Genomic DNA, 110,732 nt, shown 5'->3' with positions numbered 1-110,732 from the left:
TCTCGTCCGACACCTTCCACTTCTAGCTGTCCGCGGTGAATGGCCACCAGGAAGTGCGATAGGAACGCTTCCTTAATGTTCTCTAGTTGAGGGTCCTCTTCTGCGTTGCGATATCCCAGAATGTACACATCCGTTCCTGGCTCCGCCCGCACCGAGAAGTTTCCAATCTGCTCGGGATTACGCAAATAAGAAAAGTCTTCGTCAATTGCCGTATCGGTGAAGAAACCTTCGCCTTGACGCCAGTCGCCACGGGAATCCCTATGGCTGGCAAGTCTGCTGTGGCCTGCGAAAACGACGTCCTTGCGGTTGCCGGGAAGTGATGTGTACAACACCGTGCACATCGACGATGACATTGGTCCGACGGCGGACCCGATGCCGAACGATCCGCCTCGCGTGCCATCATTCGCAGATATGCCGGCGCCCCTTGTCAGCGCACTGAGCGAGGAACTGTTCTCGTTGCGCGATTCTGAACCAGTCAGTCCGGTAGTGCCATAGTCGGATATGCGCAGCACAGGAATGGTCGGCTTGCGTATCGTCTCGAGTGCGTTGAGCATCCGCGCATGCCCTTGCGACCCACGCGTTTCCTTCTCTACCCATGCAATGTGCTCGCTGAGATTCACGATGCCTGGGAGATCTGAAGTTGCCACGTCTGCGAGTTCAAAGCGCATGGCGACAGCGCCAGGCCCACTGCGCGCATCGATCGAATTCTGGCCGGTTTCGCGTGCCAGGGATGTCTCAGCGAGAGACCCTTCGAAGAATTGCTCCGCCGGCGCGATTGCACCCTGCGTCGCAGACCGCCCGGCCATTTCAAAGTAAAAGTCGTATTGGGGCTTAGTCATTGAAGGAGACCTTTCTCTTCGAAGGAGTGCTCGGGTCGAAAAGCGCCCGTACTTCCTGTAGCTCGTTCTCGATGGGTTCGAAGAGCGCCGCTACTTCGTCTGCTGAGTATTCGTAGTTCTTGCTTGCCAAATTGCCGAGCAGGGAAATTTCGCGTATCAAACGGTCGCCACGAGTAGCGGCGAGACGCCGGAATCGTTCATTCCGAGTTTCATTATCTGGCATATAGCGAATATATATGAGAAATGTAGATTGCTGCAAGATGCAGGGATCGCACCTTGATCTGCGCATCGAGTCCATGTTCCCAGTGTCCCCTTCCGGGTCGGCTCGTCCTTCCGGGCCCACGCTGGGCAGGCAACGATTGTTGGCCTCTAAGCAGAGGCATGCATCTCATCCTTCTCGAAGACGTGTATGACGGCGATGCGAGGCTGAATGCTCCGAAGCCAGCGCTATGCCCTCTGGCACGAGCGCCCTTGGTCTGCGTCGCCCGCCCTCGAGCGTTACCTGGGGTCTTGAGATCTAGGCGGATTCGTCCCGGCTGCGAATGTCGCTGCCAGAATTGTCCGTGGCGGGAGAAATTGCACTGGAGGCTACTCGACGGGGTCTCGGCTTTGAACATGGCTACACGAAGCGCTCGTTCAATTCGATTCGTCAGCAAGGACGTCTCAGGAACTAGGGCGTTCTTCGATCCACGAAGGGTCCGCGGCCTCAGTCACCTCCAACGGCCTCAGTCCCTCTGACTCGTCAACCTCGTTCAGCCATCCTGCAAGAGCGATTTCCGAAACACCCAAGCCGTTCGCTACCGCAGCCATGTGGTTCGAATGCTTTTGAATGACGACGGCGATGTCGCGCCGGAACTCCATGGAGAACTTCTGCGGCCACGCGAAGTCCGCGCCAGCAATGGTCGGCGAAGCTGGCGAGTAGCCGGTGAACTGGGCAACGAGTTCGCAGAGAATTGCAGAAATTGCGTCCAACGACATTCCAGGACGGAGCGTGAGCGCACCTAACTTGAATCGGTCTTGGTAGCCGCGCCGAAAAAGAACCTCCGGCATACTGGTGGCTGACCAGTCCGAGGCCTCTTCCGACAGCACCTCGTCGTGTGGGACTATTACGAACCCGCCGATGGCGGCCCTATGGTCTCCATCGGGACGAGGCTCCAACAACGCGTCTCGGTACGTGTGGATGGACGATATCGCGGCGTTCAGTTGCGTTTTGACCCGATACTTTGAGTCGAGCACAATCATCGTCTGGGGCTGGGACGGCAGATGCGATCGCAGCAATAAAACCATGTCGGGAACCATCTCGCGCGACGAGGATCCGATTCCGGAGTCCAAGCGCCAGACTTGGTCAAACTGAGGTTTGAACTTAAGGGTGTGACCTCGAAAAGTTATCGCTGCCGAGGACAGACTGAATGTCAGCTTGTTTGTGTCCGACCGGTCGGAAAAAAGTGCCCCGCCATCCATGTTGGGATCAAGTATCCGAGCTGCCGCTGCAAGACGGAGTGCTACCCATGTCTCATATAGTTGATAGGTCCGTTGTAGGGGAACTGTAGCGAACTCGCCGTCGATCGAGGAAATGCCAGAACGGACATCGCGGTGAATCCGGTACAGCGACTTGTAGGGTTCAACACTGGTGTAAAGGTGAGAGTGTTTCCAAGCGGCCATATCGGCTTCCATGCCCTCAAACAGGGGAAGTAACTGCATTTCCCTCAGTTGGCGGTTCGCCCGTGAGCACCTAGAAATCAGCACTTCATCCCGATCGACTTCGCGAAGTCGGCTTTGGGTGTTGATTGCGGCACGCAGATATCGCGACATCTCTCGAAGAAGTCCCAAAATTTCGCGATGCTCACGCCGGGATGCGTCAAGTTTGCTTCGCTGCTCGGTTACGTGACGAGGCATTGAGTTTCCGGATTGCTCCACGAGGTGACGTAGTCCGTTGGGCATTCTCGCCCTCACCTCTCCAGAAACCCTTTCCCAGTTGGACCTGCTGCCGTTCCACTGGGCGGGAGTGAGACCACGCGCCTTCCGTGTCGAAAGCTCCACCCGGTCCTTTCCGAGGCGTCTTCGATAGGAGCGATTGAGTGATTCGATCAGGGATATAGTTTGCCCCGCACTGCCCAGAATGAACTCCAGCGTGGCGATGGGCAGCGGATCCTTCCCTCGGGCAAGGGGCGCTTTTAGACCTGATGTTGACGCAAGCGATCGGCTATCAGCGAGGATGTCACGGATCATTGTTCGGAAGTCGCTTCGAGTGAGCTTGCTAAGCGCAGGATCGATCGTTAGTCGAAACGGTCTGAGCCGGGGTTCAGCGCCGCGAAGGTCAAGGTCAGCGAATCCGGCGTTGAAGTCAATATCCCAGCGAAACCAGACTTCCGATTCGGAGACCACGTCCCGAGGGAGCACAGCGCCGTTCACCGTCAGAAGCGCGCTGATTGCGTTCGGTTGGTCCAGCGTGAGTTTCCACCAGTAGGTGGATTTCTCGGAAGTCACGCCATGTTGAGCGATCACGCTTTCTGACGTGACTCTGGCTATGACTGTCGCTTCAGGTTTTCTACTGGTAGTTAAGCGCAGAGTCCACATTTTGGCTAACGGTATCTAAAGAAATCGACTGCCTCGAGATCACTCTTCATCAGGCCGACTCGAGCCAGGGAAACCGGGAGGTCACGAAATAGAGTGGATAGCTCGGAGAGCATCTGGCTCGCTTCCTCCCCACCTCTTAGCTTGGGCAGAATCTTCTGGTCGACTTGATGGTCGAGTGCGTTGATAGAAGCACCTACGCTTGCGGCTCTAGTGAGGAAGAGAGCGATCTCGCGCACCGTGCGGTTGCCGAAATGGAGCTGGAACGGGCGAAGGACACTGGAAATGGATTCCAGGGTCGCAACTAACTCTGAAGTCAGGGCGGCCGCAAGAGCCGGTTCTCTGCTTCGCAGCCAATTGCTATAGGCCGTGACATCAACGTGGCTTAGGTCCTGCGAATTGGCCCGATCCAGAACCATCGAGCTGAAGGGGAATACGCTCTCGTCATCATTGATCGTGCCCAAAAGGTACAAGTTCGCCGGCCATGGAATCGAGGCAGGTACCTCGGAGATCTCTTTGGAGCTACCGGAATGAAAGTGAAGATCGTTTCCCATTTCCATCGCGCTCAGGAAGTTCGAAAAGTAGTGCTCAACCTGAGCCCGGTTCATTTCATCGAGAAGGACAAATACAGGCTGTATCGGGTCGGAGGTTGCCAACACCAGAGCGTTTAGAAAAGGAGTCCGGGCGTAGCCGCCATCGGCCAATAGGTCTTCATGGCCAACAAGATACGACGGATCACTCCACTGCGGCTCAACGGGCACCACGATAAAACGCTCATGAGACGAGTCAAGACTGTTCGCACCCAGAACGGCAAAAGCGTAGCTTTTCGCTAGACGTGACTTGCCAGTGCCGGATATTCCACGCAGAATGACGAAGTGCTTCGTCGGGTGGTGAATTAGATTAAGGTGCAGAGTTTGCAATACTTCGGCGCTGTAGAAGCCCCCGAGCTCAAGTACGCGGTGCTCAAGCTCGATGAGCGTAAGGTCCTCCGGGCGGTTGACGGGGGCTACAGCTGAGCCATCATCCTCGAGTCGCACCACGATTCCGGCGTTGTCGAAGTTCTCTTTGAGCCGCGCGACCACGTCCACTTCGGCAGGCGTGAGCTGACCACTTCGCTCGATGTCTGCGTAGAGCACCTCGGTCACGTTCACTGGCAAACCGTAGCCGTCCGGGTCAGTCGAGGGGTCTACGAATTCTCTCTCTGGTAGGACATTTACATAAAAACCCGTCGAGTGAAACACGAGCCTGGTGTTGTTGGTGGGAGGCTTCTTGCCCTTGAACGGCAGTTCAATTTGATCCAGGCGTTCCAGAAGGGACTGCAAACCGGTGCCGTCGAACACGACCGCGATATAAAGCTCCGAATCGTGCCGGCCTGGTAGCAACAGTTTCCCGACGTACGCCCAATGACGCCCGGACTTCATGGCGTCCTTCATCCCCGAACGACTCTGCAGATTAGGGATTCCGAGCTTCAACCCTCCTACCAGGAACCTCGCGCTGTTCGTGGACCCGATTTTTGGCTCGGATTGGATGGCAATGCCTGGATGGCGGCGATTGAGCCGGGCGGCGAATTCTTCATAGCTGGTCATGAAGCTTGTGTGTCTTCGAGGCCAGTAATTCCGGCAATTATTCCTGAGTGCATGGATTCCGCAAGCCGAAAGGCCAACAGCGGTGCGACGGCATTTCCAATCTGCCGGAACGCAGGGTTCATGGTTCCCGAATAGCGAAAACCGTCGGGGAAGCTCTGGAGTCTCGCAGCCTCGCGGACGGAGATCGTTCTTGCCTGCTTCGAATCGTAATGAATGTGGGAATACGTGTCTTTCCCGAGATGAGCCATGAGGGTTCGTGCAGGGAAGTCGGGCTCCATCTTTCGCCATTTGTTCGGAAACTTGGAGGGGTCGTAAGGTGGGACGAAATCCTTCAGGCGGTTTTCTTCTCCGCCGTTCTCGAGCCACAGCTTGTTCGCGAGAGCCCATGCAGCCGGATAATCATCGCCGGCCTTCATCTGGCGAAACAGGCGCACATCCCGCTCACTCAATGCTCGAGTTACGTGATCTGGAACGTTTCCCCTGTTTTCGAAGCCGGGCCAACTCCTAATGACACGAGCGTAATCACTCATTTGCGAAGGCTCAGGCGTTTCAATGTTGGTGTCCAACCTGCGGGCGCCCCGCGGCAGGCTCTTGTTCAGCGGAGGAAGATCCCCGAGTGCGTCCGAGGCCGTGACCGCGGCCGGGAGATCTGGAGTCGCCTCCGCGGGCGGGGCGTAAAAACGGTGGGAACTGAGATCTCCCAGCAGTCGAAGTGCGACGTTACGAGAACTCTTATATCCAGATGGTAGGTCGATCCAATGTGTGGGGCTTGGCAACGTCGGTCTAGTTCCAAGCTCCTGAGCGAATGCCATCAGGAAGAATCGGTCCCGTGTTTGCGGCACACCGTAGTTCGCGGCATTGAGGAGCGCATAGGACACGTTGTATCCGAGGCTCTCGAGATACTCAGCCATTTCGTCGCCGACGGACCGACCGCCTTGGTTCAGGACATCAGGGACGTTCTCAAGAAGAACCGCGATTGGTCGGGTCTGTTCTATCACGCGCATCGCATGCAAATAGAGAGTGGTTCGCTCGTCTAGCTTGAATGCCTCTGGATGGTCCATGACCTCGCGCAGCTTGGCCCGACCGACCCTCGTGAAACTCGGGCAGGGTGGGCCCCCCACAACGACATCCACGGCAGACGATATTGAGTCTTCCGAGACCCCCAAAAGTTCAGTTAGGTCTAGCTCGCGAATATCCCGTGCCTTGGCAAAATGCGATTCATTGGGTCCAGCGTGGAAATTCGCGGCGTAAGACGCTGCTGCGAACGGATCGAACTCCACGCCGCCCACGGACAAGAAGCCCGCTCGCTGAAAGCCCGTTGTCAGACCGCCACAGCCGCTGAACAGATCGAGCATCCGTAAAGCTCCACCTCGGCCGATGCGACCGATTTTCTCTTCTACGGAGTTGAGCGGGTTTCTTGCCAATAACGTCATTCCTCTATTCTCCTAGGACACACCGACATTGAAGCTCACCACCTCGGACGGAGCTCAATCGATTCTGGCTTCTCGGGCTTCGTCGTGTGCGTCCAACGCTGGGAACCGTGACCGCGGCCTTGATCGGCGTCCCATTGGCTTTTAGGCTTGATTACATGACGGACCGGTTGAACAGTCGTCAGCGAAGCCAAAACATGTCAAGGATTCGTGGTGCGAACACGGGCCCCGAGCTGGTGGTCCGGAAACTACTGCGCGAGTCCGGCATCGGGTATCGACTTCATGCAAAAGATCTTCCTGGCAGGCCCGACATCGTGTTTAGAAGCCGGAAAAAGGTGATCGCGGTTAATGGTTGCTTTTGGCATTCACACCATTGCAAGAATGGATCCGCGACACCCTCGACTAATTCGGCGTTTTGGTCAGTAAAGCGACAAGCGACTGTCGAGCGCGATCTGTCTAATCATTCGCTACTAATCGCCAGCGGGTGGGACGAATTAGTGGTTTGGGAATGCGAACTCAAATATCCCGAGCTTGTCCGGGAGCGTATCTTGGATTTCCTCAATGAGAGCTGAGCCAGATGGTGGAAGTCGGGCCTCACCTGACGAGCCCGAGGTCGTGACGCGGGCGACGGGCCGTAGCAATCCATCCGTGCTGTAGCGGGTGGCGCCGCTGGCACATTCGCGCACCGATACAGATGCTCGGACGTCTGCAGTGAGGCCTGCTCGCTGATCACAGGAAGAAGGCAAGGACGCCGATCACGAGGCTCGCGCCCAGAAGGTAGAGGGTGTTGCGCGCGGTGGAGCGAAGCACCGGCTGCTGTTGCCGCCGGGCAAGCAGAGCCACCGGAATCGCGGCCGCCACCAACACCAGCACCAGGCCGGCCGCTCCGACGAGCATGGCGAAGACCTCTTCGCCGTCGTTGGAATTGGGATCACCCGGCCACCAACCGTTCCGGGCGCCGATGGCCTGCAAGCCCAAGCCCAGGAACAGCACCGGCCAGAACGCGATGGCCAGGGCGATGAGATCGATCACCACGACAAGGGTGACGAACAGCGGTCGCGTGTTGCGCGGGTGCCCGGTTGTCGTCATCGGGTCTGGTCCCCACCCGAAAGGACAACGTCGGTATCCATTGCGACAGCGTAGAACCATCCGCTGGGGGACAGGTGCGAAGCTCGGCCGAGAACAGCGCTTCGCAAGTAGGGCACCGGGGCTTCCCGATGTGTGAGGATCGCTATATGCCGGCAACGAGACAAGTCCAGCCCGTCGCCGCGCGCGCGACGGCGTTCATCGGCTCCTCGAGGTGGCTGAACCGGCCGGTTCGGATGGTGCGTTATGACGCCTTGTGGCCGGATGGCCGGGTGGAGTTCAACGTCAGCCTCACGACGGCGATGTACCGGGGCTGGCCGGCGGACTTCGCTCCCATCGAGGACAGCGTGCATGACAATTGCCCAGAAGTAGGCACTGGGCGGTGGGTGAACGAGTTCGCCAAGGTCATCGACGGTCCCGCGGAGCGCGACCCCAACCCGCCCGTGGTGGGGATACGGCGCGTGTTTGGGGCGACCCGACGCGAACCCAACCCGAGGGTGCGCCGGGCCTGGCGCCTCAGTGTCGGGGTGGTTGGGCTCGGCCTCGGCATCCTGCTCCTCATTGGACCGGCCCGCGCTGGGGTCATCGGCCTTCCCGGAGCGCTCTGTTGCTTCGTCGGCCTCATGGCCCTGGCCGGATTGATCCCTGTCAAGCGTCGATAGTGACGGCCGCATTCGAAGGCTTCGCCAGCCGATGTCGTGGCGCGGAGTCCTGCCAACCCGCAGGATAGATGGCATGGCCCACCGACAGCGCGAGACTCCCGATCCTGACCTCACCCGGGCGGATAAGACGTGCGCCTCGTGTGGGCGGCGCATCGAGTGGCGCGCGAAGTGGGCGAACAACTGGGACGCGGTGAAGTATTGCTCGGTCGCGTGCCGCTCACACGGCGTCAACGCCACAGACCTCCGGCTGGAGGAGACCATCGGGACGCTGCTTGCGGCGCGGGCGCAGGATGCCACCATCTGCCCGTCCGACGCGGCGCGGGCGATCGGCGGCGAGGAGTGGCGCGATCTCATGGAGCCGGCCCGTCGAGCCGCCCGCCGGATGGTCGCCCGCGATGAGCTGCAGATCACGCAGGGCGGGTCCGTGGTCGACCCGTCGACCGCGAAGGGGCCGATCCGGTTGCGGCGGCCGCGATAGGGCTTGAACCGCCCGTGGCAAAGATTCCGCCGGAGGTTGGCGCTGACTAGTGAGGTGTCGCCCGGTCGGTGCGGCCGCTACACTCCGATGAGGCGGAGGCCGGCAGGGGAGCGCACGGGCAACTGTGCCGCGGCACGGGCACCGACTCACATAATGGGGGAACACAGTATGGCTAAAGACGTACGCGACATCCGGAACTCTCTGCACAACAGCGAACGTCACCTGAAGGACACCGCGCGCTCGACGGCGCAGTCTGCTCAGAGCAACGCCGCGACGAGCCAGGCCGCACGGAGCGCCGCGACCGGCGCCTGGGTTGGCGCTGGTTTCCAGGCCGCAACAGCAATGCAGACAGCTCGCGCGGCACGGGCAGCGGAGGAACAGCTTGCGCTGCAGCACGTCATGGCCGAGCGCCAGAATGAGCTGGCCGAGCAGATCACCTGGAATGAGTTCGCGCGGTGGCGGCAGACACCCGAAGGGGTCGCGTTTCTGGCCTGGCGGGAGCCGGCCTTCGCGCTTGCGCAGACCCTGCGCGATCGTGATTCTCTCTGGTTGCAGGGTTGGGCGCGGGCTATCGGGCAAGCCCAGGCTGAGATCCCCGATGACGAGAAACAGCGTCTCCTGCGGCGCCCTGCAAGCCTGCGTCAGACCGGCCTGAAGGTTGCCTCCATTGTGAGCTTCGCTCTGGCTGGCCTGTTCCTGCTCGGCCTGCTGGTTCAGCTTTTCGCGCTGAGTGTCACGGATTCCGCACCCGCCGCGGGCGGCTTCACCTACGCGGATTGCCAGGCACTTCTCGACGACCCGGAGAATGTCTTGATCAGCGAAGCCGACTGCGAGGCCATCAACCCGGGCCACGTGGGATCGATCATTCCGCAGGTCATACCCCTGGCCCTGTTCTTGGGGCTGGGAATCGCTCTCACCGTGGCCCGGAAGAAAAAGCAGGCGGCAGCGCGGAAAGACCAAACCGTGGAGAACGAGGCGCGGGCACGGGTCGAGCGCTGGCGCTTCGATCCCCTCGCCGTGGAGCCTGGTTACACCGGGTTCACCTGGTACGAGTCACCGCGCACCGAGGGCTATGCCGATCGGCTCATGCAGCTGGCGCTCTTCGACGGCCACGGGCAGCCCCCGGCGCAGTCGGACCTCATCGCCGTTGAGATGCCTATCGCACGGGCACCGCACCCGACCAACCCTGCGGAATTGAACCAACTTCTCGGGGAATTCGGGCAAGGCGCGCCCGCAGAAACGGATCGCTGAAAATGACCATCCACTACGACCCCGCCATCGAGAACCCCGGCATTCGCTACCTGCGACTGGGCTATCTGACGCCATTTGAGGGCGGCCACACTCTCACCGTGGGCGATCGGACCGGTGGTGACAAGCGCGGGGTGAAGCTGACTCCGGCGTATTACACCTTGATCAGTTCGCTCGACCCCACCATCGGTGACCGGGAATTCACGGCGGAAGAACTGGGTTTGCTCGGATGGTTGGCCGGCCAGGGTTTCCTTGCCCTGGTGGCGGGCGACGCCGGCATTGCGGACCTCACCGTGGTGCCGGTACCGCGACGGGAGATGGCCATTGTTGAGGACCTAGACGAGGGTTACCTCATCCGTGCCGGGGACGACGCCCCCTTCGTCGTCTCTGAGCTTGGCGCGCAGTTCCTGCCGCTCGTCGACGGTGAGCGCACTCTGGGGGAGATCGCCCACGCTGTGAAGACAGAAGTGCTCGCCGATCACGAGGGGCGCCTCATCGTCGAGAAGAATGAAAAAGACCGGGGGAGAACCTTCGACTCGTTCCTGATGGACGAGGCTCTCGCGCTGACCCGGGACTTCTCCAGGGCGGGCGCGATCACGTTCGAGCCCACGGCGCCGTAGCCGGCGGGCATGAGGGTTGGACGGAGGTCCTGGACCGAGCAGTGCAGCGGCGGTTCTGGTTCGGGCTCCGGGCGCACACGGGTCAACGCGACCGATCGGTTCGCTTAGGAGGGGTTAACGCACGACGCGGCACGAGGGACGCGAGGCGCCCGTCGTGCCGCGGAGTGGAGGGCGCGCGTCGCGTGACGCGCGCCCTCCGCTGATCAGTGCACCTTCAATGCGAGCAGGTCGAGGATCTCGCTCGCCGAGGTTGCCGACCGGATCCGTTCCACCTGCGCCTTGTCAGAGAGAACCTGGGCGATCTGACTCAGGATGCCGAGGTGGGAGTCACCCTTGCCGGCGATACCGATGAGGACGTAAACAATGTTGCCGTCGAAGTCGACACCTTCCGGCACCTGCACGACAGAGACACCCGAGCGGATGATCTGCGGGTCGGACCCGTTGACGCCATGCGGGATAGCGACGTGGTTACCCACGTATACCGACGTCAGCTCGTCTCGCTGATGCATGGACTCGATGTAGGCCGGGGTGACGTAGCCTTCCCGCACCAGGATCTCGCCGGTCGCGGTGATGGCGTCGCCCCGGGTGCGGAAAGAGCGGCCCAGCTCGATGTTCGCGGCCACCAGCACACCGGGCGACTCGATGTGGGAGGAGTCGAGCTCGCTGGCTGCTGCTGGCGCGCCGACATCCGTCGTGCCGTTGGCTCGCTTGACCAGCGAAACGATCTCGTCGAACTGCGGGCCTTCCACGAAATTGGTGATCGCCATGAACTTCACCTGGCCGTCGTCGTGCATCTTCATCGTGCGATCGAGGAGTTTCGTGTGGGTGACAATGAGGTCGACACCCTTCGGGATCTCCTCGATCTTGGAGTTCGTCACTTCGACATCGAGCATCGCCTTGCGAATTTTCGACTTGAGGATCGATGCTCCCATCGCGCTGGAACCCATCCCGGCGTCGCAGGCGACAACGATCTTGCGGATGGTGGTGGAGCTCAGGTCGCCCTCGAGCAGGGCCTTGTTGAAGCTGTCGCGCTCCTCTGCGCTGCCGTCGGCGAGGTCGCTGTCGTCGGCAACCTTGCCCTTGCCGAACTTGAGAAGCACCGCGCCGATCAGGAAGGACACGGCCATGCCGGCGAAGAAGCCGATCAGGTTGCCGGCCAGGGCACCGTTGGGGGTCAACGCGAGGATGGCGAAGATGCTGCCTGGCGACGGCGTGGCGACCGTGCCGCCGTCGAACATCACGAACATTGCCAGCGAGGTGGCGATGCCGCCCATGGTGGCGAAGACGAGCTTCGGGTTCATCAGCACGAAGGGGAAGTAGACCTCGCCGATGCCGCCAATGCCGGCGATAACAGCCGCCATTGGGGCCGTGTTCTTGGCCATCCCCACACCGAAGATGCTGATGGCCAGGAGCGTGCCGACCGAGGGACCGGGGTTGGCATCGACCAGGAACAAAATGGACCGGCCGAACTGATCGACCTGTTCGATGCCGAGCGGTGCCATGATGCCGTGATTGATCGCGTTGTTGAGGAAGAGCACCTGCGCAGGCGCGACGAAGATCGCCAGCAGCGGTAGCAGGTTATGCGCCAGGATCCAGTCGACACCAGCCGAGAGAATCGCGATCAGGCCCTCGATGACCGGCCCGATGCCGACGAACGCGGCCAGCACCAGCCCCAATCCGAGGATGCCCATTGAGAAGTTGCTGATCAACATCTCGAAGCCCGCTTTGACGCGATTCTCAAAGAACCGGTCGACCTGCTTGAGGAGCCAGCCGGCGATGGGGCCCATAATCATGGCACCCATGAGCATGGTCACGTCGGAGCCGACGATGACTCCCATGGTGGCGAGAGCGCCGATCGCACCACCGCGCACACCGTGCACGAGCCGACCACCGGTGAACCCGATGAGCAGCGGCAGCGCGTAGGTCATGATCGGGCTGACCAGCTCGGCGAGGCTGGCATTCGGGAGGTAGCCGGTGGGGATGAATAGGGCGGTGAGGAGGCCCCAGGCCACGAACACGCCGAGATTGGGCATCACCATTCCGCTGAGGAAGTTTCCGAACTGCTGGACACGCCGGAGCGTGTCTTTCTTGCGTGGGGGACGAACTTGCGTCATTGCTGGATTCATCGCTTTCTTCAGTATTGCCATGGTGGCGGTTGTTCTTGGGTATCAGCCCGAAAGCGCCGGAGACGGCGCGGGTGTCGGCGGGCGTCGGGCGTCAGCGGGATTTGCCTCCCGTGATGTTGATGGTCGTGCCACTGATGTAGCTGGAATGGTCGGAGACCAGGTAGGTGACCAGGTCGCTGATCTCATCGTGTTCACCGACGCGGCCGAGCGGGATGTTCGAGGCGTAGTCGGTGTCGATGTGGTCGGGGTCCAGGCCGCGGGTGTAAGCCAAGGCGGCGTAATTCGCGTCGCTGTTCATGTTCGTGCGCTTGTTGATTCCGGGCGCGATGCCCACCACACGGATGCCGTGCCGGCCGAGTTCCTTGCCCCAGGAGCGCGTAAAGCCGTTCAGTGCGGCCTTGGTGGCGGAGTAGATGCTCTGCCCGACCGAGCCCTCGACGCCGGCCTCGGAGGAGATGTTGACGATGACGCCCTGCTGGTTCTCGATGAAGTTGCGGGCTACAGCCTGGGCGCAGAGGAAAGGGCCTTTCTGGTTGACGTTGGTGATGAAGTCGAAGTCGGCCTCGGAGGCCTCGAACTCCGGCTTCTCGCCGTAGAAGTCCACCAGCAGGCGCGGCCGGTTCACGCCGGCGTTGTTCACCAGTGCGTCGACCCGGCCGTACTTCTCCACGACGTTGGCGACCATCGCCTCGACGCTGGCTTTGTTGGTGATGTCGCACTCGATGAAGTGGTCGGAGTAGTCGGCGACGGTGTCGTTGGTGCGCAGGTCGCAGACCACGACGGTGGCGTTGTTGCGGTGCAGGTTGGTGGCGATGCTGGCACCGATGCCCGAGGCACCGCCGGTGACGATGACGACTTTTTGGGCGAGGTCGATCCAGGAGGTCATGAGAGGTCCTTGCTTGGAGAGGGTGGAAAGTCTGGGTGGTGCGCTTCGAGCGGGGAGTTACTCGAGGTTCGCGTGGTGCTGCCAGAGGGCATGGAGGTCGAGATCCTCTGAGCGGATGAGGGACAGCGCGATGGCGTCGCCGAGCAGGAGCAGGCACTGCTCGAACAGGCTCGTCATCGGCTGCACCGAGGTGACCTCGGTGCCGCTGGAGAACTTGGTCTGCACCGGGATGCGCACGAATACGTCGGTGTACTGGGCCATCGAGCTGGCCGGGTTGGCGCCGATGTGGGCGACCTGGGCGCCGTGGCTCTTCGCCTTCGCGGCGATCGCGAGCGGGATGGCGCTCTCGCCGCTGCCTGAGCCCACGATCAGCAGGTCGGAGGCGGTGATGGCGGGTTCGGTGATCTGACCGACGATGATGGTGTCGATGCCCAGATGGGCGAGGCGCTTGGCGACCGACTGCAGGGAGAGCAACACGCGTCCGACCCCAACGAAGAACACCCGGTCGGCCGCGGCGATCTGGCGGGAGAGGGCATCTACCTCGGCCTCGGAGACTGCGCTCAGTGTGGCGGAGATCTCAGCGACGATGCTGTGCTGCGCTTCGGCGAAGGTCATGACGCGACCAGCTCGGCGGGCTGGGCGGCGGAGGCCACGGCGAGGTCGAGCAGGCGCTTGTTCTCGCGCAGGGTGTTGCCCTTGATGAACAGTCCGGTGCTACCGAGAACGAGGTTGGTGGCGCCGGCCCGTACGAGGTCGGGGATGGTGGCCAGGGACACCCGGCCGTCCACCTGGAGGTCGACGTCGAGACCCTGCTCATCGATGAGCCGGCGGAGGCGGGAGACCTTTTCCAGCGCGTAGGGCACCTGGGTCTCGGTGGCGAAGGTGGCGTAACCGGGATTGATCAGCATGGCGCAGAGCACGTCGACCTGAGGGAGTACGTACTCGAGCACGGAGAGCGACGTGGCCGGGTTGAGGGCCACGCCGGCCTTAGAGCCGGAGTTGCGGATGAGGTTGATGAGCCGGTCGACGTGCAGGGTGGACTCGTGGTGGAAGGTGACGCTCTCCATGCCCATGTCGAGCACCTCTTGCACGAAGTACTCGTTCTTCGTCGACATGATGTGCGCGTCCATCGGCAGGTTGGTGACTTGGCGGAGTCGCTTCGCGATGTCGAGGCCCATGGGCATGCTCGGGCTGAAGTCGCCGTCGATGATGTCGACGTGCAGGGCGTCAATGCCAAGCTCCTCGAGCTCTTCCACGGTCGATTGGAGGTTGACGAGGTCGCCGGTCATGATCGACGCGGAGTACCTCACGGGTGGGTTTTTTGAAGCGGGGGTGGACAACATGTAAGCGATCGTATGAAACTGAGTTAGTACGTTCAACGACAGATTAATGACATCGAGAGACATAAACATGTCACCTGGCACGGCCCAATTCCTTCCCCTCCTCGTGACTCCCGGGCCTGCCCGCATCGTCTCGGTGCTCACCGAGGATGTGCTCGGTGCCATCGCCGAACACGTCGGCGGGACCGGCCCGTGCAGCAAGGCCGACCTTGTGCGGGAGATGGGACTGCCCCGTTCCACGGTCACCGGGCACGTCGACTGGCTGCTCAACCGGGGCGTGCTCACCCATGTGGCGGGTGAGCATCAACTTAAGCGCGGCCGCCCCGCGGAGAGCGTGGCGCTGAACGGCTCGTCAGGCTGGATTCTCGCGGTGGAGATGGGCGCTGTGAAGACAACCGTCGCCGTGATCGACCTGGCCGGCGCGATCCTAGCCAGGCGCAAGGTCTCCCTGCCCGTCTCGCAGGGCCCGGAGGTGTGCATCACTACCCTGTCGGCCCTGATCGAAGAGCTGGCCGAGCAGGCCGCAACGTTTTCGGGGCATGCGGTGCCGCCAGTCAGCTGGGTCGCTGCGATCGCTTTGCCCGCCCGCATCGACCTGCAGACGCGACGGCCCCTGCGCCCGACAATCATGCCCAACTGGGACGGCTATCCCGTGGGCGAGGCACTCGAGGAAGCCCTCGGCTGCCCGGTGCTGCTCGAAAACGATTGCAGTGTGCGGGCCCTCGGCGAGGTCGGCCAGCTCGGACCGGACTCCTTGCCGCTGATCTCCATTCAGATCGGCACCGGCGTGGGGGCTGGCATCATCGACAGCTCGGGCCTCATCATCCAGGGGGCCAACGGGGCTGCGGGCGACGTCGGGCATATTCCCTCGTCGAAGGGCGGTGACGTGCTCTGCAGCTGTGGGGCACGCGGATGCGTCGACGCCGTCGCATCCGTCACGGCCATGCTTGACAAGATCACCCGTGCCGGCGTGGTGTGCGCCGATGACACCCTCGAGGGCTCGGACCGGCTGCTCAGCCTGGTGGCGCAGGGCGGGCCCGAGGTTACCCGGGTGATCCAGGAGAGCGCCGAGGTGATTGGTGAGGTGGTGGCGTCGCTGTGCAACGTCATCAACCCACGAAGGGTGGTAATCACCAGCGCCCTGGCCGCGGTGAGCCACGAGCTGCTCGCCGGGGTACGGAGCGTGGTCTACGCCCGGGCGCGCCCGCTGGCCACCAAAGACCTGGTCATCGACTACAGCCAGCTCGGTGACACGGTGGGCATCGCGGGCGCCTACCTGCTCGGTCGGCGCTTTCTGCTCTCGTCGGGCAACATCAAGAAGTTGCGGGCCCACGCCAGCGTCTGACCGGAGCCGAACATCGCCAGTCGCGCGGGTCAGGCGCCACTTTGCGGGTGGCGCGCTGGCCGCGAAGCGGCGCGTTGCCCGCGGACGGCCAGAATCCGGCAACATGGTCGCACCGCAACGCTGTCGTACCGCAACGTGAGGTGACCCGGTGCGCGCGGCCAGCGGACGGCCGGGCTATCCGGCGAGGCGACCGGCGGATGCGACGGCCGCGGTGAGGCCGCCGTGGATGGTGACCGCACCGACCACGGCAGGAACGATTGGGGTGGATGTCACCTCGCCGGTCGCCGGGTCCGGCTCGAGGCCGAGCACCGTGCCGAGCACCGAGATGGCGGCGGCTGCCGACCAGGCCTGCGGGCGGCAGGCGGCCGGGTAGGCGCCGGCCGCGGTGACGGCGGTGGCGGCGTCGCCGGAGTGGAGTTCGGGCATCCGGTAGTCGAAGGATTCGGCGGCGGCGAGCAGGCCCGTGATCAGGATGCCCGCCTCGGCGCCGAAGCCGGCGCGGCCGAGGCCGGCGATCGCGATGGCGGTGTCGTGGGTCCAGACTGAACCGCCGTGGTAGCTCACCGGCCAGTAGCCGGCGGAGTCGGTGGACATGGTGCGCAGGCCGTAGCCGGAGTTGAGCTCGGGGGAGACCAGTCGGGCGGCGACGAGGGCGGACTCCTCGGCGGAGAGCAGGCCGGTGCCGAGGAGGTGGCCGATGTTGCTGGTGACGGTGTCGACCGGGCGCTTGAAAGCGTCCAGGGCCACGGCCGGGTAGCGGCCCGCCGGGGACTCGATCCAGAAGGAGTCGCGGAACCGAGTCTGCAGGTTCGCGGCCCACGCCCGCCAGGCGTCGCCGCCGGGCCGGCCGAACGCGTCGAGCAGGGCGGCGCCGTCGATGGCGGCCTGGTAGGCGTAGGCCTGCACCTCGCAGAGGGCGATCGGGCCGTCGGCGAGGCTGCCGTCGCGCCACTGGATGGAGTCGCCGGAGTCCTTCCAGCCCTGGTTCGCGAGACCGTGGCCGGTGCTGTCGACGTATTCGAGGAACCCGTCGCCGTCGGTGTCGCCGAAGTCGCGCATCCAGGCAAGGGCCGCCTCGAGGTGCGGCAGCAGGGCCTCGACCTCGGCGTCGGCCATGCCCCAGCGGTGGGCGTCGGCCAGCAGGCAGATCCACAGGGGAGTGGCGTCGACGGTGCCGTAGTACAGCGGCGGCAGCGACACGTCTTCGCCGGGGATGGTGAACGCGGCCGGCCGCAGCTCGTGCATGATCTTGCCGGGCTGCTCAGCGGTCTCGTCGTCGGTCCGAGTGCCCTGCAGCTCGGCGAGCAGCCGAAGGGTGGAGGCCGCGAGCTCGGTGCCGAGGGGGAGGAGGAACCGGGCCGCCCAGATCGAGTCCCGGCCGAACAGGGTGAAGAACCAGGGCGCGCCGGCGGCGAGGAACGGGTCGTCCGGCCGGGCGGTGGTCGCCATCCGCAGCCCGGAGAGGTCATCGAGGGCGCGCTGCACCCAGCGGCCCAGGCGGGCGTCGCCGGACTCGACGGAGACGCCGGCCCACTCGGGCAGGCCGGCTGCCGCCTGCACCACGGTGGCCGAGTGCTCGATGGCGACGGTCCACTGCACGGTGATGCTGCCGCGGGCGGGCACGGTCACCGACCAGTCGGCGGCGACCGCGCCGGCATCCGTGCTCAGTGCACCATCGCCGCTGAGGCGCACCAGCGCCGCCACGGTGGGAGTGGCCAGGCGGATGCCGGTGGCCGTCTCCTCCAGGTCGACGGCGGCGGTGTCGGGCAGGTCGGCGGCACCGAACGCGAGCCGATCGGCCGCACTGCCGAGGCCGGCCTTGACGATCTGCATGTCCGTGAAGTCGGGCGACAGGCGCACCTGCACGCTGGTCTCGATCGGGTGCTCGAGCCCGGATTCGATGGTGATGCTCTCGGTGAGCTGACCGGCCGTGACCGTGCGGGTCACGTGCAGCCGCAGCCGCGGGTCGGCGGTGCGGTCGTCGAGGTGCCGCAGCAGCGAGCTGAACGTCATCTCGCCGGCACCGCGCGCGGCCGAGCCGATCGGCTCGCTGGCGGCGCCGCCGACCGTGAGGCTCCAGCCCGAGAGGACGCGGGTGTCGGCGTGATACAGGCCATGGATCGGCAGGCTCGTGCTCCCGTCGACGCCGGACCACGCCTGGGTGGGCGCGGCCAGAACGATGGCGGAATTGTGGAGCAGGGGCTGGACGGGGTGCGAGAGCATGAGTGAGGTACGACTCCAGAGGTGTTGTGGTGCGGATCTGTGGAACGGGCGCATACAGGGCGCATATAGAAGGAGTCGGTTACTCCTTCACCGCGCCGTCGGTGGTGTTCATGATGCGTTTCTGGAAGATGAAGAACATCACGGCCACCGGGATGGTCATGATCGCCGCGGCGGCGAGCTTGAGCGGGTACTGGGTGCCCTGGCTCAGCTGACCGGACGCCAGCGACGCGACACCCTTGGTGAGCGTGGTGAGCTCGGCCGATTGGGTCGCCACGATGAAGTGCGACAGCTCATTCCAGGAGCCCTGGAACGACAAGATGATGATGGTCACCAGCGCCGGCCGGGCCATCGGCAGCACGATCGACCAGAACACCCGGAAGGTGCCGGCCCCGTCGATGCGGGCCTGCTCCTCGACACTGGCCGGGATGGACTCGAAGAAGTTCTTCATGATGAACACGCCCGCGGCATCGGTGAGCAGCGGCACGATCATGGCCACGTAGGTGTCGTAGATGCCGAGCTGGTTGATCACCAGAAACTTGGGGATCAGCAGCACCACACCGGGCACGCTCATCACGGCGATGAGCAGCGCGAAGATCACGTTGCGGCCGCGGAAGTGCAGTCGGGCGAGGGCGTAGCCGGCGAGGGAGTTGAAGAACACCCGGCCGAGGGTGACGAAGATCGTGACGATGGCGGAGTTCTTGAACCAGACCGGGAAGTCCGAGTTGAGGAACAACCTCTCGTACGCGGCCGACGACCAGGTCGCGGGGATCAGCGACATCGGGTTGCTCGCGGCGTCGGCATCCGTCTTGAAGGACGTGGCGACCTGCACCAGGAACGGGGCGATGTAGATGATCGCGAGCACGATCAGCACCGCGTAAAGCAGCGACCGGCCGGCGATCGCGCTGGTGGGCAGCTTCTCGCGGCCGAGGAACTTGAGCCGCTGGGAGGGGGACTGGGTGCGCACGCGGGTTCTCACGGTGGTGCTCATTTGGAACCTCCGGGAGTCGGGGTCTGCTCGTACAGGCGCATCCGCCGGGCGGAGACCTTGCGTTCGGCCAGCAGGAAGCGCTGGAACAGGGTGAAGACCACGATGATCACGAACAGGATGAACGCGATTGCGGCGCCTTGGCCCCAGGCCTGGTTGGTGAACGCGGTCTGGTAGGAGAGGTACGCCGGGGTGAGGGTGGTCTTGGCCGGCCCGCCCTGGGTGCCGGTGTAGATCTGGTCGAACACCTGCCAGGCGCCGATCAGGCCGAGGGTGAGCACGGTGAACAGGGTCGGCCGCAGCTGGGGGAGGGTGACTCGCCAGAACCGCTGCCAGCCGTTGGCGCCGTCCATCATGGCGGCCTCGACGACGTCGCCGCTGAGGTTCTGCAGTGCGGCGATGAACAGCAGCATGAACGTGCCACTGGTGGTGAACACGGCCATCAGGATGAACGCGCTCATCGCAACGGACGGCCCGGAGAGCCACTCCCAGAAGGATATGCCTAGGAAAGTATTGCCGGTGAGCGCGGCCGGGCCGTTCTCGACGCCGAAAACGCCGAGGATGTTGTGCAGCACGCCGCTGGGGTCGTTGAACCAGTTCGGCCCGTTGACACCGACGAACGCGAGCAGCTTGTTCACGGCGCCGCTGGCGCTGAACAGAAACAGCCACAGCACCGTGATCGCGACCGAGCTGGTGACCGACGGGAAGTAGAACGCGGTGCGGAAGAAGCCGCGGCCGCGGAGAATCTGCCGGTTGACCAGCACGGCCAGGAACAGCGACAGCATGGTCTGGATCGGCACGACCAGCAGCACGTACCAGGCGTTGTTGCGGAGCGCCGTGCCGAAGTCCTGCTCGGCCAGGCCGCCGCCGTTGAGCAGAGCGGAGTAGTTGTCGACGCCCACAAACGACACGGACGACGCGAAAGGGCTGCCGCGGCCGTTCCAGTCGGAGAAGCTGACCCAGAGGGCCATCAGCACCGGGATGACGAGGAACATGCCGAGCAGGATGATCATCGGGGCGGTGAAGATCCACCCCGAGGCGGCCTCGCCGCCCCGGATTCCGGAGCGGCGAGACGTGCGTGCGGGCGTCGACATGGTGGGCTACTTCAGCAGTGCTTCGAGGTTCTTCTGCGTGGAGTCGAGGATCGTTTTCGCGTCCCCGGTCTTCAGCGACTCGAGCTGTGCGTTCAGGTCGCTCACGACATCCGCGGCGCCCTGCACGTTCGGCACGCCCTTGGCGTAGTCAGCGCCGGCGAGGAACGGCACCAGGGTGGGGTTGGCGCTCTTCCACTCCTCGGCGGCCGACTGGATCGAGGGCATCGGGCCGAAGTCGGTGGAGAAGGTGAGCTGGGCGTCCTTGCTGGTCAGCTGCTCGACTAGGTCGAGTGCGGCGGCCTGGTTGGGGCTGTCGGCGGCGATGCCCCAGCAGTTGGTGAACTGCAGGGTGCCCTTGCCGGCCGGGCCCTCCGGCAGCTCGGCGACGGTGTAGTTGACGTCGGGGAAGTCGTTCGTCATGGCACCGGTGATCCAGTTGCCCTCGATGGTCATCGCGGAGAGCTGCTTGCCGAACGCCTCGCCGCCCCAGCCCGCGCCGAGCTCGGTGGCGTACTTCATCGAGCCGTCGTTGAGGAGAGTCTGGGCGTACTCGAGGCCCTCGACGTTCTCGGCACTGTTGGCGGTGGCCTCGGTGCTGTCCTCGTTCATCAGGCTGCCACCGGCCTCGGCCATGAACGCGCCGAGTCGGGCGTATTCGCCGCCGATGCCGAGGCCCACGTGTTCGGGCGTGGTGAGGGTCTTGCTCACGGTGGCGAGCTCGTCCCAGGTGGTGGGGATGTCGGCATCCGTGAGCCCGGCCGCGGCCCAGAGGTCGGTGTTGATGATCAGCTGCAGGGTGGAGAAGTCCTTCGGGGCGCAGTAGAAGTCGCCGTCGTAGGTGAAGGAGCTGACCAGGCTGGGGTAGAAGTCGTCCTTGTTGGCGAGCTCGTCGCCGTAGGCGAGCAGGGAGCCGTTCGACGCGTAGCCGGCGAGGGCATCCGTGGAGAGGTAGAAGACGTCGGCCGGCTTCTGTGCGGCGAAGCCCTGGGCGAGCTGCTGGTTGAGGTCGCTGGCGACGCTGACCTCGGCGTCGGTGCCGGACTCGTCGGACCAGGCGGCGACGGCGGACTTGACGGATGCGGTCTCGGCGTCGCCGCTCGAGCCGATCAGGATGGAGAGGCTCTTGGAGGAGTCACTGGTGAGTTCGCCGTCGGTGGCTGCAGTGTCGCTGCCGAAACCGGATCCGGAACCACACGCGCTGAGAGTGAGGGCGCCGGCCACGGTGAGGCCTGCGCCGATCAGCCAGCGGGAGTTGCGTCGTTGCATCTTGATGCTCCTTCTGTCGCGCTACGGTGCGCGTTGCTTGTGTATTGGTCACAGTAGCCGAAATAATTTGATCGATCAAATCTTTTTTTGATCGATCTAACACCGCTCGGTTTTGTGGTCGCAAACGCGGTATTCTGTGGGGGATCGGTGTTGGATCGATCCATTCGCGGGGTGGTGGGTGACCGCATCCGTCTGGGAGGGGTAGTCATGGCTGCATTGCCAACGGTGACGGATGTCGCCCTCGCGGCCGGCGTCTCCCGCCAGACCGTCTCGAACGTGATGAACTCGCCCGGCATCGTGCGCGCCGACACCCGGGAGCGGGTGGAAGCGGCCATCGCCAAGCTGGGCTACCGGCCGCACGCGTCGGCCCGGCGGCTGCGCACCCGGCGCAGCTCCACCATCGGCATCCGGCTGGACCCGATGATCGACGGTATCTCCGGGTCGGTTCTCGACCGGTTTCTGCACGCCCTCACTGAACAGGCCGACAAGCAGGGCCTGCGGGTGCTGCTGTTCACCGCCACGAGCCCCGAGGACGAGATCACCCAGCTCAAGCGCCTCAACGACGGCGCCGACGTGGACGGCTTCGTGCTCACCTCCACCTTCGCCGGCGACCCCCGCACGCACTGGCTGATCGAGAACGGGATCTCGTTCGTGACCTTCGGCCGGCCGTGGGGCGGCAACGACATGGACGACCCGCAGCACCTCTGGGTGGATGTAGACGGCTGGGCCGGGCTGCACCAGGCCGCCCGGGCGGCGCAGGACGCCGGCGCGCGCCGTATCGGCTACATCGGCTGGCCGAGCCCGTCGGGCACCGGGGAGGACCGCCGGCGCGGGTGGCGAGACGCGATGCTCGAGCGCGGCGACGTGGCCGAGCGCGACCTGGCCGCGCTCGAGGTGGTCACGGTCGACGGTGTCGCCGAGGGCACCGCGGCGATGCAGCACCTGCGCCGCACCGCGGGTGGCCTGGACGCCGTGCTCTGCGCAAGCGACTCGCTGGCAGTGGGCGCCATGATCGCGAACCCGGAGCGGGTGCCGGTGACCGGCTACGACAACACGCCCATTGCCGCCGCGATCGGGCTGTCGAGCGTCGACCAGTCCGTGGAGGAGGTCGCCGCCGGTGTGCTCGAGCTGCTCACGGGGGAGTTCAACGGGCGGGTGCACGGCGCGCCCGAGTCGACCGAACCCCGGCACCGGATGGTGACGCCCCGGCTGGTGCTGCGCGAGTTCGCCGCCATCCCGATGGACGAGTCGGCGCCGGCCTAGCCTGCCCCTCGGGCTCTCTCTGAACCGGGCCCCCACGGCGCAGGACCGGCCCCCCAACCGTGCAGGGGGATCACAACTCCTGCAATTCTCGTCGCACGCCGCGAGACGGGCCGGAAATCCGGGCATCCGTCACGTGCTGCTAGAGAATTGCAGGAGTTATGCAAGAGGTGGGCGGAGTCGGCCTGCGAGAGGCCGGCCGAGCCCGGCGATGCTAGCGGCGCTTGGCGAAGATCGCGATCGCTGCTGCCGCGAGGAAGCCCAGCGTGATGATCAGGGCGGGGTGGCGCTTGTAGACGGAGGTGACGTTGTCGGCGGTCTCGGCGGCGAGCACTCGCGCTGAGGTGATGGCCGTCTCGGCCGTGGTTTCGAGGTCGAGCTTGCGGATGGCCTCGGTTGCCGCGGCGACGGTGTCGTCGATGGCGTGGCGGGCCTGCTCGGCGATCTCGCCGGCCTTCTTGGCGGTGTCGTCCACGAAGTTGTGAGCCTGGTCTGCGGTGTTGTCAGTCATGAGATTCCTTTTTCCGGGACTTAGTGGTGAACGGCCTTGGTGAGCTTCTTCGCGTTGCGGCGCGCGAGCTTCTTGGTGCCGGAGCGGGCCTTCTTCACGGTCGGGTCGTTCCAGGCCTTGCGGGCACTCTTGCGCACCTGCTTGTAGCGACCGGTGCCGGCCTTGGAGCCGAGGAGGTAGAACGCGAACGCGAAGGCGGCGGCGAGGAGAAGTCGGAGAAAAGTCATGAGATCTGCAATCTGTTGGGGATAGGCGGAGGGGACAGCCTCGCGTCGGTGCTGGCCTGGTTGAGCGGCCATCACGCCGACGCGAGGGTGAGTCCCCACTTGTGAGAGGCTCCGCACCGGCAATTCGTCACGGAGCAGAGCGCTTTTGGGTGCCGACTGTCAGGCTCGGTGACGGCCTGCGGCGCGAAAGCCATCCGAATGACGGCACCGTGCCGCTGAGCGAGGGCCCGATGGTGCTCACCGTCAAGGCCGACGGCAACTCGAGCATGATCGGGGAGTAGCAACGGCCGCGTGTGCGCAGACAGGAAACCCCAGACCGGGACGGCAATCGCCCCGGCTGCCCTAGTGTGGGGTCATGATCATGATCGAAGCCCTCCCCGCGGCTGCCGACCTCGGTTTCGACATCGGCTCGCTGACCATCGCCGTCGGGGCGTTTCTCGGCGCGGCGCTGTCGGTAGCGGTCGCTGAGCTGATCAAGTCACGGTTCCTCGGCCGGCAGAAACGTGAATCGCTGCGCCTGGACAACCTGCGCAACGCCACCGTCGAGGTGACGTCGCAGGCCCGCCGGATGCTGCACCTGGTGGGCAGCAAGGGAGCCCCGGTCGACCTCGTCAAGCTGGAGGATGCCCACCAGGCCGTGCGGATCGGAGTGGACCAACTGCAGCTCGTCGGGGACGTCGGGGTGCAGGAAGCCGCGATGCTCATCCGGCATCACTCGTATTCGCTGCGGGAGCAGGGCGAGGGCCGGGCCGACAAGCACGAGGACTACACGTTGAACCGGTACAACCGGCTCGAGCAGGCGGTGGAAAACCTCTTGTCCGAGACCCGACGCGCACTGGCCGTCGGTGGCGCCGTGGCACCGAAACCGAACTATGCGCAGATGACCGCCCGGATCAACGCGGCTCGGGCGTCGGGCCAGCCGCGGGTCTGAGTCACGGCTGGCGGCTCCTGGCGGCCAACGAGGACGTGGCGATGATCGTCACGACCAGGCCGGTTCCGATCAGAACCCAGAATCCCGTCGTCCAGATCTGCGGCGACGTAGACCGCTACCGTGCCCCCGGTTCGGGGCACGGTAGCGGGCGGAACAAGAAGGTATCGCGGGTGGTGCCTAGCGGCGCTTGGCGATGAGGGTGGCGACCGTGGCGGCAACGGCGAACGCGATCGAGCCGAGCGCGATGACGCGGGCGGGGCTGCGCTTGAACGCGGCGGACACGTTCTCGTACGCGTCAACGGCGAGGTCGCGCGCTGCGGCGACGGCGGCCTCGGTGTTGCCGTCGAGGTCGCTGATCACGGTCTTGGCGTCTGCGACGGTGTCGCTGACGACGGTGCGCGCCTGATCGGCCAGCTCGCCGGCCTTGATGACGGTGTCCTCTACGAGGTCGTGGACTTGCTGTGCGGTCTTGTCAGACATGCGGTTCCTTTCACGGCGGATGAGGCGGCGAACCGGTGCGGCGGGCTCCCCATTGCGGAGGGACGTAGCACCGGTGCCACAGACGTGTCTCATCTATTAGTGGGTCACAACCGGTCATTCGTCACGAACATGCCCGTATGTGACGCCGATCAGTGCCCGGTGTGGGCGTCGATGTTACGCCGCGCGGCGGCGGGTCAGCGCGGCGTCGAGGGACAGCCGGCCGGCTCCGGCGAGGACCAGGGCGGCAGCGACGGCCGCGAGCACGAGGGTGAGTTCGTAGCCGCCCTCGGCGGCGAAGATGCCGAACGGCAGGTGCACCAGGACGATCGCGACGAGCATGTCGACGGCGAGGGCCGCGGCGACCACGCGGGTGGCCAGTCCGAGAACGATGAGCACGCCGCCGATCAGCTCGAGCAGACCCACCACCGGGCCCAGAACAGCCGCTAGCGGCACGCCCATGTCGGCGAACGAGCCGCTGGTGCCGGCGAACCCGTAGACGAAGACCTTCTGGGCACCGTGGGCGATGAAGACGGCCCCGACGGCGACGCGAAGAACGAGCAGGGCGAGGGACGGCGACGCGGGCCAGGCGCGGAGCTTCGAGCGGGTGGCGGGCTGGGTGGCGGTGGTGGTGGTCATGGTGGTTCCTTTCGAGAACAAAGATGGCCTCAAGCGGATGCGCGTGGGCGTCACATGGCGTCGCCAATAGACGCGCGTGCGCATCCGCAGAAGTTGTCGCAGGGCCTGATCGACCGATGCGGCGGACGAACCTTCGGGTAGTGGTCACGACGGTGCTCTCACGCACCGGGCCGCTTTACCCTCGGATCGCGATGCAATGGTTGCATCTACAACTAACGTAACCCGGGCCGCCGGCAACCGCAAACCGAGAGGTGCTGAGGGACATCCGGCCTGCAACGCATAGCTGTGGCGACGGAAGCGGCTACGGTCGAAGTTATCGGGTTTGACCACGAGGGGGCGCGCTTGACACTCACCACCGCACAGACCGACCGGGCCGCCGGTGTTCTCCTCGGTATGGCCTGCGGCGATGCTCTCGGCGCCGGCTACGAATTCGGCCCGCCGCTGCCGGAGGACACCGACGTCGCGATGAAGGGCGGCGGTCAGTTCGACTGGGCGCCCGGCGAGTGGACCGACGACACCTCCATGGCGGTGCCAATCGCCCGCGCCATCGCCGCCGGCCGCGACCTGGCCGACGACCGGGTGCTCGACGACATCGTGGCCGCGTGGGTCGACTGGGCCCGGACCGCGCCCGACGTGGGCATCCAGCTGCGGGCGGTGCTCGGCAGCGCCGTGCCCACCGCCGCGGGCGTGCGGGCGGCCGCGCAGGCGCACCACGACCGGAACGGCCGCAGCGCCGGCAACGGGTCGCTGATGCGCACCGCGCCGGTCGCGCTGGCGTACCTGGACGATCCCGCCGGGCTCGCAGCGGCGGCCCGGGCGATCAGCGACCTCACCCACGTGGAGGCCGACGCCGGGGACGCCTGCGTGTTGTGGTGCCTGGCGATCCGGCACGCGGTGCTGGAGGCGGAGCTGGACCTGCGGGTGGGCCTGGCCGCGTTGCCCGCGGAGCGGCGCGAGCGGTGGGCCGGCCTCATCGCCGCGGCCGAGCTGCATCCGCCGGCGTACTTCGACCAGAACGGCTGGGTGGTGCAGGCGCTGCAGGGCGCGTGGTCGGCGATCAGCCGGGCGCCGTCGACGGATGCGCGTCAGTTGCGGCTGGCGCTCGAGGGCGCGGTTCGGGGCGGCCGGGACACCGACACCGTGGCGGCGATCGCCGGCGGGTTGGTGGGCGCCCAGTGGGGTGCATCGGCGGTGCCCGCGGAGTGGCTGCGGATCGTGCACGGCTGGCCGGGGCTCAGCGGAGAAGATCTCGTCGCGTTAGGGATTGAGGGTGCTCTCGCGGGGTCACGTCACGCTCAGCACGGCGCTGGTCAAGCTCGACCGGTGCGCGGGAGCGTTCCCGAGGACCATCACGGCGTGGCTCCGGGCGGCCTGGAGGCGGCAATTGCCTTGGCGACAGCGGCTCACGCGGGTCAGGTGGACAAGCTGGGGGTCGCCTACATCGAGCATCCGCTCGGCGTGATGGCGAAGGTCGACGGCGCCGACGAGAAGATCGTGGCGGTGCTGCACGACGTGGTCGAAGACACCGAGGTGACGCTCGACGACCTGCGGGCGCAGGGTTTTGCGGAGCACATCGTGCGCGCGGTGGACGCCGTGACCAAGCGACCGGGCGAACCGCTCGCGGCGTCGATGGCCCGGGTGGCTGCCGACCCGCTGGCGATGACCGTGAAGTTCGCCGACCTGGCGCACAACGCGAACCCGGACCGGCAGGCCGAGCTGCCGCCGGAAACCCGCGAGCGGCTGATGGCCAAGTACCAGGAGTCGGCGCGGCTGTTGGGCACGACACTGGACGAGATCCTCGCCTGACCGGCGGGAGAGCCACGACGGCAACAGAGGCTCAGTGGTGCACGGCCTTGCTGATGTTCTTGGCGTTGCGCTTGGCCAGCTTCTGTAGGCGGGTGCGGTCCTTCTTGACCTCCGGGGCGTGCCACGCCGGCCGGGCGCTCTGATGAGCGGGCTCGTACCGACTCCGGCCGGCCTTGGTGCCGAGGGCGAAGATGACAAGGGCCAGTGCCGAGGCGAAAAGGGCGAGGATGGCGGTCATGATTCCCTGCTTTCTCGGTGGATGCCAGTGATACCGGCCAGTCTCATCCGCCGTGCCCGGGCGCACAATGCTCTGCGGCTGGCGGTTGGGCGGGAGCATGCTGTCGTTCCATCAGCCGCCACGAACCGCCCGTCAGCGGGCTCAGCGTGACGAGCGTGTAGACCACCGCAACGATGCCGAACGCGAATGCCAGCCCGATGGTATCGGCGGCGATCCCGCCGATCAGGGCGCCGAAAGGCACGCCTGCCCACGCGCCGGCATTGATCAGGCCGAAGACCCGGCCGCGCATGTGCTCGGGAACCCGCTCGAGTTCAACCGTGCCGAGGATCGGGTTGATCGCTCCGGCGGCCAGGCCCGACGCCGCGGTCATCGCCACGAGAATCGGCAGCGGTGCTCCGAGCGCGAACGCGGCGCTGGACGGACCTCCGGCCAGGGCGAAGCACACCGCAAACGTCACCCGGCGGGGCATCCGGTGCGCGACGAACCCGAAGGCGACGTTGCCGACCAGGGCGCATCCGCCCATCACGGCGACGAGCAGACCCAGTGCGGCCGCTCCGCCGAGGCGGTCATTGGCGTACAGCGGCATGAGGGTGGAGCCGCGTGCGGCGTCGAGCAGGTTGGTGATCAGGACGAGGCCGACAATGAGCCGCATCAGCGGATCGCGGACGACAAACCGGAAGCCCTCGGCCAGGTCGGCCCAGTAGGTGGTGCGGGGTGCGTCGGAGCGGTCCGGGGCGGCGGATGGGGCGGGAGCGGCGGTCACGAAGGCCCAGGTGAGCAGCGCCGAGAGTGCGAAGGTCGCGGCGTTGACGAAGAGTGCCGCCATCGGCCCGACCAAGGCGACGAGCAGTCCGGCGATCGAGGCGCCGATCAGCTTCGCGAACCGCTCCGAGCCGTCCAGCAGGCCCACGCTCTGTTCCAGCCGCACACCCGCCCGGGCGGTGAGGCCGGGCAGCATGACGCGGCGCGCGGTCTGGCCGGGGGTGTCGAGCAGCCCGCCGGCGAACACCAGCAGCAGGAGCGCCCAGAACGGCAGGCCGGCCGTCAGCGCCAGCACCGGAATGCTCAACACGGCCACGCCGCTGACGAGGTCGGCGACGATGGCCGCTCGGCGGTGCCCGACCCGGTCGACGACGACCCCGCCGAGCGCGCCGCCGATCACGATTGGCGCGGTGGCGAAGAACGCGGCGATGCCCACCTCCACGCCCGACCCGCCCAGGCCGAGGACGTAGAAGGGGATGGCGAAAGCGGTGACCACGTTGCCCGTCTGGGAGACGGCGTGCGCGGCCAGCAGCGCCGAGAGCGAGCCGGCGGCTCGGCGGTCGCGCGGGGGAGCATCCGTCATGCGTTTCGTCATGGCGGGTCAGGGTCGTCGATAGGCCTGGTAGACCAGCAACACGGGTTCGGCGCCGTCGGGGACGGCCGGGTCGTGGGCGGCGCTGGTGTCGAGCCAACGGTCGACGAGGGCCTCGAGCTCCGAACGCATGGTGCTCAGTTCGTCGACGGTGAGACGCAGGCTGCGGTCGCTGCTGGCCGCCGCGGCGACCCACTCACGCGGCAGGGCGGGGGTCGCGTCGATGTAGTCGGTGTAATGGGCGGCATAGGCCTGCGCGATCGACTTCTGCAGGCCCGCCGATGCCGCCAGTTTGTCGGGGTCGTCGAGGAGGTCCCCGGGTTCCCAGCTGGTGAGTGCGGATGTGGCCTGCCACCACCGCTCGCGCTGGTCGGTGCTTTGCGCCGCGGCCGGTTCGATCAAGGCGATCGATGCCAGTTTGCCGAGGTGGTAGCTGATCGTTCCGGGGGCTTCGTCGATGATGTCGCCCAGCTGCGCGGCGGTCTGCGGGCCGCGTTCGCGCAGCAGTCCCAGGAGGCGCAGGCGGGTGGGATGCGCGAGCACCCGCATCGAAGCGGCCGACGTGAGTGTTGTGCGTGGACTGTCGCGGGGGGTCATGCCACGACGCTATAAGAACAATGAACATTGCGCAATGGTCCTTGTGTATCTCCGTCGATCGCGCCGGCCATGCCGGCCCGGCGGCGATCGAACCGTAGTCTGGTGGGCGGTACCTCGTTCGATTCGAGGAAAAGAGGGCAACATGTCTCAACGACAGCACGACGGAGCAACGACGCAGCGGAGTCGACTCTTCCGCCGGCACAGCAGCGACCCGCTGGCGCGCGCATCCGCGACCACCCGACGCACCCGGTACATCATCGACGGCAAGCTCACCGTGGCGCCGGCCGACGCGACGATCGCCGACGCGCTCACCTTCGCGCAGGACGGCCCGGACCGGATCGCGCTCTGCCTGTTCCCCGCCCCCACCGCGGAGGACGTCGACGAGCTGGCGGAGGCGTGGGGCCTGCATCCGCTGCTCGTGGAAGACCTGCAGCACGCCGGCCAACGGCCCAAGCTCGAGCGCTACGGCGACGTGCTCTTCATGGTGGTGCGCTCGGCGCGGTACCTGGACGAGGCCGAAGACGTCGACTTCTCCGAGTTCCACGTGTTGGTGCGACCGCACGCGATCGCCGTTCTGTGCCAGGACGGGCGCTGGATCGACGGCTCCGACGAGGCGAACCTGCCCAACAACGCGACCGATGTGGCCGACCACACCCTGCTCAACGACGAGACCCTGCTGCGGCTCGGCCCCGAGGCCGTGATGTACCGGCTGCTCGATGCCATCGTCGACGGCTACACGCCGGTGCTGCGCGGGCTCGCGATCGACAAGGAGCAGATCGAACGCCAGGTCTTCAGCGGCGATGCCGCCGTCGCCGAACGGATCTACCGGCTGAGCCAAGAGGTCATCGACCTGCAGCACGCCACCTCGTCGCTGACCGACGTGATCGAGTCGCTGCGCAAGGGCTTCGACCGGTACGGCATCCCCGAACCGTTGCAGACCTACCTGCAGGATGTGGCCGACCACCTCACCCGCGCGGAGGCGCGGGTGCTCGAGCTGCGGGATGCGCTCTCGCAGATCCTCAACGTGAACGCGACGCTGGTGGCGCAACGGCAGAACGAAGACATGAAGAAGATCTCCGGTTGGGCCGCGATCCTGTTCGCGCCCACCCTGATCGCCGCCGTCTACGGCATGAACTTCGATGACATGCCCGAGCTGCACTGGGCGTTCGGCTACCCGATCGCGGTCGGCGGCATGATCACCTTCGCCCTCGTGCTGTACCTCACCTTTCGGCGCAAGAAATGGATGTGACGCCCTAGGCTCCGCACGCTAACCTCGCGCGCAGCATCCGCCCCCAGCTATGACTGGCCCATTTTTGCTAGTCGCTGGGGCCTCGGAACTAGCAGAAATGGGCCAGTCACGTGCGTGTGTTTTTCCCGCGCCGCGGGGGAGCTATGACTCGCCCAGTTTCGCTAGTTGGAGGTGCCCGTGAACTAGCGAAACTGGGCCAGTCACGGGTTGCAAGGTGAGGATTGCTCTTGACGGCGAGGAACTTAACCGGTTTAGTTGACGGATGACGTACAACGATGTTCGATCAGACTCCTGTCCACCCACTCACTCACGGGCCGGCCGCGTGGCCCTGGCCGCGACCCTGTCGGTCGCGCTGGTCGGCGTCGGCGCCCTGGGCGTCGCCCCCGCGTCGGCGCTCACCTCCGTCGCCAGCGCCCCGTCGGCGGTTCCGGCCGCCGAGGCATCTGCCCCGCTCACCAATCTCAGCCACCTCAACTTCCTCCTGGATGACGTGCCGCTGCCGGTGATCGCCGGGCACACCACCTATCAGGCGGCGGAGGACCCGTCGGTCGAAGCGCCGTGGACCTACGCCGACCAGAACGACGACGGCACCTACAACCGTGTCGGCGGCGGCGACCTCGACCCGGCCACCGGCTATTACGGCCAGGGCGCGTTCAACGCCGACGACACCGCCCGCGCCGCCGTGGTCTACCTGCGGCACTGGCAGCAGACCGGCGACGAGACCAGCCGGGAGCACGCCTTCCAGACCCTGCGCTCACTCACCTACCTGCAAACCACCGACGGCCCCAACGCCGGCAACGTGGTGCTCTGGCAGCAGTTCGACGGCACCCTGAACCCCAGCGCAGAACCGGTCGAGCTGCCCGACCCGAGCGACTCGGCGGAGTCCTACTGGCTCGCCCGCACGGTGTGGGCGCTCGGCGAGGGCTACGCCGCGTTCGCCGCCGACGACCCGGAGTTCGCCGCGTTCCTGCAGGAGCGGCTCGATCTCAGCCTGTCCGCCCTCAACCGGCAGTCGCTGGGCGAGTACGGCACCTATGACATCGCGGACGGCGATGAGGTGCCGGGTTGGCTGATTGCCGACGGTGCGGATGCGTCGGCCGAGGCCGTTCTCGGCCTCGCCGCCTACGTGCAGACCGGCGCCACCGGCCCGACCGCCGACACTGCCCGCACCGCGCTCAGTCAGCTGAGCGAGGGCATCGCGGCGATGTCCACGGTGGAGGGCGCCAGCGGAGACTGGCCGTTTGGCGCGATCATGCCGTGGACGCACTCGCCCAGCTTGTGGCACGCCTGGGGCGGGCTGGCCCCCTCGGCCGTGGCGACGGCATCCGAGGTGCTCGACGACCCGGACCTGCTCACCGCCGCGGTGCAGGACACCGCCCAGTTCACCCCGCAGCTGCTCGCCGCGGGCGGACCGGACAACGCCTGGTCGCCGACCCCCGGCGAGGCTCAGATCGCATACGGCGTCGACTCCCGGCTGCAGAGCCTGGTCGCGACCGCCGAGGCCGCCGACGCCCCCGGCCTGCTGAACATCGCGGCCATTACCGCCGGCTGGTACTTCGGTGCGAACCGCAGCGGCCTGCCCGCCTACAACCCCGCGACCGGAACCACGATCGACGGCATCGAACGGGACGGCCGGGTCAACACGAACTCGGGCGCCGAATCGACCATCCACGCGCTGCTGTCGATGCTCACCCTGGACGCCAACCCCGACCTCAAGGCCGCCGCGTTGGGCATCACCGCCACGGTGGCCACGCACGGACTCAGCGTGGTCGAGGCGGAGAGCGGCGTGCTCACCGGAGGCTCGGTCGTCACCCCGGCGTCGTCCTGGACCGGCGAAGCCAACCTGTCCGGTGGCGCCTACGTCGACCTGACCGCCGGCGGACGGGTGAGCATCACCGTTCCCACCGACGACCAGGCCCGCCGGGTGCACCCGATCGTGAACCAGGTCGTCGACCCGTCGGGGACGACGACGTGGACCGCCGGCACCGGCAAGCCGGGCAAGGGCAAGACCACCCCGCTCGGCAGCACCGCGAACGGCGGCGCGGGCGAGCAGGGCGTCACCGAGGCGCCCGGCCAGTTGCTGCCGCTCCCTCTGACGAACACCCTGCCGGGCAAGGCCACCCGGGTGGTCGGCACGACGGATGGCCCGGCGCAGATCGATGCGCTGCTGCTGCAGCCGCTGATCTCCACCGTCGCGGTGACCGGACCGGACGGCGACTCGACGCTGTACGTGAGCGCCGACGTGGCGGATGCAGAGCGCCGGATCGACGTGCCGCGCGGGCAGAAGCTCGTGCAGCAGGCGTTCGACGCGACGGGCCAGCCCGTCGCCACCTCCGGTAAGGGCAAGGGCGACTCGCGTAGCGGCAAGGTGTTCATCGCCGCCGGCGGGTTCACCCAGGTCTGGTTCGAGGCCAAGAAGAAGTAGCACCGCCGAACATCAGAAGGGCGATGACTGGCCCATTTTCGCTAGTGCAAGGCGACCCGGAACTAGCGAAAATGGGCCAGTCATGAATCGGGGGACGCGTGGAGTCGCTCAGGCGCGATCAGAGCGATGACTGGCCCGGATTCGCTAGTTGGGGGAGGTTGACGACTAGCGAAAACGGGCCAGTCTGGGGTGGGTGGTGAGAGCGGGTGAGGAGCGGCGGATGGTGGTGCAGAGCGCGGGCATCCTGCTGTACCGGCTGACGGATGCGGCGGAACCGCAGGTGTGGATCGCGCACATGGGTGGCCCGTTCTGGGCGCGCAAGGATGCCGCGGCCTGGTCGATCCCCAAGGGGGAGTACGAGCCGGGGGAGGACCCGTTCGCCGCGGCCCGGCGCGAGTTCGCGGAGGAGATCGGGGTGCCCGCGCCGGACGCGGAGTACACGCCGTTGGGGGAGTTCCGTCAGTCGTCCGGCAAGGTCGTGACGGTGTTTGCGGCGGAGGCGGAACTCACAGTGGAGCGGGTGGTGAGCAACACCTTCACCGTGGAGTGGCCGCCGCGGTCGGGCACACTGCAGGAGTTTCCCGAGATCGATGACGCCCGCTGGGTGGGGCTGGCCGAGGCGCGGGTGAAGCTGGTGCGCGGGCAGGTGCCGGTGCTCGACGCACTCGAAAACCTCCTAAGCGGGCAGGGCCGCCTCGACCAGGAGTGAGAAGACGGGCGTCGCGAAAAGCGCGAAAACGATGAGGTTCACCACCACGGTGACCCAGAAGGCCCGCCGGAAGCTGACCTTCTGCGTCTTGTGCCGCAGCATCTGCTGCGCGGCAATGGCGCCCGGCCAGCCGCCGACGATCCCGAGCAGGTGCAGGGTCCGCTCCGGCACGCGCCGGCGACCCGCGGCGGCCGCGGACTTGTCGACCGCGTACACGACGAAACACACAATGCTGGCGACGAGGTACAGGCCGGCGACCCAGAGCGGGATCGGCCACAGGGCGTCGGCAACGACGTAGCCGATCGCGAAAATGACCACCACGAGGTAGCTGGCGGCTCCGGACTTCCCGCGGGCAGGGCGGGCGCCAGTGGGCTTTCGCTGCCCCGCCGTTCGTGGCGTGGCGCGGGCGCGGTCTGTTCGGGAAGGCATCGTTCGATCGTATCGGCCGCCCACCCGGCCCTTGCCGAGCCGTGAGGTCTGGGGTCAAATCGGTTACAACGCTGCGGGAACAGACAACGACGTCGGGAGCTGCTCATGACGGTAAAAGGCACACAGGAATCGCCAAAAGCCGGCCGGGGCGGTGTCGACCTCCGCAAGGCGTCCTCCTCGCCGAGCACCCAGGCCACCCGCCCCGAGCAGATCCGCAACGTCGCCCTGGTCGGCCGGTCCGGCGCCGGCAAAACCCTGCTCGCGGAAGCGATGCTCGCGGCCACCGGGGTCATCACCCGGATGGGGTCGATCGTGGGCGGAAACACGGTGAGCGACGCGGACCCGTCCGAGATCCACCAGCAACGATCGGTGGCGCTGTCGGTGCTGCCGCTGGCGGTAGACGACGTGAAGGTGAACCTGCTCGACACCCCGGGCTACGCCGATTTCGTCGGCGACGTGCGCGCCGGGCTGCGGGCAGCGGATGCGGCGCTGTTCGTGGTCTCGGCCGTGGACGGCGTCGACGCGGCCACCACCGCCCTCTGGGCCGAATGCGAACACATCGGCATGCCGCGGGCGGTGGTGATCAACCGGATCGACCATCCGCGGGCCAGCTACGAGGCGGTGCTGGCAGCATGCCAGGAGAACTTCGGCGCGTCGGTGCTGCCGCTGTACGAGCCGATCCGCAGCAACGGGTCGATCACCGGGGTGCTCGGCCTGCTCTCCGGCACGGTCTCGGACTACAGCGCGGGCTCTCCGCACCCCGAACGACGACCGGCCAGCGCGGCCGAACGGGCCGAGTCGGAGGCGGCGCGGGCCACGCTGATCGAGGGGATCATCGCCGAGAGCGAGGACGAAACCCTGATGGAGCGCTACCTGGGCGGGGAGGAGATCGCCCTGGACACCCTCATCGCCGACCTGGAGATCGCGGTGGTGCGGGGCTCCTTCTATCCGGTGCTCGCGACATCCGCCGAGACCGGGGTGGGCATCACGGAGCTGTTGGAGATGCTGACCCGGGCGTTCCCCTCGCCGGTGGAGCGTGCCCTGCCGACGGTGACCGACCTGGACGGCACGCCGGCCAAACCGTTGACCTGTGACCCGGCCGGGCCGCTGGTGGGCGAGGTGGTGCGCACCACCATCGATTCGTTCCTCGGCCGGGTCTGCCTGGTGCGGGTGTTCTCCGGCACGCTGCGGGAGGACTCGATCGTGCATATCGGCGGGCACGGGCTCGCCGACCGGGGCCATCAGGACCACGACAGCGACGAACGGATCACCCACCTGCAAACCCCGCTCGGGTCGACCCTGCGGGCGGTGCAGTACTGCGTGGCCGGTGACATCTGCGCGCTCACCCGGCTGACTGATGCCGAGACCGGCGACACCGTGTCCGACAAGGACGCGCCCGTGCTCGTGGCGGCCTGGGAGATGCCGGAGCCGTTGATGCCGGTGGCGGTGCAGGGCGCCGCGCACGGCGACGAAGACGCGCTCGCCAAGAACCTGGCGAAGGTCGCCGCCGTCGACCCGACCCTGCGGGTGGAACGCAACCCGGAGACCCACCAGCTGGTGCTGTGGTGCATGGGCGAGGCGCACGCCGAGGTGGTGCTCGACCGGCTGCGCGGCCAGGGTGTGAAGCTGCAGACCGTGGACGTGATCACGCCGCTGCGCGAGACCTTCGCCCGGCCGGCCACCGCCCGGGGCCGGTACGTGAAGCAGTCCGGCGGGCACGGCCAGTACGCCATCTGCGACATCGAGGTCGACCCGCTCGAACGCGGCGCCGGGTTCGAGTTCGTGAACAAGGTCGTGGGCGGAGTGGTGCCCGGGCACTACATCCCGTCGGTGGAGAAGGGGGTGCGGGCGCAGCTGCAGCGGGGGGTTTCGGCCGGGTTCCCGGTGGTGGACATCCGGGTGACCCTCGTGGGCGGTAAGGCGCACAGCGTCGACTCGTCGGATGCGGCGTTCCAGGCCGCCGGGGCGTTGGCGTTGCGGGAGGCCGCGGCGACCACCCGCATCCAGTTGCTGGAACCGGTCTCGGCGGTGACGATCACCGTTCCCGACGCCTACGTGGGCCCGGTGATGACCGACCTGTCCACCCGGCGCGGCCACATGACCGGCACCACCTCGGTGGGGGATGAGCGCACGGAGATCAACGCCGAGATCCCGGATGCCGAGCTGCTGCGGTACGCGATCGAGCTCCGCGCGTTGACCGCCGGAAGCGGCGTCTTCCAGCGCAGCTACTTGCGCCACGAACCGGTGCCGTCCAATCTGGTGCCAGCGGCCGTGAACGTCTGATCGGCCTTCCGGGTGGCTTTCGGCGCCGGGGTGAGCCAACGAACGGGAGCGATCCACGCATGACGACAGTGACCTGCGACATCACGGTGTCCACAGACGGCTACGCGGCCGGCCCCAACCAGAGCCTGGAGAATCCGATGGGCGAGGGCGGGATGCGGCTGCACCGGTGGGCGATCGAGCAGCCCGGCGAGAACGCCGCCGAGCTCGCGGCGATCGTGGACGCGGGCGCCTTCATCATGGGCCGCAATATGTTCGGCCCCGGCCGGGGCGAGTGGGACCTCGAGTGGACCGGCTGGTGGGGCGAGGAACCGCCGTACCACGCACCGGTATTCGTGCTGACGCACTACCCGCGCGAACCGCTGGTGATGGAGGGCGGCACCACGTTCACCTTCGTCACCGACGGCATCGAGTCGGCGTTGGCGCAGGCGCGCGCCGCGGCGGGGGAGAGGTCCGTGGCGATCGCCGGCGGGGCATCCACGGTGCGGCAATACCTGCTCGCCGGGCTCGTCGACGAGCTGCGGTTGCACGTCGCCCCGATGGTGCAGGGCGCGGGCGAGGCGCTGCTGACGGGACTGGACGACGTGCGGCTGGAGCAGGTGAGCTCGGTGGAGAACGAGCTGGTCACCCACGTCACCTACCGGGTGCTGCACTAGTCGCGGTCGCCGCCGAAGGTGTCGAGGTAGACACCGGCACGCCGGTAGTCCCGTGCGAGCAGCGCGAACAGCACGATGAATGCGAGAACGACGACCAGTTCCACCCAGGCGATCAAGTCCCAGGGAGAGGACAATCCGACTCCAACCGCGATCAGAGTGCTGCACGCAAAGATCGGCAGTACCCCCAAGGTTGCGCTTCGGTTCTGGGCAGCGATGGCGAGCACCACGGACATCTTCTGTTCATCGTCGATGGGCGCTCCCGTTCGGATCTGTTTCTGTACCCATTTGCGTTCGCGGGCCCTCAGCGGGCTGGCTACCGCCCGCCACCGCGTGATGTACCGGTCGGTGCGAATCGCCCAGACGAACCCCACGACACCGATGAGGACGCCGGCGCCCTGGAACAGGTATCCCGCAATCACTCGGGGGCTCCAGCCCTCTACTTCCGCTTCAGAGGTGTCGAGTGGCGGAAGTACGGCAGTCAGCACGACCCCCAGAAGCAGGCTGCCCACGAAGAACACCGAGATCCACAGCAACACGATTCGCCGGCGCCTCGGCATCCGCTCGTCTATTCCGCCGGCGGCAATTTTCTGGGCAGCGGCCCAGCGCTGATCGGCCTCGGCATCCTGCGTCAGGCTCATTCGTCGTCCCCTTGCTCGCCCGCCGCGGTGCGACGGTGTGTGGGGAACATATGCCGATCAGGAGAAACATACGAGGGCGTTGAGGGCTGGCGGGGGCCACGGATGCGTAGCCCCCGGAACGCGCAAACCGGCGTGGGCGGGACCTATCTGGGCCTAGCGGGATGCGGCGGGGGAGCGCCGGGCGGCGACCTCGGCGCCGGCATGGGCCGACATCCGCCACGCCTCGACCGCCGGAATGAGCAGCAGCACCGCGAGCACCCCGAACGCCCAGCGGTAACCGAGCTCGCCCGCGGCCGGGTCGATCACCGCGGCGCCGGCGGTGGTGGCCCGCACGATAAGGGCGGCCACGGCGATGCCGAGGCCCACGGCCACCTGCTGCAGCGTTGACGCGAGGGTGTTGGCGCCCGAGGTGAGCGGCGCGGGCACGTCGGCGAACTGCACCGAGTTGTAACCGCTGAACCCGATCGACCGGAACACCCCGCTGGCGAAGAGGAGCACCGCGATCACGGCGAGGGGTGTGGTCGGCACGATGAAAGCGCACAGCACGAACACCACCGCGCCGCAGAGGTTGCTGCCCACGATCACGGTGCGGAAACCGAACCGGCGGATCAGCGGGCTCGTCGCCGGCTTGATCGCGACGTTGCCGAGGAACACCGCCATCACGAGCAGTCCGGCCTGGGAGGCACTCCAGCCGAACCCGGTCTGGAAGAGCAGCACGAACAGGAACGGGGCGGCGCCGATCAGCAACCGGTACACCCCGCCGCCGACGTTGCCCACCCGGAAGGTGGGGATCGCCAGCGCCGACAGGTCGAGCAGCGGATGCTTCGTGCGGCGGAGGCGCAGCACCGCGAGCACGCCCACCACGGCCGACAGCACCAGCAGCCCGCCGGCCAGCCACCAGTTGGTCGGGCTCACGCCGATCTGTTCCATGCCCAACACCAGCGCGGCGAGGGTCACACCCACGAGGGCGAAGCCGGCCCAGTCCAGCCGGTTCCGGTGCACCGGGTCGATCAGGGGCACGACCCGCAGGGCCAGCACGAAAGCGACGACACCGATCGGGATGTTGACCAGGAAGATCCACTGCCAACCCACCGTGTCGGCGATGACGCCGCCGAGCACGGGCGCGATCACCGGCGCCAGCAGGGCGGGCCAGGTGAGGTAGGCCATCGCATCGAGCAGGTCGCGCTTCTCCACCGCGCGCAACACGGCCAACCGGCCGACGGGCACCATCATCGCGCCGCCCACGCCTTGCAGCACCCGCATGGCGACGAGCATCGGCAGCGAGGTGCTCAGCGCGCAGAGGGCGGAGGCCACGGTGAAGATCACGATCGCCAGCGCGAAGATGCGCCGGGTGCCGAACCGGTCGGCCAGCCATCCGCTCACCGGAACCCCGACGGCGAGGGTGAGCAGGTACGCGGTCATGGCGATGTTGATGTCGACCGCGTTCACGCCCAGGTCGCGGGCCATCGCCGGCGCGGCGGTCTGGATGATCGTGCCGTCGAGGACCTCCATGAAGAAGGTGCCGGCGACGAGCAGGGCCAGGGGCCGGTTGAGGGTCGCCGATCGGGTCATGGTTTCATTCTGCCGTGGCGGAGAGGCCGCCCGCGGCGTGGCGCGTCAAACAGCGTTACGCGGGCCGCACGACCGGCCCGCGACCGGCCCCGACGGAGGACGAAGGTCCCGGCGGGATGCTGAATTCTGAGGGACCCAGGGGTATCGTCGAAACAATGACGACCACTACGGAGCCTGACTCAAGGACCCCACAGGACGACCACCGGTTCTTCGGTCAGCCTCGCGCGCTGGCCAGCATTTTCGGTGTGGAGATGTGGGAGCGCTTCTCGTTCTACGGGATGCAGGGCATCCTGCTGCTGTACTTGTACTACTCGGCGGAAGAGGGCGGCCTCGGCATCCCGCAGGCCACGGCGGCCGGTGTCGTCGGTGCGTACGGCGGAGCGGTGTACCTCTCCACCATCCTCGGGGCCTGGCTCGCCGACCGGCTGGCCGGCTCCGAACGGGTGCTGTTCGTCAGCGCGTTCATCATCATGATCGGGCACATCGCCCTGGCCCTGATCCCCGGCGTCGCCGGCGTCGTGGTCGGCCTGATCCTGATCGCGCTCGGCAGCGGTGGCCTCAAGGCCAACGCGACCTCCGTGGTCGGCACGCTGTACCGCAAGGAAGACCCCCGGCGTGATGCCGGCTTCTCGCTGTTCTACCTCGGCATCAACCTGGGCGCGTTCTTCGGCCCGATCCTCACGGGACTGCTCCAGTCGACCGTCGGCTTCCACTACGGCTTCGGCCTGGCCGCCGTGGGCATGGCGATCGGCCTGATCCAGTACTCCTTCGGCCGCAAGCGTCTGCCCGAGGTCGCCCGCCAGGTTCCGGACCCGCTGCCGCGCAACCGGTACCTGCCCTACGGGCTGATGGCTGCCGCGTTCATCGTGCTCATCGTGGTGCTGGTTCTCACCGGGGTCATCACGGCGACCAACCTGGTGACCATCGTGATCGGCGTGACGATCGTGGCATCCGTGTCGTACTTCATCGTGATCCTCAGCAACCGGCACATCTCCACGGTGGAACGCAAGCGCGTCTACGCGTTCATCCCTCTGTTCATTGCCAGCGTGGCGTTCTGGTCGCTGTACCAGCAGCAGTTCACCGTGGTGACGATCTACTCCGATACCCGGCTGGACCGCTCCCTCTTCGGCTGGGAGATGCCGGTGTCGTGGGTGCAGTCGATCAACCCGGTCTTCATCATCGTGCTGTCGGGTGTGTTCGCCGCGATCTGGACCAAGTGGGGCGCGAAACAACCGTCAACCCCGGTGAAGTTCGCGTTCGGAACCGCCATCATGGGCCTGGCGTTCCTGCTCTTCCTGCCGTTCGTCGGCGGAGCGGCCAACTCGACTCCGCTGCTGGCGATGGTCGGCATCCTGCTGGTCTTCACGGTCGCCGAGCTGCTGCTGTCGCCGGTGGGGCTGTCGGTCTCGACCAAACTCGCGCCCGAGCTGTTCAAGACCCAGATGGTCGCGTTGTTCTTCCTCTCGGTCGCGCTCGGTACCGCCATCTCGGGTCAGCTGGCTGAGTGGTACGCGACCGCCCCGGAGCAGTTGTACTTCGGCGTGCTCGGCGGCATCGCCATCGTGCTCGGCGGCATCCTGGCGCTGTTCACCCGGCCGATCCTGCGGCTGATGGGCGGGGTGCGCTAGCCGGGACGCTAGTCCCTGACGATTACGTTCGGGCTCACCCGCGTCCACCCGTCGCGGTTGGGCATGTCGTCATTGACAACCATGAGCTCGAAGTCCCCGATTTGCGAGGTCGTCATGTCGGAGCCACACGTACTCATCCATTCGGTCACATCCCGGTAGATGAGCACGCACACGGGGGTCTGGGGCTCGGTGCCCTCGGCCAGGTACACGCGCCGGCCGTCCACTTCGTCGATGAAGCGCACGGATGCCGCGTCCATGGTGTCGAAGGCGTACTCCGGCAGGTCGGCTGGCGGGGCGTCGTCCGCGGTTGCCTCGCGTTCCAGGTCGGAGTAGCCGGTGCCCGGGACACACCCTGTGAGCGTGCAGACCGCCACCATGACCGCGGCCACCTTCACCTGCGCGCGCCAGTTCCCCATGGTTTCCCCCCTCGGTTGCTGCCAACCTAGCGGACCGGAGGGCTACGGCACGAGGCGCTGCGTAATCCGCCCGTGACCGCTGAATGCGGCCACGACTCACGCCACAACGGATGCGCACAGAGCGTCGCGCGGGCCAGGCGCCGATTCGCGGTTTGCGCGCCACCCGCGACACGGCGTGTTGCCCGCGAACCTCGCGCGTTGCCGCCTGGCGTTCGCAGCGCACGCTCGACGGCCGCTGGCTGGCGGAGCAGAATGGCATGATCCGACGAAGGGAACAACAGTGGCCGCGAAGAGCAAGACCGCCCAGAAGCCCGCACCCACCTGGACGGACGAATCCAGCAACCAACTCAAGGTCACCCGCGGGTTCGTCCTTGGCGCGGTGGATCCCGGCTCCACGCCCGGGTTCGCCGGCAACAAGGCGGATGCGGAGGCCGGCGCGGCCGCCGTCGAAGAGTCGCTCTCGCACCAGCAGGAGATGCTCTTCGCCAACAGCCGCGAGGGCGACAACCGCAAGGTGCTGCTCATCCTGCAGGGCATGGACACCTCGGGCAAGGGCGGCATCGTGCGCCACGTCGTCGGCGCCGTTGACCCGCAGGGCGTGAGCCACGTGGCGTTCAAGGCGCCGACGAAGGCCGAGCTGCAGCACGACTTCCTCTGGCGCATCCGCCGCCACGTGCCCGGGCCGGGCATGATCGGCGTCTTCGACCGGTCGCACTATGAGGACGTGCTCATCGGCCGGGTCAAGCAACTCGCCCCGCCGGAGGAGATCGAGAAACGCTACGACCTCATCAACGCATTCGAGCAGGAGCTCGTCGACGACGACACCTTCGTGATCAAGGTGATGCTGCACATCAGCGCGGCGGAGCAGAAGGAGCGGCTGCTGGAGCGCCTCGAGCGCCCGGACAAATACTGGAAGTACAACCCGGGCGACATCGACGAGCGGATGCTCTGGCCCGGCTACCAGGCCGCGTACCAGACCGCCCTCGAGCGCACCTCCACGGCCGCCGCGCCCTGGCACGTGGTGCCCGCCGACCGCAAGTGGTACGCCCGACTCGCCGTGCGGCAGCTGCTGCACGAGGCGCTGGACGGCATGGTGCTCACCTGGCCGCCCGCCGACTTCGACGTGCTCGCCGAGCGGGCCCGCCTGGCCGCGTCCTGAGAGTGAGTTACGGACTTTCGGCCTTCCCGTGCGCAACGAAGGCCGAAAGTCCGTAACTCAGTCCTCGCTCGAAAGCTCCTGGAAGAGGGTGAGCTGGAGGCCGGCCGGGGCTTCGAGGCGCGCGTTGATCGACCGCCACGGGGTCTGGCGGGGTGTTGCGGTGAGCACCGCGCCGGCATCCACGAGCCGCCCGGTGGTCGCCGCGGTGTCGTCCACCTCGAACGCGACGCGCAGGCGGGCGCTGCGGCCGCCGTCGGTCTCGACCCGGTCGATCAGGCGCACCTGGGCCGGATTGGAGAGCTCCAGGGTGGCGATCCCGGCGTTCAGGATCACCACCCGGGCGTCATCCTCACCCTCGAAGGCGGCCTGCTCGGTCAACCCGAGCACATCGCGGTAGAAGGCGAGGGCGGCATCGAAGTCCTCGGTCTCAACGACGAGCCGTAGCTGCTTCACCGGGCTGGGGTGGTTCGTGGGTTCGCTCATGCCGAGGATGGTAGCCCCGCCGGGGGTGGTGCCTAGTGGCCGGCGAAGTCCTCGTCGGTGATGTGCTCGAGCCAGGTGGTCGTGGTCGCCGGATCGTCGCCGGCTTCGAGCATCGCGATGTGCTCCATGAAGCTGCCTCCGGATGCGGCGTGGAAGTGCTCCTCACCGGGCGGGGTGTAGAGCGTCTGGCCGGGGTGCACCTCGATGATGCTGCCGTCGCGGCTGCCGAACCGGGCGACGCCCTGGGTGACGCGGATGTACTGGCCGCGGGCGTGCGAGTGCCAAGCGGTGCGGGCGCCGGGGGCAAAGCGCACCGTGGCGACGGTCATCCGCTGGTCGTCGGTGTGCGGTGCGGCGATCAGGTCGAGCCACACGTCGCCGGCGAACTGCGCGGCCGGGTTCTTGGAGGTGGGGTTCTGGGGTTCGATGTTCATGCGTATTCTCCTCATTCGGCCGAAGGGGCGGGCCGTATCATCGACGTTACGGCTCGCTCGGCGCGGGTGGGAGGCCCCGTCAGAGTACCCCTGGCGGCGGGCCGGGCCGGATGTGGCGGCTACCGGAGCAGCTCGGCCAGGCTCGGGATGGCCAGGAACGGCATGTACTCGTTCCAGCCGAGGAAGAACGCGAACACCGCGTGGATCAGCGGAGCGGAGACCAGCGCCAGCGCGAGGTAGAGCACGGTGCGCCCGGCGCGCATCCGGAACACCGCAGGCGGCAGCGCGATCGTGACCAGCGCCGGCACCGGGTAGTAGATCCACCAGGGGAGACCCATCAGTGCGCCGTACCGCCCGAACAGCATCCCCAGCACCACCACCACGACGCAGACCACGGCGACCGACCGCCAGCGCTGCTGGAAGGCCTCACGGCCGAGGACGAGGCGCAGCACCACGGCGAACTCCGCCAGCGACACCGCGATCATGATGGGGAATCGCCAGTCGGTGTTCACGAGACCCTCAGCAATCGGTTCTCCCTCGGGTCGGTGTGCTCCCAGCATGGCGGCTCGAGCACGACAGCGGAAGAGCTCACAGGGGGAGCCGCGTACTGTTTACGGAGCAACTTTTCGACTGGAGGAACCATGCAGTATCGCGTTTTGGGTAGAACCGGCGTTCGGGTCAGCCCGCTCGTCCTGGGCGCCATGAACTTCGGCGCCCTCGGGAACACCGACCACGACGAGTCCATCGCGATCATCCATGCAGCGCTCGACGCCGGGATCAACCTCATCGACACGGCCGACAGCTACAGCGCGGGGGAGTCCGAGACCATAGTCGGCAAGGCCCTCGCCGGCCGGCGCGACAGTGTGGTCGTGGCGACCAAGGCCAACAACCCCATGGGCGACGGGACCAACGAGCGCGGCAGCTCCCGGCGCTGGCTCACCACCTCGGTCGACAACAGCCTGCGCCGGCTCGGCACGGACCGGATCGACCTGTTCCAGGTGCACCGCCCCGACTGGGACACCAGCGACGAGGAGACCCTGGGCGCGCTCACCGACCTGCAGCGCGCGGGCAAGATCCTCTCCTTCGGCAGTTCCACCTTCCCCGCCCACCGGATCGTGGAGGCGCAGTGGACGGCCAAGGAGCGCGGCCTGTCCCGGTACATGACCGAGCAGCCCGCCTATTCCATCCTGATGCGCGGCATCGAGCGGGACGTGTTGCCGGTCACGGAGCGGTACGGCATGGGCGTGCTCACCTGGAGTCCGCTGGCCAGCGGCTGGCTCACCGGCGCGATCACCGGCGACGGAGCGCCGACCGCCCGGGCCAAGTCGCTGCCGATGCTCTTCGACATGGCCGACCCGGCGAACCAGCGCAAGCTGGCGATCGTGCAGCAGCTCGCCGCCGTTGCCGAGCAGGCCGGGCTCACCATGATCCAGCTCGCGCTGGGCTTCGCCACCGCCCACCGCGCCGTCACTGCAGCCATCATCGGGCCGCGCACCATGACGCAGCTGCGCTCCCAGCTCGCCGGCCTCGACGTGGTGCTCGCACCGGATGTGCTCGACGCCATCGACCGGATCGCCCTGCCGGGCGTCGACGCGGCCCCGAACGACCGCTTCGAGGTTCCCGAGCCGGCCTTCGCCGAGGCTGCGCGCCGACGACGTTGATGCGCCGGTAGTCGACCCGATCCGCGAGTTGCCCCGATGCGGACGAGTTGCCCCCGTCTACCGGGGCAACTCGTCCGCAGGAGGGCAACTCGGGATTCGGCGACGCGGATTCGGCGACCCGCGATTCGGCGCCCCGGATTACATTGAGGAGATGGACTCTTCGATCCCGCGCCAGCGAAGGACGAAGCCGCGCAAGCGGTCGGGTGGCGGGCTCATCGCCCCGTTCGACGAGATCTTTCACCCGACCGCGCACACCGCGAACCTCATCTGGGAGGCCGAGCAGTCGACTCCCGCGCCGGCGCCCAACGCCGACGGCACCCGGCCCGACCTCACGAGCGGTCGCATCACCATCCACCTGGATGAGCGGAACTGACCGCTTTACGGAAGCTTGGCACCGCGCGGAAGCAGGACTAGGCGTCGGGCGGCGGCCGCAGCCGGTTCCGGATGGCGACGATCACCAGGGGAATGCAGCACAGGAACGCCAGCGCCGACAGAATGAACGCGAACCAGGCGGCCCGGCTGGATGCATCGGCCAGGAGTGCGAGGCCGGAGCCCAGAACGAGCGCCGTGCTCGTGACCAGGGCGCCGAGTTCGATCGACAGGTGCGGGCCGGTACCGCCTTCGCTCATGGGTCTACCTTCCTCGGCGTGGGCTGCTCAGTGCCCGTGCTCAACGGGGAATCTACCCCGCGATAAATCCCCGGTCACGGGCCAGGCGCGGCGGGGCTAGTCCTCATTTAGGGGGACATACAGATTCCGGGCCACCCCATAACGTGGGAGGACATTCGTTTTGGGGAGACAAAAATGAGCAGAGTCGCTCGGTATGTAACAGCGTCACGGGGGCCGATCGTCAGGCAGCACCGGCATTCCGGGTGACGTGACCCCAGCGAGCACCGCCGACATCGTCGCGGCTCGTGAGTTCAACCGGCGGAGTGCCCCACGGCATCCGCTGATGTACAGCAGGCAAACACGGGGCGAACAGTCGCCCGATCGGTAAGGGCCGGGTTTCGAGCCGACCTAACGTGAAGTGACGATTGCCGACACAGCAAACACGGCCGGTGAGCGCCCACGGCGCTTTCGCGGCCCAGGAAAAGGACGAACTCAAGTGAATAAGCGCACCTTCAAGACAGCCTCCGTCGCCACCATCATCCTCAGCACCATGGTCCTGGCGTCGTGCGCCTCGGCGGATGCCGGCGCAGAGGGCGGCGGGGACGCCGGCGGCACCCTGATCGTCTACACGAACTCCAACTCCGACGGACGCGGCGAATGGGTCACTGCGCAAGCCAAGGAGGCCGGCCTCGACATCGAGATCGTGGGCCTGGGCGGCGCCGACCTGGCCAACCGCATCGTGGCCGAGAAGAACAACCCCGTCGGCGACGTGGTGTTCGGGCTGAACAACATGTTCTTCGAGACCCTCAAGGCCGAAGAAGCCGTCACCGGTTACGAACCGGCCTGGGCCGGCGAGGTCGACCAGGAGTCCGGCGACCCGGAGGACGGCGTCTTCTGGCCGCTCGTGGAGCAGGCCATCGTCACGGTCTACGACACCAACAAGATCCCCGCCGCCGACGCCCCCACCGAGGTCGCCGACCTGTGGGAGGACTCCGCCTACGACGGTCGCTACGAAGTGAACACCGCGCTCGGCCAGGCCACCCCGCAGCTGGTGCTCGCCGGCCTGCTGGCGCCGTACCTCGACGAAGACGGCGACCTCGGCGTCTCCGACAAGGGCTGGGAGCAGGTGGAGGAGTACTTCGCGCACGGCTCACCGGCCGAGGAAGGCACCGACCTGTACGCCCGGATGGACCGCGGCGACGTGGACTTCGGCGTGCTGCCCTCCAGCGGCATCACCAGCCGTGACGCCGAGTACGGCACCAAGACCGGCGTGATCAGCCCGGCGGATGGCGTGCCGTACGTGACCGAGCAGATCGCCGTGATCGCCGGCACCCCGCGTCAGGATGCCGCCGAGGAGTTCATCGACTGGTTCGGCAGCGCCGAGACCCAGGGCGCGTTCGCGGCCGAGTTCGCGTCGTACCCGGTGAACGAGGAGGCCCGAGCCGAGGCGCTGCCCGAGGTTGTGGAGCTGATCGAGTCGCTGCCCAAGCAGGACATCGACTACGCCCTCACCCGTGAGAACATCGGCGCCTGGGTCGAGAAGACCGAGCTCGAGTACCTGCCGTAACTCGCAGCGCACACCCGCGCATCCGACCCGGGCGGCACCCGACGCCGCCGCTACCCGCAGTAGAAAGCATCATCATGATCAGGTTCGACGACATCGAAGTGACCTTCGGCGAGCACATCGCCATTCCGAAGCTGAACCTCGAGGTCGGGCAGGGTGAGTTCTTCACCCTGCTCGGCCCGTCGGGCTGCGGCAAGACCACGGCGCTGCGCACCCTCGCCGGGTTCATCGAACCCAGTGCTGGCGAGATCTACATCGACGGCAAGGCCGCCACCAAGCTGCCCAGCGAGAAGCGCAGTGTGGGCATGGTGTTCCAGAACTACGCCCTGTTCCCCAGCATGAGCGTGCGGGAGAACATCGCCTTCGGCCTCAAGGTGCGCAAGACCGGTCGCACCGAGACCGACCGGCTGGTCGACGAGATCGCCGCGCAGGTGGAACTCACCTCTGAGCAGCTGGCCAAGAACGTGTCCGAGCTCTCCGGCGGCCAGCAGCAGCGAGTGGCCATCGCCCGGGCGCTGGTGCTCAAGCCCCGGATTCTGCTGCTGGATGAACCGCTCTCTAACCTCGACGCCAAGCTGCGGGTGCAGCTGCGCGAGCAGCTCAAGAACCTGCAGCGGGAGCTGGGCATCACCACCGTCTACGTCACCCACGACCAGGAGGAAGCGCTCACCATGAGCGACCGGATCGCCGTGTTCAACCACGGTGTGGTCGAGCAGGTGGGCACGCCGGAGCAGATCTACAACCGCTCCGCCACCGAGTTCGTCGCCACCTTCGTGGGCGCGATGAACCGGCTCACCGGCGAGTTCATGCAGCAGATCCGGCACGCCGGCGGCAGCGCCCTGGCCCCGGACAAGAGCTCCTACCTGCGGTTGGAGAAGGTGGCGCTGGCCCCGCCGGCACACGGCGCATCCGTTCGGCTGGACGGCGTGATCGCGGACCGGGTCTACCAGGGCTCGCACAGCACCTACACGATCGACAGCCACGGCAGCCGCATCCGCGCGCTGGTGCCCGAGGGCGGCGCGCTGCCGCTGGCGCCGGGCAGTGCGGCGCAGCTGTACATCGACCCGACCGCGATCCTGCAGTACTAGGGGCGACGGATGCGTACCTCATCGTGGCGGGCGATGCTCCGCTCCCCGCTTGTCGTCATCGTGCTCGTGGTGCTGGTCTGGTTCGTGGCCACCTTCCTCGTGCTGCCCAACGCGACCCTGCTGATCAGCACGTTCTTCCCGGAGGGCAAGATCAGCTTCCGGGCGCTGGAGAAGCTGATCAGCTCCGAACGGGCGCTGAAGAGCCTCTGGCACAGCTTTGCGCTCGCCGCCACCCTCGCGGTGACGGTGAACGTGGTCGGCATCTTCATCGTGCTGGTGACGGACTACTTCAAGATCCGCGGTTCCCGGGTGCTCTGGCTCGGCTACGCGACCACCCTGATCTACGGCGGCATCGTGCTGGCCGCCGGCTACAACTTCATCTACGGCAAGAACGGGTTCATCACCAACGCGGTGCTCAACGTGTTCCCCGACATCGACCCGAACTGGTTCTCCGGCTACTTCGCCGTGGTTGTGGTGATGACCCTGGCCACCACCACGAACCACATGCTGTTCCTCGGGTCGTCGCTGGCGAAGATCGACTACCAGACCATCGAAGCCGCCCGCAATATGGGGGCCTCGACCTGGCGCATCCTCTGGCGGATCGTGCTGCCGGCGCTCCGGCCGATGATCTTCGCCGTCACCGTGCTCACCTTCCTCACCGGGCTCGGCGCGCTGACGGCACCGCTGGTGCTCGGCGGCACCGACTTCCAGACCATCGCCCCGATGATCCTCACCTTCTCCAAGAGCAGCGGCTCCCGCGACCTGGCGGCGCTGCTGGCGATCATCCTGGGCCTGGCCACGATCGTGCTGCTGGCGATGATGAACCGGGTGGAGAAGAGCGGCACCTACTTCTCGGTGGCCAAGGTGGCGACACCGCTGCAGAAGCAGCGCATCCGCAACCCGCTCGCGAACGTGCTCGTGCACGTGGCCGCGTATGTTCTGTTCGTGGTCTACGCGCTGCCGGTTGTGCTGATCGTGCTGTTCTCATTCCTCGAGTCCACCGCGATCAGTACCGGCACGATCACCTGGGATGCGTTCACGCTGGGCAACTACGCCACCGTGTTCGGCACCCCGTCGGTGCTGAAGCCGTTCGTGGTGAGCGTGGTTTACAGCGCGCTGGCGTCGCTGATCGTGGTGCTCGGGATGCTGTTCGTGGCGCGGGTGTTCCAGAAACACCGCAACCCCGTGACGGCGCTGCTGGAGTACCTGCTGCACATTCCGTGGATCCTGCCGACGATCCTCATCGCGCTGGCGCTGGTGATGACGTTCGACCGGCCCAACCCCCTGATCGGCGGGCAGGTGCTCACCGGCACCACGCTGCTGTTGCTGGTGGCGTACGTGATCATCAAGATCCCGTTCACCCTGCGGCTGCTCAAGGCGGCGTTCGCGTCGGTGCCCGAATCGCTCGAGGATGCCGCGCGCATCCTGGGCGCCGGCCCGCTGTTCACGCTGCGCACGGTGCTGGTGCCGCTGGTGCTGCCCACCGCGGCGGCGATCACGGCGCTGAACTTCAACAGCCTGCTGGATGATTACGACACCGCGGTCTTCCTCTACCACCCGCTCTACGAGCCGTTGGGACTGGCGATTCGGGCCAGCACCGAGGGCGAGAACAACCTCGACGCCATGTCGATCACCTTCGTGTACACGGTGTTGCTGATGATCATCATGGGCTTCACGATGTGGCTGGTCTACGGGCGCGGGGGAGCGTCGCAGCGGCGGCGCGGGTCGCGGCGCGGCAAGCCCCGGGCCGGTGTCGCTGTCGGCGCCGAGGTCCCCGGTCCGGGTGTCGCTGCGGCACCGCTGCCGGTCGCGGCGGCGGCCGTGGCGACAGTGTCACCCGCCCCCACTCCAGCGCCCCGGGCATAACTCCTGCAATATCTGGGGCGGCCCGGTCGGCGCCCCGGAATTCCGGGCATCCGTCGGTGGCAGGGGAAAAATAGCAGGAGTTGTGCAGTGGCGACGGATGTGGCCGGCCCAGGGGGACCCGGGTCAGGTGGCGTCGGGGGTGAGCCGGGCGGCCTCCTGTATCAGGGCGCGGAACGCATCCAGCTCGAGGGAGTCGATCGAGGCGAAATTGAGCGCGGCGGCGCCCATCTTCACCTTGCCGAGTTGCCCCTTGTAGTGCTGGATGAGGTTCTTGTCGTCCTTGGACGCGTTGACGTAGACGCTGAGGTTGTTCTTCTGCCGGGCCAGCCCCACGACGAACCACTCCACGGTGGGCTTCTTCGGGCGGGCGATCACGACGTGTCCATAGCCGATGATCTGCTGCTCGGTGCCGCCCCAGAACACGCCCTCCCACAGCTCGCGGGTGACCCCGGAAAAGATCGGGGCGATGACGGCGTCGAGCGCCCGGATGGAGTCGGCGTCGGGGCCCTCCAGGGTCGCGAGAAACTCGTCCACGTCTCGGCCGGTGAGCTCCATGGTCTTCTCCTTGCGTGCGGGTCGTAGTGGCATGTTAGCGAACGCCGCGCGCGGCGGGTGAGCATTGCGCGGGTCCGGCCGCTTCGCGCCCAGCGCGCCACCCGCGAACCGGATGTTCCCGGCGGCGCTCCCCTTGAAGGCCTTTCGTCGCGCGGATACAGTCCTAGCGTGTGATCTTCGACGAAGGAGGCACCATGCCTGCCACAGCGCTACCTTCCAGCGGCGACAGCCCCAACGACGAGTCCCGGGGCGGGGCGGTGAAGACTTGCGACGCGAGCGGCATGGCCGAGATCCATCGGATGTTCCGGGCCGGGTTCGGAGAGGGGCCGGCGCTGGTCGGGGGAGTTGCGGAGCGTGACGCCGACCAAGCCGAGATCGTCGGTGACTACCTCGCGATGCTTTCGATCGGGCTGCACGCGCACCACGAGGGCGAAGACACCATGCTGTGGGGCCGGCTGGAGAAGCGCGCGCCGTCGTGCGCGGCCCATGTGGCGCGGATGAAGGCGCAGCACGCCGAGATGCTCGTGCACCTCGAGGAGCTCGACGCCAGCCTGCCGGCCTGGCGGGCCAGCGGCCAGACCGCGGATGCGGCATCCGTCACGGCGGCCCTGGACGGAATCAACGCGGCGCTCGCCGTGCACCTGCCCGACGAGGAGACGAACATCGTGCCCGTGATGGAGACGGTGATCACCCCGCGGGAGGTGGACGCGCTCGCGGAGCACGGCCGTAAGTCCACGCCCAAGGGCAAGATGTTCGTCACGCTCGGCAGCATCCTCACCGCCCAGCCCGACGGCGGCGACACTTGGCAGCACGAGCACCTGCCGGCGCCGGTGCGGCTGCTCTGGCGACTCGTGGGCAAGTCCCGGTACGAGCGCTACCGGGCCACGCTGGTCAAGTAGGGCGGATGGTCAGCCCAGCGCGTAGAGCAGGTCCATGAACCACGGGAAGACCACGAACAGCAGGACCGGCCAGAGCAGCTCGATGGCCTTGACGATGACCACCACGGCGATGCCCAGGATCAGCGAGTAGCCCAGCACCGCGATGACGATCTGCGCGGCCGTGTAAGCCACCGCTTCGGAGCGCACATCGTGTACGTCGTCGAAGATCTCCAGCCCGTCGGTCTCGGTCGAGTCCTGGAATGTCGTGTTCATCTGTACCCCCGGGGTGAAGACTACCGGTGCTCGAGTGACTGCTGGTGGGAGGGACCGGCGCAGGGTCAGGAGAACTGGGGCTGGCCGGCTTGTGCCGTGCCTCACACCGTACTCCCGGGCCCCGGGCGGTTCAACGGGCAGCCGATGGGCCGTAAGTCGGCGAGCCCACCGGGACGAGCGACGGATGCCTGTGCGGAAGTGCCGCGCGGGGCTTCCGGTTGCGGGAAGCACCGGCGTAGCGTTGGAGGCAGAGCGGAAGGCGGCCGCCGGTGCACGCGACCGTGGCCGGAACATCAGCACCGCGGCGCCGGGACCCGGGCAGGTGCCGGCGCTCAATGAGGAGCAGAGATGAACGTCAAGGACGCGTTCACTGCCGAGGAATGGCAAGTCGTGGGCGCCGCACCGTTCCTCGTGGGCATGTACCTGGTGGGAGTGACCCCCAGCGGGCCGATCGTGATCGTGCGGGAGATGCTGACCGCGGAGAAGGCCGTGGCGCTCGAGGCCGCGCTGCCGGATGGCTTGCCCCTCGTGAAGGAGATCGAGGCCGACCTGCGGTCCCAGGTGCTCACCCGCGACTTCGGCCGGATCAGCGGAGCGGCCGACACCCAGGCTCGGGTGCTGCACGAACTGGCGCATGCCCTGGCCCTGGTCGGCCGGCTCGCGCCGACGATGGACTCGGCATACCGGGCCTGGCTGTACCGGTTGGCCGAGAAGCTGGTGCGAGTGATGCCGGAACCCGGGGCACACAGCTCGGGCCGGCAGCTCAGCGACCCCGAAGCGGCGGCCTTGATCCACCTCGCGACCACGCTCGGAGTGCCCCGCTGACGCGCCGCCTGGTCGGCGGGAAGCCGTCGGCGGCGCTTGCCTGTGCCGACCTCGAGTCAGACAGGCAAGCGCCCACGGTCAGCGGCGGCGGGCCGCCGGGGTGAGCTCGGTGGCGCCGTAGCTGTTGTCGTCGGGGTTCATCGTGACACCGGGCGCGACCAGCTCGTCGATGCGGTCCAGGATGTCGGCGGACAGTTTCACGTCGGCCGCCGGCAGCTGCGAGACCAGCTGCTCCATCGTGCGCGGGCCGATGATCGCCGAGGTGATGCCGGGGTGGTTGATCACGAACGCGAGCGCCAGTTCGATCAGGGTGATGCCGGCCTCGTCGGCGACCTGGGCGAGGGCGTCGACCACCTCGAGCTTCTGCTGGTTGGCCACGCTCGTCATGTCGAAGCGGGCGCTGGGGCGGTTGGCCGAGGTGGGAGTCGGCGCGGCGTCCTTGCGCCACTTGCCGGAAAGCCAGCCGCCGGCAAGGGGGCTGTAGCTGAGCGTGCCCATGCCGTAACGCTGGGCGGTGGGCAGCACATCCGCTTCGATGCCGCGCACAAGGATCGAGTACGGCGGCTGCTCGGTGACGAACCGGGCCAGGTTGCGCTCACGCGAAACGACCTGGGCTTCGACGATCTGGCTACCGGAGTAGGACGACGAGCCGATGTAGCGCACCTTGCCCTGGCGTACCAGGTCGGTGAGGGCGCCCAGGGTCTCATCAACATCCATCAGCGCACTCGGCCGGTGCACCTGGTACAGGTCGAGGTAGTCGGTGCCGAGCCGGCGCAGCGAGCTCTCCACCGCCTGCATGATGTACCGGCGCGACCCGCCGCCGTGGTTGGGGCCCTCGCCCATGGGCATAAAGAACTTGGTGGCCAGCACGACCTCGTCCCGGCGCCCCTTCAGGGCCTGCCCGACGATCTCCTCGGACCCGCCGCCGGAATAGACGTCGGCGGTGTCGACGAAGTTGATGCCGGCATCGAGGGCATGGTGGATGACGCGGATCGAGTCCGCGAGGTCCTTGTTGCCCCAGTCGCCGAACATCATCGTGCCGAGGCACAGGGGGCTGACTTCAACTCCGGTGCGTCCCAGGAGGCGGTAATCCATGGTGGTGGTCCTTTCGGTCGTGCGTGTGGCGGTGCACCCAGTCAACGCCACCCGCAGCATCCGTGGGAGATCCCGTTAGGGCCCCCCTCACCGCCAACGAGGTTAGATGGAGCCGAGCGCGGTGAGCTTGGCGCGCACGTCGGCGTCGCTGGGCTCAACCAGGTGGGTGTTGTCGGCGAAGACGATCACGGGGATCTGGGTGCGGCCGCTGATGGCCAGGGCCCGGTCCGCGCCGTCCGGCACGCTCTCGAGGTCAACGTAGTCGTAGGCGACGCCGAGACCGTCGAGCAGCTTCTTCGAACGGCGGCAATCGCGGCACCATTCGGCTCCGAACATCGTGAGTGGGGCGTCTGCTGCGGGTGTGGCGGAGGTCTCTGGTGCGGTCATCCGTCGAGTTTAGGTGACCTGTGCCGGGATGTGCTTGACTCAACTAATAAATCCTCAGCTCAAGGAGTTCTGCGTGAAGCGCCGTACCCTCATCGTGATCGGCTTGGTCCTGAGCAGCGTGCTCTGCGTGGCGGCGACGGCCTACCTGGTGGCGCTGGGTGCCCGCATCGACACGCAGACCATCCCGCTGAGCCCCGGTCAGACCTATCTGGGCGGCGGCGGCCTGATCCTCGGTGTGCTGGGGCTGGCCTGGTGCCTCGGTCTGGCGCTGCGGCGCGGGGACCCGGCCGTCGGTGTTCCGGCCGACGGTGAGATGCCTGCCGAGTAGACGGCTCAGGGTTGGGCGGCGAATTGCCTGCCGAGTAGACGGCTCAGGGCGCGGCGGCGAATTGCCCGCCGAGTAGACGGGTTCAGGGCGCGGCGGCGAGTTCCGGTTCGTCGCGAGGCGCGGCATCCGGCGTGCCCGCACGCACCCGGGTGGACAGCACCGGTGCGAACAGCACCACCAGCAGTCCGGCCAGCGGCACGACGAGGAGGCCGTAGCGCAGCGCGGAGAGGTCGGCGATGAACCCGACGATGGGCGGCGACACCAGGAAGCCGAGGCGCAGCAGCCAGGCGACGATGGTGAGGCCGGTTCCGGTGCGGAAGCCGGGCAGTTCGTCGGCGGCGTGCATCGCGGCGGGGATGAGCGTGGCCACGCCGAACCCGGCCAGGCCGAAGCCCACGATGATACCCGCGACGGACGGGAAGGCGAGCGCGGTGCCCATGCCGAGGAACACGATGGCGCCGCCGGTGCGGGCGACGGCGCGCTGGCCGAACCTGTCCACGAACCGGTCGCCGAGCATCCTCCCGATGAATTGCATGCCCTGCAACGCGATGAAGCCGAACCCGGCGAGCAGGGCGGATGTGCCGAGCGAGTCGGACAGGAAGATGGCCGACCAGGTGGCGCCGGCGTCTTCGACGAGGGCGCCGGAGGCGGCGATGATCACCAGGGCGCCGAGCACGAGCCACTTGCCCAGGCGGCCGAAAGAGCGGGCCGGGGTGGCGTCGGTGGGGCGGGCCGCGGCAGGTTCGGCGGCTTCGGTCGGTTCGGCGGGCTCGGCGCCGGGCAGCAGAGACCGGTAGGCCACCAGGGCGAACATGCTGAAGGTGACCGCGGAGACCAGGAGATGGGTGCCGCGTGGCACATCGAGTTGGGCGGCGGCGGCGCCGAGCAGGCCGCCGGTGACGGCGCCGATGCTCCAGACCGCGTGGAAGGAGTTGAGGATGCTGCGCTGGTAGAGGCGCTGCACCCGCAGGCCGTGCGAGTTCTGGGCGACGTCGGTGATGGAGTCCATCGCGCCGGCGAGGAAGATGCCGGCCGCGAGGGCCGCCCAGCCGGGGGCGATGCCGGCGAGGATGAGCCCGACCGCGGTGAGGATCGTGGAGACCACGGCCACCCGGGATGACCGGAACCGGCGGATGAGCATGCCGGCGGCGAGCCCTGCGATGAGCGCGCCGAGCGGGAAGGCCGCGACGGCGAGCCCGAACTCGGCGTTGCTGAGACCGAGGTCGGCCTTGATCGCCGGGTACCGGGGGATCAGGTTGGCGAAGAGCGCCCCATTGGTGAAGAACAGCACGGCGACGGCGGTGCGGGCGCGGCGCACGGACACGTCGGGGCGGGGGATGGGGCGAGCGGGAGGCGTCATTGCGTCGGCGGACTTTCTCGGTGCGTCTGGTCTATAGGGGTGCGGGCGGTCTGCGCGGGCGCACCTCGTCAAGCTTGGCACGGATACCGCTACGCGAGCGATTCGTGGGGTCCGAGGGCGTGGACGCGGGCTATCTGCGGATGCGGATGCGGATGCGTGGATGTGCGTCGCGGCACTGCTTCGTCTCGGTGGCACGTGTTCGAACACGTGCCGCGGTGACGAACACGTGCCACGGGAGCGAACACGTGCCACGGAGACGGACATGTGCCGCGGGACAGAGCGCGTGCCGCGGGGCACACCCCGGGGCACTTCCCTGCGCTGGTGCTGCTGCCTATGCTGGCAGCGTCTGTGCAGGATGCAGCGCGGCCCCGGCGGCTGCGCGTAGGGAGGCACGCCGTGACCGATGACACCACCGACAAGACGGGCGGCGGCCCCACCACCGCGCCGACCGACACGAACGACTTCGACCTCGCGGACAAACCCCCGCGGTCGACCCCGGTGTCCGTGGCGGCCGGGGCCAAGCCAGGGCTCACGCACGACCAGCGCGGCGTGTACCCGTGGGACGGCGCCGGAAAGGCGGAGGAGTACGCCCGTGCGCTCTGGCGGGTGCTCGCCCTGGTCAGCGTGCCCGGTTCGATCCACTACCGGGTGCTGCCGCGGATGCGCCGGGACGAGTTCGTGCGCGACCCCGGCGCGTTCGGCAGCACCCGCGTCGCCATCGGACCGGACTGGTGGCGGGCGGCGCAACCGGTCTCGGTCACGGGCCGGGTGCGCGAACCCGTATGACCCAGTTCGACGTCGATGTGCTCGTGGTGGGCGCGGGCACCACCGGACTCACCCTCGCGTTGCAGGCGCACGACCATGGTGCCCGGGTGCGCATCGTGGAGCGGCGGCGCGAGGAGTTCCGGGCCTCGCGGGCCACGGTGATGCATCCGCGCACCCTCGAACTGCTGCGCCCGCTGGGGGTGACGGATGCCCTGCTCGCGCGCGGGAACACAAAACCGGAGGTGCGCCTGCACCTCCAGACCCGGGTGGTGCCGGTGTCGCTCGAGCAACTCGACCTGCCCGGCACCGAATTCCCGCACCTGCTGCTGATTCGCCAGGCCGACGTGGAGGCGGCGCTCGCCGCGGCGCTCGCCGAGCGGGGCGTGAGCGTGGAACGCGGCACCGAGCTGGTGCGCCTGGCGCGCCTGCGGCACGGCGGGGCACGGGCGGTGCTGCGGCGCGGCAACGGTGAGCCCGACGAGAACCTGCTCTGCCGCTACCTGGCCGGCTGCGACGGCGCGGCCAGCCTGGTGCGCCGCTCGGTGGGCGGCTGGCTCGGCGGCGACTTCGGGGAGGACGCGGTCATCGCCGATCTCGAACTCGGCGCCCCGAACCCGCCCGCCGCACCCGTCACCCTTGACCCGGAGTTCGCACATGTGGTGGTCGGCCGGCGCGGGCTGGTGATCCTGTTCAACATCGGCGAACGGGCCACCTGGCGGATGCTCGCCACCCGCCGGGCCGGCCCGGTGCGGGAGCCGGTCGGCCAACCCGGCCCGCCCGTTCCGCGCCAGGCGCTGCAGGGGCTGCTCGACGACAGCGGCTTGCCCGCGCGCATTGAGGAGGTCGCCTGGTCGGCGCAGGTGCGGTTGCAGCACCGGATCGCCAGCCGGTTCAGCCGCGGTCCGCTGTTCATCGCCGGCGACGCCGCCCACGTGCATTCGCCGGCCGGTGCGCAGGGCATGAATGCCGGCATCCACGACGCCGTCAACCTCGGCTGGAAGCTGGGTTTCGCCTCGGCGGCCGGCCGCCGAGCAGGTCTGCGGACGTCGGGCATCCCGGCCGGCCTGCCCGGCTCGGCCCTGCTGGACTCCTACGCCCAGGAGCGCCGCCCCGCGGACCTGGCCGTGCTGCGGCTGACCCGGGTGATGCACTGGGCCGAGGCGAGTGTGCATCCGCTGGCCCAACTGGGCCGGGCAGTGCTCGTGCCCGCCGCCGCGCCGTTGCTGCCCTGGCTCACCCGGCGGCGCCGGTTGACGCGAGCCGGGGTGCGCACCCTCGCCCAGTTCCGGCTGCGGTATCCGCGCAGCGCGCTGTCGGTGGACGTGCAGGCGTCGCTGGTCCCGGTGCGTGGCGGCCTGGCCCGGCGGGGCCTCAAGCCGGGCTCCCGGGTGGCCGACACCCTGGTGCGGTGCGAGGGCCGCCGGGTGCGTGCGCACGAGCTGATGGCGACGCCGGGCGTGCACATCTTTCTGCAGGCCGGTGCCCGCGAGATGCCGGAGCGGCTGCGCGTGCCGTTCGTGCACGTGCACCGGCTCGACGACCGTCCGGGCACCGGGATGCTCGTGGTGCGGCCGGATGGTTACGCGGCGGTGCGCGCACCGGTGCTCGACGAACGCCGGTTGGAGGCCTGGCTGCGGTTGGTCGGGCTGCTCGAACGCTGACCTGGTCGGCCGCGTGCCAGTCGGTGCTGGTCGGCCGGGCGGGCGGCCGGGCGCTCAGCCGCGAACGGGCGGTCCGGTGGGCTCCAGCCGGAAGATCGGGTGGTCGGCCGGGTTGGGCAGCTCGGCCAGGAACGCCGGCGCCCGCCGGCCCAGGCGCTCGAGGTAGGACGCGACCACGAGCTGGTGTTCGGCGCCGCGCAGCTCGGTGGCCAGGTGTGGCTGTCGGTGCCAGCGGATGCGCAGCTCGCACCGCCCGGCGACCCGGAGGTTCCGGACCCACTGCGTCTCACCGCGGCCGGCGATGACATAGGTGTCGCCGCCGAAGTGGAACGGGCCGACCGGAATGCTGATCTCCCGCCCGCTGATCCGGCCCCGCACGATGAGGGTCGGGCGGCCGATGGCACGGGCGATCGGATTGACGACGTGCTGCATCAGGAAGCCCGGCGGGATGTACCCGCCCAGCCCGATCGAGGTTTCGCTCATGGTGTGGCTCCTTCCCGGTTCGGTCGACGGTGGGGACGCATCCGCCCTACGCCGGACACGGTACTGCCGCCGCCGCAACACCGAAAGGGACTTGCGCGGCCCGGCCGCGGTCATCCCGTGCATAACTCCTGCTGAATTCCCATCCGACGGCCGGCCGGCCCGGAAAGACGCGGGCACCGGGGTGGCTGCGCAGGAAATTGCAGGAGTTGTGCACGGTTCAGGCGTTGCCCGCCGACCCCGCCATCGAGGCGCTCGCGCTCGCGGAGGGCGCCGACCTCACCTCGGAAGGTGACACCGTCAACCCTCCGCCACGCTGAGCCCGGGGCGGGCCAGCGGGCGGATGGGCCCGATGTCCGGGTCGTTCTCGCCGGGGCCGGGCACGATGGCGATGTCCTCCAGCGGAACCACGGCGCCGTCGGCGGTGACGAACGCGATCGCGGTGGCCTCGCCGGTCTCGGCGTGCTGGTAGAGCCGGCTCGGGCCGTGGCCGGAGGGCCGGTGTTCGTTGCCCCATTGGGCGAGCGCGCCGAGCACCGGGAGCAGGGCATCGCCGGCGGCGGTGAGGTGGTAGTCGAAGCGTTCGCGGGCGCCGGGCTCCCGGTAGCCGCGGCGTTCGAGCACGCCGGCCTCCACGAGGGAGCCCAGCCGGGAGGTGAGGATGTCGGTGGGAATGCCGAGCACCCGCCGGAAATCGCTGAATCGGGTGCGGCCACGGAAGCACTCCCGCACGATCAGGATCGTCCACCGGTCGCCCAGCACCTGCATGGTGCGGGCGATCGAGCAACGCAGGTCGGAACTGTCCATGGTCATGTCCCCATCCTACCTTGACTTGGATTAACCAACCCAGCCTGCTAGCGTGGCGGGACGGCAGCCATCCGGCCGCCGGCCCTGCAATGGCGCGGCGCATCCGTCACCTCGCCGGCCCCACCCGAGCCGGCCGCGGTGCACCTTCGTTCGGTTTGGAGCCTCTTGCCGTCATCTCGCCCCGCCACCCGTTTCTGGGCGGCCGCCTCCGTGGCCATGCTGGCGCTCTGGTCCAGCGGTTCGCCGACCATGATCTACCCTCTCTATGCCCACGACTGGGGCATGACCGCCGCAGCCACGACCACCCTGTTCGCGGTCTATCCGCTCGTGCTCGTGGTGGTGCTGCTGGTCTTCGGCGACCTGTCCGACCACATCGGCCGGCGTGCGGCGCTCCTCGCCGGCGTCGCCGCGATGTTCGTCGGTTCGGTGCTGTTCGCCGTCGCCCCGGCCGAGGGTTGGCTCTTCGCCGCCCGCGCGTTCCAGGGCATCGGGGTGGGGTTGGCCGTGGCCCCGGCCAGCGCGGCCATGGTGGAGTTCAACACCCGTGGTGGCACCGGGCGGGCCAGCTCGGTCAACACGGCCGCAACCGCGGTGGGGCTGGCCGTGGCTACGATCATCGCCGGGGCCCTGGTGCAGTACGCGCCCTTCCCGCGGCAACTCAGCTACTGGGTCGTCGTGATCGTTGCAGCACTCGTCTTCCTGGCCGTGCTCACCCTGCCGCAGCACGTCCGCGACTCCGAGGCCGACGCCCGGTGGCGGCCCCGGCCCATCCGGGTGCCGGCGGAGCTGCGCGGCGTGGTCACCGCATCCGCCCTCGCGGTCACGACGGCGTTCGCGGTGGGTGCGGTGCTGCTCTCGCTCGGCGCCCAGATCTCCGCCGACCTCATCCACTCCGACAACACCCTGGTCTCCGGGCTGGTGCTCGCGATCACCTCGGTGGTGATCGGTGTCACCGCGCTGGCGGCCAAGCGGATGCCCGCCCGCCTGGCCATCGGACTCGGCGGAGTGGCCAGCGCGACCGCGGTGCTGCTGCTCGTGCTGAGCGCGGCGACGGCGTCGCTGCCGGTGTTCGCGGTCACCTCGGTCGCGGCCGGGGTCGGCTACGGCCTCCTGTTCCTCGGCGGGCTCGGCCTGGTCAACCGGCACGCGCCCGCGCATCACCGGGCGGGAACGCTGTCGGTCGTCTACACCGTGGCCTACCTCGTGCAGGGCGTCGTGGCGGTCCTGATCGGGCTGGAGGCCACCGCGGTCGGGCTGCGCACGGCCCTGGATGTGGCCGCCCCGGTGCTCGTCGTGCTGGCGCTGGGCACCTCGGTGACCGCGGCGCTGCTCGGCCGCGCCCGGCCCGGTGCCGTGGCCGCGACCGGTCGGTAGGCGTCTGCCGGATCGGCTCCGCGAGTCGAGTGGATTTCAGTTCTGCCGCTGTGTAGCGTCGGTGTCCGGGCAATCGCGCCCGGCCGGCGGCATCCGCCGGGGCACCTGCACCATCCGGGAGGACACCATGCACCACCGCAACCGAGTCTGGGCCGCGCGGCCATGACCACCCCGGCAGCCTCCAAGCGGGAGCGCCTGCGTGCCCTGAACGAGAAGTTCATCGTGGAAGACCGGTGGCGCACCGCGACCGAACGCACCCGGCTCTATGTGCTCTCGGTGGTGCTGGTCGCCGTGGGCGTGGCCGGCTTCCTCGTGATCCTCGCCGACATCGTGCAGCGCGACGACGTGGCCAGCATCGACAGCCCGCTGAACGCCTGGCTGATGCAGAGCCGCACCGGCACCGCTACCGCGATCATGATCGGGCTGGCCATCGGGTTCGGGCCGGTGGCGCTGCCCGTCGTGGTGCTCGGCACCATCGTCATCTGGGGTTTCTTCGCCAAGCACCTCTGGCGGCCGGTGCTGCTGGCGCTGGGCACCCTCACCGGGCTCGTGCTCGTGCAGGTGATCACCCGGCTCGTCGAACGCGCCCGCCCGCCGGTCGACCTGATGCTGTTCGGCATCGACACCACCTACTCGTTCCCGTCCGGGCACGTATCCGGCGCCACGAACTTCCTGCTGCTGATGACCTACCTGATCTTCTCCCGCCGCAAGCGGCACTGGGTAGCGGCGGTCGTCGCGGGTGCCGTGCTCGTCATCGGCATCGCCCTGGCCGCGATCAGCCGGGTGTACCTCGGGTACCACTGGCCCACGGATGCCCTCGGCTCGATCTTCCTGGCGCTCGCGATTCTCGGCGGGGTGGTCGCCCTCGACACGTGGCGCACCGTGCGCGTGCGTCCGGGTGGCCGGGACGCGGCCGTCACGGGCGCGAGCGCTCCCGAGGTCCAGGAAGCGTAGAAGCGGCGCCGGACCCGCGCACCTCCGGATGCGCCGGCTCAGACCCCGGAATCCGGCCGGGAAAGCCAGGCCCGCACGACCGCCACGGCCGCGGAGCGCTTCGCCGCGAGGTCGTCGAGGTTGGTGACGGGCAGGCTCGCCCGGATATCGGAATGCCAGGTGAGCAGGCCGTGCGGGTCGCCGGTGAAAGCGGATGCGGCATCCGTGTTCTCGACGGTGGTGGCGCCCCGGTGCAGCACGAGCCGCACTCCCTGCTTTCCCTGCGCGTTGACGGTGGCCTGGTCCACCCCATCGAGCACATAGCTGGGGGAGTTCCACTTGATGTGCTCCTGCGCGGCCGGGCTGGCCTCGTGCACGAGTGCGCGGAGGGCGTCGACGAGCACGCGGCGGTCAGCGGGCTGGGCGGCGAGGAACTCCTCGACCGTGCGGAATTGGGTCACCATTCCCCGAGCGTAGCCCGACCCGCCTTCACCACCCCGGTGCGGGTGGGTGACAGCCGTCCGGACCTGCGCCTAGGGTGAAGGCAGGTTCACGCCACCGCGCATCCGCACCCGATCGAAAGGCCCGCCATGAAGTACGTTCGACTGGGTAATACCGGCCTCGAGGTCTCCGCCATCACGCTCGGATGCATGAGCTTCGGCAGTCCGCTGCGCGGCAACCACGCCTGGACCCTCCCGGAGGAGGACAGCCGCCCGCTGATCCAGCAGGCGCTGGAGGCCGGGATCACCACCTTCGACACCGCCAACGTCTACTCCGATGGCAGCAGCGAGGAAATCCTGGGCCGGGCGCTGCGGGACTTCAGCAACCGTGACGCCTACGTGCTGGCCACCAAGGTGCACGGGCGGATGCGTCCCGGCCCGAACGGCGCCGGCCTGTCGCGCCGGGCGATCCTGGCGGAGATCGACCACAGCCTCACCCGGCTCGGCACCGACCACGTCGACCTCTACCAGATTCACCGCTGGGATCCGCTGACGCCGATCGAGGAGACCATGGCGGCGCTGCATGAGGTCGTGACGGCCGGCAAAGCACGGTACATCGGCGCCTCGTCGATGTATGCGTGGCAGTTCGCAAAGGCTCAGTACACCGCCGACCTCGGCGGCTTCACCCGGTTCGTGTCGATGCAGGACCAGTACAACCTGCTCAACCGCGAGGAAGAACGCGAGATGTTGCCGTTCTGCCTCGACCAGGGCGTGGGCGTGCTGCCGTGGAGCCCACTGGCCCGCGGCAAGCTCACCCGCGACTGGGACGAGACCACCCGACGCTCCGAAACCGACACCTTCGGCCAGACCCTCTACAAGCAGCAGGAAGACGACGATCGTGAGATCGTGAACGCTGTCGCGCAGGTCGCTGCGGATCGCGGGGTGCCGCGCGCGCAGGTGGCTCTGGCCTGGGTGCGCCAGCAACCGGCCGTGACCTCGCCGATCGTCGGTGCCACCCGGGCGCACCACCTCACGGATGCGGTCGCCTCGGTGAACCTCACCCTCACCGACGAGGAGCTGGCCTGGCTCGCCGCCCCGTACCGCCCGCATGCCCCGGAAGGCTTCTGAACAGGCGGTCCACCCGCTTCCTCGCTCGATGTCGGTGGCCTCACGTAGCCTGCCGTCACCTACTCACTCACCCTCGTGCCGAGAACATGGAGCAGATCATGAGGGTACTTGTGGCGACCTCGGCAACCCAGGGTGCTCGGGACTCGGATTTTGCGTACTGCGTCGAAGGCGAGCTGGTTTGGTTTCACCCGGTGTGCTCGGCGAGCGAGCGAGACCCCCTCGGAGCGTGCGGGTGCGGGCGTTCATTTTCCGGCCTGAGCTCCGCCAGGCACACCACCACCGCGTTGGTCCGCGATATCCCCGGGCTCACCCGGCAGGAGTACCTCGCCGCGTCCATGGCGGGACTCGAGCTGATGGGATGGTGCCCGGACTGCAGTGACCTGCCGGTGGCTGACTTCGTCGATTGGTTACTTGCCGTGGCCGGGGATCTGCCCGAGGGGACCGTGGTGGAGCGGCGACCTTTCGAGGTCAACGTGAGGGGGTCGCTAGGCTCGGGGGCGTGACTCGTCTTCTGAAGGTCCTGTCCTCCCTCGTCGTTGCGGCCGTGCTGGCGCTCGGCGCCCCGGTGGCGGCTAGCGCGGGCGGACTGAGCCCGGCTGGGGCCCCGGCGGCGGTCACGGCGTCCGGCCCGACCGGCAGCGTGCGCGCGGCCGTGGCGGCGGACACCTCGGACTTCAGCTTCTCCCTGTTCGCGGGGGAGTACTTCCTCAGCCGCGACAGCGCCGGGCACTCGACGATGCGCACGGTCGAGACCTTCGTGGCCGAGTTCCCCGATTTCGACCAGAACCGCGGGATCATCCGGGCGATCCCGAACGACTACGACGGGGTGCCACTGAACACCACCGTCGAGTCGGTCACCGACGCCGCCGGTGCGCCGGTGTACTTCGAGTCGGCCGACACCGGCGGCTTCACCGAACTCGCCCTCGGCACCGACGAGTTCGTGCGCGGCAGCCAGACCTACGTCATCACCTACACGCAACAGAACGTGGTGCGGGCCTTCGCCGACACCAACGACGACGAGCTGTACTGGGACACCAACGGCACCGGCTTCGACCAGCCATTCGGTTCCGTCGCCGCCCGGGTGCACGTCGACCCGTCGATCGCCGCCTTCCTCACCGGGAACAACGCCTGCTACACCGGGGCGCAGGGCGAGAGCGGCGACTGCCGGATCGTGCAGGAGGCCGACCCTGATGCCGCCGCTCCGGATGCCGCGGCCCCGGATTCAGCGCCGGGCCAGATGCTCACCGCCGAGGCCGGCGCCCTGGGCCCGGGAGAGAACCTCACCGTGGCGATCGGCTTCACGGCCGGCACCTTCGTGCAGGTTCCCGCCGAGGAGCAGCCCGATTCGAACTACCAGCCCGGCTTCAGCTCGCCGATCGACGCCGGCGGACTCCCCTTCGGGCTCCTCGGCATCGCCCTGCTCGGCGGGGTGTTCGCCCTGGCCCGCATCTTCGTGCGGGCCCGGCAGCCCAAGGGGCGCGGCACCATCGTCGCGCAGTACAGCGTGCCGGCCGGGTACAACCTGCTCGAGGCCGCCGACCTCGCCGGCCGGCCCAGCACCGCCATGGCGGCGCAAATCGTGAGCTTCGCCGTACGCGGCAACCTGCGCATCCTGGACTACCCGGTGAGCGCCGACGGCGGCGACTTCACCCTGCAACTGCTGCACGACGACGGTGTCGACGACCAGGAGCACGCCGTGCTCGCCACCCTCTTCCCGGGGCTGCCGGCCGGCGCGGTGTGTGAGCTGGGGGTCGCCAACAGCGGCCTCGCCCGCGGGCTCGCGGCCGCCACCGCGGATGCCACCCGGCGCAACATCGCCCGTGGCTGGAAGGCCCGGCCCGCCCTCACCCGCGCCAGGAAGGGCGTGCTCCTCGGCCTCGGCGCCGTCGTCGTGCTCGTCGTGGGTGTGCTCGTGATCGGCGATCCGCCCGCCGTCTGGTGGTTCCCGCTCATCGTCCTCGCCGGCGCTGCCGTGATCGTCGGCCTCGTCGCCGCCGCCCGACCGATGCTGCTCAGCGCGGCCGGCGTGGACCGGCGCGACTACCTCACCGGGATGAAGGTCTACCTCGAGCTGGCCGAGGCCGACCGGTTCCGCATGTTGCAGAGCCCAGAGGGGGCCCTGCGGGTCACCGTACCGAGCAGCGTCCCGGGCCAGCAGCCGACCGCTGCGGATCCGAAGAGAACTGAGCCGGCCGGCGCTGCGGCATCCGTGCCGGGCGCCGACACCGTCGAGCTCGTGAAACTCTACGAGAAGTTGCTGCCCTACGCGGTGCTCTGGGGGATCGAACGAGAGTGGGCCGCCGAACTTGCGGTGTACTACGAACAAGAAGCCCTCCAGCCGGGCTGGTTCGTGTCGCAGAGCCCGTTCAGCAGTGTGCAGCTGGCCCTGTCTCTCAGCGGCATGGTCAACTCGGTGCACACCACCCAGACCCCGCCCGCGCCGCCGCCCAGCTCCTGGTCGGGCAGCGGCGGCGGGAGCTTCTCCGGCGGATCCTTCGGCGGCGGGTTCTCCGGCGGTGGTGGCGGAGGCGGCGGTGGCGGCGGGCGTTAGAGCCGCTTGACCATCTCGATCTCCTGGGCGCCGGCGTCCAGCACGTACTGCACCCGGTATCCGGTCTCGATGAAGCCGCGGCGCAGGTAGGCGGCGCGGGCCCGGGAGTTGTCCTCGTGCACGTGCAGGGTCAGGACCTCGCCCTCGCCGCGCGCCCAGTCCTCGATCGCGGCCAGCAGGGTGTCGAAGACACCGGCGTCGCGGCCGCGGTGGTCGGGCGACACGTACACGCCCACCAACAGCGGGCCCGTGGCGGGATCGGGCAGGTAGCCCGCCATCGTGCCCACCCAGCGTCCGGCCGGGTCGATCGCGACGAGGGTGATGCCGTGCTCGGCCGAACCGCGGGCGGCGCGCATCCGCCACTCGCTCTCGGTGTGGCCGCGGGCATTCTGCAGGGTCTCGCCGAACGCGATCGGGGTGTCTTCCAGCATCTCCAGGCGTAGCGTGCGCACCTCGCGCCAATCGCTCTCCTCCGTGCGGCGGATGCGGTACCCCTCTGTGACCATTCGCCGAGCTTACCCACTTGCGCGCGCCGGATGCCTGCAGGGCCTTGTGCACGACTCGGTTGTGTGGTTCATTAGTTAGGTAACCAACCACGGAGGTAGGCGTCGAAATGGATGAGGGTCGACCGATCTTCCAGCAGATCGCTGAGCGGGTCGAGAACGACATCTTGTCCGGTGCGCTCATCGAGGAGGGCCAGGTGCCCTCGACGAACGAGTTCGCGATGTTCTACCGCATCAACCCGGCGACCGCGGGCAAGGGTGTGAACCTGCTCGTCGAGCAGGGCATCCTCTACAAGCGCCGCGGCGTGGGCATGTTCGTGGCCGCCGGTGCCCGTGAACGCATCACGGCGCGACGGCGCGAGCGGTTCGTGCTGGAGTTCGTCGCCCCGATGCTCGCCGAGGCCGCGAGCCTGGGCATCGCACCCGACCAGCTCACCCAACTCATCGACACCCAACTCATCGACACCCAACTCATCGAAACCCAGCTCACCGAAAAGGAGACCCGATGAACAGCCAGACCCCCGTCATCCAGGTGGATGGCCTCAGCCGCACCTACCGGGACGTCGCGGCGCTGCGGGACGTCTCGTTCACTCTGGAGCCCAACATCATCTGCGGGCTGCTCGGCCGCAACGGCGCCGGCAAGACCACCCTGATGCGGATGCTCACCGGCCAGGACTTCCCCAGCACCGGCACCGCCCGCGTCCTCGGTGAGGACCCGGTGGAGAACAGCGCCGTGCTGCAGCAGATGTGCTTCATCTCGGAGAACACGCGGTACCCGGATGGATTCCAGGCCCGGCACGTGCTCACCGGGGCGCCCTGGTTCTTCGCCAACTGGGATGCCGCGTTCGCCGAGGACCTGGTCGGCAAGTTCCGGCTGCCCCTCAAGCGCGACGTGCGAAAGCTCTCCCGCGGCCAGCAGTCAGCGCTCGGGGTCATTGTCGGCCTGGCCAGCCGGGCGCCGGTGACGATCTTCGACGAGCCGTACCTCGGCCTGGATGCCGTGGCCCGGCACACCTTCTACGACACCCTGCTGGCCGACTATGCCGAGCAGCCCCGCACCATCCTGCTGTCGACCCACCTCATCGACGAGGTCAGCAACCTGCTCGAGCACGTGCTGGTGCTGGACGAGGGGCGGTTGCTGCTCGACCAGAGCGCCGAGAGCCTGCGCGGCAGCGCCTCCGCCGTGGCCGGCCGGGCCCGCGACGTCGACGATTTCGCGGTGGGCCGTCACGTGCTGCACCGCGACACCCTCGGCGGGCTGGCCACGGTGACCATCTCGGGTCGCCTCACCGCCGAGGACCACCGCGCCGCCGTCGCCGCGAACCTCGAGATCGCACCGGTGTCGTTCCAGCAGTTGATCGTCGACCTGACCACCCAATCCGCCCCGCAGCCGTCCCTGGCTTCGGTCGTCTCCGAGTGAGGAGCCCGTCATGACCGTCATCAGCGTCGCCCCCGCGGCGACCCGCCCCCAGAGCCGGCACCGGATCACGAAGGTGATGCGGTTGCAGATGATCAACAAGCTGACCTACATCGGCATCCCGTGGATCATCACCGGCGTCTCGCTGCTCATCTCGATCGTCGTGGCGCTGCTCATTGCAGTGTCGGTGCCCGAACCCGGCCGGCAGGACGCCTTGGACGGCATGGCCTACAGCTGGGCCGGGCTGTCGCCGTTCTGGTACCTCGCCGTCGTGGGGGTGCAGGCCGTGAGCGCGGTGTTCCCGTTCGCGCTGGGCTTCAGCATCACCCGCCGGGAGTACTCCCTGGGCACGCTCCTCACCTTCGTCGTGATCGCGGTCTTCAACGCCACCGGCTGGGCGATCCTCACCGAGATCGAGCGGGCCATCAACGCCGCCGGCATCACCTTCCACCACTTCACGGCGCTCTGGTTCGGAGAGGTCGGCGCCGGCACGGTGTGGCTGTCGCTGTTCAGCCTGCAGATCGTGATCTTCGCCGTCGCGTCGGCCTTCGCCGCCGTCTATGCCCGTTGGCGGGCGATGGGGATGCTCGTGCTCTGGACGGCGGTCGCGCTGGTGATACTGGCGCTGCTCGCCTTCGCGATGCTCACCGGCTCCGCCGCGCCGATCATCGACTGGCTGATGAGCTTCACCATCACCGGCTTCTTCGCCGCCCTGCTTATCCCCGCCATGGTCGCCTTCGGCCTCGGCTGGGCAGCCCTGCACCGGGCGCCGCTGCGCGGCTGATCCCGCGAGTTGCCCCCGTGCGGACGAATTGCCCCGCTACAGCGGGGCAACTCGTCCGCAACGGGGCAACTCGGTGGTTGGTGGGTGGTGTTGGAGTTATGCCACCCCGCGGGGGCGGGTGGTCTGCGGGCGGGTGCTCGGGTAGCGGAACGAAAGCAGGTCCGGCAGGTCTAGCACGGACGTGACCCGGCGGGTTTCCGGCACGCCGTCGCGCGGGGCGTCTGAGACCAGCACGGCCTCCATGCCGTGCGCCCGGGGGCCATCGAAGTCGGCGTCCCAGGTGTCGCCGACGAAAATCACCTTGGCAGGGTCGGCCTCGGCCCGGTCGAGGGCCGCCTGGTAGATCGCCGAGTGCGGCTTGCGGAACCCCACCTCCAGCGACGTCACGATGTTGGCGATGAGGTCGGTCGCGCCCATGGCCGCCAGCTGGCGGGGCACGACGGATGCGCTGTGCGTGTTCGACACGATGGTGAGGGTGAACGTCTGGCCCAGTTCCTGCAGGGTCTCGGCCATGCCGGGGATGAGCACCACCCCGCGCTCCCAGTCCGCCATGTTGCTGGCCGCGCCCTCGGCGATCTCGGTGGTGTCGGGTTCGCGGCCGAGCAGCCGCACGATGGCACGGCGCGACAGCTCCTCCATGGTGAACTCCCGGTGGTCGACATCCGACTCGGTGTTGAGCTGGTGGAAGGCGTCCAGCCAGGCGTCGGCGGTCTCCTGCTCGGTGCCGGACGCGCCGAAAGCCTGCATGCTGGCGTGCGTGTCGGCGTAGCCCTGACCCGCGCGGGAGTCCGCGTAGTTGACCAGGGTGCCGAAGAAGTCGAGAAACAGATGACGCATGACCCCAGCTTGGCAGTACCCGGGGTTTGCCGCGGGTAGCGACCCGATCGGAGCATCCGCACCCCCGTGCACAACTCCTGCAATTTCTACTACGGCTGGTTCGGCGTCCGCGTGATCACGGGGCAGTGCTGCCGCTGCGACGAAAATTGCAGGAGTTATGCACCAGAACGGCGGATGGGGGCGGGTATCTGGCGGAGCTCGGGGAATAGGGGGAGGGGGCTGAACGCTGCAGCAACTATGAAACACATCGGGTTCCTCTCCTTCGGCCACTACCAGGCGGTGCCGGGCTCCCTGGTCCGTACCGCCCGCGACGCCCTGGTGCAGACCGTGGAACTCGCCGTCGCGGCCGAGGAGATCGGCGTGGACAGCGCCTCCGTTCGCGTGCACCACTTCGCCCCGCAGCTGGCGTCGCCGTTCCCGCTCCTGGCCGCGATGGCCGCCCGCACCAGCCGCATCGAACTCGGCACCGGCGTCATCGACATGCGCTACGAGAACCCGCTCTACATGGCCGAAGAGGCCGCGATCACCGACCTGATCAGCAACGGCCGGTTGCAGCTCGGCCTCAGCCGCGGCTCACCCGAGACCGCGCTGCGTGGTGCCGAGTCATTCGGGCACGTGCCCCGGCCCGGCCAGACCGACGCGGATGACGCGCGTGAGCGCACCGCACAGTTCCGCCGCGCCATCGCCGGGGCCGGCGTCGCCGCCGCGAACCCGCAGCTCACCGGTCACAGCAACCTGCTCGCCATCCAGCCCCAGTCGCCCGGGCTGTCCGAGCGCATCTGGTGGGGCTCCGGCACTCGCGCGACCGCAAAATGGACCGGCGAGCAGGGCATGAACCTGATGAGTTCGACCCTGCTCACCGAAGACACCGGCGTCGACTTCGGTGACCTGCAGGCCGAGCAGATCGCCATCTTCCGGCAGGCCTGGGCGGATGCCGGCCACCCGGGCACGCCGCGGGTCGCGGTCAGCCGCAGCATCCTGCCGCTCGTCACCGACGAGGACCGTCGCTACTTCGGGCTGCGCGCCCAGGCCGACAACCGCGACCAGGTGGGGCACCTCGACGGCGGCCTGGCCAGGTTCGGCAAGAGCTACATCGGCGAGCCCGACGCGCTCGTCGAACTGCTGGCGCAGGACGCCGCGGTGCAGGCCGCGGACACCGTGCACATCACGGTGCCCAACCAGCTCGGCGTGGAGTACAACGCCAGGCTGCTCGATTCCGTCGTGCGCTTCGTCGCGCCCGGCCTCGGTTGGCGTTGATGTCGGCACCGCTCACTGAGCGGACCCGTAACGCCGACTGTGGGCCTGCTGTATCCGGGCAGTGAGGCGCCGATGAAAGGGAGATCGGGGTGGGCAAAAATCACCCCTGAACGGGGGATACATCGTGCGCTCGATGCTGTCGGCGGCCGCCGCGACGCTGATAGGTTCGGAGCTACGAGCAGTTTGGGGACTGAGCCGTGAACGCACCAGGCGTACCGTCACTGAGTTACCCGCCGAAACACGCGGGCAGTGCGCTCAGCCTGTCGAAACGCCGCTCAGCGCCCCACCGGATGCTGCTGCGGCCACGGCTCCCGACGGTCAGGCACTCCGAAGCCGGTGAGCCTAATGGCTGATCCCGACGAAGTCCTGTTCCCCATCCCGGCCGGCAACGCGCTCCCGGATGCCTCCGGGCAGGCCGCTGAGGCCGCCGTCCCGCCCACCCCCGCCAGCGACTCCCACCCCGAAGCCGACTCCAGCCCCGATATCGACCCCCATCCCAGCGGCGACGCGAGGCCCGAGGCGGCCCTTCCCGGCGGTTTCAACGACCGCACCGACCTGCCGACCCCGACCGGCGACACCGAAGCACGCGCTACCGCCATCATCACCACCACCGCGCCCGCTCCCGGTACGACCGTCGATCGCCTGCTCGACAGCAGCGCCCAGGCCAACCGGGACGGCCAGCACCACACCGGAGCGGCGCAGGCCGAACAGGCGCTCGCCGACCCGGCCATCACCGCCGTCCAGGAGGGCCGGGCACGTCAGCTGCTCGCCGGGCACTGGCTGCGACTCGGCGAGTTCGAGGAATCGGTGCGCAACGGCCTGCTCGCCCTCGAGCACTTCACCGCCACCGGCGATCTGCTCGCCCAGTCGAGTGTGCACTGCACCCTGGCGCTCGCGTTCCACGAGACGGCGCTGGAGGAACCCGCGCTCAGCCACGTGCTCGGCGCGCTCGAGGCCGCGCGGGCCTGCGGCAACCTCACCGCCGAATTCTGGGCGCTCAGCCGATCCTCGATGGTGCACCAGGCCCTCGGCGACGCCGAACGCAGCATCGAGCTGGGTCGGCAGGCCATCGAGCTGGCCGACACCCTCGACGACCCCGAAGCCGCCTTCGCCGCGGTGAACAACCTGGGCGACGCCTGCCTCGAAATAGCCCGGGCCCAACGGGCGGCGGGGGAGGACCCCTCGACGGCGCTGAACGAGGGCCTCGCGCTCACTCGCACCGCGGTGGCCAGGGCGCTGGAGCCGCGGCACGCGTTCCGCGAGACCATCGCCCGCACCAACCTGGTCGGCTACCTCATCGAGCTGGGCCAGTACGCCGAGGCCAGGGCGCAGGCCGCCCGGTCCAAGACCATCGCCACGGCCAACAACTACCGCAACCTGGCCGTGAACAACGACGCCCAGCTGGCCGAGGTGGCCCGGGCCGAAGGGCGTGTCGACCTGGCGTGCGCCATGATGGATGCCCAGCTGGCCGACCCGTCGGTGGCCGAGGATGCGGCACTGAAGGTGAAGCTGCACCGGGAACTCTACGAGATGCACAGCGCCGCCGGCCGGTTCCAGGAGGCCCTGCAGCACCACGAGAAGTTGCACGTGCTCATGCTCGGCCTCACCCGCCAGACCGCCGGGCTGCAATCGCGAATGCTGATCAACTCGCTGGAGATCGAGCAGGCCCGCCACGAGGCGCAGCGCGCTCAGCTCGAGGCCGAGATGCAGCGCATCCGCGCCGAGGAACTCGACGAGCAGGCCAACACCGACCCGCTCACCCGGCTGCCCAACCGGCGTGCCCTCGACCGGCAGCTGCCGGAGATGATGAGCAACGCCGCCGTGCAGAGCGAACCGCTCTGCGCCGTCATGATCGACATGGACCACTTCAAGGAGGTCAACGACCAGCACGGGCACGCCGCCGGTGACCGGGTGCTGGCCACCATGGCCGAAATCCTCGGCGACACCACCCGCAACACCGACCTCGCCGTGCGGGTGGGTGGCGAGGAGTTCCTGCTGGTGCTCGGCAACACCGACCTCGACCAGGCCGTGCAGATCTGCGAACGACTGCTCGGCGAGGTGCGCGGGCACCCCTGGAGCGAGCAGACCGCCGGCCTCAACTGCACCGCCAGCGTGGGCGTGGCGCTGCTCCGGCAGGGCGAGAGCGTGTCACGCTGGCTCGGCCGCGCGGACGCGGCGCTGTACGAGGCCAAGGCCGCCGGCCGCAACCGGGTCGAACTGGCCGCACCGCGCGCCTGACCCACACCTCGGGTCAGGGCACCAGCACGATCTTGCCCACGTGGGCGGATGCCTCCAGCCGGCGATGCGCCTCGGCCGCGTCGGCGAAGGAGAACCGGCTGTCGACCACCGGGCGCAGCTCGCCGCTGGCCAGCCACGGCCACACCACGTCACCGAGCTCGGCCATGATGGCCGCCTTCTCGGCGGCCGGGCGGGACCGCAGGGTGGTGCCCCAGTACCGGCCGCGCTTCATCATCAGCTGGAACGGGTTGAACACCGCATCCTCGCCGCCCTGGTTGCCGATCACCATGACGGTGCCGTTCATGGCCAGCGCCGCCACGTTGCGGGCCGCGTACGACCCGCCCATGATGTCGAGGATCACGTCGGCGCCGCGCCCGTCGGTGGCGGCGAGCACCTCGGCGACGAAGTCCTGTTCGCGGTAGTTCACCAGGATGTCGGCGCCCAGCCGGGCGCACTCGGCCAGTTTCCCGGCCGACCCGGCCGTGACGGCCACCCGGGCCCCGGCCAGGCGGGCCAGCTGGATGGCGGTGGTGCCGATGCCGCTGCCCCCGCCGTGCACGAGCAGGGTCTGCCCGGCTGTGAGGCCGGCGCTCATGAACACGTTCGACCACACCGTCGCCAACGCCTCCGGCAGCGCGGCGGCGTCGACCAGGTCGATGTTCTCCGGCACCGCCAGGGCGAGGTCCTGGTGCACCACGGCCTCGTTGGCGTACCCGCCGCCGGCCAACAGTGCGCAGACCCGGTCGCCCACCCGGAACTTGGTGACGGCAACACCGATCTCGGTGACGATGCCGGAGACCTCCAGGCCCGGCCAGGCCGGTGCGCCGGCCGGCGACGGGTACAGGCCCAGGCGCTGCTGCACATCCGCCCGGTTCACGCCGGCCGCGGCCACCGTGATGCGGATGTCGCCGGCCCCGACGACGAGGTCGGGAACCGTGCTGAGGGTGAGGGCGTCAGGGCCCCCGGGGGTGGTGACGACGAGTGCGCGCATGTCGCCATCCTACGAGTGCGCCGCACATCAGGAGCTAGTGGGGCCGGCGATCCAGTCCAGGGTCTGACCGTGGGCGCCGCAGCGGGCGACGGGCCGGCCGTCGAGCGAGACGGTGAAGTCACCGGGCACGGGCGGCTCCGGCAGCAGCGCGTCGACCTGGGGCAGCACGCCGGCGCCGTCGAGCGAGATCCAGCGACCGTACCCGGTCACCGTGTTCGCGAAGGCGGCGCGCTCGTCGATCGAAAGGTAGACCAGGACAGCGGGGCTGACGATCACCAGCGGCACGCCGGCCGGCGCGAGTGCGACCAGCGCCTCCAGGTCCCGGGCGGCGTCCCCGGCCACGAGCAGCGGCGGGTCCCGGCGCACGATCGCCATCGCCGCATCCAGCCGGCTGCGGCGCTCGGTCTGCTCCGGCCACACCAGGGTCTGCAGCCAGCGCACGTCCTCCGGGTCCTGCACGTGCAGCGGATGCAGGTCGAGGCCGGCCCGCCAGACCACCTCCGGCGGGTGGGCGGGCAACGGCACCGGCCCGGTGCTGGCGGCGCTCAGCAGCACCGGGCTGGGACCGGCGGCCGGATCGACCCGGCGGCCGGAGTAGTCGTAGCTGTACCGGTCGGGGTACAGGCAGAGCCCCGCGCTGGCGCCGACCTCGATCAGGGCCACGCGTGGGCCGATCGAGGCGAGGATCGGCATGATCGCGGTGAGGCGGCGCGGCTCGTTGGTCTGGGTGGCGCGCACCCTGGCCTCCGCGGCCACCGCCGGCCAGTGCTCGATCAGCCAGCCGCGGAAGACGGCGTAGCCCGCCAGCGGAGCGCCGAGCAGGCGGGCGCTGGCGAAGACGAGGTTGGGCTGGCGCTTGGGCCGGGGCAAGCCGATGATCAGGGCGAGCACCTCGGCGTCGCCTTCGACCCCGGCCGCCCAGTCGGCGTAGATTTCGGACTGGCCCGGGGTCTCGAGCAGCCGGAACCGCCGGTACCAGTCGGCGGTCTTGGCCAGGTCCACGGCGCGCTGCTCCGCGGTGCGCGCGGCGGGCTCAGCCACCGGCGGGTCGGTACATGCTCTGGTGCATGATCCCGGCCTCCAGGTAGGCGGGGCCGAATGACACGAAGCCGAAGCGGGCGTAGAGCGGCACGATGTAGTCCTGCGCGTGCAGCAGCATCGCCCGGTCGGCGAAGTCGTCGATCACCCGCTGCAGCAGCACCTGCGCCAACCCGGCCCCGCGGTGCTCGGGGTGCACCACCACGCGGCCGATCACCCGGGCCGCGTCGAGGTGCTCGGGCTCGGCGTCGAGCAGCACCCGCAGATACGCGGTGACCACGTCACCGGCGGACAGCCAGTAGTGCACGGTCCCCGGTTCACGATCGCGGTCGTCGAGTTCGGTCTCGTCGATCTTCTGCTCGATGAAGAACACGTCGGTGCGCAGCTTGAGGATCGCGTAGAGCTCCTCGGTGGAGAGCTCGGACCAGGGTTTGACGATCGGGAGGCGTTCCAGCACGGGTGCGAGTTTACAAGCTGGGAAACTCAGGCGCCGGCGCGCAGCCGTTCAAGCAACAGGGCGAGCAGCAGGCTGGAGCGCTGCTCATCGGTGGTGACCTCGAGCAGCTCGACCACGGCGGACCGGTCGGCGAGGGAGGACGCGGCCACATCGACCTCGTTGATCTCGTGGATGATCGCGATCAGGCGGTCGGCGCTGACGGAGGCGTCACCGGCGCTGGTGGGGGTGTGCTCGGGCTGGGGAGTCTGGGCTGAACTGGACATCGTTCCACGCTACCAAAGCGGCGCGGATGCCCCGCAACCGGCGGGATCCAGGTGCAAACGTGTGCATACGTTCACATGGGTTTGACAGGGAAAGATGAGGGTTTGTGCAGAAACTTTGTGCAGTGTAGACGACTTGTCCGCGCCGACCCGCGCGCGTCGGCCCCGATCAGTGAGCATCCGCCACCCATGATGCCTCACGCCACCTGGAAGCGTATGCGCCCCCTCACCTCGAAAACCCCCCAGCCCACCACTGACGACACCCGCGCCGAGCGCAGGACTCGCACCGGCAGCCGCCGTCGCCTCGCCATCATCGCCGGCGGACTCGTGGTCGCCGGCGCCCTGACCGGCACCGGCTTCACCGTGCAGTCCGCCGTCGCCGAGCAGGAGCAGCAGGCCCAGCAGGTCCGCGACGAACGTGCCGCCGCCAAGGCCGCCAAGGCCGCCGAGGTCAGCAAGGCGCACCTCGCCGCATCCGTGGCCCTGTACAACGCCGACAGCGCGCTCGATGCCGCCGCCAACAAGGTGGATGCGACGGCGCTGTCGGAAACGACCAGCTCCCTGGCTGGCTACATCTCGATGCCGCTCGACGAGGTGAGTGATCTCACCAGCCAGGCCGTCGAGCAGGCCGCCGCCGTGCAGGCCGCCGCCGCCGAGGCCGACCGTGCCGCCGTCGCCGCCGCGGAGGCCCAGGCCGCTGCCGAAGCCCAGGCCGCCGCCGAGGCGCAGGCCGCCGCGGAGGCCCTCGCCGCCGGCAACACGATCGACGGGGCCAAGTCCACCGCCGCGAGCCTCGCCGCCTCCCGCTACGGCTGGGGCGAAAGCCAGTTCTCCTGCCTCGCGCAGCTGTGGCAGAAGGAGTCCGGCTGGTCCTACACCGCCTACAACGACAACGGCGGCGCCACGGGCATCCCGCAGGCCCTGCCCGGCAGCAAGATGGCGTCGGCCGGCTCGGACTGGGCCACGAACGCCACCACCCAGATCTCCTGGGGCCTGGACTACATCAACGCGTCCTACGGCACCCCCTGCGCCGCCTGGTCGCACTCGCAGGCGATGAACTGGTACTGATCCCTCGCGGTTCTGCCCGTCAGGTCCAGTAGTTGTTCTGGTAGAGGAAGATGACAACCGCGAGTTCCAGTGCGAGCAACACGTAGCCCACCCACAGGGCCGCGTACGCGAATGAACGCCCGCTGGCCTGGCCGTGTGCGATCCGGGACAGCGTGACATGCGCCAGCACCACCCCCACCAGGGGCAGAATCAGAGCCAGGACAAAGCTGAGCACGGCCAGCGCCCCCGTCGCATCCGGATTCGGGTCGACGGCGGCCGCGGCCGCGTTCTGGCGGATGCCGAAGCGCAGCAGGAAGATCAGCGCGATCGCGCCGGCCAGGACGGCCACGATGGTGATCGGGTACGTGCCCATGCGAGGACTCCTTGGTCTCAGCGATTCTCAGCGATATCGGTATCTCGTCACCGGGAGCGCAGTTGACCCAGGACCGTGCCGTCGGCCGATTGCAGGGTCATCACCCCGGCCTGCACCCGGCCCTGCGCGGCCAGGTTCAGCCAGGTGTCCACGCCCTCACAGGCCATCAGCGTCGTCGCGGCGGCCGTGAAGAGGATCGCCTCGTCGTCGGCCTGCTCCCACCTTCCCGTCAAGGCGTTGCAGCCGTCGTTGCCGGAGTAGCTGCCGTCCGCCTGGATCGACAGGAACGGCGCCGTGGGCGTGTTGGACTCGACCCAGTAGCCGATCGGGCGGCCTTGCGGCCCGACGGTGCTGTCGGTGGAGCGCACCAGCGTCGTCACCGTCGAGTCGAACGAACTGTGGATGGTGAGGGTGTCGCCGTCGACCTCCACCCGGGTTCCCCTGGTCACCGCGAGCGGCAGCTGGGCGCCGTCGCAGGCCATCATCGTCTGCGGCCCGGACGTGGTTGTGAGCGTGCCGTCGGCGGCGAGGTCCCAGGTGCCCTGCACCCGGTTGCACCCGTCGGAAGCGCTCCAGGTGTTGTCCTGCACAAAGGAGACATACGGCTGCTCGGGGCTGTCGAACGTCTGGTCGATCACCCAGGTGCCCACGAGCGCACCGGGCTGGGCGGTGCCAGACGGCGAGGCGGTGTTCGGGGTGACGATGGTGCATCCGACCAGGACGAGCAGCGCCGTCACGGTCAGCAGGAGCCGGGCAGGGGAGTGGGACGGCATGGGAATCACCTTCCAGATTCACGCTGCAATGTAGTTCCAGAACCCGCCGGAGGCAACCTGCGACCGCACGACGGATGGGCGGTGCAGCCCCGCCGCATTCGCGACCGGTGTACGTTCACCTCGAGTCCATCCGCCCGGCTCCGGCCAGGCGCACCACCAGGGAGAACGCATGCTGGCTTTCGGCACCGGTGCCCGGCTCCTCGTGGCGCTGCACGCCCTGTTCGTGCTCGTCGCCACGGTCGACGTCTCCGCGAACCGGCGGCCACGGCGTTCGACAATCTGGTCCGGCTGACCTCGTCGCCGCAAGAGGGAGGCGTCGACATGGATGAGTGGGGGCAGCTGCTGCCGCTGGCGCTGACCATCGCGCTGAGCCCGCTGCCGCTGGCCGCGTTGCTGCTGATGCTGCTGGCGCCCGGCGGGTTCCGGGCGGCCGCGGGCTTCAGCATCGGTTGGTTCGTGGGGGTGCTGATCGCGGCCACCCTGCTCGCGTTGCTGTCGTCGCTGCTGCCGCACGACCGGGCCGGGGGCACCCGGGCGCTGCAGGTCCTGGTTCCGCTGCTGCTCGGCATCGCCCTGATCGTGCTGGGGCTCGTGCAGTGGCACGACCGGCCGAGCCGCGGAGCGGAGGTGCCGCTGCCGCGTTGGCTGAGCGCGCTGGACCGGCTCACCCCGGCCAGGGCGACCATGATCGGGGTCGGCTATGCGGCGTTCCGGCCGAAGAACCTAGTGATGGCCGCCGCTGCCGGGGTGATCATCCTCGGCGCCCATGCCGACCCCGCCGGGATCGTGGTCTCGGTGGCGGTGTTCACGGCGTTGGCGTCCATCACCATGCTCGGCCCGGTGGTCGCGTACGCGTTCGGGGGAATGGCGGTGCGGGGCCGGCTGGAGCGGCTGCGCGCGTGGCTGGTGCGGAACATGCCGTTGATCACCGTCATCACGGTGCTGCTGCTCGGCGTTTTCCTGGTGCTCGTCGGCCTGGCCACCTGGGCCGGCCCAGTCTTCGGTTGGGCATAACTCCTGCTGGATTCGCCGCGGCCGCGCGGCATCCGCGAAACGACGCGGCCGGGCTCGGCGGTCAGGGAGAATTGCAGGAGTTATGCCCCCTACCCCCTGATTTGGAGACCTCCGATGGCCGCACCCGACCAGAACAGCCGCCTCGCGGTCCGCCGCACCGCCGACGGGGAGTTCATCGAACGGCTCGAGCGCCCAGCGCTGGCGGTGGAGCTCGGCCTCGAACCGCACCCGGAGGGCGGCTGGTACCGGCGCACCTGGACGTCGCCGGTGCCGGTGACGCTCACGGATGCCGACGGCAGCGAGCGGGTGCGGCCGGCGGCCACGCTCATCCACTTCCTGCTGCCGGCGGGGGAGTCCTCGGCGTGGCACCGGGTGGCGTCGAGCGAGATCTGGATCTGGAACGGCCAGGGCGCGGTGCAGTTGGAACTGGGTGGCGACGGCGACGAGCCGGACCCCGATGAGAGCCCGGTGCTCGGCGGCCGGCTGTTGCGCGGTGAGCGCACCCAGGTGCTCATCGGCGCGAACGTCTGGCAGCGCACCCTGCCCGGCGAGGAGGACGCGCTGGCGAGCTGCCTGGTGTCGCCCGGTTTCGACTTCGCCGACTTCTCGATGGAGTAGCGGCGGACCGCCCGGGAGGTCCGCAGCCTCCGATTACGCCCGGATCGTTCCCGAATTGACCCCGGAACACCCCCGGATGGCCCCGGTTGTGTCACCACTGCCGCCGAAATGACCGTAACTTAGATAGGTAGGCACGCGTGCGTCGAACCCGACGCCCAGCGAGCTTGCGTACACGAGAGGTTGAGTTGTGAACGAGGAATGCATCCACGGACTGGACGGGGAGCTGTGTGCCCTGTGTTTTCCACCCGCCGCCCCCGTCGCATCGACCGTGCCCGTCGCCCGAGCCCCGCGCGCCAGCCGCGCACGCACCCCTGAGGCGCCCACCGCGCTGCGCACCGTCGCCGCGCCCATCACCACCGGCACCGCCAAGACCAAGCGCCACGACGACAATGTCGGCGAACAGCGCATCTACCACCTCACCCACATCCGCAACCTGCCCGGCATCCTCGCCACCGGCCGACTGCTGGCCGACACCAGCGACGACTGGGAGAGCCGCCCCGTCGTCGACATCTCGTCGTCCGCGAACCGGGACGCCCGCCGCCAGACGCAGGTCGCCGGCCCGGACAGCCTCGCCGTCGCCGACCACGTGCCGTTCTTCCTCTCGCCCAACGCCCTGGTCTGGGAGAACATCCGCGCGCAGTCCCTCGACCCGCGCCTGTCCGACAACGCGCACGACGCCGCGGCGTTCGACTTCGTCATCCTCGTCTCCACGGTGAAGAAGGTGCTCGACGCGCAGGCCGCCGACGACGCGGCCACCCCGTTCGCCGTGACGGATGGCGACGCCGCGTTCACCGCCACCCGCTTCGGCTCCACCCCCGACGCGGCCGACACGCTGCTGCGATCGCTCCGCGCCGACCTCGACTCCGACACCATCCTCAAGGCCGAGCTGCTCGTGCCGGGGGAGTTCCCGTTCGGCCTGATCACCCTCATCGGTGTCGCCAACGACCGGGTGCGGGACGCGGTCAAGCCGGTGCTGGCCACCCTGAGCCACAAGCCCAAGGTCGCCGTGTACCCGCCGTGGTTCCACCCCACCGAAGAGCTCTAGACCAGCGGATGCGCCGGGCGGCGGTAGCCAGCAGGTGAGCGCCGAATCGCGCGCCCGGAATGCGACCCAGCACCTGCCGGCCCGCTGGATCGAGGTATCCGTCGACGCCGCCGGCGCGCACGAGAGCGCCCGGGTGGCAATGGCCCGGCACCGGTACACGCCGGTCGGGGAGGTCGTCGACGGCGTGGCCCAGTACCAGTACGGCACCCTGCTGACGGAGTTCCTCTCCGAGATCGCCGGGCTGCCGTTGATCCTCCGGCTGGCCGGCAAGCCGTACGGCTACGCGAAGATCGCCGTGTGGACAGCGCCGGTGCCCGACGGCACCCGGCTGACCGTGAGCCTGCTCACCGGGCTGTTCCACGCCGAGGAGCTGCGGCGCACGATCGACGACCTGATCATCGGGTTCGGTGCGGCCGGCACGCTGCTGCGCACCGGGGAGCCGTTCTCCGGGATCGACCTGCCTGCAGAGTCACCCGGCCAACCGTACGCGCACCGCCGCTGGCGGGCCCGCCGGGCCTGAGCGCATCCGCCCGCCGCCCTGAGCCCATCCCCGGCCTCGTTGAATTGCGGGAAAGTGCCCCTTCACGCGCGTCGAAGGGGCATTTTGCGGCACGTCGATGCCGGGGATTGGGGGTCAGACGACGCCGAGCGGGAGGTGTTCGCCGGCGGGCAGCTCCACCCGCAGGGCGTCGCCGGGGGCCACCGTGCCGTCGGCGACGACGATGCCCATGATGCCCGCCCGGCGAAGCACCAGGCCGGCGTCATCCTTGGTCTTGAGCACGCCCTTGAGGCCCGGCTGGAACTTGTCGATCATCGAGCAGGGGTCGCGGATGCCGGTGACCTCGACGACGGCGTCGGCGCCGAGGTGCAGGCGGGTGCCGAGCGGCAGCGCCAGCAGGTCGAGCCCGGCGGTGGTGATGTTCTCGCCGAGCTGCCCGGCCGAGACCTCGAACCCGTCGGCCGCGAGCTCGTCGAAGAGTTCGGAGCGCACCAGGTGCACCTGGGTGAGGTTGGCCCGGGTGGGGTCGGTGCGGATCAGGTAGCGGTGCTGGGTGGTGGGGCCGGCGTGCGAGTCACCCTCGATGCCGTAGCCGGCGAGCAGGCGGATGCTCGGCACGACGGGCTTGCTGAACCGGTGCTTGTCGTCCCGGCTGACGGCGACGACGGAGCTCTTCTGCTGCTCACTCATCCCGCCATCCTGCCAGATCCCGCCCCCGTCCGGCCGGCGCTCAGCGGGTGGCCTCGATCGTGATGCCGCCGTTGGTGGTCCGGGCGGTGATCGAGCGACGCGAGGTGCTGTCGGAGGGCACCGACTCCGCATCCACCGAGCCGTTAGTGGTCTGAGCGGTCACCAGGTACGAGACCCCGGAGACGGGTACCCGCACGGTGAGTGACCCGTTGGTGCTGTCGGCGTCGACGGCGTCCGGCGCATCCACGAAGGCCAGCTCGACCGACCCGTTGGTGGTTGTCGCCTGCACGGTCTTGGAGACGGCGTCGGTGACGCGGATGTCGCCGTTGGTGGTCTGCAGGTCGACCCGGCCCACCGTGCCGTCGGCCTCGATGGTGCCGTTGGTGGTGCCCAGGGTGAGCCGTCCGGTGAGCCCGGATGCCGTGATGCGACCATTCTCACCGTCGACGGTTGTCGGCAGGGAGCGCGGCAGTTGCACGGCGACGGTGATGGAGCAGCGGGAGAACAGCTGGCTGCGGCAGCCGCCGCGCACCTCGGTGACGCCGCCCTCTGTGCGCACCGTGAGAGTGGGTGCGTTGCCGAAGAAGGAGCCCGTCATACGCACATGCACCTGGTCGTCGGCACTGGGTTCGAGGGTGACCGCGGTGTTGGGGATCTGCACGAGCAGGCTGGTGCCCGGCGTTTCGTCGGCGCCGAGGTCCACCGGGCCGCTCCGGCCGGAGAGGGCGAAGAAGAACGCCGCAACCAGCAGCAGCACGCCCACCGTCGGCACGAGGATGTAGAGCAGGGTGCGCCAGAGCGGTGCCGGCCCCTGGCCGGCGGCCGGCGGACCGGCGCTGGGCGGCTGCTGGTTGGGCACTGGCGGGCTGGGCGGTGGCGGGCTGGGCGGGCCCGCGGCCGAACGGTCCATCGGCGGCCGCGGGCGGCCGTGCGGCGGCGTATCGGTCATGGCGGTGGGCTCCCCGGCTGTGCGGGGTCCTGGCGCCGCCCGGCAGCGTGCCGGGGCGGGCGGACGCCCGATGCAGGGGACGGTAGCAGGGTTGCCGACGCCTGGATATGGCGGCCGCGGGCCGGTCAGCGCTTGGTGATGTCCCGTTCGCGGTAGCGCAGCAGGCGGGCGCGGATCGAGAGGATGCCGCCGACCACGAGGGCGACCACGGCGATGGGAAGGAGCACGGAGAGGAACTGGTTGCCGGTGGCGGCGTTGACGATCAGGAGCAGCACGGCCAGGCCGCTGCAGGAGAACGCGGCGATCGTGTAGGTGGTGAACGTCCAGTTTTTCACGGGGCAGGCATCCAATCGGTGGCGCCCGGGCGCGACCGCCGGGCTGAATACACGGTACCAGCGCGGCCCTGACCCGGCACCCGATGCGGTATTCGGTGCGGCGCGAACGTAGGCTTGAACTCTCATCACCGAATCTCAAGATAGGTCTGACGTGAAGGTCATCAGCTACAACCTCCGCAAGAACCGTGCCAGCGGGGAACTCATCGCACTCGCCGAGGAGTACGACCCCGACCTGTTGTGCCTGCAGGAATGCGACACCCTCGCTCTGCCGGCAGAGGTCGGCCTGCTGCACCTCGCGGACTCCACCACCCGCAACCGGCTGGGTCTGGCGGTGTACTACCGCCGGGACCGCTTCACGGCCCAGAAGACGCAGACCTTCGCGCTGAAGAAGTCGCTGCACGACCGGGTGCTCACTCCCGCGCACGAGCGACTGATCGGCACCCGGCTGCACGACATCGTCGCCGACCGGGAACTGGTCGTGGCATCGTTCCACGCGGCACCGTTGACCGCGTTGAACTCGCTGCGCCGCAACCAGATCAAGTCGGCGCACGAGGAACTCGCCGTGCTCGGCCCGAACCTGCCGACCCTGATGGTGGGCGACTACAACTACCCGATCTTCAAGAAGCACCTCAGCGCCCAGGTGGAGCTCTCCGGGTACGACCTCACCCTCAGCGACAGCCGCACCTACACGCGGTACAAGTTCTTCCGCGGCCACTTCGACCTGGCCACCTCCGTCGGGCTCACCATCGACAGCGTCGAGACCCTGCCGCGCGGCACGAGCGACCACATGCCGATCCTGGTCACCTCGTCGTACGGCGACGCGAAGGCGCGTACCGACAGCGTGTCGGATGCCGCCGGCGGCACCCTTCCCGGCGGCGAGTTCTCGATCTGACCCGATGCGGGTGGGTCAGCCGCGTACCCGCAAGAGGGCGGCGCGTTCCGGATGCTTGTCGAACCATCGGGCCACGTACCAGCAGTCCGGCGCGACGGCACGGTTGCTCGTGGCCTCGACGTCGTCCATCGCGAACTCCACCACCTGGCCGGCCAGGCCCTGGCCGCGGCGGTGCGGGTCGGTGAAGGTGTGGTGGAACGACACCGTGTCGCCCCGCACGGCATAGTCGGCGAGGGCGGCGAGTTCGCCGTCGATGTAGAGGGCGTAGCGGGAGGCATCCGGTTCGTGGATGAGAGCAGTGGTCACCCGCTAAGCGTAGCCCCGCCGTGTCGGTGGTCTCCGGTAACCTGACCACATCCCAGCAGGTGGAGGCGCCTTCGTGTTCTTGCTCGATTCGACAGTGATTTTCAGTGCGAGCGACCTCGGCGCTGCAGCGGGTTGCGAGTGGGCGCTGATGCGGAAACTCGACAGCAAGCTCGGCCGCATCGACAGCGTGCCCGATGACGGCGACGCCATGCTGCGCCGGGCCGGCGCGCTCGGCGACGAGCACGAACTTCGCTACCTGGAGACCCTCAAACGCACCCGCCAGGTGGTCGAGTTTCCCCGACCGTCCATGCAGGACCTGCCGCAGGCCGCCGCCGTCACCGCAGACGCCTTCCGGGCCGGCGCCGACGTACTCTTCCAGGCCACCTTCTTCGACGGCCGGTTCGTCGGATTCGCCGACTTCATCATGCGCATCGACGTGGCCGGTGATGAGGATGGCAGCGCCGCGCCCACCTACGAGGTCTACGACACCAAGCTCGCCCGTTCCGCCAAGATCACCGCGCTGCTGCAGGTGGCCGCGTACAGCGACCAGCTCGACCGGCTCGGCATCCCCACCGGCGAGAACGTGCACCTGCTCCTCGGCGACGGGCGCACCAGCACGCACCGGCTGCGCGACATCCTGCCGGTCTACCGCAAGCGCCGCGCCCGGCTGGAGCGACTCATCGACGAACGGGTGGCCGACCCCGAGCCCACCCCGTGGGGCGACCCCCGCTACACCGCCTGCGGCCGCTGCGCCGCCTGCGCCATCGAGGTGGAGGCCCACCGCGACGTGCTCCTCGTCGCCGGGATGCGGCTCACCCAGCGCCGGCACCTGCTGGAGGCCGGGTTGACCACGATCGAGGCCCTGGCCGTCAGCTCCGGGCCGGTCGACGGCCTGGTCGATGCCACCGTGGGCGCCCTGCGCGCCCAGGCCCGGCTGCAGCTGCAGTCCCGCCAGCTCGCCGCCGGGGAGCCCGGCCACGCCGACGCGCCCGCCTTCGAGGTCTACAACCCGGTGGCCCTCGGCGCCCTCCCAGAGCCCGACGCCGGCGACATCTTCTTCGACTTCGAGGGCGACCCGCTCTACAGCGAGACCACTGCTGGGGTGGACCGGGTCGAGTGGGGCCTGGACTACCTCTTCGGCCTGATCGAGACCGACGGCACCTTCCGCGCGTTCTGGGCGCACGACTACGCCGAGGAACGCCAGGCGCTGATCGACTTCCTCGCCTACGTCGCCGAGCGTCGCGCGACGTACCCCCACCTGCACATCTACCACTACGCCGCCTACGAACGCACCCACCTGCTCGCGCTGGCCGCCCGGCACGGCGTCGGCGAAGACGCCGTCGACGACCTGCTCCGCGACAACGTGCTCGTCGACCTCTACCCGGTCGTGAAGAAGAGCCTGCGGGTGGGGTCGCACAGCTACTCGATCAAGAAGCTTGAACCGCTCTACATGGGCGACGACCACCGCGAGGGCGTCGACAACGCCGTCGACTCCATCACCGCCTACGCCGACTCCCGCGACCTGCTCAGGGCGGGTCAGACGGATGTCGCCCAGGCCATGCTCGACGACATCGCCGACTACAACGAGTACGACTGCCTCTCCACCCTGCGGCTGCGCGACTGGCTGCTCGCCCGCGCCGACGAGGCCGGTGTGCCCCGTGCCGCCGCCCGCGACCTCGAGCTGGACATCCCGGTGCGGGAACCCAGCCCGGTCTACCTGGCGCTGGCCGCCGAGGTGGCGGATGCGGCGCCCGGCGACCGCACCCCAGACCAGACGGCCATAGCGCTGGCCTCCGCCGCGATCGACTACCACCGCCGGGAGGGCAAGAAGTTCTGGCAGGAACACTTCGACCGGTTGCGCAACCCCGTCGACGAGTGGTCCGCCACCCGCGACGTGCTGATCGTGGAACAGGTCACCGTGGCCCGCGATTGGACGCTGGTGGGCCGGGACCGCAACCTCTCCCGGGTCCTCCGCATCGACGGCGAGCCCGCGCCGGGCAGCTCGCTCAAGCTCGGCCAGCGGCCCTTCCTGCTCTACGACGCGCCGTATCCGCCGCTCGCAGCCACCGGCGAGCCCGGCTCCCGGGTGGCGCACGAACGCACCGAGATCACCGGGCTCGTCGACGAGGCCACCGGCGAAGAGGTCCTCTACGTCACCGAGAAACTCGGCACGGGCATCGACCCCTACGACCACCTGCCGATGGCGCTCACCCCGGCCACCCCGCCGCCGCCCGGCACCCAGGTGCCCGCGATCGCCGCATGGGGCCAGCGGGTGCTCGACGCCCTGCCGGCGATGCTGCCGGATGCCGCGCTGGACATTCTGCGTCGGCAACCGCCGCGCCGGGTCTCGACAGGCTCGACCAGCGGGGTCTCGACAGGCTCGACCGTCGACGGGAACATCACCACCGCCATTCGGGACAGCCTGCTCACCCTGGACCGGTCCTACCTGGCGGTGCAGGGCCCGCCCGGCACCGGCAAGACCTACACCGGCTCCCGGGTCATCGCCGAACTCGTGCGCGACCACGGCTGGAAGGTCGGCGTCGTCGCCCAGTCGCACGCCACGGTGGAGAACATGCTCTCCGCCGTGCTCAAGGCCGGGCTGGCCGCCGGGCACGTCGGCAAGAAGGCCAAGGCGGGGGAGGAACCCCGCGAGAACGGCTGGACCGCACTGACGCCGAACCGGTTCGCCGAGTTCACCGGTCAGGCCGGCGGCTTCGTGCTCGGCGGCACCGCCTGGGACTTCAGCAACGCCACCCGCATCGAACCGGGCTCGCTCGACCTGCTCGTGATCGACGAGGCCGGCCAGTTCTCCCTGGCCAGCACCATCGCCTCCGCCGTGGCGTCCCGCCGGCTGCTGCTGCTCGGCGACCCGCAGCAGCTCCCGCAGGTGAGCCAGGGCTCCCACCCCGAGCCCGTCGACGTCTCCGCGCTGGGCTGGCTCACCGACGGGCACGACGTGCTGCCGGACGAACTCGGCTACTTCCTGGCCAAGAGCTGGCGGATGCACCCCGCGGTCTGCGCGCACGTGTCCCGCCTCTCCTACGAGGGCAAGCTCGAGTCCCAGGCCGCCGACCGGTTCCTCGACGGCATCGAGCCCGGCCTGCACCCGGTTCCCGTGCCGCACAGCTACAACTCCACCTCGTCGCCCGAGGAGGCTGCGGCGGTCACCGACCTCGTCGGTTCGCTGCTCGGCCGGGCCTGGACCGTCGACGGGGGCACGGCCCCGCTGGCCCAGGGCGACCTGATCGTGGTGGCGCCGTACAACGCCCAGGTGGAGATCATCCGCCAGCACCTCGCCCTCGCCGGCTGGTACGACGTGTCGGTGGGCACCGTCGACAAGTTCCAGGGTCGGGAGGCGGCCGTGGCCATCGTGTCCCTGGCCGCGTCGAGCGCGGAAGAGGTCCCGCGCGGGCTGGAGTTCCTGTTGCTGGCCAACCGGCTGAACGTGGCGATCTCCCGCGCGCAGTGGGCGGCGTACCTCCTCTACTCGCCGGCGCTGACGGATGCGTTGCCGCACAACGCGGGCACGCTCGCGCAACTGAGTGCCTTCATCGAGCTCGTCGAAGGTTAGGACGAGGGTAGGCCGGCCTCAGCGCTCGAGCTCCGCCGCGAACCGCTCCGGCAGCACCACGTTCTCGCCCGCACCGGCGAAGAACGGCGCGACCTCGGTGGGGGTATAGCCGGCGATGCCGCAGCCGATCTCGGTCACGAGGAACCTGAGCTCCGGGTGGTCGGCGGCGAAGTCGACGAACCCGGCCACCTCCATCCGCAGAATGCCCAGCCCGCTCATGCTGTTGATCGCGTAGGACTGGCCGTGCAGCCCATGGCCCTGGCCCCAGACCGCGCCGAACCTCTCGTGCGCCAGTGCGGCCGCGCCGGCGGAGTGCAGCCCGGCCGCGTTGGAGCCGAACACGAACACCTCGCCGGGTTCCAGCCGGGTGATCCGCATGGCTCAGGCTCCCTCAGTGGCCTTCGGATTGAGCCGATTGGTGGGGTCGAGCTTCATCAGGAGCTGGTTGGAGATGGCGTCCAGCTGGGCCACCTGTTCGTCGGTGAGGGGGTCGATCACGTTCTCCCGCACCGTGCGCACATGCCCGGGCGCGGCTTCCCGTACCACCGCCCAGCCCTCCGGGGTGAGGGCGGCGTTGGTGGCTCGTCGGTCGGTGGGGCAGGGGCTGCGCTGCACGAGCCCGCGGTCCTCGAGGCGCTTCACCACGTGCGATAGCCGGGGGAGGCTGGAGTTGGTCATCGAGGACAGCCCCGTCATGCGCAGGGTCTGGTCGGGCGCTTCGGAGAGCATCGCGAGCACGTAGTACTCGAAGTGGCTGAGGTCCGAGTCGCGCTGCAACTGGGAGTCGAGCAGGCCGGGCACCAGTTCCACGACGGCGACGAAGCGCAGCCAGGCGTGCAGCTGGGCGGGGCTCAGCCACTCGGCGGCAGCGGTCTCGTTCGTGTCCATGTAGAGAGCTTATCAAGGGTTTTGAGACTTTGGTTGACGCGACAAGTAAAAGTGGGGTACATTACTTGTATCAACAACTAATCAATCGCCGCGAGGCGAGAGGGAGTACGTCATGACGAGCATCAGCATCATCGGAGCAGGCAACATGGGCACCGCCATCGCGGGAATCGCGGCGAAGGGCGGCGCATCCGTTCAGCTGCTGGCGCAGGATGCCGAGAAGACCGCGGCCGCTGCCGCCGCGCTCGGCGCATCCGTCGTCGCCGGTGCCGCGGGTGACGCGCTCACCGGTGACATCGTGGTTCTCGCCCTGCCCTACCCGGCCGTCGCCGGTGTGCTCGCCCAGTACCAGGGCCAGCTCGACGGCAAGATCGTCGTCGACATCACCAACCCGCTCGACTTCGCCACCTTCGACTCGCTCGTCGTGCCGGCGGATGGTTCGGCCGCGCAGGTCATCGCCGAGACGGTTCCCGGCGCCCGCGTGCTCAAGGCGTTCAACACCACCTTCGCGGCCACCCTGGCCACCGGTGGCGTCAACGGCGTCGCGCCCACCACCGTGCTCGTTGCCGGTGACGACGCCTCCGCCAAGGACGCCCTCATTGCCGTTCTCGTCGCCGGTGGCGTGCTCGCCGTCGACGCCGGCGCCCTCAAGCGCGCTCGTGAGCTCGAGGCCCTCGGCTTCCTGCAGCTCACCCTCGCCGCCGCCGGCACCACCGGCTGGACCGGCGGCTTCGCGCTGGTGAAGTAACCCGTCCCGCAACCCGCGAGCCGTGAGAAGGGCCCCGAAAACCTCGAGTTTTCGGGGCCCTTCTCACGGCTCGGGGACTATTGGAGGAGGTTCTGGAGGTCGTCGAGGGTGAGCGACTCGGCGAAGAGGTTGTCGTCGTCGAGGACCGCCTGGGTGAGCTTGGCCTTGGATTCCTTCAGGGCCATCACTTTTTCCTCGATGGTGTCCGCGGCCACCATCCGGTAGACCATCACGTTGCGGGTCTGGCCGATCCGGTGGGTGCGGTCGATGGCCTGGCTTTCGCTCGCCGGGTTCCACCACGGGTCGAGCAGGAACACGTAGTCGGCCTCGGTGAGGTTGAGGCCGAACCCGCCGGCCTTCAGGCTGATCAGGAACACCGGGTCGTCGCCGGTCTTGAACGCGTCGATCACGCCGGGCCGGTCGGTGGTGGAGCCGTCAAGGTAGCTGTAGCGGATGCCGCGCTCCTCCAGCCGCGCCGCCGCGAGGGCCAGGTACGAGGTGAACTGGCTGAAGATCAGCGCCCGGTGCCCCTCGGCGACCAGCTCGTCGAGCTGCTCGAGCAGCGCGTCGAGCTTGCTGGAGGGCACGCCGGCGTACTCGTCGTCGACCAGCGACGCATCCAGGCTCAGCATGCGCAGCAGGGTGATCGACCGGAACACGATGAACCGGTTGGCCTCGAGGTCGTCCATCAGCCCGAGCAGCTTCTGGCGCTCCCGCTGCAGGAAGGTGTCGTAGATCTCGCGATGCGCAGGATCCAGCTCGATGTGCAGCACCTGCTCCTGCTTGGCCGGCAGGTCGCGGGCCACGACATCCTTGGTACGGCGCAGCATCAGTGGGCGGATGCGCCGCCGCAGCCTGGTGACCAGCTCCTGTTGGGAGCGCACCTTGCGCTCGGCCGGGCGCAGGTACTCCTCGGTGAACCGACGCGCGGAGGGGAACAGCCCCGGCGCCACGATCGAGAACAGCGCCCAGAGCTCGAGCAGGTTGTTCTCCATCGGGGTGCCCGTCACCGCGAGGGTGAACGGCACGTCGATGTAGAGGGCCGAGCGATACAGCTGCGAGGTGCGGTTCTTCACGAACTGGGCCTCGTCCAGGATCAGGCCGGCCCAGCCCAGCGCCTGGTAGGCGTCGAAATCGAGCCGGAACAGGGCATACGAGGTGACGAGCACATCCACGTCCTGCGCCTGGTCGGCGATGGAGCGCCCGCTGGTGGCCTGGGTGCTCGCTACCGATGCCACCCGCAGGCCCGGCGTGAAGCGGGCGGCCTCGGCCACCCAGTTGGAGACGACGGAGGTAGGGGCCACGACGAGGAACGGTCGTGGGGCAGCGGGCTCCGCGGCATCGGCATCACCGGGCCCAGCGCCGGGCGCCGCGGCGGGGTTCTGCACCGCGTGGCTGAGCAGCGCCAGCACCTGCAGGGTCTTGCCGAGTCCCATGTCGTCGGCGAGGATGCCGCCCAGCCCGTGTTCCCAGAGGAAGACCAGCCACTCGAACCCGTCCACCTGGTACGGGCGCAGGGTGGCGTTCAGCCCGGCCGGCAGCGGGGTGGCGCGGGGGAGCGCCCCGGCGTCGCCGCGCTCGAGCTGCAGCAGGCCGCCGACCGCAGCGCGCCAGGACACGGCCTGGTCGGTTTCGTCGGCGAGGTCTTCGAAGTCGCTCCACAGGCTGGCCTGGTGCCGGTTGATGCGGAGGCCCGTCTCCCACTCCTGCAGGCCCCTGGCCTCCTCGATCAGGTCGCGCAGCCGATCGAACACCGGCTGGGTCAGCGAGAGATAGCTGTTGTCGCTGAGCAGCAGCTTCTTCTTATTCTTGGCCAGGGCGGTGAAGATCGGGTTGAACGGGATGCTGCGGCCGTCGATGTGCACGAGCACGCCCAGGTCGAACCAGTCCCGCTTGTCGGTCTCCAGGGTGGTCACGGTGAGGTGCGGGGTGCCGGTGAGTTCGCGGTAGTCGGGTCTGTCGCCGACCAGCTGTACCCGCACGCCCGCGACGCCGTCGAGCCGGGGCAGGGTCTTGTCGGTGTACTCCGCGGCCGGCAGGCCCGTGAGGGTCACCGCCGGGGCGCCGGGGTCCGGTGCGGCGAGGCCCGGCACCGCGGTCGCCACCCGGTCGAGCAGATCGACCTCGGCCAGCTCGTCCCGGTCGCCCTGCCACTGCCAGTCCAGCCGAACGGCCTGCTTCGGTTCGAAGCTCACGGTGTGCACGAGCACCGGCGGCGGCGGGGGCGGGAACTCGATCGACGCATCCGCGCTGGTGACCGGAACGCCGCGCCTCAGCGCCGGGTAGTACCCGGCCAGGAACTCGTCCACCTCGCCGGCCGGCACGACGAGGTCGGGCGAGCCGGCCTCCGCCGCTCCGAGCAGGCGGCGCTGGTCGGCGGTGAGCGGTTCGATGGTCGGCGCGAGCACGATCGCCGGATCGGCGCCGAGCCGGAAGGCATAGACGCCGTGCGTGCCCAGGGCGCCGGCGTCGACGACCGGATGCGTCTCGCCGTCGATGGTGAGCCGGGGAGTGAGGGTGAGGTCCGACGCGGTCAGGACCGCGTCGAGGGTCACGGCGGCGGAGTGTCCGACCGTGACCTGGGCATCCTTGTGGCTGCCGGCCAGGGCGATGCCGAGCCGTTGTGCCTCGGCGAGCAGGTGCCAGAGCAGCGGGCTCTCGAACTCGTCCAGGTAGAGCCACTCGGTGTCCTGGCCGTTGTAGACCGGCTTGTCCACGCGGTGCAGCGGCACGAACTGGCAGAACCAGCGGTGCTGGTCGACGTTGAGGTTGAGCCGGTTGAGCTGGTAGCCCACATTGCTCCAGGTGAGGGTGGACTTCACCCACTTGCCGGAGTCGCTGCGGACGACGGGCCGCACGCCGAGCCGGTAGGCGCCGGCGCGCGCCCGGGTGGCCGAGGCGCGCACGGCGGTGGCGCCACGCCACCGGTCGTTGTTGCGCGGCGTCTGCTCGCGCAGTTCGAAGAGCAAGCCCATCGGGGTGCGGTCCGGCGCCTCCGGCCCGCCCGTCGGCGTGGCAGGGCCGTCGGGGGAGTCGGCGCCGGTCAGGGCGGCGACCGTCGACTTCCAGTCCGCCGCGGCTGTCGCCGGACGCGGCGTGGAGGCGGAAGGCGGCATGGCTCCATGTTCTCACGTGCCCCCGACAGGTCGGGAGCCCGGGTCCTCCCGGGCGGCGGCACCCCGGTCAGAGAATCGGCAGCAGGCTCTGCGCGCCCGTGCCGGACGCAGCGCGGTCGGTCAGCCAGGCCTCGAGCGCGGCGGCCGGCACCGGGCGGGAGAGGAAGTAGCCCTGCGCGACGTCGCAGTCGAACCGGGCGAGCTGGGCGAGCACCTCCGCGGTCTCCACGCCCTCGGCGACGATGCGCAGCCCCATGCTGTGGCCCAGGTGGATCGAGGAGGCGACGAGCGCTGAGGCCCGCTCGTCGTCGAGCATCGGGATGACAAAGGACTGGTCGAGCTTGAGTTCGTCGATCGGCAGGTCCCGCAGGTAGGCCAGCGAGCTGTAGCCGGTGCCGAAGTCATCGACGGCGATCATCACGCCGGCGGCACGCAGCTGCACCAGGATGGCGCGGGCCCGGTCCCGGTCCACGAGCAGGAACTCCTCCGTCACCTCGAGCATCAGCGCGGAGCCGGGCAGGTCACGGTCGGCGAGCATCGCCACGACGATTCCGGCCAGCCGGAAGTCCGCCAGCGACCGGGAGGACAGGTTGACCGCCACGGTGAGCGGCAGGCCGTTGTCGTGCCAGGTTTTCGCCTGGTCGAGGGCGAGGGTCAGCACCGTGCTGGTGAGCGCGCGCATGAGGCCGCCCTTCTCGGCGACGTCGAGGAACTCGCCGGGGAAGAGCAGGCCGCGGGTGGGGTGGTTCCAGCGCACCAGGGCTTCCACGCCGTGCACGGTGTTGGTGCGCAGGCTCACCTTGGGCTGGTAGTGCAGCACCAGCTGGCCCTCGTCCAGGGCCACCCGCAGGTCCTGCAGGGTGCGCAGCCGGGTGACGTCGTTCGAATCGTCCTCGCTGGAGTAGAGGTGCTGGCCCACCCGGGTGGCCTTCGCCACGTACATGGCGATGTCGGCCTTCCGCAGCAGGTCGCCGAGGTCGGCGCCGTGGTCGGGGGTGAGGGCGATGCCGATGCTCAACTCCAGCTCCAGGCTGAGGCCGTCCACCATCAACGGCTTGGCTGTTTCCGCCCGCAGCCGCCGGGCCATGGCCAGGGCCCGCTGTGAGTCGGCGTGCCGCAGGTGCACGGCGAATTCATCGCCGCCGAGGCGTACGAGCATGTCGCCGGCCCGCAGGGCGCCGGAGAGACGCTCGCCGATCCGGCTGAGCAGCCGGTCGCCGGCGTCGTGGCCCAGGCTGTCGTTCACTTCTTTGAACCGGTCGAGGTCCAGCACCAGCAGGGCGCTGGGCGGCGCGTCCGGCTCGCGGAGCCGCGCCGACACATCCATTGCCAGGGCGCGCCGGTTGGGCAACCCGGTGAGCTCGTCGGTGCGGGAGAGGGCGTGCAGCATCCGTTGGCGGAAGGCCAGCGGAATCGTGGCGAGGGCCAGGGTGGCGCCGGCCAGGCAGACCGCGAGCAGCGACACGTGCACCTGGCTGGCGAGCAGGAGCACGCCGATACCGGCGACCGTCGCCACCAGCGGCACGGCGACGGCGATGCCCGCGGCGGGCGAATCGTCGGGGGCCGCGACCCGGGGGGACCCCGGCTGCACCCGCACCGAGAGCAGCACCCACGCCGTGATCAGGGAGAACCCCACGGCCCATGCGGCGCCGAGCACCGTGCGGAGCGGCGAGTCTGCGGCCGGCAGGTTCAGGGCCTCGACCACTTCCGCCCCGGCGAACACCAACAACCCGGCAGCGAGCAGCAGGCCGTGACGGCCCAGCACGACGACCGGTGCGGATGCGATGGCGGCCAGCGCTGCCACCAGCAGCATGTCGACCACCGGGAACGCGATCCCCAGCAGCCCGGCAGCGGACAACGGGCGGGAGAACGCGTCCTCGATCGGCGCGCTGAGCACGACGGCCAGAAGCGCCGCGGCGCCCAGGCCGCCCACCGCGCTGCTGAGCAGCACCGGCCAGCCCTGGCCGCGCAGGGAGCGCAGGCCGAGGACCGCCAGGGCGGCGATCATGAGGGCGTAGAAGACGAGGTAGCTGGCGTCGGTCACGCTCGGCAGCCGGCTCGTGCCGGTGCCGGCGGGCAGCAACCGGGCGGCCGTGTCGCCGATGGCGATGGCCGTCACCGCGAGGGCGGCGAGGGTGACGTCGGCGCGGCCGAAGCGCACGCGGACGCAGGCCAACCAGACCAGGAGCACGGCCGCCCAGTCGCCGAGCAGGGCCATCCACACGTCGACGAGCAGGTTGACCCCGTCGCCGTGGAACACCAGGGCGACGAGGTAGACGAAAAGCGCGATCGGCACGCTCCAGAGCAGGATGCGGTCGATGATCACCTGGCGCCGGGTACGGAGCGCACCGCCTGCGGGCATGGCGGAGCCTGGCAGCGGTACGGTCGACGCCATGCCCTGCACTGGGTCCCCCGCCCCGTCGTGTGCGCCTGCGCGCGATACCGCGTTAGCTTAGTGGGTTCTCCCGCCCGCCAAGCAACCCCCATCGCAGCACGCTCAAACGGCGGCGGAACCGGTTCGTTCCGTCGCGGCCAGGTCGCCCTCACCCGACGGATGCGCCCCGGCCGCGTCGATCAGCCAGGCGTAGTCGAACGCCCGCTCACGCCAGCCGGCGTAGCGGCCGGAGACCCCGCCGTGGCCGGCCGACATCTCGGTCTTGAGCAGCGCATCCGCCCCCACCTCGCGGAGGCGCGCCACCCACTTGGCGGGCTCCACGTAGAGCACCCGGGTGTCGTTCAGGCTGGTCACGGCAAGGATCCGCGGGTAGTGCGTCTGGTGCACGTTCTCCAGCGGCGAGTACGACTTCATGTAGGCGTACACCTCCGCGTCGTGCAGCGGGTCGCCCCATTCGTCCCACTCGATCACGGTGAGCGGCAGGCTCGGGTCGAGGATCGAGGTGAGCGGGTCCACGAACGGCACTCCGGCGAGGATGCCGGCGAACAGGGACGGCGCCATGTTGGCCACGGCGCCCATGAGCAGGCCGCCGGCGCTGCGGCCCTCGGCCACCAGCCGGTCGGCCGTGGTGTACCCGCAGTCGATGAGGTGCTCGGCGCAGGCGACGAAGTCGGTGAACGAGTTGCGCTTCTGGTGGGTCTTGCCGTTTTCGTACCAGAGCCGGCCGAGCTCGCCGCCGCCGCGCACGTGCGCGACCGCGAAGACCATGCCGCGGTCGAGCAGGCTGAGCCGGGCGATGCTGAACGACGGGTCGATGCTGATCTCGTAGGAGCCGTAACCGTAGAGCAGGGTCGGCGCCGGGGTGCCCGGTTCGACCAGGTCCTTGCGGTAGACGATCGAGATGGGCACCTTGGTGCCGTCGGCTGCGGTCGCCCACTCGCGGCGCTGTTCGAACAGGGTCGGGTCGTAGTGGCCGAGCACCGGCTGCTGCTTGAGCTGGCGCAGCTCGCCGGTGGCGACCACGTAGTCGTAGACCGTCGACGGGGTCACGAAGCTGGTGTAACCCAGGCGGATGGTGGGCTGGTTCCACTCCGGGTTGCTGCCGGTGCCCACCGAGAAGAGGGCCTCCTCGAAGGCCAGTTCGGTCAGCCCGCCGCCACGCTTGGTGGCGTAGGCCACCCGGGTGAGGCCGTCCCTGCGGTACTCCACGACGACGAAGTCGCGGAACGCGTCGACGCTTTCGAGCCGGATTTTCTCGTTGTGCGCCAGCACCACCCGCTTCTCGCCCCGCGGGTCGGAAGCGGGCACGCTGACCAATTCGAAGTTGACGGCGTGGTCGTTGTGCACGATCAGCAGCCGGTCCTCGCCGTCGATCACGGCGTGCTCCACGTCGTACTCCACGTTGTCCCGCCGCGGCCAGACCACGGCGAACTCGCCGGTGGGGTCGGCGGCGTCGAGCAGGTAGGTCTCGCTGGTGACGCTGGAGCCGGCCTCGATCATGAGGTACCGGTTGCTGCGCGAGCGGCCGACGCCCACCCAGAACCGTTCGTCGGGTTCGGTGAACACCTGAACGTCGCTGTCGGCCGGGGCGCCGACCTCGTGCCGCCAGACGGTGTCGGGGCGCCAGGCGTCGTCCACGGTCGTGTAGAAGATGTAGCGGCCGCTTGGGTCGAACAGGGCGCCGGCGCTGGTGTTGGGGATCTCGTCGGCGAGGTTCTCGCCGGTGGCGATGGTGCGCACCCGCACCGTGTAGCGCTCGTCGCCCTCGATGTCGACGGCGTAGAGCAGCCGGGTGCCGTCGTCGCTGACGTCGAAGCTGCCCAGGGAGTAGAAGTCGTGGCCGGCGGCCTCGGCGTTGTCGTCGAGCAGCACCTGCTCGCCGGGCAGGCCGGGAGCGCCGGCGGGGGTATCCGCGGCGGCCGGTTCGATCACCGGGGGAGTCCAGTCGTCGGGTCCGGTGATGGGCGCGCGGCAGTGGATGCCGTACTCCATGCCTTCGACCGAGCGGGTGTAGTGCCACCACTGGCCGCGGCGCACCGGAACGCTGAGGTCGGTCTCCTGGGTGCGGTCCTTGATCTCCTCGAAGATCTGCTCCTGCAGCAGCTCCAGATGGCTGGTGCGGGCATCCGTGTAGGCGTTCTCGGACTCGAGGTGCGCGGTGACCTCGGGGGCGTCCTTGTCGCGCATCCACTCGTAGTTGTCAACGAACACGTCATTGTGATGGATGCGCCGCGTGGGCTTCTGGGCGGCGACGGGAGGAAGGTTCATCCCTTCAGCGTAGCCATCCGATCCGACCCGTGCCCGGTGTTCGGACGACGCGCCGGGAGCGCCCGGGTTCCCCTTAGGGGGGTGAGCCGGACCGGCGGCGCAGGGAGCGGGAGTCGTAGGGTGAGCGGAGGGGAAGAACGCGAGGAAGGCACGGGGGATGCGCGCAGGCACACGAGGACGCCGGGCGAAGGCCCGAACCCTGGCGGCACTGCTGCTGACCCTCGTGCTGGGCGGATGCGCCGCTGTTCCAGACGTGGTGGCGGCGCCAACGGCCACCCCCGAGCCGGAGTCCGAGTTCATCGGTGGAGTGGGCGACGAGGTGGTGCTCATCAACTGCGGAATGTTCGTGCCGATCCAGGCTGCCGCCGACGTGCTCGGGGCGCCGGTTACCGAGGTCATCGACCAGCAATACCGGCCTGCCACGACCACCCCGTATGCCGGAGTGGTTGCGGCCACGATGGCGTCGCTCAGTATTCGCTTCGCGGGCGGGCACCAGTGCCGGTACGTCCTGGCCGGCGCGGAGGACGGCGGCCCCGAGGTGCTCGTGACGGTGCTGCCGAAGGGAGCCGCGGAGTTCGGCCTGATCGAACCCGACGTGAACGATGGCCTGGCCAACATGCTTCCCGCGAAGCTGGGCGACCAGGCGTTCTCCGCCTGCCGCGACGGTGAATGGCAGGGGTGCCGCGCCGAGGTGCTCACTGGTTCCACCTGGCTCTCCATCTCGGTGAGCACACCCGACCTCGAGCCGGCGGTCTTCGAGGGATATGCGGCCGGTGTCGTCGAATCCCTGGGCGCCCTGAAGTTCGCACAGCCCCCGGGTCCGGCCCGTCCGGACTGCGGCGCGCTGGTGAGCCCGCACGACCTCAGCGGTCCCGGCGCGCTCGCCGGCGCCACCGGCGGCGACCTCCTGCTGCTGGATGACCGGGCCTCGCAGACGGCGGCGACCGAGGTGCGTGGCGGGCTGGTGGAGTGCGCCTGGTCCGGCACTGATGCCGGCTTCAGCGGGGTGTCGCTCACGATCATGCCCGGCGCGGTCGGACAGTTCGGCTACCTTGAGCTCGCCGAGTTGCCCTCTCCGATCGCGCTGGAAACGGTGGACCTCGCCGGCGAGCCGGGTGCTCGCTGGCCGGACACCGGAATCGAGGCCCTGGCCGGTTGTGCCGCGGACCAGTGCCAGGTCACCGTGCTGGCGGATGGCGTGTGGCTCACAGTGACCACGACGGGTGCGGCGGGCCTGCCCGGGACGACGGCGCTCGCCACGTCTGCGTACGCCCGATACGCCGCGGCCACCTGACCCCATGCCCCGTGGTTGCACGGGTAACTGTTCCCGCAACGGACAAGTGGGCCCGGCACACCGGGACCACTTGTCCGATTAGGGAACAGTTGCGATATTGGCCTGTGGATAAGGTGACGTTTCCTCGCATAAACCTCCCATTCGTGGGAGAATGTAGGTATGGACGACGACCTGGCAGGTGGTTCCACAGCAGCGACGGGAGGCCCTCCCGCCGCTCAGCCGGCCGCGGACTGGAACACCAGCCTCGCCGTCCCGGCAGCGGAATTTTCTCCGGCGGCACCAGCGTCAGATGCGCGTGGTGACTCCAGGGTAGGCGGCGCCTCCGACACCGCCGGCTCCGGTCAGCTACCCGGTAAGCCGCGCCCGGAGTGGCGGGATCCGGCCGATCTGCCGACGGTGCAGCGGGCGCTGGAAGGCGGTTTCGGCGACCAGCTCCGGGTCCTGAACAACGCTGTGCACACCCTGCAGACGGTCATGGCAGCGATCGAGGTGGAGGGCCTCAGCGACCCGGAGGTGATCGCCCTGACCCAGGTGGTCGAGCAGGCCGGCCGCCCCGTGGATGCCGCCCGGGTCCGCACGGCCACCGCGGTGGGCTTCCGCGCGCGGCGGGCCCTGGGCCGGGAGTCCCTGGCTTGGCGGCTCGGCGCGTCACACGCCAACGACCTGCTCACCCGCCTGACCGGCACCTCGTCGGCGGAAATGAAACGACGCGTGCTGCTGGGCGAGAAGGTCGCCCCACGCGCCGTGGGCGGAGTGGTGCTGGAAGCGGAGTTCCCCCTGGTCGCGGCGGCGCTGACCGCCGGCGAACTGGGGATCGATGCTGCGGAGACCATCGTGAAGGGCCTGGCCGATTACACGGCCCAGGGCCGGTTGTACGCGGACCCGGCCGCGGTCGATCGGGCCGAAGCCGACCTCGTCGAACGCGCCACCGGGTCCATCTTCGGCCGCACCCCGGGCCCCGCCGACCCCGCCGACCCGGCGGCGGCGACGGGTCCGGTCGGCCGGCTCGGCGACTCGGCCGGGTTCACCTACCCGGCCAACGAGATCACGAAGATGACCGCGCGCTGGCAGGCCGTGCTGAACCCCGACGGGGCCGCCCCGAACGACCCCGTCCTCGAAGCGAAATCCACCTTCTCGTTCGGCACGAAACGCAACGGTCTGTATCCGCTCCGCGGCGGCGTCACCCCCGAGCTCAAGGGCACCATCGAAGCCCTGTTCAACACGTTCCAGTCCGCCCGCAGCGCACCCAAGTTCCCCTCCGCGGGGGAGCAGCAGCGCATCGAGGCCGGCGAACTGGTGCCCGGCGAGATCCTCGACGAGCGTACCGGCGGCGAGAAACGGGCCGACATCCTCCGCGGCATCCTCACCCAGGTCGCCCAGGACCCCCGCACCCCCACCATGGGCGGAATGCCGCCGACGGTGATGGTGCACGTAAACGCGACCGACCTGCTCGCCGACGTCGGCGTGGGCTGGATCGACGGCATCGACGGGCCGGTATCGATGACGACCGTCAACCAGATGATCGACAACGGCGGCATGCAACCCGTCTACCTGGCCACGAACGGGGCCGTCCTCGCCCTAGGCCGGAAAACCCGGTTCTTCAACCGGGCGCAACGCCGAGCCATCACCGCCCGCGACGGCGGCTGCATCATCGCCGGCTGCACCTCCCCAGCACAATGGGCCGAAGTGCACCATGTCGTGCCCTGGTACAAAGGCGGACCCACCAACGTCGACAATGGGGTGCTGCTCTGCTGGTACCACCACCACACCATCGAGACCTCCGGCTGGGAGATCCGCATGGTGACAGGCGTCCCGCAGGTCAAAGCGCCCGCCTGGATCGACCCGACCGGGAAATGGCGCACACCGGACCCCCACCGCGCCCACGACCCACGCACCCGCAAACCGCCGCACACAGAGTGACGGCACCCGGGATTCAGCGCCCCGCCCGCGGCTTCGTTAGGGTCGAAGGAGGAGCATGACTGCGATCACGACGATGCTCCGGAAATGGGAATCACCATGACGACCTCCGAAAACCCGGGCGGCACCATCGGCGAGAGACTGGCCGGCGCCGGTATCGAGGCCGACCTGCAGGCCATTCTGAAGGCCGTCCCCGAAGCCGTTCCCGACACTGAGGCGCACGCCGTCATCGGTCGTGTCTTCCAGGGCGTTCTCTTCGACATGGACGGCACCCTCGTCGACTCCACCAAGGCGGTGAACCGCTCCTGGCGGCAATGGTCGGATGAGATCGGCCTGGGCGCTCTCTTCGCCGGAGTGCAGCACGGCCGGCCGGCGCGCGAGATGGTCGCCGACCTTGTCTCCGCCGACAAGGTCGAGGCGTCGATCGCCCGGGTCACCGAACTCGAACTCGCCGACACCGACGACATCTCCATCCTGCCCGGAGCCGCCGAACTGATGGCGAGCCTGCCCGAGGAACGCCGGGCGATCGTCACCTCGTGCAGCCACGACCTGTGCCGCATTCGGATGGCCGCGGCGGGCTTCGAAGCGCCGGCCGTCGTCGTCACCATCGAGGACACGGCCAAGGGTAAGCCCGCTCCCGACCCGTTCCTCGAGGCCGCCGACCGCCTCGGCCTCGATGCCCGCCAGTGCGTGGTGATCGAGGACGCACCCGCCGGCCTGGCCGCGGGCCGGGCTGCAGGCTGCGCGACGATCGGCGTAGTCGGCACGCACTCCGCCGCCGAACTGGACGCCGACCTCGTGGTGCCCAGCCTCGACCGCCTGCGCATTGAACTACACGACCACGGTGTGGTCTTTTCGATCACCCCGGAAACGGCTGTCCCAGCGACGCCATAAGCAGCTGGGCGGAGGCAGTGAAAGACACGATCAGCCCCAACACGGCGACGCCCGTCCACACCCAAATCGGCGCGAGCCCTCGTCCGATCCGGTGCTGCACGATGATCGACCGGCCGACGACATACACGCCCGCCGACAGGAACGCCCACGCCCAGTGGAACGGGCGCACATAGCCGGCCCGTAACAGGGTGCGCCGGTCGAGGAAGGCGAGCGCGACCGCGGCGCCGTAGATGGCCAGGCCCAGCGCGGTGCGAATCAGGCCGGAAGGCTCGAACGCTTGCTCGAACTGGCCACCCGGCTGCGATGGGACGGTCAAGGTCAGGGACGCTGCCGGGATCACCAGCGCACCCAGGGTTGACAGCAACGGCAGGAACACGATCGCCCAGAGACTCGCGGTGAACACCGGGGTCTCCGCAGGCAACGGTTGCTGCACCGGCGGGCCGAGCTCGGCCGGTCCCATCACCGCTGTGGTCCACTGCGTGCCGTCCCACCACCGCAAGCCGGCGCCACCGGCCGGATCGGCGTGCCAACGCGGTTCACCGAGTTCTGGTGCTGTGGCCGTCATTTCTTCCCCCAAAGTTTCCGCCGGATGCGTCCAAGGTAGTAGACAAGTCACATGACTGGGCGCGAACAAACCGAAATTGAACGCAAATACGACGTCGAGGAGCCCACCCAGATCCCGCAATTCGACGGTGTGGATGGTGTCGCCGAGGTCACTCGGCACGATCCCTTCACCCTCACCGCGGTGTATTACGACACCGCCGAGAACGACCTCGCCCGCCGGCGCATCGTGCTGCGCCGCCGCGAGGGCGGCGGCGACGAGGGGTGGCACCTCAAGACGCCGGCAGATGAAGGCCGCACCGAGGTGCACTGGCCGCTGACCACCGGCGACGGTGACGATTCGTCGGCCGGCCCGGTGCCCGCCGCCGTCCTCGAGCCCGTGCGCGCCATCGTGCGCGACCGTCCGCTCGCCCCGCTCGCACGGATCAGCACCGTCCGCACCACCGTGCACCTGCACGGAGCCGACGGCGAAGCCCTCGCCGAGGTCGCCGACGATGCGGTGTCCGCCTCCGACGCTCGCGGCGGCACCTACCGCAAGTGGCGGGAATGGGAGGTCGAGCTGCTGGACGGCGCCCCGGACACCCGCACGAAGCGCACCCGGCTGCTCGATGACATTGAGGCCGTGGTGCTGGCCGCCGGCGCGCGGCCGTCCTCCAGCGTCGCCAAGATCGCCCGGGCCGTCGGCGCCGACTCGCTCACCGACGTCCCCGCCCCCGCCGTGCTGCCCGGGCTGCTTCCCACGCCGGCGCTACAGGACCCCGACTCGGTCGCGGTCATCGTGGTCGGCTCCCTCCGGCAGCTCACCGGCGACCTGGTGCGGGCCGATCCCGCGGCCCGGGCGGATGCGCCGGACGCGATCCACCGGATGCGCACGATCGTGCGGCGCCTGCGCAGTCTGCTCGCGGTCTACGGCCGCCTCTTCACCAAGCCGGAGGTGTCGGATCTCCGCTTCGAACTCAAGCAGCTCGGCATCGAGCTGGGCCGTGCCCGCGACGCCGAGGTGCGCGGGCGCCGGGTGACCGACGAACTCGCCGGGGTTGAGCCGCACCCCACGGGCGACGCCGAGATCCGTCTCATCGGCGGAGCACGCCGGGACTACGCCGACGGCCTGGAGCGCGCCCGGAGCTACCTGCTGAGCAGCCGGTACTACCGGCTGCTCGACGCCCTCGACAGCTTTGCGGACTGGCCGCCGCTGACGGAGAAGGCGGGGAAGCCCGCGCCCGCCGAGATCTCCCGGGACCTCACCAAGGCGGTCACCGCCATCAGCCGCGCGGCCGCGCGCGTGAGTGACGCGGACGACCCGGAAGCAGCCCTGCACGAGGTGAGGAAGGCTGCCCGCCGGCTCCGCTACGCGGCCGACGCCGTGGCGCTTGCGGAGCCGGTGGTCCCCGTCCCACCGACCGCGACGACCGTCGGCAAGAAAGCGAAGAAGAAGGCCAGGCAGAAGGCGAAGGCCAAGCGCACCGCCGCCGCGGCCCGCTTCGCAACCCGCCGCCGCCGCTACAGCGAGATCGCGCGCGCGGCCAAGCCGTTGGTGAAGCGGCTGGGCGAGCGACACGACAGGCTGCTCTACATCGAGGAACTCGAGCAGGCCGCCCAGGCCGCCCACGAGGACGGCGAGAACACGCTGCTCTACGGCCTGCTGGTGGCCAGGGCCGAGGAGCTCGAGGATACCGTCGCCGTGGTCCTCGCCGACACCGAGAACTCGGTTCGGCGCCTGGAGCGGCTGGTCACCAAGCTCTGACCCGCGGTCCCCGACGAACCGAGGTCACCAGCGCCGTGCCGACGACGCCGCGATGATCTGCAGCAGGGCGGCCCTGAGGGCATCGGCGTTCTCCAGCGATGGAAAGATGTCGGCCTCCAGGGTGCGGGCCTTATGCCACGCCGCGGTGCCGGCATCCGTGCGGGTGACGAGGTGACGCCTGGCATCACGTTCATCGCGGATGCGCGCCACCAGGCCCTCGCGCTCGAGCCGGTCCAGGGTGCGTGACATCGTCTGGGTCTGCACGCGGGCGTCCCGGGCCAGGTCCGTCTGGCTCTGCGCACCGGAGCCCAACAGGTGCAACACGATCAGGCCGGCGTGAGTGAGGCCGAGCGAGTCGAGGGCATCGACCCAGGCGTGCTCCACCAGCCGGGCGGCCGTGGAGAGCAGCCGACCGTTCGGCCACTCGGCCATGCCGCCACCGGGGGAGACGGCAGCCTGGTCGTCGGATTCGGGAGTGGTCACCCTTTCAATGTACTGCTACCGTGGTTTAGTCAGCTAGCTGATCAATTGGTCCGCACAAAGGAGATTTCAATGTCAGTGTCCCGTGACCTGCCCCGGCAGGCCACCGTGCTGCTCAGCGCGGTGCTCGCCCTGGCCGGGTCGTTCATCGGCTCCGGTGCCGCGGGCGGTACGCCCATCCAGGACGCCTCCGGCGGCGCCCTCGCCGCCGACGCCACCCCGATCGCCCCGGGTGGGCCGGCCTTCGCCATCTGGACCCCGATCTACGCCGGCCTCGTGATCTACGCGATCTGGCAGTTCCTGCCCCGCCAGACCCGCGACCCCCGGCAGCGCCGGCTCGGCTACGCGATCGCGGCGTCCCTGCTCCTGAACGCGGCCTGGATCCTCAGCGTGCAGTTCGACCTGCTCTGGGCGAGTGTCCCGGTCATCGTCGTGCTGCTCGCGGTGCTGGTCTGGATCTTCCTCATCATCCTCGACACCCGGCCGCGCACCCTCATCGAGACCGTGCTGGTCGACGGCACGATGGGCCTCTACCTCGGCTGGGTCTGCGTGGCCACCGCCGCCAACATCTCCGCGGTGCTCGTCGCCGCGGGCTTCACCGGCTTCGGCCTGTCCGCCGACGCCTGGGGCGTCGTGGTGATCGCGGTCGCCGGCCTCGTCGGCGTGGTCCTCGCCATCGTCGGCCGCGGCCGGCTCACCCCCACCCTCGCGCTCTGCTGGGGCCTGGCCTGGGTGGCCGTCGCCCGGCTCACCGGCGACCTGCTCTCCACCCCCACGGCCGTGACCGCGATCGTGGCCGCCGTCGCGGTCGTCGCCGTCACTGTCGTGCTCCGCATCCGCGCCCCGCGCCGGCTGCGCGCGAGCGAACCGGCCCGCGCATGACCGGGGCCCGCCGCCGCTGGTTCGGCCTGGTCTTCATCAGCATCGCCGTCGCCCTGATCATCGTCGACTCCACCATCGTCAACGTCGCCATCCCCTCGATCATCGACGACCTCGCCATCACCTCCACCCAGGTGCAGTGGGTGCAGGAGAGCTACACACTGGTCTTTGCGGCGCTGCTGCTGGTCTTCGGCACGCTCGCGGACCGCTACGGCCGCCGCCGCATCCTGCTCACCGGCGTCGTGATCTTCGCCGCCGCGTCGGTCCTCGCGGCCCTCGCCCAGACCGGCGACCTGCTCATCGCCTCACGGCTGGTGCAGGGCATCGGCGGGGCGATGGTGCTGCCCACCACCCTGTCGCTGATCAACGCCACCTTCCGTGGCCGCGACCGAGGTATCGCGTTCGCGATCTGGGGTTCCACCATCGGCGGTATGGTCGCGGTCGGCCCGCTGCTCGGCGGCTGGCTCACCACCTACTTCTCTTGGCGGTGGGCGTTCGGCATCAACGTGCCGTTGGGCATCATCATCGTGGCCGGCGTGTTGGTCTTCGTCTCGGAGTCCCGTGACACCGGGGTGCCGCGGCGTATCGACGTGGTCGGCGCCGTGCTGAGTGTCATCACGAGCGCCGCCCTGGTCTTCGGGCTCATCGAAGGGCGCACCTACGGCTGGTGGCTCACCAACACCGCGCCCACCCTGGGCGACTGGACCTGGCCGTTCACCCTGTCGATCATCCCGGTCGCGTTCCTGGTCACCCTCATCGCCGGCGCCGCCTTCATCTGGTGGGGCCTCCGGCGGCAGCGGTTGGGCAAGTCGACCCTGCTCGCGTTCTCGCTGTTCCGTATCCCGTCGTTCCGCAACGGCAACATCGCGGCGCTGATCGTGTCGCTCGGTGAGTTCGGCATCATCCTGTCACTGCCGCTCTGGCTGCAGAACGTGCTCGAGTACGACGCCCTGCAGACCGGGTTCGTGCTGCTGGCGCTGGCCATCGGCTCGTTCGTGGCCAGCGGCATCGCCGGCGCCTTCGGCAACCGGGTGTCGCCGCTCACCATCGTGCGCGCCGGGATAGCGGCCGAGATCGTCGGCGTGGCCGGCCTCGGCACGGTGATCTCCGCGGATGCGACCTGGCTGTCGATCGTGCCGTTCCTGTTCGTCTACGGCATGGGCGTCGGCCTCGCCACCGCGCAGCTCACCGGCGTGGTGCTCGGTGACGTGCCGATCGAGCAGAGCGGCCAGGGCTCCGGAACCTCGAGCACCTCCCGGCAGATCGGGTCGGCGCTGGGCATCGCGGTGCTCGGCACGGTGCTGTTCACCTCGGTGGGGCTGTCGCTCGAGGCCAAGCTGGCCGATCTCGACGTGCCGGCGGCCACTAGCAGCCAGATTGTGGATGCCGTCGTCGACAGTGCGGGCGCGGCCATCCCGGCGCTCGACGCTCAGAGTACGGAGGTGGCGGATGCGGCGCGTGAGGCCTTCAGCGAGGGAACCCGGTATTCGGCCTACGCGGCGGCGGGGTTCCTCGTGATCGGCCTGGTCGCATCCCTGCGGCTGACGAGCCGGCGGGACGACGACCTGAAGGCTGAGGATCACCTGAGTGTGACGGCGGAGGCCTAGCGGGATCGGCAGGGACTAGTACTGTCACTGGCAGATCAGCTCGCTCGCCCTACACGAGCGAGCTGACCCAGTTAACGCCGACCAGTTAACGCCGACCAGTTAACGCCAACACCGCCCACGCCGTGAAGCGTGAGCGGTGTGAAGATCGTGCTCTATTCGGCGTCGAGGTCAGTCTCGAGGAGCTTGACGAGGCCTTCGAGGGCCTCATCCGCGCCATCGCCATCCGCGCGCAGCACGACGACCTGGCCGTTGGCGGCACCGAGGCTCATGAGCGACAGGATGCTCGACGCGTCCATGGCGTCATCGGCCGGCTCGCCCTCGAGGGCAATGGTGACCTCGATCGGCAGGGCGCCGACGGCTTCGGCGAAGATCGCCGCGGGGCGGGCGTGCAGGCCGACGCGGCTGGCGATGGTGGCGTTACGTTCTGACATGGTTCCTCCTGAAACTGTGCGGATTTACAACTGTATTGCCCACACGATGTGCTGACCCCGTGAGGCCGGCACATCGTGTGGTGTGACGCTCGGGGCTTAGAGCCCCAGCTCGTCGAGAACGGGCAGCTCGGCGCGCACGCGGGCGCGCGCTTCGAGGGCGCTCGGAGCGGCCAGGGCCACAGCGGCGAGGCGCTGGGCTTCGGGCAAGGTCACCTTCGCCAGCACGGCCGCGACGGCCGAGAGGGCACGTGCGGTCATGGACAACGTGTTCACGCCGAGGCCGACGAGCACGACGGCCAGGGCCGGGTCGGCCGCGGCTTCGCCGCAGACGCCGACAGGCTTGTTGTTGCCCTCGGCGACGGAACCGGCCACGGTGAGCTGGATCAGACGCAGCACAGCGGGCTGCCACGGCGTGTTCAATGCGGCGAGCGGACCGAGCTGGCGGTCGGCCGCCATGGCGTACTGGGTGAGGTCGTTGGTGCCGAGGCTGGCGAAGTGCACCTCGCCGAGGATGCTCTCAGCGGTCAGCGCGGCGGACGGAACCTCGACCATGACGCCGGGGGTCTTGAGTCCGGCCTCGCGGCACATGCCGGCGAAGTCGGCGGCCTCTTCGGTGGTAGAGATCATCGGGGCCATGACCCAGACATCCGCCTCGGTGCCCTCGGCGGCGGTCGCGATGGCAGCCAGCTGACGCTTGAGCACACCGGGGGAGGTGAAGTCGGTGCGGTAGCCGCGCACGCCCAGGGCCGGGTTCGGCTCGGACGCGTCGGTGAGGAACGGCAGCGGCTTGTCGGCGCCGGCGTCGAGCGTGCGCACGACGACCTTCTTGCCCGGGAACGCGTCGAAGACGCCGCGGTACGCGGTGACCTGCTCGTCGAGGGTGGGTTCTTCCTCACGGTCGAGGAAGCAGAACTCGGTGCGCAGCAGGCCCACGCCCTGGGCGCCGGCGGCGGCGGCCTTGACGGCATCCGCTGCACCGCCCACGTTGGCCAGGAGGGGCACGAGGTGGCCGTCGGCCGTGGCGCCCTCGCCGGTGAAGACCGACAGGGTCGCGGCCGTGGCGGCCCAGGCTTCGGCGGCGGCAAGCTGGTCGGCGTCGGGATCGACGCTGATGCTGCCGGCCGCGCCGTCCACGAAGACGGAGACGCCGTCGGCGATCTCCTCGACACCGGCTGCGGCAACGACGGCGGGCAGGCCGAGGGCGCGGGCGATGATCGCGGTGTGCGACTGCGGTCCGCCACCGGAGGTGACCAGGGCCAGCACGATGGCCGGGTTCAGCGTGGCCGTGTCGGCCGGGGCGAGGTCGTCGGCGACGAGGATGAACGGCTCGTCGGAGGCGGGGATGCCCGGGGCGGGCACGCCGCGGAGCTCCGCGACGATGCGCGACCGCACGTCGAGCACGTCGGTGGAGCGCTCGGCCATGTAGCCGCCGAGGTTGTGGAGCATCTCGGCCACGGAGGCCGCGGAGTCCCAGATTGCCCGCTCAGCGGAGGCGCCGTCGTTGTTGATCAACTTCACGGCGCCCTTGATGAGCATGGGGTCCGCGGCCATCAGTGCGGTGGCCTCGAGAACCGATTTGCCCGCGCCGGTGGCGCTGACCGAGCGCTGCTTGAGCTCGGCCTGCACCGCCTTTGCGGCTGCGCGCAGTGTGACGGCGGCATCCTCTGCAGTCGTCGACGAGGCCAGCTTTTCTCCAGCTGGCGGCTCGCTCACGGCCTTGGGCATCTGCCGGACGGATCCTACGATCCGGCCGGGGCTGACCCCTACTCCTGTGAAACTCTGCACAGAACTTCCTCGATTCATATTTAATACGGTAGGCAACCTACTAATGCTAGGCGGTTACCAGGGTGGTGTTGTTCAGTTCGGCGCTCTGCTCGACCGGTGCCTTGCGCACGTAGCGCTTCAGCGCGATCACGGCGAGGGCAGTGATGACCGTGCCGATCAGGATCGCGAGGATGAAGCCCAGCACGTTCTCGATGGCGAAGAACACGAAGATTCCTCCGTGCGGGGCCTTGGAGGTGACGCCCCACGCCATGGTCAGCGCACCGGTGGTGGCGGCGCCGAGCATGCTGGCTGGGATCACGCGCAGCGGGTCGGCTGCGGCGAACGGGATGGCGCCTTCGGAGATGAAGGACGCACCGAGCAGCCAGGCGGCCTTGCCGTTTTCGCGTTCGACCGGGCTGAACAGCTTGCGGTTGAGCACGGTGGCCAGGGCCATTCCGAGCGGCGGAACCATGCCGGCGGCCATGACCGCGGCCATGATCTGCCACGGTGCCTGGTTGGCCAGGGTGGCGGCGCCGAGGCCGGCGACGGCGAAGGAGTAGGCCACCTTGTTGACCGGGCCACCGAGGTCGAACGCCATCATCAGGCCGAGGATCAGGCCGAGGATGACAACGGACGCGCCGGTCATGCCGTTCAGCCAGTCGCTCAGGGCCACGGTGAGCCAGGCGATCGGTCCACCGAGAACCAGGAACATCAGCCCGGAGGCGAAGATCGAGGCCAGCAGCGGAATGATCACGACGGGCATCAGGCTGCGCAGCCAGCTCGGCACCTTGAAGCTGCCGATCCAGGCCGCGGCCATACCGGCGAGCAGGCCGCCGACGATGCCGCCGAGGAAGCCGGCACCCATGAAGCCGGAGACCGCACCGGCGACGAAGCCGGGGGCGATGCCGGGCCGGTCGGCGATGCCGTAGGCGATGTACCCGGCCAGGGCCGGAACCAGGAAGCCCATCGACAGGGCGCCGATCTTGAACAGGACCGCGCCGAGGTAGATGGCCAGGCCACCCTCCGGCAGGTTCCACAGGCTGTTCTGCAACACCACGACGTCGGCCGTTTCGGTGATGCGGTAGCCGCCGAGCAGGAAGCCCAGCGCGATGAGCAGGCCTCCACCGGCGACGAACGGGATCATGTAGCTGACACCGGTGAGCAGAGCGCGCTTGATCTTCTGGCCCATGTGCTCGTTCTCGGCGACCGAGTCGGATGCCGCGGCGCCGCCACCGCTGACGCGGCGGGCGTTCGGGTTCTCGATGGCGGCCAGGGCCTCCTCGATCATCTTCTTCGGCTCGTCGATGCCGCGCTTGACCGGC

At 68.7% G+C, this 110,732-nt stretch carries 111 protein-coding genes (2 of these 111 only partly in view); 52 read left to right on the top strand and 59 right to left on the bottom strand.

Translation table 11 applies throughout. From position 1 onward, the window contains the following. The 5 genes from ACU5E9_RS07255 to ACU5E9_RS07235 form a co-directional block, all read right to left on the bottom strand. A protein-coding gene (locus tag ACU5E9_RS07255) for a hypothetical protein (RefSeq protein WP_456812947.1) crosses the window boundary here: on the bottom strand, positions 1-839 show its beginning. Its footprint begins 1,039 nt before the window's first position; only the first 839 of its 1,878 coding nucleotides appear in the window; it begins with the start codon at positions 837-839; its stop codon lies beyond the left edge, outside the window. Further along, positions 832-1,062 (bottom strand): hypothetical protein, encoded by a 231-nt coding sequence (locus ACU5E9_RS07250; protein WP_456812946.1) that lies wholly within the window; start codon positions 1,060-1,062, stop codon positions 832-834. Before ACU5E9_RS07250 ends, ACU5E9_RS07255 begins: the two co-directional genes overlap by 8 nt. Before the next feature lie 440 nt (positions 1,063-1,502). Further along, positions 1,503-3,344, bottom strand: coding sequence for a nuclease domain-containing protein (locus tag ACU5E9_RS07245; RefSeq protein ID WP_456812945.1), 1,842 nt, complete (start codon positions 3,342-3,344; stop codon positions 1,503-1,505). A gap of 77 nt (positions 3,345-3,421) precedes the next feature. Then, positions 3,422-4,999, bottom strand: a complete 1,578-nt coding sequence (locus ACU5E9_RS07240; protein WP_456812944.1) for an McrB family protein — start codon at positions 4,997-4,999, stop codon at positions 3,422-3,424. Continuing rightward, the gene (locus ACU5E9_RS07235; protein WP_456812943.1) at positions 4,996-6,432 is read right to left on the bottom strand and encodes a DNA cytosine methyltransferase; all 1,437 of its coding nucleotides are present in this window, start codon (positions 6,430-6,432) and stop codon (positions 4,996-4,998) included. The genes ACU5E9_RS07240 and ACU5E9_RS07235 overlap by 4 nt, the downstream gene beginning before the upstream one ends. Before the next feature lie 155 nt (positions 6,433-6,587). On the opposite strand from ACU5E9_RS07235, the gene ACU5E9_RS07230 reads away from it, so the two are divergent. Then, positions 6,588-7,001, top strand: a complete 414-nt coding sequence (locus ACU5E9_RS07230) for a very short patch repair endonuclease (RefSeq protein ID WP_456813509.1) — start codon at positions 6,588-6,590, stop codon at positions 6,999-7,001. Positions 7,002-7,158: 157 nt separating this feature from the next. Here the strand turns inward: ACU5E9_RS07230 and ACU5E9_RS07225 are convergent, their stop codons facing one another. Continuing rightward, positions 7,159-7,461, bottom strand: a complete 303-nt coding sequence (locus ACU5E9_RS07225) for a hypothetical protein (protein WP_456812942.1) — start codon at positions 7,459-7,461, stop codon at positions 7,159-7,161. 203 nt (positions 7,462-7,664) lie between these two features. Here ACU5E9_RS07225 and ACU5E9_RS07220 point away from each other — a divergent pair, with 203 nt between their 5' ends. The 4 genes from ACU5E9_RS07220 to ACU5E9_RS07205 all read left to right on the top strand — a co-directional run bounded on the left by ACU5E9_RS07220 (position 7,665) and on the right by ACU5E9_RS07205 (position 10,523). Then, positions 7,665-8,177, top strand: a complete 513-nt coding sequence (locus ACU5E9_RS07220; RefSeq protein ID WP_456812941.1) for a hypothetical protein — start codon at positions 7,665-7,667, stop codon at positions 8,175-8,177. A gap of 73 nt (positions 8,178-8,250) precedes the next feature. After that, complete coding sequence (locus tag ACU5E9_RS07215; RefSeq protein WP_456812940.1) at positions 8,251-8,655, top strand: DUF3253 domain-containing protein; 405 nt, start codon at positions 8,251-8,253, stop codon at positions 8,653-8,655. A gap of 168 nt (positions 8,656-8,823) precedes the next feature. Beyond that, entirely contained in the window at positions 8,824-9,906 is a 1,083-nt protein-coding gene (locus ACU5E9_RS07210; RefSeq protein WP_456812939.1) for a hypothetical protein, read from the top strand. Positions 9,907-9,908: 2 nt separating this feature from the next. After that, entirely contained in the window at positions 9,909-10,523 is a 615-nt protein-coding gene (locus ACU5E9_RS07205) for a hypothetical protein (protein ID WP_456812938.1), read from the top strand. A gap of 203 nt (positions 10,524-10,726) precedes the next feature. Here ACU5E9_RS07205 and ACU5E9_RS07200 read toward each other — a convergent pair whose 3' ends face one another. The 4 genes from ACU5E9_RS07200 to ACU5E9_RS07185 form a co-directional block, all read right to left on the bottom strand. Next, positions 10,727-12,637 carry a PTS mannitol transporter subunit IICBA gene (locus ACU5E9_RS07200; protein WP_456812937.1) on the bottom strand — a complete coding sequence of 637 codons (1,911 nt, stop codon included), beginning with the start codon at positions 12,635-12,637 and terminating at the stop codon, positions 10,727-10,729. Between the two features lie 103 nt (positions 12,638-12,740). Then, entirely contained in the window at positions 12,741-13,535 is a 795-nt protein-coding gene (locus ACU5E9_RS07195) for a sorbitol-6-phosphate dehydrogenase subunit (protein WP_456812936.1), read from the bottom strand. A gap of 57 nt (positions 13,536-13,592) precedes the next feature. Continuing rightward, positions 13,593-14,150, bottom strand: a complete 558-nt coding sequence (gene hxlB, locus ACU5E9_RS07190) for a 6-phospho-3-hexuloisomerase (protein WP_456812935.1) — start codon at positions 14,148-14,150, stop codon at positions 13,593-13,595. Then, complete coding sequence (locus tag ACU5E9_RS07185) at positions 14,147-14,845, bottom strand: ribulose-phosphate 3-epimerase (protein WP_456812934.1); 699 nt, start codon at positions 14,843-14,845, stop codon at positions 14,147-14,149. The genes hxlB and ACU5E9_RS07185 overlap by 4 nt, the downstream gene beginning before the upstream one ends. Positions 14,846-14,945: 100 nt before the next feature. On the opposite strand from ACU5E9_RS07185, the gene ACU5E9_RS07180 reads away from it, so the two are divergent. Then, the gene (locus ACU5E9_RS07180; protein WP_456812933.1) at positions 14,946-16,220 is read left to right on the top strand and encodes an ROK family protein; all 1,275 of its coding nucleotides are present in this window, start codon (positions 14,946-14,948) and stop codon (positions 16,218-16,220) included. Positions 16,221-16,394: 174 nt separating this feature from the next. Here the strand turns inward: ACU5E9_RS07180 and ACU5E9_RS07175 are convergent, their stop codons facing one another. The 4 genes from ACU5E9_RS07175 to ACU5E9_RS07160 form a co-directional block, all read right to left on the bottom strand. Next, the gene (locus ACU5E9_RS07175) at positions 16,395-18,443 is read right to left on the bottom strand and encodes a glycogen debranching N-terminal domain-containing protein (RefSeq protein WP_456812932.1); all 2,049 of its coding nucleotides are present in this window, start codon (positions 18,441-18,443) and stop codon (positions 16,395-16,397) included. A gap of 79 nt (positions 18,444-18,522) precedes the next feature. Further along, positions 18,523-19,431 (bottom strand): carbohydrate ABC transporter permease, encoded by a 909-nt coding sequence (locus ACU5E9_RS07170; protein ID WP_456812931.1) that lies wholly within the window; start codon positions 19,429-19,431, stop codon positions 18,523-18,525. Then, entirely contained in the window at positions 19,428-20,522 is a 1,095-nt protein-coding gene (locus tag ACU5E9_RS07165) for a carbohydrate ABC transporter permease (RefSeq protein ID WP_456812930.1), read from the bottom strand. Before ACU5E9_RS07165 ends, ACU5E9_RS07170 begins: the two co-directional genes overlap by 4 nt. 6 nt (positions 20,523-20,528) lie before the next feature. Continuing rightward, positions 20,529-21,788 carry a sugar ABC transporter substrate-binding protein gene (locus tag ACU5E9_RS07160; protein ID WP_456812929.1) on the bottom strand — a complete coding sequence of 420 codons (1,260 nt, stop codon included), beginning with the start codon at positions 21,786-21,788 and terminating at the stop codon, positions 20,529-20,531. 207 nt (positions 21,789-21,995) lie between these two features. Here ACU5E9_RS07160 and ACU5E9_RS07155 point away from each other — a divergent pair, with 207 nt between their 5' ends. Next, positions 21,996-23,051, top strand: coding sequence for a LacI family DNA-binding transcriptional regulator (locus tag ACU5E9_RS07155; RefSeq protein WP_456812928.1), 1,056 nt, complete (start codon positions 21,996-21,998; stop codon positions 23,049-23,051). A gap of 211 nt (positions 23,052-23,262) precedes the next feature. Here ACU5E9_RS07155 and ACU5E9_RS07150 read toward each other — a convergent pair whose 3' ends face one another. Together ACU5E9_RS07150 and ACU5E9_RS07145 are read right to left on the bottom strand one after the other, a co-directional pair. After that, entirely contained in the window at positions 23,263-23,559 is a 297-nt protein-coding gene (locus tag ACU5E9_RS07150) for a hypothetical protein (RefSeq protein WP_456812927.1), read from the bottom strand. 20 nt (positions 23,560-23,579) lie between these two features. Next, positions 23,580-23,786, bottom strand: coding sequence for a hypothetical protein (locus ACU5E9_RS07145; protein WP_456812926.1), 207 nt, complete (start codon positions 23,784-23,786; stop codon positions 23,580-23,582). 149 nt (positions 23,787-23,935) lie between these two features. On the opposite strand from ACU5E9_RS07145, the gene ACU5E9_RS07140 reads away from it, so the two are divergent. Then, a complete protein-coding gene (locus ACU5E9_RS07140) occupies positions 23,936-24,067 on the top strand; it encodes a hypothetical protein (protein WP_456812925.1) in 132 nt (43 codons plus the stop codon). A gap of 74 nt (positions 24,068-24,141) precedes the next feature. Next, positions 24,142-24,717, top strand: coding sequence for a hypothetical protein (locus tag ACU5E9_RS07135; protein WP_456812924.1), 576 nt, complete (start codon positions 24,142-24,144; stop codon positions 24,715-24,717). Positions 24,718-24,894: 177 nt separating this feature from the next. On the opposite strand, the gene ACU5E9_RS07130 is transcribed toward ACU5E9_RS07135, so the two are convergent. After that, the gene (locus tag ACU5E9_RS07130; RefSeq protein WP_456812923.1) at positions 24,895-25,197 is read right to left on the bottom strand and encodes a hypothetical protein; all 303 of its coding nucleotides are present in this window, start codon (positions 25,195-25,197) and stop codon (positions 24,895-24,897) included. A 174-nt stretch (positions 25,198-25,371) separates the two neighbouring features. After that, the gene (locus tag ACU5E9_RS07125; protein ID WP_456812922.1) at positions 25,372-25,833 is read right to left on the bottom strand and encodes a DoxX family protein; all 462 of its coding nucleotides are present in this window, start codon (positions 25,831-25,833) and stop codon (positions 25,372-25,374) included. Between the two features lie 342 nt (positions 25,834-26,175). Between ACU5E9_RS07125 and ACU5E9_RS07120 the strand changes: the two genes are divergently transcribed. After that, the gene (locus ACU5E9_RS07120; RefSeq protein ID WP_456812921.1) at positions 26,176-27,639 is read left to right on the top strand and encodes an ADP-ribosylglycohydrolase family protein; all 1,464 of its coding nucleotides are present in this window, start codon (positions 26,176-26,178) and stop codon (positions 27,637-27,639) included. Positions 27,640-27,670: 31 nt separating this feature from the next. On the opposite strand, the gene ACU5E9_RS07115 is transcribed toward ACU5E9_RS07120, so the two are convergent. The 3 genes from ACU5E9_RS07115 to ACU5E9_RS07105 are packed head-to-tail and all read right to left on the bottom strand — an operon-like array spanning position 27,671 to position 29,828. After that, positions 27,671-27,877 carry a hypothetical protein gene (locus tag ACU5E9_RS07115; protein WP_456812920.1) on the bottom strand — a complete coding sequence of 69 codons (207 nt, stop codon included), beginning with the start codon at positions 27,875-27,877 and terminating at the stop codon, positions 27,671-27,673. A gap of 43 nt (positions 27,878-27,920) precedes the next feature. Next, entirely contained in the window at positions 27,921-29,234 is a 1,314-nt protein-coding gene (locus tag ACU5E9_RS07110) for an MFS transporter (RefSeq protein ID WP_456812919.1), read from the bottom strand. Between the two features lie 6 nt (positions 29,235-29,240). Beyond that, entirely contained in the window at positions 29,241-29,828 is a 588-nt protein-coding gene (locus ACU5E9_RS07105; protein WP_456812918.1) for a helix-turn-helix domain-containing protein, read from the bottom strand. Positions 29,829-29,970: 142 nt separating this feature from the next. Here ACU5E9_RS07105 and ACU5E9_RS07100 point away from each other — a divergent pair, with 142 nt between their 5' ends. The 3 genes from ACU5E9_RS07100 to ACU5E9_RS07090 all read left to right on the top strand — a co-directional run bounded on the left by ACU5E9_RS07100 (position 29,971) and on the right by ACU5E9_RS07090 (position 34,211). Next, positions 29,971-31,077, top strand: a complete 1,107-nt coding sequence (locus tag ACU5E9_RS07100) for a magnesium and cobalt transport protein CorA (protein ID WP_456812917.1) — start codon at positions 29,971-29,973, stop codon at positions 31,075-31,077. 322 nt (positions 31,078-31,399) lie between these two features. After that, on the top strand, positions 31,400-33,502 hold the full coding sequence (locus ACU5E9_RS07095; RefSeq protein ID WP_456812916.1) for a hypothetical protein: 2,103 nt from the start codon (positions 31,400-31,402) through the stop codon (positions 33,500-33,502). A gap of 220 nt (positions 33,503-33,722) precedes the next feature. Further along, entirely contained in the window at positions 33,723-34,211 is a 489-nt protein-coding gene (locus ACU5E9_RS07090; protein WP_456812915.1) for an NUDIX domain-containing protein, read from the top strand. On the opposite strand, the gene ACU5E9_RS07085 is transcribed toward ACU5E9_RS07090, so the two are convergent. Beyond that, the gene (locus tag ACU5E9_RS07085) at positions 34,179-34,640 is read right to left on the bottom strand and encodes a DUF1294 domain-containing protein (protein WP_456812914.1); all 462 of its coding nucleotides are present in this window, start codon (positions 34,638-34,640) and stop codon (positions 34,179-34,181) included. The genes ACU5E9_RS07090 and ACU5E9_RS07085 overlap by 33 nt on opposite strands. A gap of 105 nt (positions 34,641-34,745) precedes the next feature. Between ACU5E9_RS07085 and ACU5E9_RS07080 the strand changes: the two genes are divergently transcribed. Beyond that, positions 34,746-36,923, top strand: a complete 2,178-nt coding sequence (locus tag ACU5E9_RS07080; RefSeq protein ID WP_456812913.1) for an elongation factor G-like protein EF-G2 — start codon at positions 34,746-34,748, stop codon at positions 36,921-36,923. A 59-nt stretch (positions 36,924-36,982) separates the two neighbouring features. Further along, the gene (locus tag ACU5E9_RS07075) at positions 36,983-37,576 is read left to right on the top strand and encodes a dihydrofolate reductase family protein (protein ID WP_456812912.1); all 594 of its coding nucleotides are present in this window, start codon (positions 36,983-36,985) and stop codon (positions 37,574-37,576) included. Here the strand turns inward: ACU5E9_RS07075 and ACU5E9_RS07070 are convergent. Next, positions 37,573-38,214, bottom strand: coding sequence for a hypothetical protein (locus tag ACU5E9_RS07070; RefSeq protein ID WP_456812911.1), 642 nt, complete (start codon positions 38,212-38,214; stop codon positions 37,573-37,575). The genes ACU5E9_RS07075 and ACU5E9_RS07070 overlap by 4 nt on opposite strands. 153 nt (positions 38,215-38,367) lie before the next feature. Further along, a complete protein-coding gene (locus tag ACU5E9_RS07065) occupies positions 38,368-39,786 on the bottom strand; it encodes an MFS transporter (RefSeq protein WP_456812910.1) in 1,419 nt (472 codons plus the stop codon). Between the two features lie 155 nt (positions 39,787-39,941). Here ACU5E9_RS07065 and ACU5E9_RS07060 point away from each other — a divergent pair, with 155 nt between their 5' ends. Then, positions 39,942-41,414, top strand: a complete 1,473-nt coding sequence (locus ACU5E9_RS07060; protein ID WP_456812909.1) for a peptide MFS transporter — start codon at positions 39,942-39,944, stop codon at positions 41,412-41,414. 8 nt (positions 41,415-41,422) lie between these two features. Here ACU5E9_RS07060 and ACU5E9_RS07055 read toward each other — a convergent pair whose 3' ends face one another. Beyond that, the gene (locus tag ACU5E9_RS07055; protein ID WP_456812908.1) at positions 41,423-41,830 is read right to left on the bottom strand and encodes a hypothetical protein; all 408 of its coding nucleotides are present in this window, start codon (positions 41,828-41,830) and stop codon (positions 41,423-41,425) included. A 280-nt stretch (positions 41,831-42,110) separates the two neighbouring features. Here ACU5E9_RS07055 and ACU5E9_RS07050 point away from each other — a divergent pair, with 280 nt between their 5' ends. Continuing rightward, positions 42,111-42,989: a PPK2 family polyphosphate kinase gene (locus tag ACU5E9_RS07050; protein WP_456812907.1), complete on the top strand. Its 879-nt coding sequence runs from the start codon at positions 42,111-42,113 to the stop codon at positions 42,987-42,989. Positions 42,990-43,046: 57 nt separating this feature from the next. Here ACU5E9_RS07050 and ACU5E9_RS07045 read toward each other — a convergent pair whose 3' ends face one another. From ACU5E9_RS07045 to ACU5E9_RS07035, 3 genes are all read right to left on the bottom strand, one after another. After that, on the bottom strand, positions 43,047-43,472 hold the full coding sequence (locus tag ACU5E9_RS07045; protein WP_456812906.1) for a VOC family protein: 426 nt from the start codon (positions 43,470-43,472) through the stop codon (positions 43,047-43,049). Positions 43,473-43,504: 32 nt separating this feature from the next. Further along, positions 43,505-43,906 (bottom strand): cupin domain-containing protein, encoded by a 402-nt coding sequence (locus ACU5E9_RS07040; protein WP_456812905.1) that lies wholly within the window; start codon positions 43,904-43,906, stop codon positions 43,505-43,507. 119 nt (positions 43,907-44,025) lie between these two features. Then, positions 44,026-44,418: a hypothetical protein gene (locus tag ACU5E9_RS07035; protein WP_456812904.1), complete on the bottom strand. Its 393-nt coding sequence runs from the start codon at positions 44,416-44,418 to the stop codon at positions 44,026-44,028. A 144-nt stretch (positions 44,419-44,562) separates the two neighbouring features. Between ACU5E9_RS07035 and ACU5E9_RS07030 the strand changes: the two genes are divergently transcribed. Continuing rightward, positions 44,563-45,567, top strand: a complete 1,005-nt coding sequence (locus tag ACU5E9_RS07030) for an aldo/keto reductase (RefSeq protein ID WP_456812903.1) — start codon at positions 44,563-44,565, stop codon at positions 45,565-45,567. Positions 45,568-45,718: 151 nt separating this feature from the next. Continuing rightward, positions 45,719-45,940: a hypothetical protein gene (locus ACU5E9_RS07025; protein WP_456812902.1), complete on the top strand. Its 222-nt coding sequence runs from the start codon at positions 45,719-45,721 to the stop codon at positions 45,938-45,940. A gap of 37 nt (positions 45,941-45,977) precedes the next feature. On the opposite strand, the gene ACU5E9_RS07020 is transcribed toward ACU5E9_RS07025, so the two are convergent. Next, positions 45,978-46,196 carry a hypothetical protein gene (locus ACU5E9_RS07020; RefSeq protein ID WP_456812901.1) on the bottom strand — a complete coding sequence of 73 codons (219 nt, stop codon included), beginning with the start codon at positions 46,194-46,196 and terminating at the stop codon, positions 45,978-45,980. A gap of 475 nt (positions 46,197-46,671) precedes the next feature. Between ACU5E9_RS07020 and ACU5E9_RS07015 the strand changes: the two genes are divergently transcribed. The 3 genes from ACU5E9_RS07015 to ACU5E9_RS07005 all read left to right on the top strand — a co-directional run bounded on the left by ACU5E9_RS07015 (position 46,672) and on the right by ACU5E9_RS07005 (position 50,693). After that, on the top strand, positions 46,672-47,742 hold the full coding sequence (locus ACU5E9_RS07015; RefSeq protein WP_456812900.1) for an extracellular solute-binding protein: 1,071 nt from the start codon (positions 46,672-46,674) through the stop codon (positions 47,740-47,742). 74 nt (positions 47,743-47,816) lie between these two features. Beyond that, positions 47,817-48,827 (top strand): ABC transporter ATP-binding protein, encoded by a 1,011-nt coding sequence (locus tag ACU5E9_RS07010; RefSeq protein WP_456812899.1) that lies wholly within the window; start codon positions 47,817-47,819, stop codon positions 48,825-48,827. Between the two features lie 9 nt (positions 48,828-48,836). After that, positions 48,837-50,693: an ABC transporter permease gene (locus tag ACU5E9_RS07005; protein WP_456812898.1), complete on the top strand. Its 1,857-nt coding sequence runs from the start codon at positions 48,837-48,839 to the stop codon at positions 50,691-50,693. Positions 50,694-50,816: 123 nt separating this feature from the next. Here the strand turns inward: ACU5E9_RS07005 and ACU5E9_RS07000 are convergent, their stop codons facing one another. Continuing rightward, positions 50,817-51,248: a hypothetical protein gene (locus tag ACU5E9_RS07000; protein WP_456812897.1), complete on the bottom strand. Its 432-nt coding sequence runs from the start codon at positions 51,246-51,248 to the stop codon at positions 50,817-50,819. A gap of 194 nt (positions 51,249-51,442) precedes the next feature. Here ACU5E9_RS07000 and ACU5E9_RS06995 point away from each other — a divergent pair, with 194 nt between their 5' ends. Then, positions 51,443-52,147, top strand: coding sequence for a hemerythrin domain-containing protein (locus tag ACU5E9_RS06995; protein ID WP_456812896.1), 705 nt, complete (start codon positions 51,443-51,445; stop codon positions 52,145-52,147). Between the two features lie 9 nt (positions 52,148-52,156). Here the strand turns inward: ACU5E9_RS06995 and ACU5E9_RS06990 are convergent, their stop codons facing one another. Continuing rightward, entirely contained in the window at positions 52,157-52,399 is a 243-nt protein-coding gene (locus tag ACU5E9_RS06990; RefSeq protein ID WP_456812895.1) for a hypothetical protein, read from the bottom strand. Positions 52,400-52,747: 348 nt separating this feature from the next. Here ACU5E9_RS06990 and ACU5E9_RS06985 point away from each other — a divergent pair, with 348 nt between their 5' ends. Further along, complete coding sequence (locus tag ACU5E9_RS06985; protein ID WP_456812894.1) at positions 52,748-53,224, top strand: hypothetical protein; 477 nt, start codon at positions 52,748-52,750, stop codon at positions 53,222-53,224. Positions 53,225-53,302: 78 nt separating this feature from the next. On the opposite strand, the gene ACU5E9_RS06980 is transcribed toward ACU5E9_RS06985, so the two are convergent. Both ACU5E9_RS06980 and ACU5E9_RS06975 read right to left on the bottom strand, forming a co-directional pair. Beyond that, positions 53,303-54,319, bottom strand: a complete 1,017-nt coding sequence (locus tag ACU5E9_RS06980; RefSeq protein ID WP_456812893.1) for an aldo/keto reductase — start codon at positions 54,317-54,319, stop codon at positions 53,303-53,305. 102 nt (positions 54,320-54,421) lie between these two features. Then, positions 54,422-54,706, bottom strand: coding sequence for a glutaredoxin family protein (locus tag ACU5E9_RS06975; RefSeq protein ID WP_456812892.1), 285 nt, complete (start codon positions 54,704-54,706; stop codon positions 54,422-54,424). A gap of 73 nt (positions 54,707-54,779) precedes the next feature. Here ACU5E9_RS06975 and ACU5E9_RS06970 point away from each other — a divergent pair, with 73 nt between their 5' ends. After that, positions 54,780-55,034, top strand: coding sequence for a hypothetical protein (locus ACU5E9_RS06970; protein ID WP_456812891.1), 255 nt, complete (start codon positions 54,780-54,782; stop codon positions 55,032-55,034). Between the two features lie 82 nt (positions 55,035-55,116). On the opposite strand, the gene ACU5E9_RS06965 is transcribed toward ACU5E9_RS06970, so the two are convergent. Then, positions 55,117-56,394: an MFS transporter gene (locus ACU5E9_RS06965; protein ID WP_456812890.1), complete on the bottom strand. Its 1,278-nt coding sequence runs from the start codon at positions 56,392-56,394 to the stop codon at positions 55,117-55,119. Between the two features lie 396 nt (positions 56,395-56,790). Here ACU5E9_RS06965 and ACU5E9_RS06960 point away from each other — a divergent pair, with 396 nt between their 5' ends. Next, entirely contained in the window at positions 56,791-57,180 is a 390-nt protein-coding gene (locus ACU5E9_RS06960) for a hypothetical protein (RefSeq protein WP_456812889.1), read from the top strand. After that, positions 57,177-58,820, top strand: coding sequence for an FAD-dependent monooxygenase (locus ACU5E9_RS06955; RefSeq protein ID WP_456812888.1), 1,644 nt, complete (start codon positions 57,177-57,179; stop codon positions 58,818-58,820). Before ACU5E9_RS06960 ends, ACU5E9_RS06955 begins: the two co-directional genes overlap by 4 nt. A 54-nt stretch (positions 58,821-58,874) precedes the next feature. Here the strand turns inward: ACU5E9_RS06955 and ACU5E9_RS06950 are convergent, their stop codons facing one another. Together ACU5E9_RS06950 and ACU5E9_RS06945 are read right to left on the bottom strand one after the other, a co-directional pair. Continuing rightward, on the bottom strand, positions 58,875-59,303 hold the full coding sequence (locus tag ACU5E9_RS06950) for a nitroreductase/quinone reductase family protein (protein ID WP_456812887.1): 429 nt from the start codon (positions 59,301-59,303) through the stop codon (positions 58,875-58,877). Positions 59,304-59,600: 297 nt separating this feature from the next. Next, on the bottom strand, positions 59,601-60,113 hold the full coding sequence (locus ACU5E9_RS06945) for a winged helix-turn-helix transcriptional regulator (RefSeq protein ID WP_456812886.1): 513 nt from the start codon (positions 60,111-60,113) through the stop codon (positions 59,601-59,603). Positions 60,114-60,272: 159 nt separating this feature from the next. Here ACU5E9_RS06945 and ACU5E9_RS06940 point away from each other — a divergent pair, with 159 nt between their 5' ends. Together ACU5E9_RS06940 and ACU5E9_RS06935 are read left to right on the top strand one after the other, a co-directional pair. After that, positions 60,273-61,481, top strand: a complete 1,209-nt coding sequence (locus ACU5E9_RS06940) for an MFS transporter (RefSeq protein WP_456812885.1) — start codon at positions 60,273-60,275, stop codon at positions 61,479-61,481. Between the two features lie 162 nt (positions 61,482-61,643). Beyond that, positions 61,644-62,435 (top strand): phosphatase PAP2 family protein, encoded by a 792-nt coding sequence (locus tag ACU5E9_RS06935; RefSeq protein WP_456812884.1) that lies wholly within the window; start codon positions 61,644-61,646, stop codon positions 62,433-62,435. A gap of 38 nt (positions 62,436-62,473) precedes the next feature. Here the strand turns inward: ACU5E9_RS06935 and ACU5E9_RS06930 are convergent, their stop codons facing one another. After that, positions 62,474-62,878 (bottom strand): DUF1801 domain-containing protein, encoded by a 405-nt coding sequence (locus tag ACU5E9_RS06930; protein WP_456812883.1) that lies wholly within the window; start codon positions 62,876-62,878, stop codon positions 62,474-62,476. 126 nt (positions 62,879-63,004) lie between these two features. Here ACU5E9_RS06930 and ACU5E9_RS06925 point away from each other — a divergent pair, with 126 nt between their 5' ends. The 3 genes from ACU5E9_RS06925 to ACU5E9_RS06915 all read left to right on the top strand — a co-directional run bounded on the left by ACU5E9_RS06925 (position 63,005) and on the right by ACU5E9_RS06915 (position 66,533). Further along, positions 63,005-63,982 (top strand): aldo/keto reductase, encoded by a 978-nt coding sequence (locus tag ACU5E9_RS06925; RefSeq protein ID WP_456812882.1) that lies wholly within the window; start codon positions 63,005-63,007, stop codon positions 63,980-63,982. Between the two features lie 86 nt (positions 63,983-64,068). Beyond that, on the top strand, positions 64,069-64,485 hold the full coding sequence (locus tag ACU5E9_RS06920) for a DUF7715 family protein (RefSeq protein ID WP_456812881.1): 417 nt from the start codon (positions 64,069-64,071) through the stop codon (positions 64,483-64,485). Continuing rightward, a complete protein-coding gene (locus ACU5E9_RS06915; RefSeq protein ID WP_456812880.1) occupies positions 64,482-66,533 on the top strand; it encodes a DUF2207 family protein in 2,052 nt (683 codons plus the stop codon). Before ACU5E9_RS06920 ends, ACU5E9_RS06915 begins: the two co-directional genes overlap by 4 nt. Here the strand turns inward: ACU5E9_RS06915 and ACU5E9_RS06910 are convergent. Further along, the gene (locus ACU5E9_RS06910; RefSeq protein ID WP_456812879.1) at positions 66,530-67,039 is read right to left on the bottom strand and encodes a GNAT family N-acetyltransferase; all 510 of its coding nucleotides are present in this window, start codon (positions 67,037-67,039) and stop codon (positions 66,530-66,532) included. The genes ACU5E9_RS06915 and ACU5E9_RS06910 overlap by 4 nt on opposite strands. 107 nt (positions 67,040-67,146) lie before the next feature. Between ACU5E9_RS06910 and ACU5E9_RS06905 the strand changes: the two genes are divergently transcribed. Genes ACU5E9_RS06905 through ACU5E9_RS06895 form a run of 3 tightly spaced genes read left to right on the top strand, consistent with a single transcriptional unit; the run spans position 67,147 to position 69,237 of the window. Continuing rightward, complete coding sequence (locus ACU5E9_RS06905) at positions 67,147-67,545, top strand: GntR family transcriptional regulator (RefSeq protein ID WP_456812878.1); 399 nt, start codon at positions 67,147-67,149, stop codon at positions 67,543-67,545. Beyond that, positions 67,542-68,456, top strand: a complete 915-nt coding sequence (locus tag ACU5E9_RS06900; protein WP_456812877.1) for an ABC transporter ATP-binding protein — start codon at positions 67,542-67,544, stop codon at positions 68,454-68,456. The genes ACU5E9_RS06905 and ACU5E9_RS06900 overlap by 4 nt, the downstream gene beginning before the upstream one ends. A 10-nt stretch (positions 68,457-68,466) precedes the next feature. Then, the gene (locus ACU5E9_RS06895) at positions 68,467-69,237 is read left to right on the top strand and encodes a hypothetical protein (RefSeq protein WP_456812876.1); all 771 of its coding nucleotides are present in this window, start codon (positions 68,467-68,469) and stop codon (positions 69,235-69,237) included. A 96-nt stretch (positions 69,238-69,333) separates the two neighbouring features. Here the strand turns inward: ACU5E9_RS06895 and ACU5E9_RS06890 are convergent, their stop codons facing one another. Then, a complete protein-coding gene (locus tag ACU5E9_RS06890; RefSeq protein WP_456812875.1) occupies positions 69,334-70,074 on the bottom strand; it encodes an HAD family hydrolase in 741 nt (246 codons plus the stop codon). 237 nt (positions 70,075-70,311) lie between these two features. Between ACU5E9_RS06890 and ACU5E9_RS06885 the strand changes: the two genes are divergently transcribed. Beyond that, on the top strand, positions 70,312-71,331 hold the full coding sequence (locus tag ACU5E9_RS06885) for an LLM class flavin-dependent oxidoreductase (protein ID WP_456812874.1): 1,020 nt from the start codon (positions 70,312-70,314) through the stop codon (positions 71,329-71,331). A gap of 345 nt (positions 71,332-71,676) precedes the next feature. Then, positions 71,677-73,569 carry a diguanylate cyclase gene (locus ACU5E9_RS06880; RefSeq protein WP_456812873.1) on the top strand — a complete coding sequence of 631 codons (1,893 nt, stop codon included), beginning with the start codon at positions 71,677-71,679 and terminating at the stop codon, positions 73,567-73,569. 13 nt (positions 73,570-73,582) lie between these two features. Here ACU5E9_RS06880 and ACU5E9_RS06875 read toward each other — a convergent pair whose 3' ends face one another. From ACU5E9_RS06875 to ACU5E9_RS06860, 4 genes are read right to left on the bottom strand one after another with little or no spacing between them, the layout of a single operon-like run. Next, on the bottom strand, positions 73,583-74,560 hold the full coding sequence (locus ACU5E9_RS06875) for an NAD(P)H-quinone oxidoreductase (RefSeq protein WP_456812872.1): 978 nt from the start codon (positions 74,558-74,560) through the stop codon (positions 73,583-73,585). Between the two features lie 27 nt (positions 74,561-74,587). Further along, positions 74,588-75,601: a DUF2332 domain-containing protein gene (locus tag ACU5E9_RS06870; RefSeq protein WP_456812871.1), complete on the bottom strand. Its 1,014-nt coding sequence runs from the start codon at positions 75,599-75,601 to the stop codon at positions 74,588-74,590. Beyond that, positions 75,594-76,055, bottom strand: coding sequence for a GNAT family N-acetyltransferase (locus ACU5E9_RS06865; RefSeq protein WP_456812870.1), 462 nt, complete (start codon positions 76,053-76,055; stop codon positions 75,594-75,596). The genes ACU5E9_RS06870 and ACU5E9_RS06865 overlap by 8 nt, the downstream gene beginning before the upstream one ends. 26 nt (positions 76,056-76,081) lie before the next feature. Next, the gene (locus ACU5E9_RS06860) at positions 76,082-76,318 is read right to left on the bottom strand and encodes a hypothetical protein (RefSeq protein ID WP_456812869.1); all 237 of its coding nucleotides are present in this window, start codon (positions 76,316-76,318) and stop codon (positions 76,082-76,084) included. Positions 76,319-76,531: 213 nt separating this feature from the next. On the opposite strand from ACU5E9_RS06860, the gene ACU5E9_RS06855 reads away from it, so the two are divergent. Beyond that, a complete protein-coding gene (locus ACU5E9_RS06855; protein ID WP_456812868.1) occupies positions 76,532-77,383 on the top strand; it encodes an aggregation-promoting factor C-terminal-like domain-containing protein in 852 nt (283 codons plus the stop codon). Positions 77,384-77,402: 19 nt separating this feature from the next. Here ACU5E9_RS06855 and ACU5E9_RS06850 read toward each other — a convergent pair whose 3' ends face one another. Beyond that, entirely contained in the window at positions 77,403-77,735 is a 333-nt protein-coding gene (locus ACU5E9_RS06850) for a DUF4190 domain-containing protein (protein ID WP_456812867.1), read from the bottom strand. A 47-nt stretch (positions 77,736-77,782) separates the two neighbouring features. Next, a complete protein-coding gene (locus tag ACU5E9_RS06845) occupies positions 77,783-78,508 on the bottom strand; it encodes an META domain-containing protein (protein ID WP_456812866.1) in 726 nt (241 codons plus the stop codon). Positions 78,509-78,677: 169 nt separating this feature from the next. Between ACU5E9_RS06845 and ACU5E9_RS06840 the strand changes: the two genes are divergently transcribed. The 5 genes from ACU5E9_RS06840 (at position 78,678) to ACU5E9_RS06820 (ending at position 81,705) form a co-directional block, all read left to right on the top strand. After that, positions 78,678-78,800 (top strand): hypothetical protein, encoded by a 123-nt coding sequence (locus tag ACU5E9_RS06840; protein WP_456812865.1) that lies wholly within the window; start codon positions 78,678-78,680, stop codon positions 78,798-78,800. Positions 78,801-78,829: 29 nt separating this feature from the next. Continuing rightward, positions 78,830-79,522, top strand: coding sequence for a GAP family protein (locus ACU5E9_RS06835; RefSeq protein WP_456812864.1), 693 nt, complete (start codon positions 78,830-78,832; stop codon positions 79,520-79,522). 114 nt (positions 79,523-79,636) lie between these two features. Next, entirely contained in the window at positions 79,637-80,140 is a 504-nt protein-coding gene (locus tag ACU5E9_RS06830; protein WP_456812863.1) for a cupin domain-containing protein, read from the top strand. 268 nt (positions 80,141-80,408) lie between these two features. Then, positions 80,409-81,185: a DUF4433 domain-containing protein gene (locus ACU5E9_RS06825; RefSeq protein ID WP_456812862.1), complete on the top strand. Its 777-nt coding sequence runs from the start codon at positions 80,409-80,411 to the stop codon at positions 81,183-81,185. A gap of 34 nt (positions 81,186-81,219) precedes the next feature. Further along, positions 81,220-81,705: a hypothetical protein gene (locus tag ACU5E9_RS06820; RefSeq protein ID WP_456812861.1), complete on the top strand. Its 486-nt coding sequence runs from the start codon at positions 81,220-81,222 to the stop codon at positions 81,703-81,705. Positions 81,706-81,819: 114 nt separating this feature from the next. Here ACU5E9_RS06820 and ACU5E9_RS06815 read toward each other — a convergent pair whose 3' ends face one another. From ACU5E9_RS06815 to ACU5E9_RS06805, 3 genes are all read right to left on the bottom strand, one after another. Beyond that, positions 81,820-82,374, bottom strand: coding sequence for an MOSC domain-containing protein (locus ACU5E9_RS06815; RefSeq protein ID WP_456812860.1), 555 nt, complete (start codon positions 82,372-82,374; stop codon positions 81,820-81,822). Positions 82,375-82,414: 40 nt separating this feature from the next. Beyond that, positions 82,415-83,323, bottom strand: coding sequence for a DUF4097 family beta strand repeat-containing protein (locus tag ACU5E9_RS06810; RefSeq protein ID WP_456812859.1), 909 nt, complete (start codon positions 83,321-83,323; stop codon positions 82,415-82,417). Positions 83,324-83,448: 125 nt separating this feature from the next. Next, complete coding sequence (locus ACU5E9_RS06805) at positions 83,449-83,658, bottom strand: hypothetical protein (protein ID WP_456812858.1); 210 nt, start codon at positions 83,656-83,658, stop codon at positions 83,449-83,451. A 151-nt stretch (positions 83,659-83,809) separates the two neighbouring features. Between ACU5E9_RS06805 and ACU5E9_RS06800 the strand changes: the two genes are divergently transcribed. Then, positions 83,810-84,550, top strand: a complete 741-nt coding sequence (locus ACU5E9_RS06800; RefSeq protein WP_456812857.1) for an endonuclease/exonuclease/phosphatase family protein — start codon at positions 83,810-83,812, stop codon at positions 84,548-84,550. A 15-nt stretch (positions 84,551-84,565) separates the two neighbouring features. Here the strand turns inward: ACU5E9_RS06800 and ACU5E9_RS06795 are convergent, their stop codons facing one another. Continuing rightward, positions 84,566-84,856, bottom strand: coding sequence for a GNAT family N-acetyltransferase (locus ACU5E9_RS06795; RefSeq protein WP_456812856.1), 291 nt, complete (start codon positions 84,854-84,856; stop codon positions 84,566-84,568). 148 nt (positions 84,857-85,004) lie between these two features. Here ACU5E9_RS06795 and ACU5E9_RS06790 point away from each other — a divergent pair, with 148 nt between their 5' ends. Further along, entirely contained in the window at positions 85,005-88,427 is a 3,423-nt protein-coding gene (locus ACU5E9_RS06790; protein WP_456812855.1) for a TM0106 family RecB-like putative nuclease, read from the top strand. Between the two features lie 18 nt (positions 88,428-88,445). On the opposite strand, the gene ACU5E9_RS06785 is transcribed toward ACU5E9_RS06790, so the two are convergent. Then, positions 88,446-88,805: an A1S_2505 family phage non-structural protein gene (locus ACU5E9_RS06785; protein WP_456812854.1), complete on the bottom strand. Its 360-nt coding sequence runs from the start codon at positions 88,803-88,805 to the stop codon at positions 88,446-88,448. A gap of 3 nt (positions 88,806-88,808) precedes the next feature. Continuing rightward, positions 88,809-89,315, bottom strand: coding sequence for a MarR family winged helix-turn-helix transcriptional regulator (locus ACU5E9_RS06780; protein WP_456812853.1), 507 nt, complete (start codon positions 89,313-89,315; stop codon positions 88,809-88,811). Positions 89,316-89,427: 112 nt separating this feature from the next. On the opposite strand from ACU5E9_RS06780, the gene ACU5E9_RS06775 reads away from it, so the two are divergent. Further along, positions 89,428-90,060: an NADPH-dependent F420 reductase gene (locus ACU5E9_RS06775; RefSeq protein ID WP_456812852.1), complete on the top strand. Its 633-nt coding sequence runs from the start codon at positions 89,428-89,430 to the stop codon at positions 90,058-90,060. A gap of 77 nt (positions 90,061-90,137) precedes the next feature. Here the strand turns inward: ACU5E9_RS06775 and ACU5E9_RS06770 are convergent, their stop codons facing one another. The 3 genes from ACU5E9_RS06770 to ACU5E9_RS06760 all read right to left on the bottom strand — a co-directional run bounded on the left by ACU5E9_RS06770 (position 90,138) and on the right by ACU5E9_RS06760 (position 97,839). Beyond that, complete coding sequence (locus tag ACU5E9_RS06770) at positions 90,138-93,176, bottom strand: DEAD/DEAH box helicase (protein WP_456812851.1); 3,039 nt, start codon at positions 93,174-93,176, stop codon at positions 90,138-90,140. Positions 93,177-93,243: 67 nt separating this feature from the next. Then, positions 93,244-95,538 (bottom strand): putative bifunctional diguanylate cyclase/phosphodiesterase, encoded by a 2,295-nt coding sequence (locus tag ACU5E9_RS06765; RefSeq protein ID WP_456812850.1) that lies wholly within the window; start codon positions 95,536-95,538, stop codon positions 93,244-93,246. 135 nt (positions 95,539-95,673) lie between these two features. After that, positions 95,674-97,839 (bottom strand): S9 family peptidase, encoded by a 2,166-nt coding sequence (locus ACU5E9_RS06760; RefSeq protein WP_456812849.1) that lies wholly within the window; start codon positions 97,837-97,839, stop codon positions 95,674-95,676. Between the two features lie 157 nt (positions 97,840-97,996). Between ACU5E9_RS06760 and ACU5E9_RS06755 the strand changes: the two genes are divergently transcribed. The 3 genes from ACU5E9_RS06755 (at position 97,997) to ACU5E9_RS06745 (ending at position 101,944) form a co-directional block, all read left to right on the top strand. Then, complete coding sequence (locus tag ACU5E9_RS06755) at positions 97,997-99,133, top strand: hypothetical protein (RefSeq protein WP_456812848.1); 1,137 nt, start codon at positions 97,997-97,999, stop codon at positions 99,131-99,133. Positions 99,134-99,292: 159 nt separating this feature from the next. Then, a complete protein-coding gene (locus ACU5E9_RS06750; RefSeq protein ID WP_456812847.1) occupies positions 99,293-101,053 on the top strand; it encodes a DUF222 domain-containing protein in 1,761 nt (586 codons plus the stop codon). Positions 101,054-101,149: 96 nt separating this feature from the next. Beyond that, positions 101,150-101,944, top strand: a complete 795-nt coding sequence (locus tag ACU5E9_RS06745; RefSeq protein WP_456812846.1) for an HAD-IA family hydrolase — start codon at positions 101,150-101,152, stop codon at positions 101,942-101,944. Here the strand turns inward: ACU5E9_RS06745 and ACU5E9_RS06740 are convergent. Continuing rightward, positions 101,910-102,509 (bottom strand): DUF2510 domain-containing protein, encoded by a 600-nt coding sequence (locus ACU5E9_RS06740; protein ID WP_456812845.1) that lies wholly within the window; start codon positions 102,507-102,509, stop codon positions 101,910-101,912. The genes ACU5E9_RS06745 and ACU5E9_RS06740 overlap by 35 nt on opposite strands. 51 nt (positions 102,510-102,560) lie before the next feature. On the opposite strand from ACU5E9_RS06740, the gene ACU5E9_RS06735 reads away from it, so the two are divergent. After that, a complete protein-coding gene (locus ACU5E9_RS06735) occupies positions 102,561-104,249 on the top strand; it encodes a CYTH and CHAD domain-containing protein (RefSeq protein ID WP_456812844.1) in 1,689 nt (562 codons plus the stop codon). Positions 104,250-104,273: 24 nt separating this feature from the next. Here ACU5E9_RS06735 and ACU5E9_RS06730 read toward each other — a convergent pair whose 3' ends face one another. Next, a complete protein-coding gene (locus tag ACU5E9_RS06730) occupies positions 104,274-104,732 on the bottom strand; it encodes a MarR family winged helix-turn-helix transcriptional regulator (RefSeq protein ID WP_456812843.1) in 459 nt (152 codons plus the stop codon). Positions 104,733-104,801: 69 nt separating this feature from the next. Here ACU5E9_RS06730 and ACU5E9_RS06725 point away from each other — a divergent pair, with 69 nt between their 5' ends. Beyond that, positions 104,802-105,611: a tryptophan-rich sensory protein gene (locus tag ACU5E9_RS06725; RefSeq protein WP_456812842.1), complete on the top strand. Its 810-nt coding sequence runs from the start codon at positions 104,802-104,804 to the stop codon at positions 105,609-105,611. Further along, positions 105,608-107,215, top strand: a complete 1,608-nt coding sequence (locus ACU5E9_RS06720; RefSeq protein ID WP_456812841.1) for an MFS transporter — start codon at positions 105,608-105,610, stop codon at positions 107,213-107,215. The genes ACU5E9_RS06725 and ACU5E9_RS06720 overlap by 4 nt, the downstream gene beginning before the upstream one ends. A gap of 152 nt (positions 107,216-107,367) precedes the next feature. On the opposite strand, the gene ACU5E9_RS06715 is transcribed toward ACU5E9_RS06720, so the two are convergent. The 3 genes from ACU5E9_RS06715 to ACU5E9_RS06705 form a co-directional block, all read right to left on the bottom strand. Beyond that, complete coding sequence (locus ACU5E9_RS06715) at positions 107,368-107,646, bottom strand: HPr family phosphocarrier protein (RefSeq protein WP_456812840.1); 279 nt, start codon at positions 107,644-107,646, stop codon at positions 107,368-107,370. A gap of 96 nt (positions 107,647-107,742) precedes the next feature. Then, the gene (ptsP, locus tag ACU5E9_RS06710) at positions 107,743-109,431 is read right to left on the bottom strand and encodes a phosphoenolpyruvate--protein phosphotransferase (protein ID WP_456812839.1); all 1,689 of its coding nucleotides are present in this window, start codon (positions 109,429-109,431) and stop codon (positions 107,743-107,745) included. A gap of 46 nt (positions 109,432-109,477) precedes the next feature. After that, positions 109,478-110,732 carry the 3' portion of a PTS fructose transporter subunit IIABC gene (locus ACU5E9_RS06705; RefSeq protein WP_456812838.1) on the bottom strand. 797 nt of this gene lie beyond the right edge of the window, so only the last 1,255 of its 2,052 coding nucleotides appear in the window; its start codon lies off the right edge, out of view; the stop codon is at positions 109,478-109,480.

The sequence above is a fragment of the Cryobacterium sp. AP23 genome, assembly GCF_054075385.1.
This window is presented reverse-complemented; position numbering and strand designations above follow the sequence as displayed.

Bases quoted from the DNA above. Each gene is read 5' to 3' on its own strand.
- ACU5E9_RS07250 (WP_456812946.1), bottom strand. From the start codon at position 1,062: ATGCCAGATAATGAAACTCGGAATGAACGATTCCGGCGTCTCGCCGCT.
- ACU5E9_RS07240 (WP_456812944.1), bottom strand. From the start codon at position 4,999: ATGACCAGCTATGAAGAATTCGCCGCCCGGCTCAATCGCCGCCATCCA.
- ACU5E9_RS07235 (WP_456812943.1), bottom strand. From the start codon at position 6,432: ATGACGTTATTGGCAAGAAACCCGCTCAACTCCGTAGAAGAGAAAATC.
- ACU5E9_RS07230 (WP_456813509.1), top strand. From the start codon at position 6,588: ATGACGGACCGGTTGAACAGTCGTCAGCGAAGCCAAAACATGTCAAGG.
- ACU5E9_RS07220 (WP_456812941.1), top strand. From the start codon at position 7,665: ATGCCGGCAACGAGACAAGTCCAGCCCGTCGCCGCGCGCGCGACGGCG.
- ACU5E9_RS07215 (WP_456812940.1), top strand. From the start codon at position 8,251: ATGGCCCACCGACAGCGCGAGACTCCCGATCCTGACCTCACCCGGGCG.
- ACU5E9_RS07210 (WP_456812939.1), top strand. From the start codon at position 8,824: ATGGCTAAAGACGTACGCGACATCCGGAACTCTCTGCACAACAGCGAA.
- ACU5E9_RS07205 (WP_456812938.1), top strand. From the start codon at position 9,909: ATGACCATCCACTACGACCCCGCCATCGAGAACCCCGGCATTCGCTAC.
- ACU5E9_RS07200 (WP_456812937.1), bottom strand. From the start codon at position 12,637: ATGACGCAAGTTCGTCCCCCACGCAAGAAAGACACGCTCCGGCGTGTC.
- ACU5E9_RS07195 (WP_456812936.1), bottom strand. From the start codon at position 13,535: ATGACCTCCTGGATCGACCTCGCCCAAAAAGTCGTCATCGTCACCGGC.
- hxlB (WP_456812935.1), bottom strand. From the start codon at position 14,150: ATGACCTTCGCCGAAGCGCAGCACAGCATCGTCGCTGAGATCTCCGCC.
- ACU5E9_RS07180 (WP_456812933.1), top strand. From the start codon at position 14,946: ATGTCACCTGGCACGGCCCAATTCCTTCCCCTCCTCGTGACTCCCGGG.
- ACU5E9_RS07175 (WP_456812932.1), bottom strand. From the start codon at position 18,443: ATGCTCTCGCACCCCGTCCAGCCCCTGCTCCACAATTCCGCCATCGTT.
- ACU5E9_RS07170 (WP_456812931.1), bottom strand. From the start codon at position 19,431: ATGAGCACCACCGTGAGAACCCGCGTGCGCACCCAGTCCCCCTCCCAG.
- ACU5E9_RS07165 (WP_456812930.1), bottom strand. From the start codon at position 20,522: ATGTCGACGCCCGCACGCACGTCTCGCCGCTCCGGAATCCGGGGCGGC.
- ACU5E9_RS07160 (WP_456812929.1), bottom strand. From the start codon at position 21,788: ATGCAACGACGCAACTCCCGCTGGCTGATCGGCGCAGGCCTCACCGTG.
- ACU5E9_RS07155 (WP_456812928.1), top strand. From the start codon at position 21,996: ATGGCTGCATTGCCAACGGTGACGGATGTCGCCCTCGCGGCCGGCGTC.
- ACU5E9_RS07150 (WP_456812927.1), bottom strand. From the start codon at position 23,559: ATGACTGACAACACCGCAGACCAGGCTCACAACTTCGTGGACGACACC.
- ACU5E9_RS07145 (WP_456812926.1), bottom strand. From the start codon at position 23,786: ATGACTTTTCTCCGACTTCTCCTCGCCGCCGCCTTCGCGTTCGCGTTC.
- ACU5E9_RS07135 (WP_456812924.1), top strand. From the start codon at position 24,142: ATGATCATGATCGAAGCCCTCCCCGCGGCTGCCGACCTCGGTTTCGAC.
- ACU5E9_RS07130 (WP_456812923.1), bottom strand. From the start codon at position 25,197: ATGTCTGACAAGACCGCACAGCAAGTCCACGACCTCGTAGAGGACACC.
- ACU5E9_RS07125 (WP_456812922.1), bottom strand. From the start codon at position 25,833: ATGACCACCACCACCGCCACCCAGCCCGCCACCCGCTCGAAGCTCCGC.
- ACU5E9_RS07115 (WP_456812920.1), bottom strand. From the start codon at position 27,877: ATGACCGCCATCCTCGCCCTTTTCGCCTCGGCACTGGCCCTTGTCATC.
- ACU5E9_RS07110 (WP_456812919.1), bottom strand. From the start codon at position 29,234: ATGACGAAACGCATGACGGATGCTCCCCCGCGCGACCGCCGAGCCGCC.
- ACU5E9_RS07105 (WP_456812918.1), bottom strand. From the start codon at position 29,828: ATGACCCCCCGCGACAGTCCACGCACAACACTCACGTCGGCCGCTTCG.
- ACU5E9_RS07100 (WP_456812917.1), top strand. From the start codon at position 29,971: ATGTCTCAACGACAGCACGACGGAGCAACGACGCAGCGGAGTCGACTC.
- ACU5E9_RS07090 (WP_456812915.1), top strand. From the start codon at position 33,723: ATGGTGGTGCAGAGCGCGGGCATCCTGCTGTACCGGCTGACGGATGCG.
- ACU5E9_RS07085 (WP_456812914.1), bottom strand. From the start codon at position 34,640: ATGCCTTCCCGAACAGACCGCGCCCGCGCCACGCCACGAACGGCGGGG.
- ACU5E9_RS07080 (WP_456812913.1), top strand. From the start codon at position 34,746: ATGACGGTAAAAGGCACACAGGAATCGCCAAAAGCCGGCCGGGGCGGT.
- ACU5E9_RS07075 (WP_456812912.1), top strand. From the start codon at position 36,983: ATGACGACAGTGACCTGCGACATCACGGTGTCCACAGACGGCTACGCG.
- ACU5E9_RS07070 (WP_456812911.1), bottom strand. From the start codon at position 38,214: ATGAGCCTGACGCAGGATGCCGAGGCCGATCAGCGCTGGGCCGCTGCC.
- ACU5E9_RS07065 (WP_456812910.1), bottom strand. From the start codon at position 39,786: ATGACCCGATCGGCGACCCTCAACCGGCCCCTGGCCCTGCTCGTCGCC.
- ACU5E9_RS07060 (WP_456812909.1), top strand. From the start codon at position 39,942: ATGACGACCACTACGGAGCCTGACTCAAGGACCCCACAGGACGACCAC.
- ACU5E9_RS07055 (WP_456812908.1), bottom strand. From the start codon at position 41,830: ATGGGGAACTGGCGCGCGCAGGTGAAGGTGGCCGCGGTCATGGTGGCG.
- ACU5E9_RS07045 (WP_456812906.1), bottom strand. From the start codon at position 43,472: ATGAGCGAACCCACGAACCACCCCAGCCCGGTGAAGCAGCTACGGCTC.
- ACU5E9_RS07040 (WP_456812905.1), bottom strand. From the start codon at position 43,906: ATGAACATCGAACCCCAGAACCCCACCTCCAAGAACCCGGCCGCGCAG.
- ACU5E9_RS07025 (WP_456812902.1), top strand. From the start codon at position 45,719: ATGGACTCTTCGATCCCGCGCCAGCGAAGGACGAAGCCGCGCAAGCGG.
- ACU5E9_RS07020 (WP_456812901.1), bottom strand. From the start codon at position 46,196: ATGAGCGAAGGCGGTACCGGCCCGCACCTGTCGATCGAACTCGGCGCC.
- ACU5E9_RS07010 (WP_456812899.1), top strand. From the start codon at position 47,817: ATGATCAGGTTCGACGACATCGAAGTGACCTTCGGCGAGCACATCGCC.
- ACU5E9_RS07005 (WP_456812898.1), top strand. From the start codon at position 48,837: ATGCGTACCTCATCGTGGCGGGCGATGCTCCGCTCCCCGCTTGTCGTC.
- ACU5E9_RS07000 (WP_456812897.1), bottom strand. From the start codon at position 51,248: ATGGAGCTCACCGGCCGAGACGTGGACGAGTTTCTCGCGACCCTGGAG.
- ACU5E9_RS06995 (WP_456812896.1), top strand. From the start codon at position 51,443: ATGCCTGCCACAGCGCTACCTTCCAGCGGCGACAGCCCCAACGACGAG.
- ACU5E9_RS06990 (WP_456812895.1), bottom strand. From the start codon at position 52,399: ATGAACACGACATTCCAGGACTCGACCGAGACCGACGGGCTGGAGATC.
- ACU5E9_RS06985 (WP_456812894.1), top strand. From the start codon at position 52,748: ATGAACGTCAAGGACGCGTTCACTGCCGAGGAATGGCAAGTCGTGGGC.
- ACU5E9_RS06980 (WP_456812893.1), bottom strand. From the start codon at position 54,319: ATGGATTACCGCCTCCTGGGACGCACCGGAGTTGAAGTCAGCCCCCTG.
- ACU5E9_RS06975 (WP_456812892.1), bottom strand. From the start codon at position 54,706: ATGACCGCACCAGAGACCTCCGCCACACCCGCAGCAGACGCCCCACTC.
- ACU5E9_RS06965 (WP_456812890.1), bottom strand. From the start codon at position 56,394: ATGACGCCTCCCGCTCGCCCCATCCCCCGCCCCGACGTGTCCGTGCGC.
- ACU5E9_RS06955 (WP_456812888.1), top strand. From the start codon at position 57,177: ATGACCCAGTTCGACGTCGATGTGCTCGTGGTGGGCGCGGGCACCACC.
- ACU5E9_RS06950 (WP_456812887.1), bottom strand. From the start codon at position 59,303: ATGAGCGAAACCTCGATCGGGCTGGGCGGGTACATCCCGCCGGGCTTC.
- ACU5E9_RS06945 (WP_456812886.1), bottom strand. From the start codon at position 60,113: ATGACCATGGACAGTTCCGACCTGCGTTGCTCGATCGCCCGCACCATG.
- ACU5E9_RS06935 (WP_456812884.1), top strand. From the start codon at position 61,644: ATGACCACCCCGGCAGCCTCCAAGCGGGAGCGCCTGCGTGCCCTGAAC.
- ACU5E9_RS06930 (WP_456812883.1), bottom strand. From the start codon at position 62,878: ATGGTGACCCAATTCCGCACGGTCGAGGAGTTCCTCGCCGCCCAGCCC.
- ACU5E9_RS06925 (WP_456812882.1), top strand. From the start codon at position 63,005: ATGAAGTACGTTCGACTGGGTAATACCGGCCTCGAGGTCTCCGCCATC.
- ACU5E9_RS06920 (WP_456812881.1), top strand. From the start codon at position 64,069: ATGGAGCAGATCATGAGGGTACTTGTGGCGACCTCGGCAACCCAGGGT.
- ACU5E9_RS06910 (WP_456812879.1), bottom strand. From the start codon at position 67,039: ATGGTCACAGAGGGGTACCGCATCCGCCGCACGGAGGAGAGCGATTGG.
- ACU5E9_RS06905 (WP_456812878.1), top strand. From the start codon at position 67,147: ATGGATGAGGGTCGACCGATCTTCCAGCAGATCGCTGAGCGGGTCGAG.
- ACU5E9_RS06900 (WP_456812877.1), top strand. From the start codon at position 67,542: ATGAACAGCCAGACCCCCGTCATCCAGGTGGATGGCCTCAGCCGCACC.
- ACU5E9_RS06895 (WP_456812876.1), top strand. From the start codon at position 68,467: ATGACCGTCATCAGCGTCGCCCCCGCGGCGACCCGCCCCCAGAGCCGG.
- ACU5E9_RS06890 (WP_456812875.1), bottom strand. From the start codon at position 70,074: ATGCGTCATCTGTTTCTCGACTTCTTCGGCACCCTGGTCAACTACGCG.
- ACU5E9_RS06885 (WP_456812874.1), top strand. From the start codon at position 70,312: ATGAAACACATCGGGTTCCTCTCCTTCGGCCACTACCAGGCGGTGCCG.
- ACU5E9_RS06880 (WP_456812873.1), top strand. From the start codon at position 71,677: ATGGCTGATCCCGACGAAGTCCTGTTCCCCATCCCGGCCGGCAACGCG.
- ACU5E9_RS06875 (WP_456812872.1), bottom strand. From the start codon at position 74,560: ATGCGCGCACTCGTCGTCACCACCCCCGGGGGCCCTGACGCCCTCACC.
- ACU5E9_RS06860 (WP_456812869.1), bottom strand. From the start codon at position 76,318: ATGTCCAGTTCAGCCCAGACTCCCCAGCCCGAGCACACCCCCACCAGC.
- ACU5E9_RS06855 (WP_456812868.1), top strand. From the start codon at position 76,532: ATGCGCCCCCTCACCTCGAAAACCCCCCAGCCCACCACTGACGACACC.
- ACU5E9_RS06850 (WP_456812867.1), bottom strand. From the start codon at position 77,735: ATGGGCACGTACCCGATCACCATCGTGGCCGTCCTGGCCGGCGCGATC.
- ACU5E9_RS06845 (WP_456812866.1), bottom strand. From the start codon at position 78,508: ATGCCGTCCCACTCCCCTGCCCGGCTCCTGCTGACCGTGACGGCGCTG.
- ACU5E9_RS06840 (WP_456812865.1), top strand. From the start codon at position 78,678: ATGCTGGCTTTCGGCACCGGTGCCCGGCTCCTCGTGGCGCTGCACGCC.
- ACU5E9_RS06835 (WP_456812864.1), top strand. From the start codon at position 78,830: ATGGATGAGTGGGGGCAGCTGCTGCCGCTGGCGCTGACCATCGCGCTG.
- ACU5E9_RS06830 (WP_456812863.1), top strand. From the start codon at position 79,637: ATGGCCGCACCCGACCAGAACAGCCGCCTCGCGGTCCGCCGCACCGCC.
- ACU5E9_RS06815 (WP_456812860.1), bottom strand. From the start codon at position 82,374: ATGAGTGAGCAGCAGAAGAGCTCCGTCGTCGCCGTCAGCCGGGACGAC.
- ACU5E9_RS06810 (WP_456812859.1), bottom strand. From the start codon at position 83,323: ATGACCGATACGCCGCCGCACGGCCGCCCGCGGCCGCCGATGGACCGT.
- ACU5E9_RS06790 (WP_456812855.1), top strand. From the start codon at position 85,005: ATGCGGAAACTCGACAGCAAGCTCGGCCGCATCGACAGCGTGCCCGAT.
- ACU5E9_RS06785 (WP_456812854.1), bottom strand. From the start codon at position 88,805: ATGCGGATCACCCGGCTGGAACCCGGCGAGGTGTTCGTGTTCGGCTCC.
- ACU5E9_RS06780 (WP_456812853.1), bottom strand. From the start codon at position 89,315: ATGGACACGAACGAGACCGCTGCCGCCGAGTGGCTGAGCCCCGCCCAG.
- ACU5E9_RS06775 (WP_456812852.1), top strand. From the start codon at position 89,428: ATGACGAGCATCAGCATCATCGGAGCAGGCAACATGGGCACCGCCATC.
- ACU5E9_RS06770 (WP_456812851.1), bottom strand. From the start codon at position 93,176: ATGCCGCCTTCCGCCTCCACGCCGCGTCCGGCGACAGCCGCGGCGGAC.
- ACU5E9_RS06765 (WP_456812850.1), bottom strand. From the start codon at position 95,538: ATGCCCGCAGGCGGTGCGCTCCGTACCCGGCGCCAGGTGATCATCGAC.
- ACU5E9_RS06760 (WP_456812849.1), bottom strand. From the start codon at position 97,839: ATGAACCTTCCTCCCGTCGCCGCCCAGAAGCCCACGCGGCGCATCCAT.
- ACU5E9_RS06755 (WP_456812848.1), top strand. From the start codon at position 97,997: ATGCGCGCAGGCACACGAGGACGCCGGGCGAAGGCCCGAACCCTGGCG.
- ACU5E9_RS06750 (WP_456812847.1), top strand. From the start codon at position 99,293: ATGGACGACGACCTGGCAGGTGGTTCCACAGCAGCGACGGGAGGCCCT.
- ACU5E9_RS06745 (WP_456812846.1), top strand. From the start codon at position 101,150: ATGACGACCTCCGAAAACCCGGGCGGCACCATCGGCGAGAGACTGGCC.
- ACU5E9_RS06740 (WP_456812845.1), bottom strand. From the start codon at position 102,509: ATGACGGCCACAGCACCAGAACTCGGTGAACCGCGTTGGCACGCCGAT.
- ACU5E9_RS06735 (WP_456812844.1), top strand. From the start codon at position 102,561: ATGACTGGGCGCGAACAAACCGAAATTGAACGCAAATACGACGTCGAG.
- ACU5E9_RS06725 (WP_456812842.1), top strand. From the start codon at position 104,802: ATGTCAGTGTCCCGTGACCTGCCCCGGCAGGCCACCGTGCTGCTCAGC.
- ACU5E9_RS06720 (WP_456812841.1), top strand. From the start codon at position 105,608: ATGACCGGGGCCCGCCGCCGCTGGTTCGGCCTGGTCTTCATCAGCATC.
- ACU5E9_RS06715 (WP_456812840.1), bottom strand. From the start codon at position 107,646: ATGTCAGAACGTAACGCCACCATCGCCAGCCGCGTCGGCCTGCACGCC.